This is a genomic window from Clostridium sp. 7_2_43FAA, from assembly GCF_000158375.2.
GTDB classification, from domain to species: domain Bacteria; phylum Bacillota; class Clostridia; order Clostridiales; family Clostridiaceae; genus Clostridium; species Clostridium tertium.
In genome coordinates this window covers 3,129,273-3,226,588 of the sequence record NZ_JH815222.1, presented here as the reverse complement: position 1 = coordinate 3,226,588, position 97,316 = coordinate 3,129,273, and the positions used below count along the sequence as shown (strand labels likewise).

Annotated in this window: 111 protein-coding genes, 3 tRNA genes, 2 rRNA genes and 1 other annotated feature (1 of these 117 only partly in view); of the genes, 104 read left to right on the top strand and 12 right to left on the bottom strand. The window is 30.9% G+C overall.

Annotation, left to right across the window (positions count from 1 at the left end; genetic code table 11):
- From CSBG_RS16340 to CSBG_RS16325, 4 genes are all read left to right on the top strand, one after another.
- A 23S ribosomal RNA gene (locus CSBG_RS16340) occupies positions 1 to 202 on the top strand; the annotation flags it as partial.
- Between the two features lie 59 nt (positions 203 to 261).
- A 5S ribosomal RNA gene (rrf, locus tag CSBG_RS16335) occupies positions 262 to 378 on the top strand.
- 5 nt (positions 379 to 383) lie between these two features.
- Positions 384 to 459, top strand: a tRNA-Phe gene (locus tag CSBG_RS16330).
- A 5-nt stretch (positions 460 to 464) separates the two neighbouring features.
- Positions 465 to 539 (top strand) — tRNA-Cys (locus tag CSBG_RS16325).
- 34 nt (positions 540 to 573) lie between these two features.
- Here CSBG_RS16325 and CSBG_RS16320 read toward each other — a convergent pair.
- Both CSBG_RS16320 and CSBG_RS16315 read right to left on the bottom strand, forming a co-directional pair.
- Positions 574 to 1,494, bottom strand: coding sequence for an LD-carboxypeptidase (locus CSBG_RS16320; protein WP_008681270.1), 921 nt, complete (start codon positions 1,492 to 1,494; stop codon positions 574 to 576).
- A gap of 80 nt (positions 1,495 to 1,574) precedes the next feature.
- The gene (locus CSBG_RS16315; RefSeq protein WP_008681269.1) at positions 1,575 to 2,522 is read right to left on the bottom strand and encodes a magnesium transporter CorA family protein; all 948 of its coding nucleotides are present in this window, start codon (positions 2,520 to 2,522) and stop codon (positions 1,575 to 1,577) included.
- Positions 2,523 to 2,805: 283 nt separating this feature from the next.
- On the opposite strand from CSBG_RS16315, the gene CSBG_RS16310 reads away from it, so the two are divergent.
- Positions 2,806 to 3,324, top strand: a complete 519-nt coding sequence (locus CSBG_RS16310) for a hypothetical protein (protein ID WP_051005299.1) — start codon at positions 2,806 to 2,808, stop codon at positions 3,322 to 3,324.
- A 39-nt stretch (positions 3,325 to 3,363) separates the two neighbouring features.
- Here CSBG_RS16310 and CSBG_RS16305 read toward each other — a convergent pair whose 3' ends face one another.
- Complete coding sequence (locus CSBG_RS16305; RefSeq protein WP_008681267.1) at positions 3,364 to 4,515, bottom strand: amidohydrolase; 1,152 nt, start codon at positions 4,513 to 4,515, stop codon at positions 3,364 to 3,366.
- Between the two features lie 284 nt (positions 4,516 to 4,799).
- Between CSBG_RS16305 and CSBG_RS16300 the strand changes: the two genes are divergently transcribed.
- The 7 genes from CSBG_RS16300 to CSBG_RS16270 all read left to right on the top strand — a co-directional run bounded on the left by CSBG_RS16300 (position 4,800) and on the right by CSBG_RS16270 (position 8,454).
- On the top strand, positions 4,800 to 5,006 hold the full coding sequence (locus tag CSBG_RS16300; RefSeq protein ID WP_008681264.1) for a sigma factor G inhibitor Gin: 207 nt from the start codon (positions 4,800 to 4,802) through the stop codon (positions 5,004 to 5,006).
- Between the two features lie 20 nt (positions 5,007 to 5,026).
- On the top strand, positions 5,027 to 5,656 hold the full coding sequence (tmk, locus tag CSBG_RS16295; RefSeq protein WP_008681262.1) for a dTMP kinase: 630 nt from the start codon (positions 5,027 to 5,029) through the stop codon (positions 5,654 to 5,656).
- A gap of 91 nt (positions 5,657 to 5,747) precedes the next feature.
- Positions 5,748 to 6,077: a cyclic-di-AMP receptor gene (locus tag CSBG_RS16290; protein ID WP_008681260.1), complete on the top strand. Its 330-nt coding sequence runs from the start codon at positions 5,748 to 5,750 to the stop codon at positions 6,075 to 6,077.
- Positions 6,078 to 6,094: 17 nt separating this feature from the next.
- The gene (locus tag CSBG_RS16285) at positions 6,095 to 7,030 is read left to right on the top strand and encodes a DNA polymerase III subunit delta' (protein ID WP_008681258.1); all 936 of its coding nucleotides are present in this window, start codon (positions 6,095 to 6,097) and stop codon (positions 7,028 to 7,030) included.
- Between the two features lie 3 nt (positions 7,031 to 7,033).
- Positions 7,034 to 7,939, top strand: coding sequence for a stage 0 sporulation family protein (locus CSBG_RS16280; protein WP_008681256.1), 906 nt, complete (start codon positions 7,034 to 7,036; stop codon positions 7,937 to 7,939).
- Between the two features lie 14 nt (positions 7,940 to 7,953).
- Positions 7,954 to 8,157, top strand: coding sequence for a heavy-metal-associated domain-containing protein (locus CSBG_RS16275; protein WP_008681254.1), 204 nt, complete (start codon positions 7,954 to 7,956; stop codon positions 8,155 to 8,157).
- Positions 8,158 to 8,283: 126 nt separating this feature from the next.
- Positions 8,284 to 8,454: a 4Fe-4S binding protein gene (locus CSBG_RS16270; protein WP_008681251.1), complete on the top strand. Its 171-nt coding sequence runs from the start codon at positions 8,284 to 8,286 to the stop codon at positions 8,452 to 8,454.
- A 40-nt stretch (positions 8,455 to 8,494) separates the two neighbouring features.
- Here the strand turns inward: CSBG_RS16270 and CSBG_RS16265 are convergent, their stop codons facing one another.
- Positions 8,495 to 9,130 carry an MBL fold metallo-hydrolase gene (locus CSBG_RS16265; protein ID WP_008681249.1) on the bottom strand — a complete coding sequence of 212 codons (636 nt, stop codon included), beginning with the start codon at positions 9,128 to 9,130 and terminating at the stop codon, positions 8,495 to 8,497.
- A 159-nt stretch (positions 9,131 to 9,289) separates the two neighbouring features.
- On the opposite strand from CSBG_RS16265, the gene CSBG_RS16260 reads away from it, so the two are divergent.
- The 5 genes from CSBG_RS16260 to CSBG_RS16240 all read left to right on the top strand — a co-directional run bounded on the left by CSBG_RS16260 (position 9,290) and on the right by CSBG_RS16240 (position 15,132).
- Entirely contained in the window at positions 9,290 to 9,745 is a 456-nt protein-coding gene (locus tag CSBG_RS16260) for a CtsR family transcriptional regulator (protein WP_008681246.1), read from the top strand.
- A 67-nt stretch (positions 9,746 to 9,812) separates the two neighbouring features.
- Complete coding sequence (locus CSBG_RS16255; RefSeq protein WP_008681245.1) at positions 9,813 to 12,251, top strand: ATP-dependent Clp protease ATP-binding subunit; 2,439 nt, start codon at positions 9,813 to 9,815, stop codon at positions 12,249 to 12,251.
- 210 nt (positions 12,252 to 12,461) lie between these two features.
- Positions 12,462 to 13,397 (top strand): thioredoxin-disulfide reductase, encoded by a 936-nt coding sequence (gene trxB, locus CSBG_RS16250; protein WP_008681244.1) that lies wholly within the window; start codon positions 12,462 to 12,464, stop codon positions 13,395 to 13,397.
- 36 nt (positions 13,398 to 13,433) lie between these two features.
- The gene (locus CSBG_RS16245; RefSeq protein ID WP_008681242.1) at positions 13,434 to 13,661 is read left to right on the top strand and encodes a glutaredoxin domain-containing protein; all 228 of its coding nucleotides are present in this window, start codon (positions 13,434 to 13,436) and stop codon (positions 13,659 to 13,661) included.
- Between the two features lie 10 nt (positions 13,662 to 13,671).
- The gene (locus CSBG_RS16240; RefSeq protein WP_008681241.1) at positions 13,672 to 15,132 is read left to right on the top strand and encodes an NADP-dependent glyceraldehyde-3-phosphate dehydrogenase; all 1,461 of its coding nucleotides are present in this window, start codon (positions 13,672 to 13,674) and stop codon (positions 15,130 to 15,132) included.
- 102 nt (positions 15,133 to 15,234) lie between these two features.
- On the opposite strand, the gene CSBG_RS16235 is transcribed toward CSBG_RS16240, so the two are convergent.
- Both CSBG_RS16235 and CSBG_RS18400 read right to left on the bottom strand, forming a co-directional pair.
- Positions 15,235 to 15,462: a glutaredoxin family protein gene (locus CSBG_RS16235; protein WP_008681238.1), complete on the bottom strand. Its 228-nt coding sequence runs from the start codon at positions 15,460 to 15,462 to the stop codon at positions 15,235 to 15,237.
- Between the two features lie 145 nt (positions 15,463 to 15,607).
- On the bottom strand, positions 15,608 to 15,769 hold the full coding sequence (locus CSBG_RS18400) for a hypothetical protein (protein WP_008681237.1): 162 nt from the start codon (positions 15,767 to 15,769) through the stop codon (positions 15,608 to 15,610).
- Between the two features lie 133 nt (positions 15,770 to 15,902).
- On the opposite strand from CSBG_RS18400, the gene CSBG_RS16230 reads away from it, so the two are divergent.
- The 4 genes from CSBG_RS16230 to disA all read left to right on the top strand — a co-directional run bounded on the left by CSBG_RS16230 (position 15,903) and on the right by disA (position 20,194).
- A complete protein-coding gene (locus CSBG_RS16230) occupies positions 15,903 to 16,625 on the top strand; it encodes a GntR family transcriptional regulator (RefSeq protein ID WP_008681235.1) in 723 nt (240 codons plus the stop codon).
- Entirely contained in the window at positions 16,622 to 17,347 is a 726-nt protein-coding gene (gene nagB / locus CSBG_RS16225; protein WP_008681234.1) for a glucosamine-6-phosphate deaminase, read from the top strand. Before CSBG_RS16230 ends, nagB begins: the two co-directional genes overlap by 4 nt.
- Positions 17,348 to 17,745: 398 nt before the next feature.
- Positions 17,746 to 19,113 (top strand): DNA repair protein RadA, encoded by a 1,368-nt coding sequence (gene radA / locus CSBG_RS16220; protein ID WP_008681232.1) that lies wholly within the window; start codon positions 17,746 to 17,748, stop codon positions 19,111 to 19,113.
- A gap of 16 nt (positions 19,114 to 19,129) precedes the next feature.
- Entirely contained in the window at positions 19,130 to 20,194 is a 1,065-nt protein-coding gene (gene disA / locus CSBG_RS16215) for a DNA integrity scanning diadenylate cyclase DisA (RefSeq protein WP_008681230.1), read from the top strand.
- A gap of 69 nt (positions 20,195 to 20,263) precedes the next feature.
- Here the strand turns inward: disA and CSBG_RS16210 are convergent, their stop codons facing one another.
- Positions 20,264 to 20,665, bottom strand: a complete 402-nt coding sequence (locus tag CSBG_RS16210) for a hypothetical protein (RefSeq protein WP_008681228.1) — start codon at positions 20,663 to 20,665, stop codon at positions 20,264 to 20,266.
- A 249-nt stretch (positions 20,666 to 20,914) separates the two neighbouring features.
- Here CSBG_RS16210 and CSBG_RS16205 point away from each other — a divergent pair, with 249 nt between their 5' ends.
- The 66 genes from CSBG_RS16205 to CSBG_RS15880 all read left to right on the top strand — a co-directional run bounded on the left by CSBG_RS16205 (position 20,915) and on the right by CSBG_RS15880 (position 71,979).
- On the top strand, positions 20,915 to 22,006 hold the full coding sequence (locus tag CSBG_RS16205; protein ID WP_008681227.1) for a PIN/TRAM domain-containing protein: 1,092 nt from the start codon (positions 20,915 to 20,917) through the stop codon (positions 22,004 to 22,006).
- Positions 22,007 to 22,021: 15 nt separating this feature from the next.
- Positions 22,022 to 22,690 (top strand): 2-C-methyl-D-erythritol 4-phosphate cytidylyltransferase, encoded by a 669-nt coding sequence (gene ispD / locus CSBG_RS16200; RefSeq protein WP_008681225.1) that lies wholly within the window; start codon positions 22,022 to 22,024, stop codon positions 22,688 to 22,690.
- Positions 22,691 to 23,032: 342 nt separating this feature from the next.
- Positions 23,033 to 24,745 carry a proline--tRNA ligase gene (locus CSBG_RS16195; RefSeq protein ID WP_008681224.1) on the top strand — a complete coding sequence of 571 codons (1,713 nt, stop codon included), beginning with the start codon at positions 23,033 to 23,035 and terminating at the stop codon, positions 24,743 to 24,745.
- 11 nt (positions 24,746 to 24,756) lie between these two features.
- The gene (cysS, locus tag CSBG_RS16190; protein WP_008681223.1) at positions 24,757 to 26,157 is read left to right on the top strand and encodes a cysteine--tRNA ligase; all 1,401 of its coding nucleotides are present in this window, start codon (positions 24,757 to 24,759) and stop codon (positions 26,155 to 26,157) included.
- A 47-nt stretch (positions 26,158 to 26,204) separates the two neighbouring features.
- Positions 26,205 to 26,621 carry a ribonuclease III domain-containing protein gene (locus CSBG_RS16185; RefSeq protein WP_008681222.1) on the top strand — a complete coding sequence of 139 codons (417 nt, stop codon included), beginning with the start codon at positions 26,205 to 26,207 and terminating at the stop codon, positions 26,619 to 26,621.
- Positions 26,622 to 26,660: 39 nt separating this feature from the next.
- Positions 26,661 to 27,557, top strand: a complete 897-nt coding sequence (gene rlmB, locus CSBG_RS16180) for a 23S rRNA (guanosine(2251)-2'-O)-methyltransferase RlmB (protein ID WP_008681221.1) — start codon at positions 26,661 to 26,663, stop codon at positions 27,555 to 27,557.
- 20 nt (positions 27,558 to 27,577) lie between these two features.
- A complete protein-coding gene (locus CSBG_RS16175; RefSeq protein WP_008681219.1) occupies positions 27,578 to 28,090 on the top strand; it encodes an NYN domain-containing protein in 513 nt (170 codons plus the stop codon).
- A gap of 56 nt (positions 28,091 to 28,146) precedes the next feature.
- Positions 28,147 to 28,791: an RNA polymerase sporulation sigma factor SigH gene (sigH, locus tag CSBG_RS16170; RefSeq protein WP_035285545.1), complete on the top strand. Its 645-nt coding sequence runs from the start codon at positions 28,147 to 28,149 to the stop codon at positions 28,789 to 28,791.
- 88 nt (positions 28,792 to 28,879) lie between these two features.
- Positions 28,880 to 28,955, top strand: a tRNA-Thr gene (locus CSBG_RS16165).
- A 136-nt stretch (positions 28,956 to 29,091) separates the two neighbouring features.
- Positions 29,092 to 30,285 (top strand): elongation factor Tu, encoded by a 1,194-nt coding sequence (gene tuf / locus CSBG_RS16160; RefSeq protein ID WP_008681196.1) that lies wholly within the window; start codon positions 29,092 to 29,094, stop codon positions 30,283 to 30,285.
- Positions 30,286 to 30,459: 174 nt separating this feature from the next.
- Complete coding sequence (gene rpmG, locus CSBG_RS16155; protein ID WP_008681213.1) at positions 30,460 to 30,609, top strand: 50S ribosomal protein L33; 150 nt, start codon at positions 30,460 to 30,462, stop codon at positions 30,607 to 30,609.
- Between the two features lie 51 nt (positions 30,610 to 30,660).
- The gene (secE, locus tag CSBG_RS16150) at positions 30,661 to 30,894 is read left to right on the top strand and encodes a preprotein translocase subunit SecE (RefSeq protein WP_008681211.1); all 234 of its coding nucleotides are present in this window, start codon (positions 30,661 to 30,663) and stop codon (positions 30,892 to 30,894) included.
- A 33-nt stretch (positions 30,895 to 30,927) separates the two neighbouring features.
- Positions 30,928 to 31,449 carry a transcription termination/antitermination protein NusG gene (gene nusG, locus CSBG_RS16145; protein ID WP_008681209.1) on the top strand — a complete coding sequence of 174 codons (522 nt, stop codon included), beginning with the start codon at positions 30,928 to 30,930 and terminating at the stop codon, positions 31,447 to 31,449.
- Positions 31,450 to 31,518: 69 nt separating this feature from the next.
- Positions 31,519 to 31,944, top strand: coding sequence for a 50S ribosomal protein L11 (rplK, locus tag CSBG_RS16140; protein WP_008681208.1), 426 nt, complete (start codon positions 31,519 to 31,521; stop codon positions 31,942 to 31,944).
- Positions 31,945 to 31,996: 52 nt separating this feature from the next.
- On the top strand, positions 31,997 to 32,686 hold the full coding sequence (gene rplA / locus CSBG_RS16135) for a 50S ribosomal protein L1 (RefSeq protein ID WP_008681207.1): 690 nt from the start codon (positions 31,997 to 31,999) through the stop codon (positions 32,684 to 32,686).
- Between the two features lie 42 nt (positions 32,687 to 32,728).
- Positions 32,729 to 32,856: a sequence feature (ribosomal protein L10 leader region), on the top strand.
- A gap of 38 nt (positions 32,857 to 32,894) precedes the next feature.
- Positions 32,895 to 33,398: a 50S ribosomal protein L10 gene (gene rplJ, locus CSBG_RS16130; protein WP_008681206.1), complete on the top strand. Its 504-nt coding sequence runs from the start codon at positions 32,895 to 32,897 to the stop codon at positions 33,396 to 33,398.
- A gap of 31 nt (positions 33,399 to 33,429) precedes the next feature.
- The gene (gene rplL / locus CSBG_RS16125; protein ID WP_008681205.1) at positions 33,430 to 33,798 is read left to right on the top strand and encodes a 50S ribosomal protein L7/L12; all 369 of its coding nucleotides are present in this window, start codon (positions 33,430 to 33,432) and stop codon (positions 33,796 to 33,798) included.
- 353 nt (positions 33,799 to 34,151) lie between these two features.
- Complete coding sequence (gene rpoB, locus CSBG_RS16120) at positions 34,152 to 37,859, top strand: DNA-directed RNA polymerase subunit beta (RefSeq protein ID WP_008681204.1); 3,708 nt, start codon at positions 34,152 to 34,154, stop codon at positions 37,857 to 37,859.
- Between the two features lie 21 nt (positions 37,860 to 37,880).
- The gene (rpoC, locus tag CSBG_RS16115; RefSeq protein ID WP_008681203.1) at positions 37,881 to 41,414 is read left to right on the top strand and encodes a DNA-directed RNA polymerase subunit beta'; all 3,534 of its coding nucleotides are present in this window, start codon (positions 37,881 to 37,883) and stop codon (positions 41,412 to 41,414) included.
- 153 nt (positions 41,415 to 41,567) lie between these two features.
- The gene (locus CSBG_RS16110; protein WP_008681202.1) at positions 41,568 to 41,807 is read left to right on the top strand and encodes a ribosomal L7Ae/L30e/S12e/Gadd45 family protein; all 240 of its coding nucleotides are present in this window, start codon (positions 41,568 to 41,570) and stop codon (positions 41,805 to 41,807) included.
- Positions 41,808 to 41,872: 65 nt separating this feature from the next.
- Positions 41,873 to 42,253 (top strand): 30S ribosomal protein S12, encoded by a 381-nt coding sequence (rpsL, locus tag CSBG_RS16105; protein WP_008681201.1) that lies wholly within the window; start codon positions 41,873 to 41,875, stop codon positions 42,251 to 42,253.
- A 153-nt stretch (positions 42,254 to 42,406) separates the two neighbouring features.
- The gene (gene rpsG / locus CSBG_RS16100; protein WP_008681200.1) at positions 42,407 to 42,877 is read left to right on the top strand and encodes a 30S ribosomal protein S7; all 471 of its coding nucleotides are present in this window, start codon (positions 42,407 to 42,409) and stop codon (positions 42,875 to 42,877) included.
- 75 nt (positions 42,878 to 42,952) lie between these two features.
- Positions 42,953 to 45,016 (top strand): elongation factor G, encoded by a 2,064-nt coding sequence (gene fusA / locus CSBG_RS16095; protein ID WP_008681198.1) that lies wholly within the window; start codon positions 42,953 to 42,955, stop codon positions 45,014 to 45,016.
- A gap of 186 nt (positions 45,017 to 45,202) precedes the next feature.
- Positions 45,203 to 46,396 carry an elongation factor Tu gene (gene tuf / locus CSBG_RS16090; RefSeq protein WP_008681196.1) on the top strand — a complete coding sequence of 398 codons (1,194 nt, stop codon included), beginning with the start codon at positions 45,203 to 45,205 and terminating at the stop codon, positions 46,394 to 46,396.
- Positions 46,397 to 47,019: 623 nt separating this feature from the next.
- Positions 47,020 to 47,328: a 30S ribosomal protein S10 gene (gene rpsJ / locus CSBG_RS16085; RefSeq protein WP_008681195.1), complete on the top strand. Its 309-nt coding sequence runs from the start codon at positions 47,020 to 47,022 to the stop codon at positions 47,326 to 47,328.
- A gap of 78 nt (positions 47,329 to 47,406) precedes the next feature.
- Positions 47,407 to 48,036 (top strand): 50S ribosomal protein L3, encoded by a 630-nt coding sequence (gene rplC, locus CSBG_RS16080; RefSeq protein WP_008681194.1) that lies wholly within the window; start codon positions 47,407 to 47,409, stop codon positions 48,034 to 48,036.
- Positions 48,037 to 48,060: 24 nt separating this feature from the next.
- The gene (rplD, locus tag CSBG_RS16075) at positions 48,061 to 48,681 is read left to right on the top strand and encodes a 50S ribosomal protein L4 (RefSeq protein WP_008681193.1); all 621 of its coding nucleotides are present in this window, start codon (positions 48,061 to 48,063) and stop codon (positions 48,679 to 48,681) included.
- Positions 48,681 to 48,971, top strand: a complete 291-nt coding sequence (gene rplW, locus CSBG_RS16070; protein WP_008681192.1) for a 50S ribosomal protein L23 — start codon at positions 48,681 to 48,683, stop codon at positions 48,969 to 48,971. The genes rplD and rplW overlap by 1 nt, the downstream gene beginning before the upstream one ends.
- 64 nt (positions 48,972 to 49,035) lie before the next feature.
- On the top strand, positions 49,036 to 49,869 hold the full coding sequence (gene rplB, locus CSBG_RS16065) for a 50S ribosomal protein L2 (RefSeq protein WP_008681191.1): 834 nt from the start codon (positions 49,036 to 49,038) through the stop codon (positions 49,867 to 49,869).
- Between the two features lie 68 nt (positions 49,870 to 49,937).
- Entirely contained in the window at positions 49,938 to 50,222 is a 285-nt protein-coding gene (gene rpsS, locus CSBG_RS16060; protein ID WP_008681189.1) for a 30S ribosomal protein S19, read from the top strand.
- A gap of 21 nt (positions 50,223 to 50,243) precedes the next feature.
- Positions 50,244 to 50,579 (top strand): 50S ribosomal protein L22, encoded by a 336-nt coding sequence (gene rplV, locus CSBG_RS16055; protein ID WP_008681188.1) that lies wholly within the window; start codon positions 50,244 to 50,246, stop codon positions 50,577 to 50,579.
- 19 nt (positions 50,580 to 50,598) lie between these two features.
- A complete protein-coding gene (gene rpsC, locus CSBG_RS16050; RefSeq protein ID WP_008681187.1) occupies positions 50,599 to 51,267 on the top strand; it encodes a 30S ribosomal protein S3 in 669 nt (222 codons plus the stop codon).
- A 17-nt stretch (positions 51,268 to 51,284) separates the two neighbouring features.
- Positions 51,285 to 51,719 carry a 50S ribosomal protein L16 gene (gene rplP / locus CSBG_RS16045; protein WP_008681186.1) on the top strand — a complete coding sequence of 145 codons (435 nt, stop codon included), beginning with the start codon at positions 51,285 to 51,287 and terminating at the stop codon, positions 51,717 to 51,719.
- Positions 51,719 to 51,931, top strand: a complete 213-nt coding sequence (rpmC, locus tag CSBG_RS16040) for a 50S ribosomal protein L29 (RefSeq protein ID WP_008681185.1) — start codon at positions 51,719 to 51,721, stop codon at positions 51,929 to 51,931. Before rplP ends, rpmC begins: the two co-directional genes overlap by 1 nt.
- 22 nt (positions 51,932 to 51,953) lie before the next feature.
- Positions 51,954 to 52,208, top strand: a complete 255-nt coding sequence (rpsQ, locus tag CSBG_RS16035; protein WP_008681184.1) for a 30S ribosomal protein S17 — start codon at positions 51,954 to 51,956, stop codon at positions 52,206 to 52,208.
- A gap of 28 nt (positions 52,209 to 52,236) precedes the next feature.
- Positions 52,237 to 52,605, top strand: coding sequence for a 50S ribosomal protein L14 (rplN, locus tag CSBG_RS16030; protein WP_008681183.1), 369 nt, complete (start codon positions 52,237 to 52,239; stop codon positions 52,603 to 52,605).
- Positions 52,606 to 52,622: 17 nt separating this feature from the next.
- Positions 52,623 to 52,937: a 50S ribosomal protein L24 gene (rplX, locus tag CSBG_RS16025; RefSeq protein WP_008681182.1), complete on the top strand. Its 315-nt coding sequence runs from the start codon at positions 52,623 to 52,625 to the stop codon at positions 52,935 to 52,937.
- Between the two features lie 22 nt (positions 52,938 to 52,959).
- Positions 52,960 to 53,502, top strand: a complete 543-nt coding sequence (gene rplE / locus CSBG_RS16020) for a 50S ribosomal protein L5 (RefSeq protein ID WP_008681180.1) — start codon at positions 52,960 to 52,962, stop codon at positions 53,500 to 53,502.
- Positions 53,503 to 53,517: 15 nt separating this feature from the next.
- Entirely contained in the window at positions 53,518 to 53,703 is a 186-nt protein-coding gene (locus CSBG_RS16015) for a type Z 30S ribosomal protein S14 (protein WP_008681179.1), read from the top strand.
- A 31-nt stretch (positions 53,704 to 53,734) separates the two neighbouring features.
- The gene (gene rpsH / locus CSBG_RS16010; RefSeq protein ID WP_008681176.1) at positions 53,735 to 54,133 is read left to right on the top strand and encodes a 30S ribosomal protein S8; all 399 of its coding nucleotides are present in this window, start codon (positions 53,735 to 53,737) and stop codon (positions 54,131 to 54,133) included.
- 63 nt (positions 54,134 to 54,196) lie between these two features.
- Positions 54,197 to 54,739: a 50S ribosomal protein L6 gene (gene rplF, locus CSBG_RS16005; protein WP_008681175.1), complete on the top strand. Its 543-nt coding sequence runs from the start codon at positions 54,197 to 54,199 to the stop codon at positions 54,737 to 54,739.
- A 20-nt stretch (positions 54,740 to 54,759) separates the two neighbouring features.
- Positions 54,760 to 55,122: a 50S ribosomal protein L18 gene (rplR, locus tag CSBG_RS16000; protein ID WP_008681173.1), complete on the top strand. Its 363-nt coding sequence runs from the start codon at positions 54,760 to 54,762 to the stop codon at positions 55,120 to 55,122.
- Between the two features lie 19 nt (positions 55,123 to 55,141).
- Positions 55,142 to 55,639: a 30S ribosomal protein S5 gene (gene rpsE / locus CSBG_RS15995; RefSeq protein WP_008681172.1), complete on the top strand. Its 498-nt coding sequence runs from the start codon at positions 55,142 to 55,144 to the stop codon at positions 55,637 to 55,639.
- Positions 55,640 to 55,651: 12 nt separating this feature from the next.
- Positions 55,652 to 55,831, top strand: a complete 180-nt coding sequence (rpmD, locus tag CSBG_RS15990) for a 50S ribosomal protein L30 (protein WP_008681171.1) — start codon at positions 55,652 to 55,654, stop codon at positions 55,829 to 55,831.
- A 21-nt stretch (positions 55,832 to 55,852) separates the two neighbouring features.
- Positions 55,853 to 56,293, top strand: coding sequence for a 50S ribosomal protein L15 (gene rplO / locus CSBG_RS15985; protein WP_008681170.1), 441 nt, complete (start codon positions 55,853 to 55,855; stop codon positions 56,291 to 56,293).
- Between the two features lies 1 nt (position 56,294).
- Positions 56,295 to 57,569, top strand: coding sequence for a preprotein translocase subunit SecY (gene secY, locus CSBG_RS15980; protein ID WP_008681169.1), 1,275 nt, complete (start codon positions 56,295 to 56,297; stop codon positions 57,567 to 57,569).
- 22 nt (positions 57,570 to 57,591) lie between these two features.
- On the top strand, positions 57,592 to 58,242 hold the full coding sequence (locus CSBG_RS15975; protein ID WP_008681168.1) for an adenylate kinase: 651 nt from the start codon (positions 57,592 to 57,594) through the stop codon (positions 58,240 to 58,242).
- Entirely contained in the window at positions 58,242 to 58,991 is a 750-nt protein-coding gene (gene map / locus CSBG_RS15970) for a type I methionyl aminopeptidase (RefSeq protein ID WP_008681167.1), read from the top strand. Before CSBG_RS15975 ends, map begins: the two co-directional genes overlap by 1 nt.
- 51 nt (positions 58,992 to 59,042) lie before the next feature.
- Positions 59,043 to 59,354 (top strand): KOW domain-containing RNA-binding protein, encoded by a 312-nt coding sequence (locus CSBG_RS15965; protein ID WP_008681166.1) that lies wholly within the window; start codon positions 59,043 to 59,045, stop codon positions 59,352 to 59,354.
- A 7-nt stretch (positions 59,355 to 59,361) separates the two neighbouring features.
- Positions 59,362 to 59,580, top strand: coding sequence for a translation initiation factor IF-1 (gene infA, locus CSBG_RS15960; protein ID WP_008681165.1), 219 nt, complete (start codon positions 59,362 to 59,364; stop codon positions 59,578 to 59,580).
- A 44-nt stretch (positions 59,581 to 59,624) separates the two neighbouring features.
- A complete protein-coding gene (gene rpmJ / locus CSBG_RS15955) occupies positions 59,625 to 59,738 on the top strand; it encodes a 50S ribosomal protein L36 (RefSeq protein WP_016205879.1) in 114 nt (37 codons plus the stop codon).
- Positions 59,739 to 59,958: 220 nt separating this feature from the next.
- Positions 59,959 to 60,324: a 30S ribosomal protein S13 gene (gene rpsM / locus CSBG_RS15950; RefSeq protein ID WP_008681163.1), complete on the top strand. Its 366-nt coding sequence runs from the start codon at positions 59,959 to 59,961 to the stop codon at positions 60,322 to 60,324.
- A gap of 15 nt (positions 60,325 to 60,339) precedes the next feature.
- Positions 60,340 to 60,732, top strand: coding sequence for a 30S ribosomal protein S11 (gene rpsK / locus CSBG_RS15945; protein WP_008681161.1), 393 nt, complete (start codon positions 60,340 to 60,342; stop codon positions 60,730 to 60,732).
- A 23-nt stretch (positions 60,733 to 60,755) separates the two neighbouring features.
- A complete protein-coding gene (gene rpsD / locus CSBG_RS15940) occupies positions 60,756 to 61,376 on the top strand; it encodes a 30S ribosomal protein S4 (protein ID WP_008681160.1) in 621 nt (206 codons plus the stop codon).
- Between the two features lie 102 nt (positions 61,377 to 61,478).
- Positions 61,479 to 62,426 carry a DNA-directed RNA polymerase subunit alpha gene (locus CSBG_RS15935; protein ID WP_008681158.1) on the top strand — a complete coding sequence of 316 codons (948 nt, stop codon included), beginning with the start codon at positions 61,479 to 61,481 and terminating at the stop codon, positions 62,424 to 62,426.
- A 14-nt stretch (positions 62,427 to 62,440) separates the two neighbouring features.
- Positions 62,441 to 62,782 (top strand): 50S ribosomal protein L17, encoded by a 342-nt coding sequence (gene rplQ / locus CSBG_RS15930; RefSeq protein ID WP_008681157.1) that lies wholly within the window; start codon positions 62,441 to 62,443, stop codon positions 62,780 to 62,782.
- 203 nt (positions 62,783 to 62,985) lie between these two features.
- The gene (locus tag CSBG_RS15925) at positions 62,986 to 63,831 is read left to right on the top strand and encodes an energy-coupling factor transporter ATPase (RefSeq protein WP_008681156.1); all 846 of its coding nucleotides are present in this window, start codon (positions 62,986 to 62,988) and stop codon (positions 63,829 to 63,831) included.
- The gene (locus CSBG_RS15920) at positions 63,816 to 64,676 is read left to right on the top strand and encodes an energy-coupling factor transporter ATPase (RefSeq protein ID WP_008681155.1); all 861 of its coding nucleotides are present in this window, start codon (positions 63,816 to 63,818) and stop codon (positions 64,674 to 64,676) included. The genes CSBG_RS15925 and CSBG_RS15920 overlap by 16 nt, the downstream gene beginning before the upstream one ends.
- Before the next feature lie 11 nt (positions 64,677 to 64,687).
- On the top strand, positions 64,688 to 65,491 hold the full coding sequence (locus CSBG_RS15915; RefSeq protein ID WP_008681154.1) for an energy-coupling factor transporter transmembrane component T: 804 nt from the start codon (positions 64,688 to 64,690) through the stop codon (positions 65,489 to 65,491).
- 27 nt (positions 65,492 to 65,518) lie between these two features.
- On the top strand, positions 65,519 to 66,253 hold the full coding sequence (gene truA, locus CSBG_RS15910; RefSeq protein ID WP_008681153.1) for a tRNA pseudouridine(38-40) synthase TruA: 735 nt from the start codon (positions 65,519 to 65,521) through the stop codon (positions 66,251 to 66,253).
- 200 nt (positions 66,254 to 66,453) lie between these two features.
- Complete coding sequence (gene rplM / locus CSBG_RS15905; RefSeq protein WP_008681152.1) at positions 66,454 to 66,888, top strand: 50S ribosomal protein L13; 435 nt, start codon at positions 66,454 to 66,456, stop codon at positions 66,886 to 66,888.
- Positions 66,889 to 66,913: 25 nt separating this feature from the next.
- Positions 66,914 to 67,306, top strand: a complete 393-nt coding sequence (rpsI, locus tag CSBG_RS15900) for a 30S ribosomal protein S9 (RefSeq protein WP_008681151.1) — start codon at positions 66,914 to 66,916, stop codon at positions 67,304 to 67,306.
- Positions 67,307 to 67,496: 190 nt separating this feature from the next.
- Positions 67,497 to 69,113, top strand: coding sequence for a Na/Pi cotransporter family protein (locus tag CSBG_RS15895; protein ID WP_008681150.1), 1,617 nt, complete (start codon positions 67,497 to 67,499; stop codon positions 69,111 to 69,113).
- 128 nt (positions 69,114 to 69,241) lie between these two features.
- Positions 69,242 to 69,931, top strand: coding sequence for an N-acetylmuramoyl-L-alanine amidase CwlD (cwlD, locus tag CSBG_RS15890; protein WP_008681149.1), 690 nt, complete (start codon positions 69,242 to 69,244; stop codon positions 69,929 to 69,931).
- A gap of 605 nt (positions 69,932 to 70,536) precedes the next feature.
- Positions 70,537 to 71,379, top strand: a complete 843-nt coding sequence (locus CSBG_RS15885) for a fumarate hydratase (RefSeq protein ID WP_008681145.1) — start codon at positions 70,537 to 70,539, stop codon at positions 71,377 to 71,379.
- A 42-nt stretch (positions 71,380 to 71,421) separates the two neighbouring features.
- The gene (locus tag CSBG_RS15880; RefSeq protein WP_035286053.1) at positions 71,422 to 71,979 is read left to right on the top strand and encodes a Fe-S-containing hydro-lyase; all 558 of its coding nucleotides are present in this window, start codon (positions 71,422 to 71,424) and stop codon (positions 71,977 to 71,979) included.
- A gap of 299 nt (positions 71,980 to 72,278) precedes the next feature.
- On the opposite strand, the gene CSBG_RS15875 is transcribed toward CSBG_RS15880, so the two are convergent.
- On the bottom strand, positions 72,279 to 73,139 hold the full coding sequence (locus CSBG_RS15875; protein ID WP_008681142.1) for a YitT family protein: 861 nt from the start codon (positions 73,137 to 73,139) through the stop codon (positions 72,279 to 72,281).
- 182 nt (positions 73,140 to 73,321) lie between these two features.
- On the opposite strand from CSBG_RS15875, the gene CSBG_RS15870 reads away from it, so the two are divergent.
- The 10 genes from CSBG_RS15870 (at position 73,322) to iadA (ending at position 85,285) form a co-directional block, all read left to right on the top strand.
- A complete protein-coding gene (locus tag CSBG_RS15870) occupies positions 73,322 to 74,017 on the top strand; it encodes a response regulator transcription factor (RefSeq protein WP_008681140.1) in 696 nt (231 codons plus the stop codon).
- The gene (locus tag CSBG_RS15865) at positions 74,001 to 75,776 is read left to right on the top strand and encodes a HAMP domain-containing sensor histidine kinase (protein ID WP_008681138.1); all 1,776 of its coding nucleotides are present in this window, start codon (positions 74,001 to 74,003) and stop codon (positions 75,774 to 75,776) included. Before CSBG_RS15870 ends, CSBG_RS15865 begins: the two co-directional genes overlap by 17 nt.
- 50 nt (positions 75,777 to 75,826) lie before the next feature.
- Complete coding sequence (locus CSBG_RS15860; protein WP_008681137.1) at positions 75,827 to 76,183, top strand: arsenate reductase family protein; 357 nt, start codon at positions 75,827 to 75,829, stop codon at positions 76,181 to 76,183.
- Between the two features lie 225 nt (positions 76,184 to 76,408).
- Positions 76,409 to 78,640 (top strand): ribonucleoside-diphosphate reductase subunit alpha, encoded by a 2,232-nt coding sequence (locus CSBG_RS15855; protein ID WP_008681135.1) that lies wholly within the window; start codon positions 76,409 to 76,411, stop codon positions 78,638 to 78,640.
- A gap of 38 nt (positions 78,641 to 78,678) precedes the next feature.
- Positions 78,679 to 79,713, top strand: coding sequence for a ribonucleotide-diphosphate reductase subunit beta (locus CSBG_RS15850; protein ID WP_008681134.1), 1,035 nt, complete (start codon positions 78,679 to 78,681; stop codon positions 79,711 to 79,713).
- A 377-nt stretch (positions 79,714 to 80,090) separates the two neighbouring features.
- Positions 80,091 to 81,710 carry a phosphoenolpyruvate--protein phosphotransferase gene (gene ptsP, locus CSBG_RS15845; protein WP_008681133.1) on the top strand — a complete coding sequence of 540 codons (1,620 nt, stop codon included), beginning with the start codon at positions 80,091 to 80,093 and terminating at the stop codon, positions 81,708 to 81,710.
- A gap of 135 nt (positions 81,711 to 81,845) precedes the next feature.
- Positions 81,846 to 82,382, top strand: a complete 537-nt coding sequence (locus tag CSBG_RS15840) for a chromate transporter (RefSeq protein ID WP_008681132.1) — start codon at positions 81,846 to 81,848, stop codon at positions 82,380 to 82,382.
- Entirely contained in the window at positions 82,383 to 82,907 is a 525-nt protein-coding gene (locus tag CSBG_RS15835; RefSeq protein ID WP_008681131.1) for a chromate transporter, read from the top strand.
- 21 nt (positions 82,908 to 82,928) lie between these two features.
- Positions 82,929 to 84,095 carry a tetratricopeptide repeat protein gene (locus tag CSBG_RS15830; protein WP_008681130.1) on the top strand — a complete coding sequence of 389 codons (1,167 nt, stop codon included), beginning with the start codon at positions 82,929 to 82,931 and terminating at the stop codon, positions 84,093 to 84,095.
- A gap of 17 nt (positions 84,096 to 84,112) precedes the next feature.
- A complete protein-coding gene (gene iadA, locus CSBG_RS15825; RefSeq protein ID WP_008681129.1) occupies positions 84,113 to 85,285 on the top strand; it encodes a beta-aspartyl-peptidase in 1,173 nt (390 codons plus the stop codon).
- A 158-nt stretch (positions 85,286 to 85,443) separates the two neighbouring features.
- Here iadA and CSBG_RS15820 read toward each other — a convergent pair whose 3' ends face one another.
- Together CSBG_RS15820 and CSBG_RS15815 are read right to left on the bottom strand one after the other, a co-directional pair.
- Positions 85,444 to 86,025 (bottom strand): cell wall hydrolase, encoded by a 582-nt coding sequence (locus CSBG_RS15820; RefSeq protein WP_008681127.1) that lies wholly within the window; start codon positions 86,023 to 86,025, stop codon positions 85,444 to 85,446.
- A 68-nt stretch (positions 86,026 to 86,093) separates the two neighbouring features.
- Positions 86,094 to 87,086, bottom strand: a complete 993-nt coding sequence (locus tag CSBG_RS15815; protein WP_142419310.1) for a hypothetical protein — start codon at positions 87,084 to 87,086, stop codon at positions 86,094 to 86,096.
- Positions 87,087 to 87,236: 150 nt separating this feature from the next.
- Between CSBG_RS15815 and cdaA the strand changes: the two genes are divergently transcribed.
- The 6 genes from cdaA to buk (CSBG_RS15785) all read left to right on the top strand — a co-directional run bounded on the left by cdaA (position 87,237) and on the right by buk (CSBG_RS15785) (position 94,587).
- Entirely contained in the window at positions 87,237 to 88,100 is an 864-nt protein-coding gene (gene cdaA, locus CSBG_RS15810) for a diadenylate cyclase CdaA (protein WP_008681122.1), read from the top strand.
- Positions 88,073 to 89,335: a CdaR family protein gene (locus CSBG_RS15805; protein ID WP_008681120.1), complete on the top strand. Its 1,263-nt coding sequence runs from the start codon at positions 88,073 to 88,075 to the stop codon at positions 89,333 to 89,335. Before cdaA ends, CSBG_RS15805 begins: the two co-directional genes overlap by 28 nt.
- A gap of 328 nt (positions 89,336 to 89,663) precedes the next feature.
- Entirely contained in the window at positions 89,664 to 91,265 is a 1,602-nt protein-coding gene (locus CSBG_RS15800) for an FAD-dependent protein (RefSeq protein ID WP_008681118.1), read from the top strand.
- Positions 91,266 to 91,490: 225 nt separating this feature from the next.
- Entirely contained in the window at positions 91,491 to 92,399 is a 909-nt protein-coding gene (gene ptb / locus CSBG_RS15795; protein WP_008681116.1) for a phosphate butyryltransferase, read from the top strand.
- Positions 92,400 to 92,425: 26 nt separating this feature from the next.
- A complete protein-coding gene (gene buk, locus CSBG_RS15790; protein ID WP_008681114.1) occupies positions 92,426 to 93,496 on the top strand; it encodes a butyrate kinase in 1,071 nt (356 codons plus the stop codon).
- Positions 93,497 to 93,516: 20 nt separating this feature from the next.
- Complete coding sequence (gene buk / locus CSBG_RS15785; protein WP_008681112.1) at positions 93,517 to 94,587, top strand: butyrate kinase; 1,071 nt, start codon at positions 93,517 to 93,519, stop codon at positions 94,585 to 94,587.
- A 311-nt stretch (positions 94,588 to 94,898) separates the two neighbouring features.
- Here buk (CSBG_RS15785) and CSBG_RS15780 read toward each other — a convergent pair whose 3' ends face one another.
- Positions 94,899 to 96,029, bottom strand: a complete 1,131-nt coding sequence (locus CSBG_RS15780; protein WP_008681110.1) for a zinc-dependent alcohol dehydrogenase — start codon at positions 96,027 to 96,029, stop codon at positions 94,899 to 94,901.
- 502 nt (positions 96,030 to 96,531) lie between these two features.
- Positions 96,532 to 96,711, bottom strand: a complete 180-nt coding sequence (locus CSBG_RS15775; RefSeq protein WP_008681109.1) for a hypothetical protein — start codon at positions 96,709 to 96,711, stop codon at positions 96,532 to 96,534.
- Positions 96,712 to 96,855: 144 nt separating this feature from the next.
- Between CSBG_RS15775 and CSBG_RS15770 the strand changes: the two genes are divergently transcribed.
- Positions 96,856 to 97,316, top strand: the 5' portion of a protein-coding gene (locus tag CSBG_RS15770) for an AIM24 family protein (protein ID WP_008681108.1). It continues 373 nt past the right edge of the window; the window shows 461 of its 834 coding nt (coding positions 1–461); the start codon lies at positions 96,856 to 96,858; its stop codon lies off the right edge, out of view.

Below are 97,316 nucleotides of genomic sequence, written 5' to 3'. Positions count from 1 at the left end.
TTCCGCCAGGAGCATAGCTGGGTAGCTAAGTCGGGAAGGGATAAACGCTGAAAGCATCTAAGCGTGAAGCCCCCCTCAAGATGAGATTTCCCATAGCATAAGCTAGTAAGACCCCTTGAAGAACACAAGGTTGATAGGTCAGAGGTGTAAGTGTGGTAACATATTTAGCTGACTGATACTAATAGGTCGAGGGCTTGACCAATAAAAATAGGCTTGAAATTAATTCGTATGCAATTTTCAGAGAACACTCTGAAAATGAAATCTGGTGATGATGGCGTAGAGGAAACACTCCTTTCCATTCCGAACAGGAAAGTTAAGCTCTACAGCGTCGATGGTACTGCATGGGTGACTGTGTGGGAGAGTAGAACGTTGCCAGGTAATGTGGCTCGATAGCTCAGTCGGTAGAGCAGAGGACTGAAAATCCTCGTGTCCCTGGTTCGATTCCTGGTCGAGCCACCAGGTATGGCGCTATAGCCAAGTGGTAAGGCAGAGGTCTGCAAAACCTTTATTCCCCGGTTCAAATCCGGGTGGCGCCTCCAAAAAAATCCTACAAGATTACTTGTAGGATTTTTTTTATTTAAAAATTATCTTTTTCTGGATAAGTAAATCATCATCAGATAGGAATTCAAATGCTGAACCTATTGGTATAGTTATATTAGGATAATCATGACCTATAGGAAGATATTGAATAATAGGTATATTTAAAGGCAGTAATTTTTGTTTTATAATATCATCTATTGAAAAATCAGTATCTTTATTTGTACAATCGGTAAAATATCCTATTATTATTCCACAAAGCTTTTGGATCTTTCCACAGGAAATTAGTTGAGATAACATTCTATCCACAGTATAAGGGCTTTCATTAACATCTTCGATGAGTAAGATATTATTCTTGAAATCTATTTCATATGGAGTCCCAATTGTGGAACAAATTATAGATAAGTTTCCTCCAACTATATTACCTTTAAAATTTTGTTTATTCCATACTAGATAATTTTCTCCGCAGATATCTTTCAAATTGTATATTATTTTAGAGTTTTTATTTGTAAAAACACTTAAAAAATATTCTTTAGTCATGATATCATCAAAATTTGAAGTTATCATTGGGCCATGAAATGTAGCAAACTTACAGGTTTTACTAATATAATTTAATAATAAGGTGATATCACTATATCCGCATAAGGGCTTAGGATTACTTTTTATAAGTTTTAAATCTAAATAAGAAACCATTCGAATTGATCCGTAGCCGCCTCTAAGACAAACTATGGCATCTACTTCCTTATCAGCAAACATAGAATTAAGATCGTCTGCACGATCTTTATCAGTTCCAGCCAAATATCCATAAGAATCATATAAATGCTTGCCTTTTTTTATTTTAAACCCTAGCTTTTTAAATATATCAATTTTTTTATCTATAAATTCTTTAGATTCTGGTGAAGCTGGAGCAATAATACCAATAGTAGCAGAATTATTTAATGATTTTAATTTTAACACTATATACACCTACTTAAAATTATTTATATGTAAATATACTACAAAAAAAATAAAGCTAGTACTTATAACTAGCTTTATTTCTATGAAAACATATCTTTTCTATACAATAAGTATGCTGCACCGAATGTTAATACTAAGGTAATAACCATTGTAATCTCAAAACCATATTCATTATTAATTAGTGGCATTTTTATAAAATTCATTCCAAATATGCCACCAATAAGAGTAGGTATTGCCATTAATATTGTAACAGAAGCTAAAACCTTCATAACTATATTTAGGTTATTTGAAATAACAGAAGCAAAGAAATCCATTGTACTTGCAAGAATATTGCTATATATTTCAGTCATTTCAATAGCTTGCTTATTTTCAATTATAACATCTTCTAGAACATCTTGGTCTTCTTCATATTTTTGCATTATATCTAGTTTTAGCATTTTTTCAAGAGTAATTTCATTTGCCTTAAGTGATGTAGAGAAGTATACCAAAGATTTCTCTAATGAATGTAATTGAATAAGTTCTCTATTTTTCATAGATTTATGCAATCTTTTTTCTATCATTAAACTCTTTTTATCTATTTGTCTTAAATAAATTAAGTAAGAATTTGATATTCTATTTAAAATTTGTAATATAAATCTTGATTTCTTAAATGAATAAAATGATTTTACTTTACCGTTTATAAAATCAGTTAAAATACGACTATTTTTTAAGCATATTGTTATAATTTGTTTTTCGGTATGAATAATTGCTAAAGGGTATGTATCATATGTAAGAGAATTATCTTCCATTTCGGTAAATGGGATATCTACTACAACTAATAAACAATTCTCTTCTATATCTATACGAGAAGTCTCTTCATCATCTAATGGAGCTTTTAAAAATGATAATGGAACACCAGTCTTCTTTGAAATTAAAATTAACTCTTCATCAGAAGGTGCTATAATATTAATCCAACAACCTGGCTCTAGATTATCGAGAATTTTCAGTGATGGATTTTGTTCACTAATACTTTTATAAATTTGTATCATAATTAACCTCCTTAGTTAAGTTTCAAAGATAATTATACTATTAATATGATTATTTGTAATATGATAAATAAATTTTTATTAAAAAAAATTATTGATATAGATAAATGAAGATATTAAAAGAAAAAATGTATATTAAGAAAGTAATCTGATTTAACCAAAAGAGAAGATAAAAATATGACTATTAATTATTAAATATTAATATGGATAAAAGTATAAATAATTAGTATAATCACAATATTGCTTAAATGAATAGAGTAATGTCTTAATGGGGGATAAATACAAAATGATGCATAGAGAAGTTGTTGCTAAAAAGAGAGTACCGGTTATTTCAATGATTTTATTTGTGATAACAGCTACATTATATTTGGGGGAAGCAGTAGAAAGATCTAAATATAATAGACATATAATTGGTCATATATTTAATGTAGCTCTAGTATTAACAACTATAATTTTAATTGTTAAAGAAATTAGAAGTTGTTCGGTATCTTATAAGTATGCAGTAATAGCAGACAAGCTTATAATAAATCTAATTAATAATAAAGAAGAAAAGAATTTAGAAAGTATAAGAATCTCTGATGTACTATATATAGGTGAAAGATCATCTATACCTAAAGAGTATCAATTTATAAAAAAATCAAAAAAGTACTTATGTAACAGAATTAATTCAAAATCATATTATTGTATTTTTAAAAATGGAGATAGAATTGAAAAGATCAAATTTCAACCAAGTGATAAACTTATTACTAAGCTAATAAAGCACGGAGAGTTGAAATGTAGGTTATTAGAAAGAAAAGTTATATAATAAATGGCTCTATATAGAAAAATAGACTCTATATAGAGCCTATTTTTTATAAAATTCATTTTTTACTTCTGACAAAAGATTTTCATTTAATATGATATCATATCCAGTAAATGATAAAGATAAAGCTGCTTTCATTGCTTCATCAAAAGCATAATCAGATATTGTAGCATTAGCGAATTCTTTTGTACCATACCTTATACTATCATCTGTAACTATTGAAATATAAGGATGAATGCAAGGAACTTTTTTGCTAACAATACCTAAGCTTAATCCAGAATAAATATCCCTTGGACCAGAAATATTTATTATGCCATTTTCCTTTAAATTATGGCTAAACAATCTATTTAAAGTTCTATTGGTTATTAATTCTTCATTTTCGGGTTCATATAAAGAAAATGAATATTGAACTCGTATAAGTTTTGAAACATAAATTGCAATTTCCCTTAATTTGCTTTCTGCAATTTTAGCAATATCCATTTCCTTAGCTCTAATATAAAATTTAGCTTCAGATTCTAATGGTAATAGTAAAGGAGTAAAGCCTCCATTGGATAATATTGAGTTCACCTCTACGTCTTCAGGAAATCCTTTTAATAATGAATTTAAGATATTAAATGTTAAAAGAATACCATCTAGCGAAGTATATGATCCTTTATTTAAGAAGCTTAATCCACTATGCCCTATAAATTTGATGCTTAATGGTATTATAGCAGATGAACTTCCACTTTCTGATGTTATAGTATCTGGATGTGCAACCAAAACAACATCAATATCATCAAACACACCTTGTTTTACCATAACTGATTTTGTTCCACCTAGATATTCACCAGGGCAACCTATTAATATTATGGTGCCACCTATTTTTTCAATAACAGAACTTAATGTTAAAGCAGCAGCAATTGAAGTCGATGTTAATAAGTTATGACCGGTTAAATGCCCATCGCCAGGAACAGCATCATATTCACATAAAAAACATATTTTAGGATAACCATTTCCTTTAAATGCATAGAAGGATGTTTTTAAATCTAAAAACTCCTTTTTTACAGTAAATTCATGATCAATTAAGAAGTTACAAATATAATTATAACTATTATATTCATTGTAGCTTTCTTCAGGATTATTATATAAATAATCATTTAATTTCTTTATATCATCTTTATTTTTTTCTAAATAACAAATCATTTCTTGTTTCATATTATATTCCTCCCAAATTATCTTGTTTTTAATTTTCCCTTAAATGCAAATAATTATTTATAAAATAGCTAATATATTAATTTAATAAGACAGTAAATTAAAAACATATATCTAATGTTCCTTATAAATTACAAGATCATTGAGTTATGTAAATATTCTTATTCATATATTCATGTAGACTAACCATAAAGCATTTTTATAATCATATATAATTTTTTGAAAGTATAGAAATACTATTATTTGGTGAGAATTATAATAAAATTATTATAAAAGGATGGGATAGTATGGATTTATTAATAAAAGGAATAGATAAAAATGAAAATAAATGTAAGGTTTGTGGAAAAGAAGTATATAGTGATATAATTATAGAAAAAAGCTTATTATGCCATTATTGTAATGAGAAGATAGCAACAATGACAGTTGATGATTTTGAGTATAACTTTTATAAAGATAGAATAAGAGATTGGCTATTAAGCAACTATAATTTTTAAATAGCATGAGGTATAAATAAATGGACAAAGGAAAATTTATAGTATTTGAAGGTGGAGACGGATCTGGTAAAAGCACAATATTGGACATGGTATATGATTATTTGATAGAAAATAATATAGAGTGCATTAAGACAAGAGAACCAGGTGGAATTAAAATATCAGAAGATATACGAGAAGTAATATTAGATACTAAGAATACAAAAATGGATAGTAGAACCGAGGCATTACTATATGCTGCTGCTAGAAGACAACACTTAGTTGAAAAAGTTATTCCTGAGATTGATAGAGGAGCTATAGTATTATGTGATAGATTTATATATTCATCACTAGCTTATCAGGGATATGCTAGGAATATAGGAATAGATGAAATATATCAAATAAATAAATTTGCAGTAGGTGAATATATGCCAGACTTAAATATATTATTTGACTTATCACCAGAAATAGGATTGGAGAGAATAAACAAAAATAAAGAGAGAGAAATAAATAGATTAGATTTAGAAAAAATTGATTTTCATAATAAAGTAAGAGATGGATATCTTAAATTATATGAAGAAAATAAAGAGAAGTTTGTAAAAATAAATGCAGAAAAATCAATAGAAGAAGTTTTTAATGTTGTAAAAGAAATAATTACTGATTTTATTAAATAAAATGTATTGAGAGAAAAAAATTTTAATCAATTTATATAGCTTTTATGATAGAATATTATTATAGGAGTATAATTTTATTGGAGGGGTTAATATGAAATTAGTAATAGCTATGGTACAAGATGATGATGCTTTAGATTTAGTAGATGCAATCACAGAAGCAGGCTTTAGAGTTACTAAGTTAGCATCAACTGGAGGTTTTTTAAAATCAGGAAATACAACTTTAATTATAGGTGTTGAAAAAGATAAAGTTCAAGCAGTTATAGATGTTGTAGAAGATGTTTGCAAAACTAGGAAACAAGTTATAACAACGCCAACCCCTATTACAGGAAATGTTGATATGTATATGTCATACCCTATAGAAATTGAAGTTGGGGGAGCTACTATATTTGTTATAGATGTAGATCAATTTATTAAAATATAATTACATTGGAGGGTGTAATGGGACAATTTATTGGACACGAAAGAATAATTGATAGTTTTAAAAAAAGAATAGAAAAAGATGAAATTTCCCATGCACATATAATTGTAGGAGAAGATGGAATTGGAAAGAGCAATTTAGCTAAGATATTAGCTAAAAGTATATTAGGCGTACATGAAGATAGAAATTCTATAGATATTGTAAATTATAGATCTAAAAAATCCTCTTTTGGGGTAGATGATGTAAGAGAAATTGTTGATGAAATAAATAAGAAGCCCTTTGAGAGTGATAAAAAAGTTATTATAATTTATGATGGAAATAAATTGACAGTACAAGCACAGAATGCTCTTTTAAAGACTATAGAAGAACCACCAAAAGGTGTTTTTATTATTTTATTATGTGAGAGTTTAGAGCTTATTTTAGATACTATAAAATCAAGATGCCAAGTATATAAGCTAACTCCATTAACAAAGAATGAAGTTAATATTTATATAGAAAGTTTGGGTATTGATGATTATAGTAGTGATGAAATAAAAGCAGCTATTGCATACAGTGAAGGAATCCCAGGAAAAGCTGAGAATTTTCTAAGGGATTCCTCATTAAAAGATCTAAGAAATATATTAATTGATTTATTATATACATTAGTTAATGGTAATACGAAAAGTCTTTTAGATTTTGAAGATAAGATATTATCATTTAAAGATAAAAAAGAAGAAATACTGAACATTTTAGCCTCCTTTATAAGAGACGTAATTGTCTATAAAGAAATAAGCGATACTAGTGGAATAATAAATGGGGATAAAATAGAAAATATAAAACAATTAGCTATTGAAATGTCCTATAAGAGGCTTAACAAAATAATTGATAAGATTGGAGATGCTAGATTGACATTATTAAGTAATTCTAACTTCCAATTAACGATTAGAGTAATGCTTATAGGTTTTATGGAGGTTTAAATAATGATAAAAGTTGTAGGCGTAAGATTCAAGAAAGCCGGTAAAATATATTATTTTGATCCAAGCGATTTAAATGTAAAAAAAGGAGACTTTGTTGTTGTAGAAACAGCAAGAGGAATAGAGTTTGGAGAATGTGTTATTGGTATTAAGGAAATACCAGAAACTGATATAGTGGCACCATTAAAGAGTGTTATAAGGATTGCAGAAGAAGAAGACATAAATAAACATAAGGATAATAAAGTAAAGGAAAAAGATGCTTTAGAGATATGCTTAAAGAAAATAGAAGAACATGGATTAAATATGAAGTTAATCGATGTAGAATATACTTTTGATAATAATAAAGTTATATTCTATTTTACAGCTGATGGAAGAGTAGACTTTAGAGAATTAGTAAAGGATTTAGCAACTATATTTAAGACAAGAATAGAATTGAGGCAGATAGGGGTCAGAGATGAAGCTAAAATGTTAGGAGGACTAGGACCATGTGGAAGACCATTATGTTGTTCTACATTCCTTGGTGATTTCGCATCTGTATCTATAAAGATGGCAAAGGAACAAAATCTATCTTTAAATCCAACGAAGATATCAGGAATATGTGGTAGGTTAATGTGCTGTTTAAATTATGAACAAAGCACATATGAAGATATAAGAAAAAGATTGCCTAGAGCAGGTTCTATCGTTTCTATGGGCGATACTACTGGTGAAGTTGTAAGCAATAGTACTGTTAAGGAAAGTGTGAAGGTCAAATATAGAAGAGGCGATGAGGAAGTAGTAGAAGAATTTAAAATAGATGATATTGAGCTTGTTGAAGGTAGCTATGAAGATTCAGTAGATGAATCAGACATAAAACTAGAAATAGAATCTCCAGAAGATAAAAAATTAATAAAGGATCTTATAAAGGATAATTAAGGGGGGAAATCTTAATGAAATCACTATTAAAGGTTGCTAATCTTAATACAAATGATGATGTTATTAGCATAAGAGAAGCTGTGGCACATAATGAAGGTGTTATAGCTTGTGAGGTAAGTTTATCTAAAAAAGAAGTAAGTGTAGTATATGATGATAAAAGTATAACTGAAGATAAAATAATTATATCTATTGAAGAAGTAGGATATAGTATAATCTAAATAAAATGATAGATAAAATAAAGTGAAATATCATATTATATAAATTCTTCTTAAGCCTTTAAAAATTTAAATGCTTATGATAAAATAGATTGTGAAATAAATTCATAATATTAGGAGGTGCTTTTTATGGCATTCAAAATTGAAGATTCATGTGTAAACTGTGGTGCTTGCGCTGCAGAATGTCCAGTTAATGCTATAAGTCAAGGAGATACTCAATTCGTTATCGATGAAGACACTTGCATAGATTGTGGAAACTGTGCAAATGTTTGTCCAGTAGGAGCTCCAGTACAAGCATAATTTTACATAAAGAACCGCTAATTATAGCGGTTCTTTATTTTTATGCAGATAATAGTATTACAGAACATCTATCTTTAAAAGATAAATCATTAGAATATATAGTATTTGTATTATAAGATAAAATATTTTTTAACGAAGATAAAAATTTATGAGGACCATCTAAATAAAAATATTCAGAAGATGTTTTAAAAAACATTGGAATTATATACTTAGGTTTTAAACTCAAGGCGAGTTTAGCAGCAGAAAATCCATCTAAACAAAAATGTCCGCCTATTGGAATGAATAAAAAATCTAAATCAGTTAGCTTATCTAATAAGTTATCATTCAACTGATGACCTAAAGAACCAAGATGACAAACTTTAAATTCATCTATGTTTAACAAATAAATTATATTTTCACCGCGTTTATATCCAGAAAGATTATCTTTAAATGTTTTATATCCCTTTAAGGTAACAAAATCATTTGAAAAAGAACAAGCTGAATTTACTATTATACAATTTTTATCAACATGCTTATTAATAATTTCATTATTATGAGTATGGCTAAATGTAATTATATTTGGATTCAAATCATATTTTTCTATATAAGGGTATATTTGTATTGGATCTAAAAGAATTCTTTTACCAGTAGAATTTTTTATTAAAAAACTTGTATTACCAATCCATTTAATTTCCATATTTGATCACCTCTCAATATATAGTTTGGATAAAAAATGCAATATCATTCGCTTTTATTTTAGAAAATAAAAGCAGTGAAATGGACATATTAAAATTTATAATATATAATAAAAGTCAAAGAAGGTCAATCAGGAAAATAAGTTTAAGAAGGTGAAAATATGGCAAGAATTTCAGATACAATAGAAAATTTTATTAAAGATATGATAAATGAAGAAAGAGAAAGACAAGTATTAATTCAAAGGAATGAATTAGCAGATAAATTTTCATGTGCACCATCGCAAATCAATTATGTGCTCACAACAAGGTTTACTTATGAAAAAGGTTATATAATAGAAAGTAAAAGAGGTGGCGGAGGGTGCATAGTAATTAAAAAAATAACATACGATGATAAGGATGAAAGACTGTTATTAATAAATACTTCAATAGGAGAAAGTATAACATATGGAGGCGCTTTATCTATACTAGATCATTTAAAAGATACTAAAAATATTACTGAAAAGGAATATGAAATAATAAAAATATCTTTAAATGATAGAACATTAGTATCTGTGGAAGACAAAAATAAATTAAGGGCTGATATGTTAAAAGGAATTATTACAGTTATATTATCGTAAAATATTTTAAGTGGCCAAGGTTTATCTGTATAGTTGTTAATTTTAGCAATAGGGTATGGAGGTATATATGATTTTTGGGAAGTTAACAGAGAGGGCACAATTAGTACTAGTAGAGGCTCAAAAAGAGTCACAATATTTTAAACATGGATATATAGGTACTGAACATATTCTTTTAGGGTTATTAAAAGAGGGTGGATATGCAAAGCAAGTATTATATATTAATGGAGCTACTATTGATAAAGTAAGAAAGCTTATAGAAGATTATCTTGGTTTTGGAGATATAGATATATCAGTAGGTGAGATGTTACTGAATCCTAGAACAAAGAGATTATTTGATGATAGCTTAGTAAAGGCAAGAATATATGATCATAATTATATAAATCCAGAGCATATTTTATTAGCTTTATTAGATGATACAGAGGGTGTAGCTTATACAATACTTTCTACCTTAAAGTTAGATTTGAAATTAATAAAGACTGATATAAGTAATTATCTATATGAGAAGGAGGTAGAGGAAATAAAAGTTGAAGAGAAGGCTAAGAAAAAAACTGTTAAAACTCCTCTATTAAGCCAATATGGAAGAAATCTAACTATGATGGCTAAGGAAGGAAAATTGGATCCAGTAGTAGGAAGGGAAAATGAAAATAGAAGAATTTTAGAGATACTGTGTAGAAGGATAAAAAATAATCCTTGTTTAATTGGAGAACCTGGAGTAGGTAAAACAGCAGTTATTGAAGGGCTAGCCCAAAGAATAATAAATGGAAATGTGCCAGAAATACTAAAGGATAAAGTAATAATTTCATTAGATTTAACTTCTATGTTAGCAGGAGCTAAATATAGAGGAGAATTTGAAGATAGATTAAAAAAAGTAATGGATGAAATAAGAAATTCTAAAGATATAATAATATTTATAGATGAAATTCATACAATTGTTGGAGCGGGTGGTGCAGAAGGTGCTATAGATGCATCAAATATTTTAAAACCTGCTTTAGCAAGAGGTGAAATAAAATGTATTGGAGCTACAACTATAGATGAATATAGAAAACATATAGAAAGGGATTCAGCTCTAGAAAGAAGATTTCAACCGGTTAGAGTTGAAGAGCCATCAAAAGAAGAGACTTTAGATATATTAAAAGGACTTAGGGAAAGATACGAAGCACATCATATGGTAAGGATAGAGGACGAAGCTTTAGAAGCAGCTGTAGAGTTATCAGATAGATATATAACAGATAGATTTATGCCGGATAAAGCTATAGATCTAATTGATGAAGCATCAGCAAAGGTAAGAATAGAAAATTTAACTTCACCACCGGATATAATGAATTTACAACTTCAATTAGAGAATAACTCTAAGGAAAAAGAAGAGGCAATAAGAAATCAAAACTTTGAAAAAGCAGCAGAGTTAAGAGATAAGGAAAGACAATTAAAAAATAAATTGAATAGTTTAAAGATAGATTTAACAAATAATGAGTGTAATAATTATATTGTTAATAGTGAACAAATTGCAAAGGTAGTATCAAGTTGGGCTAAAATTCCTTTAGAGAAATTAACAGAGCAAGAATCAGAAAAATTATTACAACTTGAAGATATACTTCATAAAAGGGTGATAGGTCAAAAGGAAGCTGTAATGGCTGTATCTAAAGCAGTAAGAAGGGCAAGAGTAGGGCTGAAGGATCCCAATAGGCCTATAGGAACATTTATATTTTGTGGACCAACAGGTGTTGGAAAAACAGAACTATCCAATGCCTTAGCAGAAGCTATGTTTGGAGATAAGAAAAATTTAATTAGAATAGATATGTCAGAGTATATGGAAAAGCATTCTGTAGCAAGGCTAATAGGAGCTCCACCTGGATATATTGGTCATGATGAAGGTGGACAGTTGACAGAAGCTGTTAGAAGAAACCCTTATTCAGTTATATTATTAGACGAAATAGAGAAGGCTCATCCCGATGTATTTAATATATTACTACAAATAATGGAGGATGGAAGACTTACAGATAGTAAGGGGAAAATTATAAACTTTAAAAATACAATAGTTATAATGACATCTAATGTAGGAGCTCATGATATAAAAAAACAAAATACTCTTGGATTTTCAGCTTCAAATAGTTTAGTTGATAGTGAATATGAAAAGATGAAGAAAAATATTATGGAAGAAATTAAGCAACAATTCAAACCAGAATTTATAAATAGAATTGATGATATAATTGTTTTTCATAAATTAGAAGATAGTGATATATTAAAAATTGTAAATTTGATGTTAAATAATACCATAGATAAGCTTAAAGATAGAAAAATAACAATTAACTTAAATGAAGAAAGTAAAAGGTTCTTAGTAAATAAAGGTGTAGATACTAATTATGGTGCAAGACCTTTAAGGAGAATAATAACAAAGGAATTAGAAGATAAGTTAAGTGAAGAGATGTTAAAAGGCTACATTAAGGGCGGAGATAACTTAGAAGTATATTGCAATGGAGAGGAACTTTATTTTAAGCATATATCATAGTATAGAGAGGAGATTTTCTTTTTGAAAAAATCTTCTCTTATTTTTTTATTTATTAATAATTTATTAGAGAACGAGTAATAATATTAAGAGAAGAAAAGCTAAGTGGATATAATTAATAAAAATTATTATTTAAAAATAGTTGCATTTTATTTTATAGAAGCATATAATTAAATTAAAGATAATACCCCGGGGGGGTAGAAGGAGTGAGTCATGAGTAAAGAAGTTAAACATAAAGAGTTGATTATAATAGGTGGCGGACCAGCGGGTTTAACTGCAGCAATATATGCAACAAGAGCTAAGCTAGACATGCTTTTACTAGAAGACCAAATACTTGGGGGTCAAGTTAGAAATAGCTATACAATAGAAAATTATCCTGGCTTTAAAAAAGTTTCAGGTACAGAACTTGCTGATTTAATGCAACAACAAGCTGAAGAGCTTGGAGCTGAAATAGATGAATTCGATATGGTGGAAAAGGTTGATTTTAGCGGAGAAGAAAAAATAATTGAAACTAATAGTTATATATATAAAACAAAAACTGTAATAATAGCAACTGGTGCAACTCCTAAAAAATTACCTATTCCAAATGAAGAAAAGTTTTCAGGAAAAGGAATCCACTATTGTGCAGTTTGTGATGGAGCAATGTATGAAGGGAAGATAATTGGAGTTGTAGGTGGAGGAAATTCTGCCTTAGAAGAAGCTTTATTTTTAACAAAATTTGCTTCAAAGGTAGTTATGATAAGAAGACATAATTACTTTAATGGTGAAAAAGCTACAATTGAAGAAGTTATGAATCATCCTAAGATAGAAATTTTATTTAATGAAGATTTAGTTAATGTTGATGGAACTGACTTTGTAGAAAAGGCTATAATAAAAAATTCTAAAGATGGATCTGAAAAAGAAATACCAATGGATGCTGTATTTGGATTTATAGGAACAGTGCCAAAGACAGATCATTTTAAAGATTATATAAATTTAACATCTAATGGCTATATAAAAGCTGATGAAGGTATGAGAACTAACGTTGAAGGAGTTTATGCAGCAGGAGATGTTAGGGAAAAAGAATATAGACAAATAACAACAGCTGTTGCAGATGGAACTATAGCAGCATTACAAGCAGAAAAGTACGTAGTAGAAAAGAAAAAATAATTGAGAAAATTCAAGGAATGTTAAAGGAGAGATATTATGATAAAAATATATTCAACATCATGGTGCCCATCATGTATAAAGGCGAAAAGATTTTTCGAAATGAAGGGATGGGATTATAAAGAAATAAATGTAGCTGATAAGCATGAGGATAGAGAAGAAGTTTTTAAGGTATCAGGTCAAAGAACTGTACCAGTAATTGATATAGATGGAGAGATAATAGTTGGTTTTGATAGGAATAAGATAGAACTAGCTAAAATTAAGTAGAGGTGATCAAGTGTTTAGTTGTATAAAGGGAAAAGAAAGAACTTTTAGAAATTTAATAAATGGGGAATGGATTAATAGCTCAAGTGATAAGTTTATAGATATATATTCACCTGTAGGGAATTGCTTAGTTGGAAAGGTACCAGCAATGACTACAGATGAAGTTGATCTTGCTATAAAGAGTGCAAAAGAGGCACAAAAGGTATGGAGAAATGTTCCAGTTAATAAGAGAGCAGAAATATTATATAAGGCTGCTGATATACTAATAGAAAAAGTTGAAGATATTGCTGAAATAATGATGAGAGAGATCGGTAAAGACAAAAAGAGTGCTGAATCAGAAATCCTAAGATCAGCTGATTATATAAAATTTACAGCTGATACGGCGAAGAACTTGTCAGGAGAAAGCATTCCAGGAGATAGTTTTCCAGGATTTAAAAGAAATAAAATATCATTAGTAACAAGAGAGCCACTAGGAGTAGTGTTAGCCATATCTCCATTTAACTATCCAATAAATTTAGCAGCATCAAAGATAGCACCAGCATTAGTTGCAGGTAATTCTGTAGTTTTAAAACCTGCTACTCAAGGAAGTTTATGTGGATTATATTTAGCTAAGGTATTTGAGCAAGCAGGTGTTCCAGCAGGAGTATTAAATACTGTCACAGGAAGAGGTAGTGAAATAGGAGATTATATCGTTACACATCCTGAAATAGATTTTATTAACTTTACTGGAAGTACAGAAGTTGGTACTAGAATATCAAGAATAACAACAATGGTTCCGTTACTTATGGAGCTTGGAGGTAAAGATGCAGCTATAGTATTAGCGGATGCAGATTTAGATCTTGCGGCATCTAATATAGTTGCTGGAGCATATTCTTATTCAGGACAAAGATGTACAGCAGTTAAAAGAATTTTGGTTGTTAACAAAGTAGCAGATAAGCTAGTTGAAAAAGTTAAGGAAAAAGTTCAAAATTTAAAAATAGGAAATCCATTAGAAGAGGATGTGGATATAGTTCCACTAATTGATAGTAAAGCAGCAGATTTTGTTTGGGAACTTATAGATGATGCAAGAGAAAAAGGTGCTCATTTACTTGTTGGAGGAACTAGAGAAGAAAATATGATTTATCCAACTCTTTTCGATAATGTAACAACAGATATGAGATTGGCTTGGGAAGAACCATTTGGTCCGGTTTTACCTATCATAAGAGTTAAGGATAAAGATGAGGCTATAGAAATTGCTAATAAATCAGAATATGGATTACAATCATCTGTATTTACTGAAAATATAAATGAAGCATTTTATGTAGCAGATAGACTAGAAGTTGGTACAGTTCAAGTTAATAACAAAACTGAAAGAGGACCAGACCATTTCCCATTCTTAGGAGTTAAGGCTTCAGGAATCGGAACTCAAGGAATCAGATATTCAATAGAATCTATGTCAAGACCTAAGGCTACAGTAATTAATTTAGTTAGATAATATCTAATTAAAATAGAGGAGTGATACAATCACTCCTCTATTTTATTATATATCTACTTTTTATTAAAGGGAGGTATATTAAACCTCCCTTATGTTCAAATATTAAATATTTAAAGCTGAATCTATAGCATTTTTATCAAATCCTACAATAATTGTTCCGTTTATATCTAAAACAGGAACTCCCATTTGTTTTGATTTGCTAATCATTTCATCTCTAGCAGTCATATCTTCTTGTACATTTAAATCTTCAAATTCAATATTAACTGATTTTAAATAATTTTTTGCTTTTACGCACCATGGACAAGAATTTGTACTATAAACTTTAACCATTAGGTAAACACTCCTTTGCTATTATCAATAGATAATTAATATTGTTTAACATAAATTTTACACCATTTGAGTACTAAATACAATAAATATCCTATATTTTATTAAAATAAAGAATATGGTATTATATCAATGGGAAAATATAAATTTACTTTATAATATCTTGATTTTCTAGATTTGAATTAAGAACCATATTATCCAAAGAATTATCTATATGGTTAGATATGAAATCTTCAGATAAATTTTTCTTATTATCATCTTTTATAATATTTCTAGATTGGATATTAGAAAAGTAAGTTTTATTAATCATAAAATCATCTCCTTGATGGTTTATAAGATTATTTTTTGCAAAATTTTAATTTTTATAACAAATAAAATAAATTATACAACTGGTCTAGACATCTATAACAATTTTTAATATAATATTGATAGGAGGCTTAATAATGATAGATAAAAGTAGTCCAATTCCAGTTTATTATCAACTAAAAAATGATTTAATATCAAAAATATCCCAAGGCGTATGGAAGCCAGGTGAATGCATAGCAAGCGAAAGAGAACTATGTGAAATATATGGCGTTAGTAGAATGACAATTAGACAAGCGATAGGAGAACTGGTACAAGAAGGTGTTCTTTTAAGAATTAAAGGTAAAGGAACATTTGTATGTGAACAAACATTTAAACAACAAGATATGATGAGCTTTACAGAGATAATAAAGCAAATGGGAAAAAATTTAAGATCAGAGGTTGTTGAGTTTTGTAAAATAAATACTCCGGAGCACCTAGCAGATATATTTTCTTTGGATGAGATATATAAAATTAAAAGAAAGCGTATAGTTGATGATGAATGTGTAGCGTTAGAGACAGTATTTATACCTGTTGATTACTGTGGGTATATTGATGAAGAAATGCTAAATGGCTCATTATTTAAGATATTAGAAGGCTTTGGTTATGTAGTTGATTATTCACAATCTTCAATAGCATCAGTAATAATGGATGATGAATTAAAAGAGATATTTAGTGTGGATAAGCAAGTACCTATGTTAAAGATTATAAGTAAGACTTATGATCATAATAATAAAATGATTTTCTTAGAAGAAGCAGTATATAGATCAGATAAATTTATTTTGCAAGTTAATATATCTAGACGAGAGGGGAAAATAAGATGAAACTAATAATAACTAAAAACTATGAAGAATTAAGCAAGGAAGCAGCTAATGAAATGGCTAAAGTAGTAAAAGATAAACCTAACGCTATATTAGGTTTAGCAACTGGTGGATCTCCAATAGGAATGTATAAAGAATTAATCAGAATGAATAAAGAAGGGGAAATAGATTTCTCACAAGTTACTACAGTTAATTTGGATGAATATATAGGATTAAGTGGAGATCATCCTCAAAGCTATAGATACTTCATGAATGAAAATTTATTTAACCACATTAATATAGATAAGAAAAATACTTATGTTCCAAATGGTTTAGCTGAAAACATAGAAGAAGAGTGTAAAAGATATGATGCTAAAATAGCAGAATTAGGTGGTACGGATTTACAGTTACTAGGTATTGGTAATAATGGACATATAGCATTCAACGAGCCAGATGAAACATTAGTATCAGGAACTCATTTAACAGGATTAACAGAAGATACTATAAAAGCAAATGCTAGATTTTTCAACTCAATTGATGAAGTTCCAACACAAGCTTTAACAATGGGACTTGGTGGAATAATGAAATCAAAGAAGATAATAGTTATAGCAAGTGGTGAAGGAAAAGCTGATGCTGTAAAAGCAATGGTAAGTGGAAAGATAAGCACAAACATGCCAGCATCAATGCTACAAATGCACAGAGATGTTGTAGTTATAGTTGATGAAGCTGCTGCAAAATTATTATAAAATTTATATTTGAATACTAAGAATATATAAGAATTGTAATACTATAAATAGATTACAATTCTTTTTTTATAATCATTGGTTTTTATAATATTGTTATGATATATTAAATATAGTAATTTTAATAATTATATGTATATAAGTTGCAATAGAGTTAAAACATTTTAATTATAGATAATGATTAAGTAGAATTAGTAAATAATTTATAATAAGGGGTTAAAGCTTTAAGAAACATTAAAGTAATGTATAGTATTATTGTTAATTTTAACTATGTAAATTATTGAATTAAAAAATACATTCAAATTAAAAACATATGATACTTAAATGGTATATTAGATTTATTATTATACTGACATTTATGTATTTATTATAGAAATTAATAAGATTGGTAGGTAAATTTTATGGCTAAGATTAAATCCATGTTTGTTTGTCAAGAATGTGGATATGAGTCTCCTAAATGGTTAGGCAAATGTCCAGATTGTAATAAGTGGAACACCCTGGTAGAAGAGGTAAGGGAAACCCAAAAAGAAATAAAAAGTAAGGTAAATACTATAAGAGTTATAGATAATATGCCTAAAAGTATAGGACAGATTAAATCAGGAGAAAAGCAAAGATATGATACTGGTTTAAAAGAGTTAAATAGAGTCTTAGGTGGAGGATTAGTAAGAGGATCGTTAACTTTAATATCTGGAGATCCTGGAATAGGTAAATCTACTTTATTACTGCAAACAGCAAATTCAATATCAAAATCCTATGGGAAAGTATTGTATGTCTCTGGAGAAGAATCAGAGGAACAAATTAAGATAAGAGGAGATAGGTTAAGTGTAAATGCGGAACAATTATACATTTTATCTGAAACTAATCTTGATTTAATAGAGGCATATATAAATGAGTTGAAGCCTGTTTTTGTAATAATCGATTCCATACAAACTGTCTTTAAAGAATCAGTAACTTCTGCTCCGGGAAGTGTATCGCAAGTAAAGGAATGCTCTAATGCTATAATGAGGATAGGGAAGAACCAGAATATACCATTATTTATAGTGGCGCATGTTACTAAGCAGGGTGAACTCGCAGGACCAAGGGTTCTTGAACATATGGTTGATACAGTATTGTATTTTGAAGGTGAACGTACTGAAGAATTTAGAGTTTTAAGAACTATGAAAAATCGTTTTGGAACAACTAGTGAAATTGGAGTTTTTGAAATGGCTGAAGAAGGATTAAAGGAAATATATGATCCTTCGAGAATATTTCTAGAGGATACTAATTTTAATCAAGAGGGTTCTGCTGTTATAGGAATAATGGAAGGAACCAGACCTATACTTGTTGAAATGCAAGCATTAGTCAGTGAAAGTAATACTCATATGGCGAGTAGGACAGCGGTTGGAATAGATAATCAAAGGTTAAGGCTTATACTTGCTGTATTAGAGAAAAAGTTAAGGGTTCCATTTTATAAATATGATGTATATGTAAATGTAGTTGGTGGTCTTACCCTAGACGGAACTACAGGGGATCTAGGTTTAGCATTAGCATTGTTATCGAGTGTAAAAAATACAGGATTTAAGTTAGAAAGAATGGTTATCGTTGGTGAAGTTGGGCTTACTGGAGAGATAAGACCGGTTTCGTCATGTGATAGGTTAATTAAAGAAGCCGAAAAAATGGGCTTTAAAAACGCTATAATTCCAGAAAGAAATAAAGATAAGGTTAGTAGTAAAACTACAAATATAATAGGGGTAAGCAATTTAAGAGAGGCTATTAGTAAGATATTCTAGTGGATTGGGTGAGTGTATGAGAATAAAAGATGATGAAGAAATAAAAAATATATTAAAACTTATGAGTCCAGGAACTGCTTTAAGAGAAGGATTAGATAATATATTAAGGGCTAAAACTGGAGGTTTGGTAGTCATTGGTGATGGTGAAGAAGTAATGAATCTTGTTGATGGGGGATTCAATATTAATTCAGAATACTCACCAGCCTATGTTTATGAATTAGCCAAGATGGATGGAGCTATTGTACTAAGTGGAGATTTAAGAAGAATTATTTGTGCTAATACGCAACTTGTACCAGATCATGCACTTACGACATATGAAACAGGAACTAGGCACAGAACTGCAAATAGAGTAGCAAAACAAACTGGAAATATAGTAGTGGCAATCTCTCAAAGAAGAAATATAATAACTATTTATAAAGGAGATTTAAAGTATGTGCTTCAAGAAAGTAGCATAATACTTGCAAGAGCAAATCAAGCAATACAAACATTAGAGAAATATGTTAATGTATTAGAGAGAGTAATAAATAATTTAAACTTATTAGAATTTCAAGATCTAACTACTATTTTTGATGTTGTAACTGCAATACAAAGAACTGAGATGGTTATGAGAGTTGTGGAAGAGATACAAAGGTATATAGTTGAACTTGGAAATGAAGGAAGACTCATTTCTATGCAGCTTAGTGAACTTATAAGATTTATAGAGAGAGATGGTATTTTATTAATAAGAGATTATTGTAGAGAGGGTATGGATTATAACGAAATATATAACGAAATTCAAAAGCTTAGCTCAGAAGAATTAGTTGATTTAGATCTAATAGCTAAGGTTTTAGGATATTCAGGAGCGTCATTAATTGATTCCTTAATTTCTCCAAAAGGATTTAGAATATTATTTAAAGTTCCAAGAATTCCTGTATCAGTAATTGAAAATTTAGTAAAACATTTTAAAGAACTTAAGTATGTTATTGAAGCAGATACCGATGAGTTAGATAAAGTTGATGGAATAGGAGAAGCAAGAGCTAAAGCTATTAAAAATGGCTTAAGAAGAATAAAGGAACAAATATATTTAAAAAATGAAATTTAGTAAAATAATGTATAAAAGTAAAACAAATAGATAATAATACAAAAGCAGGCGTTCTGACCTGCTTTGAGTTTATCTAAGTGTAAATTTACCCAGAAGATTCATTTTATTTTCTTCTTTTAATAATATGTCATATAAGTTTAAATCTAGGCAATTACACAAAGAGGTAAGATAAAACAAATTATTTCCGATTTCATTTTCAATAATATCACGACAATTATCACAAAGTTTTCCTTCAAGGTGATTATTTAACGAATAATTAAAATTATTTATATCATCATTATTAGAAGATATGTTTTCTTGTTTTTTAGCTGAAATTTTAATACAACCACAATTAGTTACAGCCTTAGCTAGGGCTCTATTAACTCTGGAACTAGATTCACTATACTTAGTTATTATATCTAGAATACTTTTATGACGTAGCAATGATTCATTAACATCATTTTGAAAATTATCAAAAATTATATCCTTCATATGCCTCAACTCCTTAAAAAAATTATGGCTGTTTTTAAAATATAATTATTTCTAGTAAGATTAATTATTAGCCGAACTTCAATATAATAATATCTAATATGCTTGTTTTTTTATAGGGGGTATTTTAAATTAATAAGATTTTAAGAATTCTTCATTTTAGATGATACCTTTATATGGTATAATGGTATAAGCTTCTAGTGAAGTAGGTAAATGAATAAAAATAAAATGATAATACAGGGAGGTGACATTATGTTAAAAAAGATTATAAGAGTTATATTTACTATAATAGGATTTATTAGTGGATATATCATTAGTGGAATACTACTAAACATCTTTATTTTAAAAGAAATATCTTTTTTATCTAAACCATTTGCAATTATATCAGTACGTATTATTTTAACTTTATTATTTGGACTTATATTATATTTTGTTTCACCGCGTATTTATGACTCTATTGTTAAAGTTATTGAATATATTGAAAAAAATATCCAAAGGCTTACGGCAGCAGAACTTCTTTATGGTGGACTAGGTGCATTGATATCGTTAATACTAACGTCTCTTATAGGACTACCATTAAATCGTATAGATTTATATGGATTGGGTCCAATACTATTTGTGCTTTTAAATTTAATATTTGCAATAATATTTGCAAGTATATTCGTTGAGAAGAAGGATGACATATCAAATCTTCTTGTAAACCTTAGGAAAAGTAATGCTAAAGAAAAAAAGTCAAAAGTAAGTGTGAAAAATAATCCCAAGGTACTGGATACATCTGTAATAATAGATGGTAGAATTTTTGATATATGTCAAACTGGATTTGTTGAAGGACCATTAGTTATACCAAGTTTTGTTCTAGACGAACTTAGGCATATCTCAGACTCAGCTGATTCTCTTAAAAGGAATAGGGGAAGAAGAGGGCTTGATATACTAAATAAAATTCAAAAAGAACTTGAAATTGAAACTCAGATTTGGGAAGGTGATTTTCCTGAAATACAAGAAGTTGATAGTAAGTTATTAAAGCTTGCACAAACTCTTAAAGGAAAAGTTGTGACAAATGACTTTAATTTAAATAAGGTTGCTGAATTCCAAGGAGTGCCTGTTTTAAATATAAATGAATTAGCAAATGCAATAAAACCTATTGTTCTTCCAGGTGAAGAAATGAAGGTTATTGTTGTTAAGGATGGTAAAGAGGCAACTCAAGGAATTGGTTACTTAGATGATGGAACTATGATAGTTGTAGAAGGTGGAAGAAGATTTATGGGAGAACAAATCATAGTTATAGTAACATCTGTATTACAAACAGCAGCTGGAAGAATGATATTTGCAAAACCAAAGGAATAGTAAGTAGGTGTTTATATGATAAGTGCTATAATTTTAGCGGGTGGAAAAGGAAAAAGAATGGGTGCTAAAATTAGTAAACAATATATAGAGCTTAATGGTAAACCTATTTTGTATTACACTTTAAAGAGATTTGTTGATTGTGAAGGAATAGATAAAATAATCCTAGTTTTACCCAAAGATGAAATAGAATATTGTAATAAAGAAATATTAGAAAAATACTCTTTAAAAGTTGATATGATAGTTGAAGGTGGAAAAGAAAGACAGGACTCAGTTTATAATGCATTACAAAAAATAAATGATTCTGAGATTGTTCTTATCCATGATGGAGCAAGAGCATTTGTATCTGAAAGAGTTATAAAAGATGGTATAAAGTATGCAAAGATTTATGGAGCAGCAGCACCAGGGGTAATGCCAAAAGATACTATAAAGGTTGTTGATGAAAATGGATTTTCTGATTCAACTCCAGATAGAAGTAAATTACTTGCAATTCAAACTCCACAAACTTTTAAGTTAGAAATAATAAAAGAGTGTCATGAGAAAGTTAAAGAAAATAATATTAGTGTTACAGATGATACAATGGTGGTAGAAATGTATAATAACAAAGTATATTTATACAATGGTGAATATACCAATATAAAAGTGACTACCCCAGAGGATTTAATACTTGCAGAAAGGCTAATATAATACATAGTTTATTATATTGACATAAGTTTTACTAGAATATATAATTAATTAAGCTAAAAATTAATAGACTTAAAACAGTGAAGAAGAATAGTAAAATCCGACGTTCAGAGAGAAAATTCATAGGCTGTAAAATTTTCAATAGGATTTGAACCAGCTTTGGAGTTATAGGTAAAAACTATCGGTTTAATACCGTTATCATTTTCGAGAACAAATTTAGGTGGTACCGCGATATAAGTTCGCCCTAAGCAATTAGGGTGGGCTTTTTTTATTATTTATAAAGATATACCGATTAGCAAGAATTAAAAATATTTAAAATAACAACATTAATAGGAGGAAGTAGAAATGAAAATGTCTAATATGTTAATATCAACATTAAGAGAGGTTCCAGCAGAAGCTGAGATAGATAGCCATAAATTAATGCTAAGAGCTGGGATGATAAGAAAAATGGCATCAGGGATATATAATTATATGCCTCTAGGATTAAAGGTTTTAAAAAATGTAGAGAATATAGTAAGAGAAGAAATGAATAACGCAGGGGCACAAGAATTCCTAGCATCAGCAGTGCAACCAGCAGAACTTTGGCAAGAATCAGGAAGATGGGATGTTTATGGAGCTGAACTTATTAGACTTAAAGATAGAAATAATAGAGAGTTCTGCCTTGGACCAACTCACGAAGAAGTATTTACTGATATTGCAAGAAATGAAATTAAATCATACAAGCAATTACCAGTAAATCTTTATCAAATACAAACTAAATATAGAGATGAAAGAAGACCAAGATTTGGTGTTATGAGATCAAGGGAATTCATAATGAAAGATGCATATAGTTTTGATAAGGATCAAGAGGGGTTAGATGTTTCTTATAATAAAATGAGAGAAGCATATATTAAAATATTTAATAGATGTGGAATAGATGCTAAACCAGTTGAAGCAGATTCAGGAGCAATTGGGGGATCAAATTCAGCTGAATTCATGGTAAGATCAGAAGTAGGAGAAGACGATGTTGTATTTTGTACAGCTTGTGATTATGCAGCTAATATGGAAAAGGCACCATCAACAGTTGAAAAAGCAGATGCAGAAGAATTAAAAGATTTAGTTAAAACTGAAACGCCAAATGTTAAGACAATAGAAGAATTAGTTAAATTCTTCAATACAACAGAGAAGAAATTTGCTAAAACTTTAATATATAATGCTGATGGTAAGATAGTAGCAGTTATGGTTAGAGGCGATAGAGAAGTGAATGAAGTTAAGGTTTCAAATGCTTTAGGTGGAGTTGTAAATTTAAATATGGCTGCTCCAGAAGAAGTATTTAAAGCAACTAATGCACAAGTTGGATTTGCTGGACCTATAAATATAAATGTAGATACTTTATTAGTTGATGAGGAAATTGTAAATATGTACAATTTTATTGTTGGAGCTAATAAAACTGGATATCATATTGAAAATGTAAATTATGGAAGAGACTTTCAAGGGGTAGTTGGAGATTATAGAAATATAACTGAAGGTGAAAAGTGTCCAGTTTGTGGGGGAAAAGTAACTATTTCAAGAGGAACAGAAGTTGGGCATATATTTAAATTAGGAACAAAATATTCAGAAGCCATGAATGCTAATTTTATAGATGAAAATGGAAAAGAAAAACCATTTATAATGGGTTGTTATGGTATTGGTGTAACAAGAACAATGGCATCAATAATAGAACAACATAATGATGAGAATGGAATAGTTTGGCCTTTATCTGTAGCACCATATCATGTTAATATTATTCCTGTGAATATTAAAGATGAAGAACAAATGAAGATTGCTAATGAGATCTATGAAGATTTAAAATCTATAGGTGTTGATGCGATACTAGATGATAGAAATGAGAGAGCAGGAGTTAAATTTAAGGATTCAGACCTTATGGGAATACCAATGAGAATAACAGTTGGTAAGAAGATTGTTGATGGAGAAGTAGAATTTAAACTTAGAACATCAGATATGGAAAATATAAAAATAGAAGAAGCTGTAGATAGAGTTAGAGAAGAGTTTAAGAAAAATAAATTATCTGTAAGATAGGAGGTAATTAAATGAGAGTTTATAATAGCTTAACTAGAAAAAAAGAAGAATTTATACCATTAACACCAGGAGAAATTAAAATGTACGTATGCGGACCTACTGTATATAACTACTTTCATATAGGTAATGGTAGAACTTTCATAATTTTTGATACAATAAGAAGATATTTTGAGTACAGAGGATATAAAGTTAAATTTGTTCAAAATTTTACAGATATAGATGATAAAATGATAAAAAAAGCAAATGAAGAAGGGACTACAGTTTCAGATATAGGGGATAGATATATTGATGAATACTATAAAGATGCTGATGGGTTAAATATAATGAGAGCCTCAATAAATCCAAGAGCTACTGAGTATATTCAAGATATAATAGAGTTTGTAAAGGGTCTAATAGAAAAAGGTTATGCCTATGAAGTAGATGGGGATGTTTATTTTAGGACGAAGAAGTTTGAGAGTTATGGAAAGTTAATAGGTCAAAATTTAGAAGACTTGCAAGCTGGAGCAAGAATAAATGTAGATGAAAGAAAAGAAGATCCAATGGATTTTGCGGTATGGAAGGCTCAAAAACCAGGTGAACCGGCCTGGGAAAGTCCATGGGGAATGGGTAGACCAGGATGGCACATAGAGTGTTCATGCATGGCAAAGAAGATATTAGGTGATACAATTGATATACATGCAGGTGGAATGGACTTAGCATTTCCACACCATGAAAATGAAATTGCACAAAGTGAAGCCTTAACAGGAAAACCATTTGCAAGATATTGGTTACATGGAGCCTTTTTAAATATTAATAACCAAAAAATGTCTAAATCATTAAATAACTTTTTAACTGCAAGAGATATATTAAAACAATATGATGCTGATGTAGTTAGATTCTTAATGTTATCAGGACATTATAGAGTACAATTAAACTTTAGTGATGATTTATTAGAATCAGCAAAGGCATCAGTAGAAAGATTATATAATGCCGTTTCTAATTTAGAAAATCTAATTGATGAAGTTAAGAAAGAATCTATGGATGATAAAGAAAAAGCTTACTTAGAATTTTTAGATGTATATAGACAAAGATATATAGAAAAAATGGATGATGATTTTAATACAGCAGATGCAATTACAGCAATTTTTGATCTTATAAAAGATATAAATACTAATGTATCTATAGAATCATCTAGAGAGCTTTGTGAAGCAGCATTGAGCTTGATAAGAGAGTTAGGAAATCCGTTAGGTATTCTTCAAAACTCCACTAAGGGAAGTTTAGAGGAAGAAATAGAAAGATTAATAGCGGAAAGACAACAAGCAAGAAAAGATAGAAATTTTGCTTTAGCTGATAAAATTAGAAATGATTTAAAAGCTAGAAATATAGTTTTAGAAGATACTCCTCAAGGGGTTAGATGGAAAAAAGTAAATTAGTCTAAAAGGCTGCAATTGTGCAGCCTTTATTTAAAGGAGAGAAAAATATGTTAGAGGATTTAAGAGTTAGGGAATTTAGTAAAGAAGAAGCTAGGAGATTAAATCCTTTGCAGTTAGCTTTAATAGGAGATGGAGTATATGAGATATATATAAGAAATTTTATATTATCTAATAATACAGAGTTATCTGCACATAAAATGCATGTAAAAGCAATTGGATACGTTAAAGCTAAGAGTCAATCGGCAATAATGCATAATATAGAAGATACTTTAACAGAAGATGAATTGTATATTTACAAAAGAGGAAGAAATACAAAATCTGCAACTGTTCCTAAAAATGCTGATGTTATAGATTATAGAAATGCAACAGGCTTTGAGGCTCTATTAGGATATTTATATTTAATAGGAAATAAAGAAAGACTATATAATATATTAGAAAAATCTACAGAAATACAGTTAACATAACTAAGGAAAAGTATATAATAGAAATAAGGAGTGATTTTTATGACTAAGGGAAACAGAGAAGCTAGAATGAAAGCTAGAATGGAAAGACAAATGCTTGAAAATGGACCTGTAAGAGGTAAGAGACAATTTGTTAAGGAAAATAAAAATGGCGGAGAATATATTAGAGAAAATGTTTCTAATGCTAGCGAATTAGAGACTAGGGAAGATTTAATTATAGGTAGAAATGCCGTTATGGAAGTATTAAAAAGTGATCGAACTATAGAGTGTGTATATATATCAAATGGTAATATGGAGGGCTCTATAAAAGTAATAATAAATATTGCAAGAGAAAAGGGATTAGTATTAAAGGAAGTAGATAGAAAAAAACTAGATGCTATGAGTAATGGTACAAATCATCAAGGAGTTATTGCTTTAGTTACACCATTTAAGTACTGCCAAATTGCAGATATGCTAAATGATGCAAAGGAAAAAGGTGAAGATCCATTTATAATTGTACTAGATGAAATAGAAGATCCACATAATTTAGGTTCTATAATAAGAACAGCTGAATTATGCGGAGTTCATGGAATAATAATACCAAAAAGAAGAAATGTGGGAATAACATCTACTGTATACAAGTGTTCTGTAGGAGCTATAGAGCATATGAAGATAGCAAAAGTAACAAATATTAATTCAGCTATAGATGAACTTAAAGAATCAGGGCTATGGGTATATGGTGCAGATATAGCAGGAGAAGAATACAGCTATCAAGTTGATTTTAATGGTCCATGTGCTATGGTTATAGGTAGTGAAGGAAGAGGTATATCTAAACTTACTTTAAAAAAGTGTGATAAGTTAGTGAAAATTCCGATGGTAGGAAAAATTAACTCTTTAAATGCTTCAGTTGCTGGTGGTATAATGATGTATGAAATATTAAAGGGAAGATTATTAAAATAGCATAGTTAAAGAGGTAATATGTGAAAATAATATTTGTTGATGGATATAATGTTATAAATAGTTGGCCGAACCTAAAGAAGCAAAAGGACTACAGCTTTGATGGGGCAAGACAAAGCTTAATAGATAGTTTACATAATTATTCAGTTTATGAAGATTGTAAGATAATAATAGTATTTGATGCGCATAAGGTAACTAGAAGCATTGAAAAGAAAGAAGATATAAACAGTAATATAAGTATAGTATTCACTAAAGATGGTGAAACCGCTGATTCTTACATAGAAAGAGAAGTTCATAATTTAGGTAGAAGATTTGAGGTCTATGTTGTTACATCAGATTGGCTTGAACAACAGACTATTTTTCAAAGAGGTGCAGTAAGAATATCTGCTCTTGAATTTTATAACGAAGTTATTGAAACTCAAGGAAGGATAAAAAAGAAAACATTGAAAAATATGTCTTCATCTAAAAATCATTTGGGGGATAACATAGATGAAGACATATTTAAAAAGTTAGAAGCTATAAGACGGAGTGAATAAGCGTTTGACTAGTATATATACTTATTATATTATATGGCTTAAAGGGGTGATATATAGTGGAGAGTACCAAAAAAGAGGTAAGCTTGTTTGTGGAATTTCAAAATAAGTTAGACGAAGAAGTGGTTGATGAAGCAAAAAAAGGAAATAGTAGGGCACAAGATTATTTAATATCAAAATATGAGAATTTTGTAAAGGCTAAAGCCAAGTCTTATTTTCTCATTGGAGCAGATAAAGAAGACATTTATCAAGAGGGCATGATAGGGTTATATAAAGCTATAAGAGATTTTAAATCTGATAGGCTAACAAGTTTTAAGGCTTTTGCAGAATTATGTATTACGAGACAAATAATAACTGCTATTAAGACAGCTACAAGGCAAAAACATATACCATTGAACACATATATATCTTTAAATAAGCCTATTTATGAGGAAGAGTCAGATAGGACTTTAATTGATGTTTTATCAGGATTAAAAATAACTAATCCAGAGGAACTTATAATAGGGAAAGAGCAGTTAAAACATATAGAGGGAGAGATGGCGAAAGTTTTATCTGATTTAGAAATGGAAGTACTTCAATCTTATTTAGATGGGAAGTCTTATCAGGAAATAGCCTGCGATTTAGATAGGCAGGCTAAGTCTATAGATAATGCATTACAAAGAGTTAAACGAAAGCTTGAAAAATGTCTATATACCGAAAAATAAGTCACTAAATTCTTATTGACAAATTTTTTGAACAATAGTAAACTTTATAATTGGTATATTAAACTATAAACCACATTATGATGGCAATGCTCACGTAGCTCAGTAGGCAGAGCGTCGCCTTGGTAAGGCGGAGGTCGTCGGTTCAATCCCGATCGTGAGCTCCAATATAGTTGAGCGCTCACTAGTAGCGATTATTGTAATTATAAATTGCTTTAGTCTTTGTGGTGAGCTCAATATATTACCCAAAAGCTAGAAAACGCTAGGCAAAGTTTATTACAAAGATTAAAGGAGGATTTTACAATGGCAAAGCAAAAATTCGAAAGAAGTAAACCACACGTAAACATTGGAACAATCGGTCACGTTGACCACGGTAAGACAACTTTAACAGCTGCAATCACAACAGTATTAGCAAACAGAGGATTAGCAGAATCATTCAAATATGATGAAATTGATAAGGCTCCAGAAGAAAAAGAAAGAGGAATCACAATCAATACAGCACACGTTGAATACCAAACAGACAACAGACACTATGCACACGTTGACTGTCCAGGACATGCTGACTATGTTAAGAACATGATCACAGGAGCTGCTCAAATGGACGGAGCTATATTAGTTTGTTCAGCAGCAGACGGTCCAATGCCTCAAACAAGAGAACACATACTACTAGCTTCAAGAGTTGGTGTTGACTACATAGTTGTTTTCTTAAACAAGGCAGATATGGTAGATGACGAAGAATTATTAGAATTAGTTGAAATGGAAGTAAGAGAATTATTATCAGAATACAACTTCCCAGGAGATGATATTCCAGTAATAAAGGGTTCAGCTTTACAAGCATTAGAAAACCCAACAGATGAAAAAGCAATCGCTCCAATCCTTGAGTTAATGGAAGCTGTAGATAGCTACATTCCAACTCCAGAAAGAGCAACAGATAAGCCATTCTTAATGCCAGTAGAAGATGTATTCACAATCACTGGTAGAGGAACAGTTGCTACAGGAAGAGTTGAAAGAGGAGTTCTTCACGTAGGAGACGAAGTAGAAATCGTTGGATTATCAGAAGATAGCAGAAAAGTAGTAGTAACAGGAATAGAAATGTTCAGAAAGTTACTAGACGAAGCGCAAGCTGGAGACAACGTAGGAGTTCTTTTAAGAGGAGTTCAAAGAACTGACATCGAAAGAGGTCAAGTTTTAGCAAAAGTTGGATCAGTTAAGCCACATAAGAAATTTGTAGGTCAAGTATACGTACTTAAAAAAGAAGAAGGTGGAAGACATACTCCATTCTTCGATGGATACAGACCACAATTCTACTTCAGAACAACAGACGTTACTGGTTCAATCAAGTTACCAGATGGAATGGAAATGGTTATGCCAGGAGACCACATTGATATGAACGTTGAATTAATCACTCAAGTAGCTATGGACGAAGGATTAAGATTCGCTATCAGAGAAGGTGGAAGAACTGTAGGTTCAGGAGTTGTTACTAGTATAATCGAGTAATAGTAGTTCTTAGTATATATGTAGGGACTGGGTTTCATTACCTAGTCCTTTACAAAGGCACATATATTGACATAATACATGTTTTATGATAATGTGTTTAGGTAATTAACGAAATTAAATTAACATAAAGTAGTAAGGTTTTATATTATTTACGGTAAACTGGAGGTGCAGACTGTGAGAGTAAAGATAACTTTAGCATGCACAGAGTGTAAGCAAAGAAATTATAATTCAATGAAAAATAAAAAAAATAACCCAGACAGATTAGAAATGCATAAATACTGCAAGTTCTGTAAAAAACATACACTTCATAAAGAAACTAAATAATTAGCTAATATAGTAGTGACACATACTCACAAAGATTAAGGATGTGAAGTAATGGCTGTTAAGGAAAATGTAAATTTAACTAAGAACTCACCTAGTAAAGGTGGCATATTTAAGTTTTTTAGAGAGGTTAAGGCAGAAGTTAAAAGAATAACTTGGCCTTCTAAAAATGACACTAAAAAGGCGTTAATTGCAGTTGGCGTAGTTGTGCTAATATATATAGTATTAGTAGGCGGGTTAGATTATATTTTTCAAAACCTCTTTGAATTCATTTTTAAACTAAAATAAGGAGGTTTAGGTGTTAGTCACCTATAAGAAAATATGAGCGAAAGAGCAAGATGGTATGTTGTACACACATACTCAGGCTACGAAAACAAGGTTAAAGCGAATCTTGAAAAAACCATTGAAAATAGAAATCTTCAAAGCTTACTTCAAGACATTCAAGTGCCTATGGAAGAGGTTGTAGAAGAAAAAGATGGGAAACAAAAGATTTCTCTTAAAAAGAAGTTTCCTGGATATGTGTTAGTAAAAATGCTAATGACAGATGAGTCATGGTATGTGGTTAGAAATACTAGGGGTGTAACAGGATTTGTTGGCCCAGCTTCTAAACCAGTTCCCCTTACAGATGAAGAGGTAGAATCTATGGGAGTTCAAGAAGCGCCTGTAGAAATAGATCTAGAAGTAGGGGAAAGCGTAAGAGTTATCTCAGGTCCTTTAAGGGAATTTGTAGCTATAATACAAGAGATAAATCTAGAAAAGCGCAAAATAAAAGCATTAATTGATATGTTTGGCAGAGAAACTCTAGCTGAACTAGAATTTACACAAGTTGAAAAATTAGTTTAATATAAGCTAATGTTTTAATAAAGTGGGAGGACTAAGGTCCGTATTACCACAGTATAGGAGGAATAATACATGGCTAAGAAAGTAACAGGAATGATCAAACTTCAACTTCCTGCAGGTAAGGCGACACCAGCACCACCAGTAGGACCAGCATTAGGTCAACATGGTGTTAATATTATGGGATTCTGTAAGGAGTTCAATGCAAAGACTGCTAACCAAGCTGGATTAATAATTCCAGTTGTTATAACAGTTTACCAAGATAGATCTTTTAGTTTTATACTAAAAACTCCACCAGCAGCAGTTCTTATAAAGAAGGAATTAGGAATCGAAAGTGGTTCAGGAGTTCCAAACAGAACTAAAGTTGGTAAGTTAACTAAGGATCAAGTAAGAAAAATTGCTGAATTAAAGATGCCTGACTTAAATGCAGCTACAATCGAAACTGCTATGAGCATGATCGAAGGTACTGCAAGAAGTATGGGAGTAACTATTGAAGAGTAATTCGTAAAAAAGTGGGAGGTAAAAACCGTTAACACCACAAAGGAGGCATATTATGGGAAAGAATTATATTGAAAGCGCAAAATTAATAGATAAGAGTGCATTATACACTCCATCTGAAGCTTTAGATTTAGCAGTAAAGACTGCAAAAGCAAAATTTGATGAAACAATAGAACTACATGTTAGATTAGGGGTTGACCCAAGACATGCAGATCAACAAGTTAGAGGAGCTGTTGTTCTTCCGAATGGAACAGGTAGAACTGTAAGAGTTTTAGTGTTTGCAAAGGGAGAAAAAGCTAAGGAAGCTCAAGAAGCTGGTGCAGATTTCGTAGGAGCTGAAGAATTAGTTCAAAAGATCCAAAGCGAAAACTGGTTTGACTATGATGTAGTAGTTGCTACACCAGATATGATGGGTGTTGTTGGTAGAATCGGTAGAGTTTTAGGACCTAAAGGATTAATGCCAAACCCAAAATCGGGAACAGTTACATTTGATGTTGCTAAAGCAATAGCTGAAATAAAAGCTGGTAAAGTTGAATATAGAGTAGATAAGACTGCTATAGTTCACTGCCCAATCGGAAAGAAATCATTTGGAGTTGAGAAGTTGCAACAAAACTTCCATGCTTTAATGGATGCTTTAATAAAGGCGAAACCAGCAGCTGCTAAAGGACAATACGTTAAGTCAGTATCTGTTTCAAGCACTATGGGTCCTGGAGCTAAGGTTAACCCAACAAAAGTTTTAGATTAGTATTGACAAACAGAAAATTATGTTGTAAAATGTAATCTGTTGTTAAAGAGAATACTGATTCCAAAGACAGTAGGTGCCGAAAGGTTTAAATAATTGCCTACCGAGGAATACCAAGGTAAGTAATTATTTGGTCTTCCTATGTCTATGGGAAGGCCTTTCTTAATATAAATTTGCAGTTAAAAAACTGTGAGGAGGTGGACACACAGTAATGAACAAGAATAGACAAATTAAAGAAGCTAAAGTTGCTGAGATTAGAGAAAAATTAGAAAAAGCTCAAGCGATCGTTTTAGCAGACTATCAAGGTTTAACAGTTGAAGAAGATACAGCTTTAAGAAAAACTTTAAGAGAAGCAGGTGTTGAATATAAGGTTTATAAAAATAACCTTGTAACATTAGCTGCTAAAGAATTAGGAATTGAAGGTCTTGATTCATACTTAGAAGGACCAGTTTCTATAGCATTCGGATATGAAGATGCTACTGCTCCAGCAAGAGTATTACATACATTTGCTAAGGATCACAAGAAACTAGAATTAAAAGCAGGTATGGTAGAAGGAACTTTATATAATAAAGAAGAAGTTGAAAAACTTGCTACAATACCATCAAAAGAAGTTCTTATCGCAAAACTTCTTGGAAGCTTCAAAGCTCCATTATCAAACGTTGCATACTTATTAAATGCAATTAAAGAAAAAAAAGAATCAGAGTCAGCTGAATAATAACTGATAAAAATTTGGAGGTGCAATTAAAATGACAAGAGAAGATATAATTCAAGCTATAAAAGAAATGACTGTTTTAGAATTAAACGAGCTAGTTAAAGCTTGTGAAGAAGAATTTGGTGTAAGTGCTGCTGCTCCAGTAGCAGTTGCAGGAGCTGTTGCAGGTGGTGCTGCAGCTGCAGAAGAAAAGACTGAATTCGACGTAGTATTAGCTAGCGCTGGATCACAAAAGATCAAAGTTATCAAAGTTGTTAGAGAATTAACTGGATTAGGATTAAAAGAAGCTAAGGAAATAGTTGATGGAGCTCCTAAGACATTAAAAGAAGGCGTATCAAAAGAAGAAGCTGAAGACATGAAAGCTAAATTAGCTGAAGTTGGAGCTGAAGTAGAAGTTAAGTAATTAACTTCTAAATTGAAAAGGTGCTGTTAAAGGCACCTTTTTAATTGTCTAAATGAAACTATATAAAATATCAAATTCCTGGGATACTTTATATAGTTTTATATAAAAATTGCTTGAAATGTAGAATATTATAGATTAACATAAGTTATACAATAAAATAATTGACATTAAAAGAATAGTATGATAGTATCATTAAATGTACTATTCAATATGGGTAGGTATATATTCATATGAAAAAAATGTATAATCGCACAAAAGATGGTTATACTAATAAGTGATGCTATCCGAAAGCATAAGTCCTTAGGGAAAGTGTGCTTTTGGTTATTTTAGTTTTATACAAGGGGTGAAAATTCATGGTACATCCTGTCCAAGTCGGAAAAAGAACTAGAATGAGTTTTGGTAAAGTTAAAGATGTAACTGAAATGCCAAATCTTATTGAGGTACAATTAGATTCATATCAATGGTTTTTAAAAGAAGGTCTTCATGAAGTTTTTGAAGACATTAATCCTATCACAAACTTTACTGGAAATCTTGTTCTTGAGTTTGTAGATTATAAGCTTGATATGGATAATATTAAGTATTCGGTGGAGAAGTGTAAAGAGAGAGATGCTACTTATGCTGCGCCACTAAAGGTTTCTGTAAGATTACAAAATAATGAAACTGGAGAAATAAAAGAACAAGAAGTATTTATGGGTGATTTCCCGTTAATGACAGAACAAGGAACTTTCATCATAAATGGTGCTGAAAGAGTTATTGTCAGTCAATTAGTAAGATCACCGGGTGTTTACTACAGTTTTAATGTTGATAAAACTGGTGAAAAATTATATTCATCAACAGTTATTCCAAATAGGGGAGCATGGTTAGAATATGAAACAGATTCTAACGATATTATCTATGTAAGAATAGATAAAACAAGGAAACTTCCAATATCTATTTTAGCAAGAGCTATGGGATTTGGAAGTGATCAAGAGCTTTTAGACTATTTTGGAGAAGATGAAAGATTTAAAGCTACAATAGAAAAAGATAATACTAAGACTAAAGAAGAAGCTTTATTAGAGATATATAAAAGATTAAGACCAGGTGAACCACCTACGGTTGATAGTGCTATATCTCTTATAGATTCATTATTCTTTGATGCAAAGAGATACGATTTATCAAGAGTTGGTAGATATAAGTTTAATAAGAAGTTAGCTTTAAACTTAAGATTGGTTAACCAAGTTGCAGCTACAGACATAGTTAATCCTCAAACAGGAGAAATTATGGTTGAGCAAGGTAAGAAGATTAGTAGATCTCTTGCAGAAGAAATTCAAAACGTTGGTATAAACTCAGTTGATATATTAGTTGAGGATAGAGTGGTTAGAGTAATTGGTAACCATTTTGTTGATATTAAAAATTTTGTATCATTTAATATAGAAGATTTAAATATCAGAGAACTTGTTCACTATCCAACATTAAAAGAGATATTAGACAACTATGATGATGAAGACACTATAAAAGAAGAAATAAAGAAAAACTTAAATAGACTTATTCCTAAACATATAATAAGAGATGATATATTTGCAACTATAAGTTACGAATTAGGATTACCTTATTCAGTAGGTTATGTTGATGATATAGATCACTTAGGAAATAGAAGATTAAGATCAGTAGGTGAATTACTACAAAATCAATTTAGAATTGGTTTATCAAGAATGGAAAGAGTAGTTAAGGAAAGAATGACTATTCAAGATCAAGAAGCTATAACACCTCAAATGTTAATTAACATAAGACCTGTTGCAGCTGCTATTAAAGAATTCTTTGGTAGTTCACAATTATCACAATTCATGGATCAAGTAAATCCATTATCAGAATTAACACATAAGAGAAGATTATCAGCTTTAGGACCAGGAGGTCTTTCAAGAGAAAGAGCTGGCTTTGAAGTTAGAGACGTTCACCATTCTCATTATGGTAGAATGTGTCCTATAGAAACTCCAGAAGGACCAAATATAGGGCTTATTAACTCATTAGCAACATATGCTAAAGTTAATGAATATGGATTTATAGAGACTCCTTATAGAGTTATTGATAAAGAAAAAGGTATAATAACAGACGAAATAAGATACTTTACAGCAGATGAAGAGGATTTATACCTTGTAGCTCAAGCAAAAGAACCTATAGGAGAAGATAGAAAGTTTGTTGATAGCAGAGTTACTGTTAGAAGTAAACATGATATATTAGTAGTTAATGCTGATGAGGTTGATTTAATAGATGTATCACCAAGGCAAATAGTATCAGTAGCTACAGCGATGATACCGTTCCTTGAAAATGACGATGCTTCAAGAGCTCTTATGGGATCAAACATGCAACGTCAAGCGGTTCCATTATTAAAACCTCAAGCACCAGTAGTTGGTACTGGAATAGAATTTAAAGCTGCAGTAGACTCTGGAGTTCTTCCAAAGGCTAAAAATGCGGGTAAGGTAGTTTACGTAAGTTCTAATGAAATTAGAATCAAGAGAGACGTAGACGGTGGAATAGATACTTATAATCTTCTTAAGTTCAAGAGAAGTAACCAAGGTACATGTATAAACCAAAGACCTTTAGTAGATAAAGGCGAAATAGTGTTTAAGAACCAAGTATTAGCTGATGGTCCATCAACTGATTTAGGTGAAATAGCATTAGGTAAAAACATTAGAATGGGCTTCATAACTTGGGAAGGATATAACTACGAAGATGCTATGCTTATTTCTGAAGAACTAGTTAGAGAAGATGTATTTACTTCAATTCATATAGAAGAATATGAATGTGAAGCTAGAGATACAAAGCTAGGACCTGAAGAAATAACTAGAGATATTCCAAACGTAAGTGAAGATGCATTAAAGGATATAGATGACAGAGGAATAATAAGAATAGGTGCTGAGGTTAGATCAGGCGATATTCTTGTAGGTAAAGTTACACCTAAGGGAGAAACTGAATTAACAGCAGAAGAAAGATTATTAAGAGCTATATTTGGAGAGAAAGCTAGAGAAGTAAGAGATACTTCATTAAGAGTACCACATGGAGAAGCTGGAATAATAGTAGATGTTAAAGTGTTTACTAGAGAAAACGGTGATGAATTAAATCCAGGTGTAAATGAACTAGTTAGATGTTATATAGCTCAAAAGAGAAAAATCTCTGTTGGTGATAAAATGGCTGGACGTCATGGTAATAAAGGGGTTATCTCAAGAGTATTACCAGAAGAAGATATGCCATTCTTACCAGATGGTAGACCATTACAAATTTGCTTAAACCCATTGGGGGTTCCATCACGTATGAACATCGGTCAGGTACTAGAGGTTCACTTAGGATGGGCAGCAAGTCAATTAGGATGGCACATAGCTACTCCTGTATTTGATGGTGCTACTGAAAAAGACATTGAGGATTGCTTAGAAAAAGCAGGATACAATGCAAATGGAAAAACTGTTTTATATGATGGTAGAACAGGAGAAGCTTTTGATAATGAAGTAACTGTTGGAATAATGTATATCTTAAAGCTAGCTCACTTAGTTGACGATAAGATTCATGCAAGATCAACAGGTCCATACTCATTAGTAACTCAACAACCACTTGGTGGTAAAGCACAATTCGGTGGTCAAAGATTTGGAGAAATGGAAGTTTGGGCTTTAGAAGCATATGGAGCAGCTCACACACTACAAGAAATATTAACCGTTAAATCAGATGATGTTGTAGGTAGAGTTAAAACATATGAAGCTATTGTTAAGGGTGAAAACATACCTGAACCTGGAGTTCCTGAATCATTTAAGGTTCTAATTAAAGAACTTCAAGCTTTATGTTTAGATGTAAAAGTGTTAAATGATGAAAATGAAGAAGTTAGACTTAAAGAATTTGCAGAAGAAGATATGGAAGATTTAGAAGTTAACATTGAAGGAACAGAAGATGTTGTTTCAGAAGAGGTTAATGTAGATGATAGTTATACAACATCAGAGGAAGAAATTGAGGAAGAAGTTGAATTTGACAACTTTGCTTTAGATGGATTCCATGAGGAAGACTTAGAACTTGATGATTTTGTAAATGATGAACACTAAATTTGAAGGGAGGATATACCCTTGTTTGAATTGAATAATTTTGATGCTATACAAATAGGCTTAGCTTCACCTAGTCAAATAAGAGAATGGTCAAGAGGAGAAGTTAAAAAGCCTGAAACTATAAACTATAGAACTTTGAAACCAGAAAGAGATGGTCTGTTCTGTGAAAGAATATTTGGACCTATTAAAGATTGGGAATGTCATTGTGGTAAATACAAGAGAGTTAGATATAAGGGAATAGTTTGTGACAGATGTGGAGTTGAAGTTACAAAAGCTAAGGTAAGAAGAGAAAGAATGGGGCATATTGAACTGGCTGCCCCAGTTTCTCACATTTGGTACTTTAAAGGAATTCCATCAAGAATGGGATTACTTTTAGATATGTCACCAAGAGCCTTAGAAAAAATATTATACTTTGCTTCATATGTAGTAATAGATCCTAAAGAAACACCATTATTAAAGAAACAACTTCTTAACGAAAAAGAATACAGAGAAGCTGTTGATAAGTATGGTGAAGAAAGCTTTATAGCTGGAATGGGAGCTGAAGCTGTTCAAGAGCTACTTGGAGAAATTAATTTAGAAGGTCAATCTAAGGAACTTAAAGAAGAATTAAAAACAAGCACTGGACAAAAGAAAGTTAGGATTATAAGAAGATTAGAAGTTGTTGAATCTTTTAGAAAATCAGGTAATGATCCAAGATGGATGGTTATTAATGTTATACCTGTAATTCCGCCAGATTTAAGACCAATGGTTCAATTAGATGGGGGAAGATTTGCTACTTCAGACTTAAATGATTTATATAGAAGAGTTATAAATAGAAATAACAGATTGAAGAAGCTTTTAGACTTAGGTGCTCCAGATATAATTGTTAGAAATGAAAAGAGAATGCTTCAAGAAGCAGTAGATGCACTTATAGATAATGGTAGAAGAGGAAGACCGGTTACAGGACCAGGAAATAGACCACTTAAATCATTATCAGATATGCTTAAAGGTAAGCAAGGTAGATTCAGACAAAACTTACTTGGTAAGAGAGTTGACTACTCAGGTAGATCAGTTATCGTTGTAGGTCCTGAATTAAAGATGTATCAATGTGGACTTCCAAAAGAAATGGCTTTAGAGTTATTCAAGCCATTTGTAATGAAGAAGTTGGTTGAAGATGGAGTAGCTCATAACATAAAGAGTGCTAAAAGAATGGTTGAAAGAGTAAATAATCAAGTATGGGACGTACTTGAAGAAGTTATTACTGATCATCCAGTTTTACTAAACCGTGCTCCTACTCTACATAGATTAGGAATTCAAGCTTTCCAACCAATATTAGTAGAAGGTAGAGCTATAAAACTACATCCACTTGTATGTACTGCATATAATGCTGACTTCGACGGAGACCAAATGGCGGTTCACGTTCCATTGTCAGTTGAAGCACAAGCAGAAGCAAGATTCTTAATGCTTGCAGCAGGAAATATAATGAAGCCTTCAGATGGTAAGCCGGTTTGTGTACCTACACAGGATATGGTATTAGGATCATACTATTTAACTATGGATAAGGCTGGAGCTAAAGGTGAAGGAAAAGTATTTGCTTCCAAAGATGAAGCTATTATGGCTTATGAAGTTGGAGAAATAGCTATTCATGCAGAAATTAATGTAAGAATATTTAAAGATGTTAATGGTGAAAAGAAATCAGGTATAATAAAAACTACAGTTGGTAAACTGATCTTTAATGAATCAATTCCTCAAGACTTAGGATTTGTAGATAGAAGCAATAAAGATGAAGAATTCAACTTAGAAGTAGATTTCTTAATAACTAAAAAGTCATTAGGTAAGATAATCGATAAGTGTTATGCAGTGCATGGTCCAACCAATACATCAATAATGCTTGATAAAATTAAAGCATTAGGATATCACTATTCATCAATTGGAGCTGTAACAGTAGCTGCTTCTGATATGATAGTACCAGAAGCTAAGTATAGACTACTTAAAGAAGCTGATGAAACTGTTGATAAGATCGAAAAGATGTATAAGAGAGGCTTCATATCAGAAGAAGAAAGATATGAAAGAGTTATTGAAAAATGGACTAAAACAACAGAAGATGTTGCGGACGCACTTATGAATAGTTTGGATAAATTCAATCCGATATTCATGATGGCTGACTCTGGAGCCAGAGGATCTAAGTCTCAAATTAAGCAATTAGCTGGTATGAGAGGACTTATGGCAAGTCCAACTGGTAAAATTATAGAATTACCAATTAGAGCTTCATTTAGAGAAGGTCTTGAAGTGGTAGAGTACTTTATATCTACCCACGGAGCTAGAAAAGGTAATGCCGATACAGCTCTTAAGACAGCTGACTCTGGATATTTAACAAGAAGACTAGTTGACGTATCACAAGATGTTATTGTAAGAGAAATAGATTGTGGAACAACAGAAGGCATCTATGTTTCAGAAATTAAAGAAGGTAATGAAGCAATCGAAGGATTAGCAGAAAGACTTTATGGTAGATATACAGCAGAACCAATAATTCATCCAGAAACTGGTGAGGTTATGGTAGAAGCTGATCAATATATGGAACTTGATGTTGCAGAAAAAGTTGCAGCAGCAGGTGTTAAGAAAGTAAAAATTAGATCTGTATTTACATGTAAATGTAAGGTTGGTGTATGTTCGAAGTGTTATGGTATGAACATGGCAACAGCACAAAAGATCAATATAGGGGAAGCTGTTGGTATAATTGCAGCACAATCAATCGGGGAACCAGGAACTCAGCTTACAATGAGAACATTCCATACAGGGGGAGTTGTTGGAGCCGATATTACACAAGGTCTTCCTAGAGTTGAAGAATTATTCGAAGCTAGAAAACCTAAAGGATTAGCTATAGTTAGTGAAATAACTGGTACAGTTAGAGTTGAAGAAACTAAGAAAAAGAGAACTGTATTTGTGATGGCTAATGATGGAGAAGAACGTAGCTATGAAATACCATTTGGTTCAAGACTAAAGGTATCTGATGATGATCTTATTGAAGCTGGAGATGAGATTACTGAAGGTTCAGTAAATCCTCATGACATAGCTGCAATTAAAGGTATAGATGGAGCTAGAAAATATCTATTATCTGAAGTTCAAAAAGTTTATAGACTTCAAGGTGTTGATATCAATGATAAGCACTTAGAGGTAGTTGTTAGACAAATGACTAGAAAAGTTAAAGTACTAGATTCAGGAGATACTGAACTATTACCAGGAACTATGATAGATATGTTTGACTTCGAAGAAGAAAATGCAAGAGTAAGAGAATTTGGTGGAGAAGAAGCTAAAGGCGAGCAAGCATTACTTGGTATAACTAAGGCTGCTTTAGCTACAGATAGTTTCTTATCAGCTGCATCATTCCAAGAAACGACAAGAGTTCTTACAGAAGCTGCTATAAAAGGAAAGATAGATCCTTTAGTAGGTCTGAAAGAAAATGTTATTATTGGTAAGTTAATACCAGCAGGTACTGGAATGATGAGATATAGGAATGTAAAGCTAGATGTCGAGGACGTTTTAGTGGAAGATGATGCATTAGAATCAATTGAATAATACATTGCAATTTTATTGACATGTGTATGCTTAAATGATAAAATACGAATTGTGTGATTTTAAAGCTACACTACAATATAATTGTCTACATGAATTCATGGAGGCAAAGTCATGAACTGAGCCTCTATGAACTTTTATATAGGGAGTGATTTCATGATAGATAGCATTGTAGGAAATAAATTAATTGGTATAAAACAATGTACTAAATCTATTAAAAATGGAAAAGGAACTGTTTTATATGTAGCTAAAGACGCAGAGATTAATTTAACTAAATCATTAATTGATTTGGGAATTGAAAAAAATGTAAAAATTATTTACATTAATACAATGAAAGAATTAGGAAAAATGTGTAGTATAGATGTTAAAGCATCTGCAGTACTAGTTTTAGAATAATTCATTAATAAGCTTTTATCTTAAATATTAGATATATAGATAAAAAAATTTCAGGAGGTGAAAAAATGCCAACTATTAGCCAATTAGTAAGAAAAGGCAGAAAAACTGTTATCAACAAGTCAACAGCACCAGCACTTAACGAGTGTCCACAAAGAAGAGGAGTTTGTACAGTTGTTAAAACAACAACTCCAAAGAAGCCTAACTCAGCTTTAAGAAAAATCGCAAGAGTAAGACTTACAAATGGATTCGAAGTTACTGCATACATTGGTGGTGTAGGACACAACTTACAAGAGCATAGTGTTGTTCTTATAAGAGGTGGTAGAGTTAAGGACCTTCCTGGTGTTAGATACCATATCGTAAGAGGAGCACTTGACTGTGCTGGAGTAGCTAACAGAATGCAAGGAAGATCAAAGTACGGTGCTAAAAAGCCGAAGGCAAAAAAGTAGTTTAAATCATAAGCTACGCTAGTGCTTGTCTTCAGCATTTACATAGATTTATAAATTAAGTTTATATAGATGAAGGAGTAAAGCACTTTACGGCAATGTTTAATTGCAGAGTACCAATGAACTTAAATTTATCATGTTAAGGAGGGAAGAAAAGTGCCAAGAAAAGGACATATTGCAAAGAGAGATGTATTACCAGATCCAATGTACAATTCAAAAGTTGTTACAAAGTTAATAAACAATGTAATGGAAGATGGTAAAAAAGGAGTAGCACAAAAAATATGCTACGACGCGTTTGAAATAATGGCGCAAAAAACAGGCAAAGATGCTTTAGAAGTATTTGAAGAAGCTATGAACAATGTAATGCCTTTATTAGAGGTTAAAGCTAGAAGAATAGGTGGTGCTAACTACCAAGTTCCTATCGAAGTAAGACCAGAAAGAAGACAGACTCTAGGAATCAGATGGATGCTAGATGCTGCTAGAAAAAGAGGCGAGAAAGTAATGGCTCAAAGATTAGCTGGAGAATTAATAGATGCAGCTAATAATACTGGAGCAGCTGTTAAGAAGAGAGAAGATACTCATAAAATGGCTGAAGCAAACAAAGCATTCGCTCATTACAGATACTAATAAACAAACTGTTTTGGCTTCTGCCAAAGCAGTTTTGTCGAATTTAAAATTACTCGTTGAGAGGAGGACATACAAATGGCTAGAAAATATCCGTTAGACAAATTCCGTAACTTTGGAATAATGGCTCATATAGATGCGGGTAAAACTACAACTACTGAACGTATACTATTTTATGCAGGTAAAACACATAAGATAGGTGAAACACACGAAGGTGCTTCACAAATGGACTGGATGGAGCAAGAAAAAGAAAGAGGTATAACAATTACTTCTGCCGCTACAACATGTGAATGGAAAGGTCATGAATTAAATATCATAGATACTCCAGGACACGTAGACTTTACAGTTGAAGTTGAAAGATCATTAAGAGTTCTTGATGGAGCTGTTACAGTTCTAGATGCAAAAAGTGGGGTTGAACCACAAACTGAAACTGTTTGGAGACAGGCGGATAAATACGGTGTACCAAGAATGATATATGTTAATAAGATGGATGCTACAGGTGCAGACTTCTTTAGATGTATCAACACTGTAAGAGATAGATTAAAGGCTAATGCAGTTCCAATACAAATTCCAATCGGATCAGAAGATCAATTCAAGGGAATGGTAGACTTAGTAACTAATAAGGCTATTATGTTCTATGATGATCTAGGAAAAGATGTTAGAGAAGAAGAAATTCCAGCAGATTTAGCTGATCAAGCTGAAGAATATAGAATGGCTATGATTGAAGCTGTAGCTGAAACTAACGAAGACCTAATGGAAAAATATCTTGAAGGTGAAGAATTAACACAAGAAGAAATAATGACTGGACTAAGAAAAGCTACTATAGCTAATGAAGTAGTTCCATGTATTTGTGGATCATCATATAAGAATAAGGGTGTTCAACAAATGATTGATGGTGTTGTTAACTTCTTACCATCACCATTAGATATTCCAGCAGTTGAAGGAACTACTTTAGAAGGTGAAGCAGATAAAAGAGAAGCTTCAGATGAAGCTCCAATGTCAGCTTTAGCATTTAAAATAGCTACTGACCCATTCGTTGGAAAACTTGCATTTACTAGAATTTATTCAGGAATTATGCAAAGTGGAACATACGTATTAAATTCAACAAAGGGCAAAAAAGAAAGAATAGGAAGACTTGTTAAGATGCACGCTAATTCAAGAGAAGAAGTTGAAGCATTAGAAGCAGGTGAATTAGGAGCTGTTATTGGATTAAAGAATACTACAACAGGAGATACTCTTTGCGTAGAAAGCAATCCGATAGTACTAGAATCTATGGAATTCCCAGAACCAGTTATATCTGTAGCTATCGAGCCAAAGACAAAAGCTGGTCAAGAAAAAATGGGCTTAGCTTTAGCTAAACTTGCTGAGGAAGATCCTACTTTCAGAACTCATACTGATCAAGAAACTGGTCAAACAATAATTGCAGGTATGGGAGAGCTTCACTTAGATATCATCGTTGACAGATTAACTAGAGAATTCAAAGTTGAATGTAACGTTGGAGCACCTCAAGTTGCTTATAAAGAAACAATAAGAAAAGCTGTTAAAGCTGAAGCTAAGTATGCTAAGCAATCAGGTGGTAAGGGTCAATATGGTCACTGTGTGATCGAAATGGAACCTACTGAAGGAGAATACGTATTTGAAAATGCTATAGTAGGAGGAGCTGTTCCTAGAGAATATATTCCTGCAATAGACAATGGTATTCAAGAAGCAGCTAAAAATGGTGTTATAGCTGGATATGAAACTATTAACTTCAAAGTTAAATTAGTTCATGGTTCATACCATGAAGTTGACTCATCTGAAATGGCGTTTAAGATTGCTGGTTCTATGGCATTTAAAAATGCTATGACAAAAGCAGATCCAGTATTACTTGAGCCAATGGAAAAGGTTGAAGTTACAGTACCAGAAGAATATATGGGAGATGTAATGGGAGACCTTAACTCAAGAAGGGGTAGAATAGAAGGTATGGAAGCTATAAACGGAGCTCAAATTATCAGAGCTATGGTTCCACTTTCAGAAATGTTTGGATATGCAACTACTTTAAGATCAAGAACTCAAGGTAGAGGTGTATACTCAATGGTATTCGATCACTTCGAAGAAGTTCCAAAGAGTGTTCAAGAAAAAATTAAGAGTGAAAGAAATTAATTCACTTTAGTTATAAATGTGATTAATGTTGCTCATAATTAAAATATGAGCAACGTTAAAAAATATAAATTTAAGTATATTAAATAATATGAGGAAAATTTATATAAGTATAGAAAAATAGAACTAAATTAGATATAATAACTAAGAAGGTTCATATAATTAATTTCCATAAAGGAGGATTTTACAATGGCAAAGCAAAAATTCGAAAGAAGTAAACCACACGTAAACATTGGAACAATCGGTCACGTTGACCACGGTAAGACAACTTTAACAGCTGCAATCACAACAGTATTAGCAAACAGAGGATTAGCAGAATCATTCAAATATGATGAAATTGATAAGGCTCCAGAAGAAAAAGAAAGAGGAATCACAATCAATACAGCACACGTTGAATACCAAACAGACAACAGACACTATGCACACGTTGACTGTCCAGGACATGCTGACTATGTTAAGAACATGATCACAGGAGCTGCTCAAATGGATGGAGCTATATTAGTTTGTTCAGCAGCAGACGGTCCAATGCCTCAAACAAGAGAACACATACTACTAGCTTCAAGAGTTGGTGTTGACTACATAGTTGTTTTCTTAAACAAGGCAGATATGGTAGATGACGAAGAATTATTAGAATTAGTTGAAATGGAAGTAAGAGAATTATTATCAGAATACAACTTCCCAGGAGATGATATTCCAGTAATAAAGGGTTCAGCTTTACAAGCATTAGAAAACCCAACAGATGAAAAAGCAATCGCTCCAATCCTTGAGTTAATGGAAGCTGTAGATAGCTACATTCCAACTCCAGAAAGAGCAACAGATAAGCCATTCTTAATGCCAGTAGAAGATGTATTCACAATCACTGGTAGAGGAACAGTTGCTACAGGAAGAGTTGAAAGAGGAGTTCTTCACGTAGGAGACGAAGTAGAAATCGTTGGATTATCAGAAGACAGCAGAAAAGTAGTAGTAACAGGAATAGAAATGTTCAGAAAGTTACTAGACGAAGCGCAAGCTGGAGACAACGTAGGAGTTCTTTTAAGAGGAGTTCAAAGAACTGACATCGAAAGAGGTCAAGTTTTAGCAAAAGTTGGATCAGTTAAGCCACACAAGAAATTTGTAGGTCAAGTATACGTACTTAAAAAAGAAGAAGGTGGAAGACATACTCCATTCTTCGATGGATACAGACCACAATTCTACTTCAGAACAACAGACGTTACTGGTTCAATTAAGTTACCAGATGGAATGGAAATGGTTATGCCAGGAGACCACATTGATATGAACGTTGAATTAATCACTCAAGTAGCTATGGACGAAGGATTAAGATTCGCTATCAGAGAAGGTGGAAGAACTGTAGGTTCAGGAGTTGTTACTAGCATAATCGAGTAATAATTTCTATAATATAAATTAAATAAAAATGTGATCACATTCAGAGAGTAAGGGGACGCCTTTGCTCTCTTTTTATTATGTAAAAGCCGATATAATATAAAATATAAAAGAATATATTGAGTATGTAGTTTCAATTTAATAAGTTGAACATTTAATAAAATTAATATATTAAAGAAATTCAAATAAAATATTTAAATTTCTTTGTAAATGATTAATATATTGCAATAGGTTAATAATCATAATAAGGAATAAAGTTCGGCAAAAATTACAAGAAAAAAATATGTTGATAAAATATAAAAACAAATATAAAATATATTTGCAAAAGGAATTATATTTTAAAAATATTACTCGAATATACTTTAAATTTTATCAAAAAAGGCCAAAAAACTCTTGAAAAGGCTATTTAAACATAGTATAATAAAGAAGTTGTATAGCAAACAGCGATGAGTCAGGAGGTTGCCGGACTTCCGGGTTAATTCTTGATGAGTATGTTAGGATCTAGAATCCGACGACAGGGGTTTTGTAAAACCATGTGATTAAGTATGAAACACGTGGAACAGTTTATAGAACATCCGCTGTTGTGCGTTAGAAGTAAAGCGTACATGAAAAGGAGGGAAACCAAGATGTCAAAACAAAAAATAAGAATCAGATTAAAGGCTTTTGATCACAATATATTAGATCAATCAGCTGAAAAAATTGTTGAAACAGCAAAGTCAACAGGAGCTAAGGTTGCAGGTCCAGTACCACTACCAACTGAAAAAGATGTTGTTACTATATTAAGAGCTGTTCACAAATACAAAGATTCAAGAGAGCAATTCGAAATCAGAACACACAAGAGATTAATCGATATCGTTAATCCATCACCAAAAACTGTTGATGCATTAATGAGATTAAACTTACCAGCAGGTGTGGATATCGAAATAAAGCTATAGTTAATACTTATTAAATAAACAGTTTGAACGGTTATGATTGTTAAACAATCCGCTAATACGTTTAGGAGGTGTAAATACATGAAAAAAGCTATATTAGGAAAGAAAATAGGAATGACTCAAATTTTCGATGCTAACGGAAAAGTAGTTCCTGTAACAGTAGTAGAAGCTGGCCCATGTGTTGTTGTTCAAAAGAAAACTATCGAAAAAGATGGTTATGAAGCAATACAAGTAGGTTTTGGAGACGTTAGAGAAAAATTAGTTAACAAGCCAAAGAAGGGACACTATGCTAAAGCAGGAGTTTCATTAAAGAGAAAATTAAAAGAGTTCAGATTAGAAGATTGCTCAGCTTATGAAGTTGGTCAAGAAATAAAGGCTGATTTATTTGAAGCTGGAGACAAAATTGATGTATCTGGAGTTTCTAAAGGTAAGGGATTCCAAGGTGTTATCAAGAGATGGAATGCTAACAGAGGACCAATGACTCACGGTTCTAAGTTCCACAGAGCAGTAGGTTCAATGGGTGCTTCATCAGATCCATCAAGAACTTTCAAGAACAAGAACATGCCAGGACATATGGGAGCTGTTAACACAACAGTATTAAACTTAGAAGTAGTTAAGGTTATAGCTGAGAAGAACTTAATACTAATCAAGGGTGGTATCCCAGGACCTAACAAAGGTACAGTAGTAATAAGAAACGCAGTTAAAGCTTAATTTCTGTAGAAAGGAGGAAACAGGATGCCTACAGTAGGATTATTTAATCAAGAAGGAAAACAAGTTGGAGATATCCAATTAAATGATAATGTGTTCGGAGTTGAAGTTAACACTGATGCTATGCATCAAGTTGTTGTTGCTTTATTAGCAAACAAGAGACAAGGAACTCAATCAGCTAAGACAAGAGCTGAGGTTAGAGGAGGCGGAATCAAGCCTTGGAGACAAAAAGGAACTGGTAGAGCAAGACAAGGTTCTATTAGAGCTCCACAATGGATCAAAGGTGGTATAGTATTCGCACCAAAGCCAAGAGATTACAGAATGTCAGTGCCAAAGAGCATGAGAAGAGTAGCTATGAAATCTGCATTAACTAGCAAGGTTCAAGACGGACAAATGGTAGTGTTAGAAACATTAGCATTCGAAGCTCCAAAGACTAAGAAAATGGTTGAAGTTTTAAAAGCATTTGATGCAAAGAAAACTTTAATAATAACTGGAGAATCTAATGAAGTACTTTACAAATCAGCTAGAAATATTGCTGATGTACAAATCATGCCAGTTAACAACATCAATGTTTATGATTTATTAAAGTTTGAGAAATTAATCATAACTAAGGATGCTGTATCAAAAATCGAGGAGGTGTACGCATAATGACAAGCTATGATATCATAAGAAAGCCTGTTATCACTGAAAAGAGTATGACTGCTATGGCAGACAAAAAGTACACTTTCATAGTTCAAATTAATGCAAACAAGGTTCAAATTAAGAAAGCTGTAGAAGAAATCTTCGGCGTTAAGGTTGAAAAAGTTCAAACAATAAGAACTATGGGAAAAACAAAGAGAATGGGCGTACATGTAGGAAAGAGAGCAGACTTCAAGAAAGCTGTTATTACTTTAACAGCAGACAGCAAGAATATCGAATTCTTTGAAGGAATGCAATAACGCAAATAAAGCGTATTATTGGTACATAAGTGCCAGAGAAGCTTAAAGTAAGGAGGGAATTTACATGGCAGTTAAAAAGTTTAGACCAACTACCCCATCAAGAAGAGAAATGACAATGGCTACTTTTGAAGAAATAACAACAAGTACACCTGAGAAATCACTTCTTGTTTCTTTAAACAAAAGCGGTGGTAGAAATGCTCAAGGTAAAATAACTGTTAGACACCACGGTGGTGGAGCTAAGAGAAAATATAGAATAATAGATTTCAAGAGAAATAAGGATGGTGTTCCAGCAAAGGTTGCTACAATAGAATACGATCCAAATAGAACAGCATACATTGCATTAGTTGTATATGCTGATGGTGAAAAAAGATATATAATTGCTCCAGTTGGATTAAAAGTTGGAGATGTTATAGTTTCAGGACCAGACGCTGATATTAAAGCAGGTAATGCTCTTCCATTAAAGAACATACCAGTAGGTACTTTCGTTCATAACGTTGAGTTACAAGTTGGTAAGGGTGCTCAAATGGTAAGATCAGCTGGTACTACAGCTCAATTAATGGCTAAAGAAGGTAACTATGCAACACTAAGATTACCTTCAGGCGAAATGAGATATGTAAGAATCGAATGTAGAGCTACAATCGGTACTGTTTCAAATACTACTAACGATATAATCAATATCGGTAAAGCAGGTAGAAAGAGACACATGGGATGGAGACCTACAGTTAGAGGTTCTGTAATGAATCCTAACGATCACCCTCACGGTGGTGGTGAAGGTAGATCACCAATCGGTAGACCAAGTCCAGTTACTCCATGGGGTAAACCAGCACTTGGATACAAGACAAGAAAGAATAAGAAGTATTCTGACAGATTCATAATAAAGAGAAGAAACGATAAGTAGCATGAAGAGAATCTAAATTTCTCTTCATGGCTTGTCAGCCTATAGATTATGAAGGGAGGCAAATTATAGTGAGTAGATCAACAAAAAAGGGGCCTTTTGTACATGAAGGACTTTTAAAGAGAATTGAAGAAATGAATGCTAGTGGAGATAAGAAGGTTGTTAAGACTTGGTCAAGAAGTTCAACAATATTCCCACAAATGATTGGTCATACAATTGCTGTTCACGATGGAAGAAAGCATGTTCCAGTTTTCGTTAGCGAAGATATGGTAGGACACAAGCTTGGTGAGTTCGCATTAACAAGAACTTACAGAGGACACGATTATGACGAAAAAGCAGCAAGAAAAAGAAAGTAATCCCGGAAAGGAGGAACATAAATGGAAGCTAGAGCTATAGCTAAATATGTTAGAATGTCTCCAACAAAAGTAGGAGTAGTTCTTGATTTAATAAGAGGAAAAAATATTCAAGAGGCTTTCGCTATTTTACAATATACTCCAAAAGATGCAGCTGTTGTTATAAATAAAGTTTTAAAATCAGCTGTTGCTAATGCAGAAAATAATCATGAAATGGATGTAGAAAGATTATATGTAGCAGAAGCATTCGTTGGTGCAGGTCCAACACTAAAGAGATTTAGACCAATGGATCACGGAAAAGCATTTAGAATTAACAAAAGAACAAGTAATATAACACTTGTAGTTAAAGAAAGAGCTTAGAAAGAAGGAGGGAAATCAAGTGGGTCAAAAAGTACATCCTCACGGACTTAGAGTAGGAGTTATCAAGGATTGGGATGCTAAATGGTATGCTTCAAAGAAGAACTTCGCAGACAATCTAATAGAAGATAACAAAATCAGAGAATTCGTAAAGAAAGAACTTTTCTCAGCTGGTATTTCAAAGATTGAAATCGAAAGAGCTGCTAAGAGAGTTAAGTTAAATATATATACTGCTAAACCAGGTGTAATAATTGGAAAAGGTGGAGCAGGAATAGAAGCTTTAAAAGCTAAATTAGCTAAAGTAACTGATAACAAAAACTTATTAATAAATATAGTTGAAGTTAAAAATGCTGAAGCAAATGCTCAATTAATGGCAGAAAATATAGCTGCACAATTAGAAAAAAGAGTATCATTTAGAAGAGCTATGAAACAAAGCATCCAAAGAGCTATGAGACTTGGAGCTAAAGGTGTTAAGACAGCTTGCTCAGGTAGATTAGGTGGAGCTGAAATAGCTAGAACTGAACAATATCATGAAGGAACAATTCCACTTCAAACTTTAAGAGCAGATATCGATTATGGATTTGCTGAAGCTGATACAACTTATGGAAAGATCGGTGTAAAAGTTTGGGTTTATAATGGAGAAGTTCTTCCAACTAAAAAAGTTGAAAAGAAGGAAGAAGTTAACGCATAAGAAAGGAGGAATTAGTCATGTTAATGCCTAAGAGAGTTAAGCATCGTAAGGTACAACGTGGTAGAATGAAAGGAAAAGCTACAAGAGGTAATTTCCTTGCATACGGAGATTTTGGTATTCAAGCTACAACTTGTGGTTGGATAACTAGTAATCAAATAGAATCTGCCAGAATTGCTATAAACAGATATATCAGAAGAGGAGGAAAACTTTGGATAAAGATTTTCCCAGATAAGCCAGTAACTGAGAAGCCAGCTGAAACAAGAATGGGTTCAGGTAAGGGTTCGCCAGAATATTGGGTAGCAGTAGTTAAACCTGGTAGAGTTTTATTCGAACTATCAGGAGTTAATGAAGAAGTTGCAAGAGAAGCTATGAGACTTGCATCACACAAGCTTCCTGTAAAGTGTAAATTCGTTACAAGAAGAGATTTTGAGGAAATGGGTGGTGAAGAATAATGAAGGCTAGAGAATTAAAAGAATTAAGAGCAAATAATCCTCAAGATTTAAAGGTTAAATTAAATGACCTTAAGGCTGAGTTATTCAACTTAAGATTCCAATTAGCTACAGGTCAATTAGAAAATCCTATGAGAATAAGAGAAGTAAAAAAATCTATAGCCCAAATCAAAACCATCATAAGAGAAGAAGAGATCAGGGCTTTCGAGCAGTAAATCTGAAAGGAGGTAACTCTTAATGGAAAGAGGATTAAGAAAGAAAAAAATAGGTAGAGTTGTTTCAGATAAAATGGATAAGACAATAGTTGTTGCTGTTGAAACTAAGGTTAGACACCCATTATATGGAAAAACAGTTAATAGAACAACTAAGTTTAAAGCTCATGATGAAAACAATGAAGCTAAAATGAATGATAGAGTTTTAATTATGGAAACTAGACCATTATCTAAAGATAAGAGATGGAGACTTGTTGAAATAGTTGAAAAAGCTAAATAGGCTTTAAGACTGAAAGGAGGGTAATTCAATGATACAACAACAAACCTTACTAAAGGTAGCAGATAACTCAGGTGCAAAGGAAATAATGTGCATAAGAGTTTTAGGCGGATCAAAGAGAAAGTTCGGTAACATTGGAGATGTAATAGTTGCTAGCGTTAAAAGTGCAACACCAGGCGGAGTTGTTAAAAAAGGAGACGTTGTAAAAGCTGTTATAGTTAGATCAGTTAGAGGATTAAGAAGAGCTGATGGTTCATACATTAAGTTTGATGAAAATGCAGCTGTTATTATAAAGGATGATAAGCAACCAAGAGGAACTCGTATCTTCGGACCAGTTGCTAGGGAGCTAAGAGATAACGAATTTAACAAGATTTTATCATTAGCACCTGAAGTTCTATAATAGAGGAGGTGTCTCATTTGAAGGTACATGTTAGAAAGAACGACACAGTTGTAGTTGTTTCAGGTAAAGATAAAGGAAAAACTGGTGAAGTTTTAAAAGTAAATCCTAAAACAGGCAAAGTTATTGTTCAAGGAGTTAATATAGTTAAAAAGCACCAAAAGCCAACTAGAGCTAATGCTCAAGGTGGAATAATTGAAAGAGAAGGAGCTATATACAGCTCAAAAGTTATGTTATACTGCACAAAGTGTAAAAACGCTACAAGAATTAGTAACAAAATCTTAGAAGACGGTACTAAGGTTAGAGTTTGTAAGAAGTGTGGAGAAACATTCTAGAATCTGAAAGGAGGTACTAATTATGACAACAAGACTTCAAGAGAAGTATCAAAAAGAAGTAATTCCAGCTATGATTGAAAAGTTCGGATATAAAAATATAATGGAAGTTCCAAAGCTTGAAAAGATAGTTATCAACATGGGAGTTGGAGAAGCTAAGGACAATCAAAAAATATTAGAAGCTGCAGTTAATGATTTAAGCATAATTGCAGGTCAAAAGCCAATCTTAACTAGAGCAAAGAAATCAGTTGCTAACTTTAAGATAAGAGAAAACATGGCTTTAGGATGTAAGGTTACATTAAGAAAGGCAAAGATGTATGAATTTGCTGATAAGTTAATGGCTATTGCTCTTCCAAGAGTTAGAGATTTCAGAGGAGTTTCAAGCAAAGCTTTTGATGGTAGAGGAAACTACTCACTAGGAGTAAAAGAGCAATTAATATTCCCAGAAATTGAATACGATAAAATCGATAAGGTTAGAGGAATGGATATTATCTTCGTAACAACAGCTAACACTGACGAAGAAGCAAGAGAATTATTAAGATTCCTTGGTATGCCATTTGCTCAATAATAAGGAGGGAAAACCGTGGCACGTAAGGCTATTATTGAAAAGTGGAAAAAAGAACCTAAATATAAAACAAGAGCTTATACAAGATGCAGAATATGTGGAAGACCACATTCAGTATTAAAGAAGTTCGGTATTTGCCGTATATGTTTTAGAGAACTTGCTTATAAGGGTCAAATCCCTGGTTGTAAGAAAGCAAGTTGGTAAGAAACTGATGTAGTGAAAGGAGGCACATTAAATGGTTATGACAGATCCTATCGCAGATTTGCTAACACGTATTAGAAATGCAAATGCTGTAAGACATGAAGTAGTAGAAGTTCCTTCATCAAATATGAAGAAGGCTGTTGCAAATATATTATTACAAGAGGGATATATTAAAGAATTAGAGGAATATAACGATGGTGTTGTTCCAATGTTAAGAATATCTCTTAAATATGGCGCAGATAAAGAAAGAGTTATAACTGGTATAAAGAGAATATCTAAACCAGGACTAAGAGTTTACTGCAAGAAAGATGAAATTCCAAAGGTACTAAGTGGACTAGGAATTGCTATAATATCAACTTCAACTGGTTTATTAGTTGATAGAGAAGCAAGAAAAGCTGGATTAGGCGGAGAAGTAGTTTGCTACGTTTGGTAATTTCCAAAGTAGAAAGTAACTAGATTAACATATATCAGAACAAGTAAAACAGGAGGTGCGATTATGTCAAGAGTAGGTAGATTACCTATAGCTATACCTGCAGGCGTAACTGTAGCTGTTTCAGCAGATAACGTTGTTTCAGTTAAGGGTCCAAAGGGCGAACTTGTTAAAGCTATGAATAAAGACATGAATATAGCAGTTGAAAACAACCAAGTTGTTGTAACTAGACCTAGCGATCAAAAAGAGCACAGAGCTCTTCATGGTTTAACTAGAGCGTTAATCAACAACATGATAATCGGAGTTGAAAAAGGATTTGAAAAGAGCTTAGAACTAATTGGTGTTGGTTACAGAGCTCAATTACAAGGTAAGAAGCTTGTAATGAACTTAGGATATTCACATCCAGTTGAAATAGAACCAATCGAAGGTGTAACTTTCGAAACTCCAGCTGCAACTAAAGTTGTTGTTAAGGGTATCGATAAGGAAAAGGTTGGAGCAGCTGCGGCTGATATAAGATCATGGAGAAAACCTGAACCATATAAGGGTAAAGGAATTAAATATGATAACGAAGTAATCAGACGTAAAGAAGGTAAAACTGGTAAGAAATAATAGAAAGGAGTGAAATCTTTATGTTCAAAAAGGTAGACAGAAAAGCTAGTAGAGAAAGACGTCACCTAAGAGTACGTAAGAAAATTTCTGGTACTCCTGAAAGACCAAGACTTTCAGTATATAGAAGTGAAAAAAACATATATGCTCAAATTATAGATGATGTTAATTCAGTAACTTTAGTTTCAGCTTCAAGCTTAGATAAAGCATTCGATGCAAAAGCAGGTGGAAACAAAGAAGCGGCTAAAATGGTTGGTGAATTAGTAGCTAAGAAGGCTTTAGAAAAAGGAATTTCAGAAGTTGTATTCGACAGAGGTGGATACGTATATCACGGAAGAGTTCAAACTTTAGCTGAAGCTGCAAGAGAAGCAGGCTTAAAATTCTAATAAACAAGGAGGGAAATACATGAGAATCGATCCTAGCACACTAGACCTTAAGGAAAAGGTTGTTAACATAAACAGAGTAACTAAGGTTGTTAAGGGTGGTAGAAACTTCAGATTCAGCGCTTTAGTAGTTGTAGGTGACGAAAACGGACACGTAGGCGTTGGAATGGGTAAGTCAATAGAGATCCCAGAAGCAATTAAAAAAGGAATAGAAGACGCTAAGAAACATTTAGTAAGTGTTGCAATAGTTGGAACAACTGTTCCTCATCAAATATATGGAAAATTCGGAACTGGTAAGGTTCTTATAATGCCAGCTAAAGAAGGTACAGGAGTTATCGCTGGAGGTCCAGCAAGATCCGTATTAGAATTAGCAGGATTAAAGGATGTTAGAGCTAAGTCATTAGGTTCAAACAATCCTAAAAACATGGTTAATGCTACAATTAACGGTTTAGCAAGCTTAAGAACAGCTGAAGATATAGCTAAATTAAGAGGCAAAACTGTAGAAGAAATTTTAGGTTAGGAGGGAAAAGCAATGGCAAAGATTAAAGTTACTCTAGTAAAGAGTTTAATTGGAAGAAAGAAAGACCATATTGCTACTGCACATGCCCTTGGACTTAAAAAGATCGGTAAGACAGTAGAACATGAAGAAACTCCTCAAATCAGAGGAATGATCAACAAAGTTGACTATCTACTAAAAGTAGAAGAAGTTTAATAAGAGGAGGTGCATTGAGTAATGAAACTTCATGAATTAAAACCAGCAGCAGGAAGTAAGAAAGCTCCAAAGAGAGTTGGTAGAGGTACTGGTTCAGGTTTAGGTAGAAATGCCGGAAAAGGTGAAAAAGGCCAAAATGCTAGATCAGGCGGTGGAGTGAGACCAGGATTTGAAGGTGGTCAAATGCCATTATACAGAAGACTTCCTAAGAGAGGATTTACAAATATATTTGCTAAACAATATGTTAGTATCAATGTTGATAGATTAAATATATTTGAAAATGGAACAGAAATAACACCAGAAGTTTTACTTGAAAGAAGAGTTATCAACAAAGTAAAAGATGGAGTTAAGATTTTAGGAAATGGGACATTAGAGAAGAGCCTAACTGTTAAAGGATGTAAGTTCTCAAAATCAGCGGCTGAAAAGATAGAAGCAGCTGGAGGAAAAGTTGAGGTGATTTAGTATGCTATCAACCCTACGTAATGCCTGGAAGGTTCCCGAATTAAAAAAGAGATTTATATGGACTATATTTTTAGTTGCAATTTTCAGGATAGGAACGCATATTCCTGTTCCTGGAATTAGCACAAATGTACTAAAAGATTTAGCTAGTAGTGGAACTATATTTGGTTTCTATGATTTATTATCTGGTGGAGCATTTAGACAATTTAGTATATTTGCTTTAAGTGTAACACCATACATTAATGCTTCGATAATAGTTCAATTATTGACTATAGCAATACCATCTTTAGAACAACTTTCTAAAGAAGGGGAAGAAGGCAGAAAGAAGATACAAAAGATAACGAGAATATTATCAATAGTTATAGGATTTATTCTTGCTTTTGGAACATATAGTATGGTTGCAGCAAAAGGTGCAGCAGTTGGAATGCAATGGACTGGAGTCCTTGTTGTATTAGTGGCACTAGTTGCAGGCTCAACATTCTGTATGTGGTTAGGTGATCAAATCACAGCTAAAGGTTTTGGAAATGGTATATCCATATTAATATTCGTGAATATAGTATCTCAGTTACCAATAACTTTAATGTCATTATTTACATTAAAGGATCAAGGAAAAATTACTATAATAGAAATTTTACTATTTGTAGTTTTTGCAATTGTATTATTAGGAGTAGTAATATTCTTCTCATTAGCAGAAAGAAGAATTCCAGTCCAATATGCTGGTAAAGCTGTTGGAAATAAAGTTATGAGAGGACAAAGTACTCACATACCTTTAAGTATAATTGGATCAGCTGTTATAGCAATAATTTTTGCTATGTCGGTTATGATGTTCCCTAAAACAATTGCAGAATTCTTTCCAAATTATGACTGGGCAATATGGATAACAAGTAATAAGTATAGTATATTTAATGAAAAGACATGGATGTATCCAGTAGTTTATTCAGTATTAACTATTTTCTTTACTTGGTTCTATACACAAATCACATTTAAACCTGATGAAATGGCAGAAAATCTGCATAAGTCAGCTGGATTTGTACCAGGAATAAGACCGGGAGATGCAACTGAAAAGTATTTTGAAAAAGTACTTACTAAAGTATCATTAGTTGGAGGAGTATTTGCTGCTTTACTAGCAATACTACCAATATTAATTTCAAATACACAATTACAAGGAATTCAGTTTGGTGGTACATCATTATTAATTATGGTTGGGGTTGGCCTTGATTTTTCAAGACAATTAGACTCACAATTAGTAATGAGACATTATCAAGGGTTCTTAAAATAGATTAATAATGGAGATGATGCCCGTGAAGATAGTATTATTAGGTCCTCCTGGAGCAGGAAAGGGAACACAGGCAAAATCAATTAGTAATAGATACTCAATACCACATATTTCTACTGGGGATATTTTTAGAAAGAATATTTCTGAAAACACTCCATTAGGTGTAGAAGCTAAGAAGCACATCGATAAAGGACAGTTAGTACCAGATGAAGTTACTATTAATATGGTAAAAGATAGACTGCAACAAGATGACTGTAAAAATGGCTACTTATTAGACGGGTTCCCAAGAACAGTTAATCAAGCAGAAGCACTTCAAGAATTTCTTTCTGAAAGAAATGAAAATCTTGATACAGCTTTACTAATTGAAGTACCTACTGGATTTATATTAGAAAGAATGACAGGTAGAAGAGTGTGTCCATCATGTGGAGCTAGCTATCATATAAAATTTAATCCACCAACTATTACAGGAAAATGTGATGTTTGTGGAAGTGATATAATCCAAAGAAAAGATGATACAGAAGAAACTGTATCTGAAAGACTTGATGTGTATGAGAGACAGACACAACCACTGATTGATTTTTATAAAGAAAGAAACTTACTTTCAATTGTAGACGGAACAAAAGCTATTAATGAAGTATTCGAAGGTATCTGTAATATCTTAGGGAGCGTTGAATAATGATAATCATTAAAAACAACAAAGAAATTGACCTAATGAGATCAGCAGGTAGAATAGTAGCAGAAACGTTACTACTAGTTGAAGAAAAAGTAAGACCAGGAATAACTACTGCTGAAATAGACAGGATAGCAGAAGAATTTATAACTAAGCATGGAGCAAAGCCTTCGTTTAAAGGGCTATATGGTTTTCCAGCTTCACTATGTATATCTGTTAACGAGCAAGTAGTTCATGGGATCCCAGGAGGTTATGTATTAAAAGATGGAGATATTGTTAGTGTAGACTGTGGCGCTTATCTTAATGGCTTTCACGGAGATGCTGCAAGAACATTTGCAGTAGGAAATGTTAGTGAAGAAGCTAATAAGTTAATTAAAGTAACTGAACAAAGTTTCTTTAAAGGCATAGAATATGCTAAGGTTGGCAACAGACTTACTGATATATCACATGGAATACAAAGCTACATAGAAGCTTCAGGTTTCGCTGTAGTAAGAGATTTCGTAGGACACGGTATAGGTAGAGTTGTACACGAAGATCCAGACGTACCTAATTTTGGTAAGCCTGGTAGAGGGCCAAAGTTGGCTCAAGGAATGGCTTTAGCCATTGAGCCTATGGTTAATTTAGGAAGCTATAAAGTTAAAACATTAAATGATGACTGGACTGTAGTAACTAGTGATGGAAGTCTATCGGCACACTACGAAAATACTATTGTAATTTTACCAGATGGACCCGAAATATTAACACTGATTAAATAAGTGTTGCTTAGTTATAAATTCGCATGATACCAAAAGGTGGCTTGTAGATTTATGGCTAAGGTAATCATCGAGGTGAAAAGTTTGCAAAACAATGACTTAATTGGGAAAATGGTTCTTTCAAAAACAGGAAGAGATAAAAATCATTTATATGTGATAATAGGTCATTTAAGTGATGATTATGTAATTCTTAGTAATGGGAGCACTAAAACAGTTCAGATGCCTAAAAAAAAGAATTTAAAACATATAAATGTTTTAGAGGATGTAGATGATGAGATTAAAGCATCTATCATATCAAAAGATAGAGGTACTGATTTAAAAATAAAAAGATTTCTAAAACTTAAAGGCATTGTTAAGGAGGGTTGATTACCTTATGTCAAAAGATGATGTAATAGAAATGCAAGGTACAGTACTAGAATCACTACCAAATGCTATGTTCCAAGTTGAACTAGAGAGTGGTCACAAGATTCTAGCACATATATCAGGAAAATTAAGAATGAACTTCATAAGAATTCTACCAGGAGATAAGGTTACAATAGAACTTTCTCCATACGATCTAACAAGAGGTAGAATTACATGGAGAGCTAAATAAAGGTAGTAAAAGACTACCATGAAGTTTTACAAGGAGGGTTAGCTATGAAAGTAAGACCATCAGTTAAGCCTATTTGCGAAAAGTGCAAGATTATAAGAAGAAAAGGAAAAGTAATGGTTATCTGTGAAAATCCTAAGCACAAGCAAAAACAAGGCTAATACAATCAAAGTATAGGCAAAAAAGTATTATTTTACTATGTAAAATTTATTGACTTTTCACTTAAAGTCAAATATGATTATATAGGCATTTAAATAAGCGGATAAATTTTAGGTGCGGCTGACAGTAGAGCTATCCTCTACTGACCTAGGATTTTATATATAAAATACACACATATAATTAAAGTTGTATGCATTTCAATATCAGGAGGTGTAAGTTTTAATGGCAAGAATTTCAGGCGTAGACCTACCAAGAGAAAAAAGAGTTGAAATAGGTCTAACATATATATACGGTATAGGACTTTCTACTTCACATAAGATTTTAGCAGAAACAGGAGTTAATCCTGACACAAGAGTTAGAGATCTTACAGAAGAAGAAGTAACAAAAATCAGAGAATACGTAAAGACTTTAACAATTGAAGGTGACTTAAGAAGAGAAGTTGCTTTAAATATTAAAAGATTAGTAGAAATTGGATGTTACAGAGGAATAAGACATAGAAAAGGTCTTCCAGTTAGAGGTCAAAAGACTAAGACTAACGCAAGAACTAGAAAAGGTCCAAAGAAAACTATCGCAAATAAGAAGAAGTAGTGAGGAGGGAATTCGATGGCTCAAAAAGTTAAAAAGACTAGAAGAAGAAAAGAAAGAAAGAACGTTGAGCATGGTGCTGCACACATCAAATCAACTTTCAATAACTCAATAGTTACTTTAACTGATGCGGCAGGGAATGCTTTATCATGGTCAAGCGCAGGAGCTTTAGGCTTCAGAGGATCAAGAAAGAGTACTCCATTCGCAGCTCAAATGGCAGCAGAAACAGCAGCTAAAGCAGCTATGGAACACGGATTAAAGAGTATAGAAGTATATGTAAAGGGACCAGGCGCTGGAAGAGAAGCGGCTATAAGATCTTTACAAGCGGCAGGATTAGAAGTAACTCTAATTAAAGACGTTACTCCAATCCCACACAACGGATGTAGACCACCAAAGAGAAGAAGAGTCTAGTATTCATATAGGAGGTGTAATTAATGGCAAGATATACTGGAGCTACATGTAGATTATGTAGAAGAGAAGGTATGAAATTATTCCTTAAAGGGGATAGATGTTATACAGATAAATGTGCTTTTGTTAGAAGAAGTTATGCACCAGGACAACATGGAGCAGCTAAGAAAAAATTATCTAACTACGGCGTACAATTAAGAGAAAAGCAAAAAGCTAGAAGAATATACGGAGTATTAGAAAGCCAATTCAGAGCTTACTATGAAAAGGCTGATCATATGAAGGGTATTACAGGTGAAAACTTACTTAAGTTATTAGAAATGAGATTGGATAACGTTGTTTACAGACTAGGTTATGGTGCTTCAAGAGCTGAAGCTAGACAATTAGTTAATCATGGACATTTCTTAGTAAATGATAAGAAAGTTGACATTCCTTCATACAGAGTTTCTGTTAACGATGAAATAACAGTTACAGAAAAGAGCAGAGGAACTGAAAAATTCAAGACATTTATTGAAAATCCAAAGACTTTACCAAAGTGGTTAGAAGCAAATGTTGAAAATTATTCAGGTAAAATAGTTGCTGAACCATCAAGAGAAGATATTGACGTTCCAGTTAATGAAACTCTTATCGTTGAGTTATACAGCAAGTAATAGTTTAGTATTTGTATTGTTAAGATTTTTCTTACAATACAAATATATAAGCAGTTGCCCTCAGAATAATGTTGCCATTTAAAATATAAGGAGGGTTTGTGCATGTTAGAAATCGAAAAGCCAATAATAGAATGTATAGAAGCAAATGAAAATGGTACTTATGGTAAATATGTAATTGAACCGTTAGAAAGAGGATATGGTATAACTCTTGGAAATGCTCTAAGAAGAATACTTTTATCATCACTTCCAGGTGCAGCTCCAACATCAGTAAAGATAGATGGAGTACTACATGAATTTTCAACTGTACAAGGTGTTAAAGAAGATGTTACAGAAATAATATTAAACATTAAATCTTTAGCATTAATTATGAATGGTGAAGGTCCAAAGACAATATATATAGATGCTCAAGGACCAGGAGTAGTTACAGGTGCAGATATCAAAACTGATGGAGATGTTGAAGTTGTAAGCAAGGATCTTCATATTGCTACATTAGATGATAATGCTAAGTTATATATGGAGATTACAGTTAATAGAGGAAGAGGATATGTTACTCAAAATAAAAATAAGAGTGAAGACCTTCCATTATCAGCTATAGCTGTTGACTCAATTTATACACCAGTAAAAAGAGTTAATTTCACTGTTGAAAATACAAGAGTAGGTCAAATTACTGACTACGATAAATTAACTTTAGAAATCTGGACTAATGGAACTATAAAGATTGATGAAGCTATAAGCTTATCAGCAAAAATTCTTATAGAACATTTTAAACTATTTATGTCATTAGGAGATAGTACTAATGATGTAGAGATAATGATAGAAAAAGAAGAAGACAAAAAAGAGAAAGTACTAGAAATGACTGTAGAAGAGCTAGATTTATCAGTTAGATCATATAACTGTTTAAAGAGAGCTGGAATAAATACAGTTCAAGAACTTGCTGGAAAATCAATGGATGACATGATGAAGGTAAGAAATCTAGGAAAGAAATCTTTAGAGGAAGTCGAAAGAAAGCTTAAGGAATTAGGCTTAGGATTAAGACTAAACGATGAGTAAGGAGGTAAATCCACATGGCAGGTTATCGTAAATTAGGTCGTCCTACTGACCAAAGAAGAGCTATGCTAAGAAGCCTTGTTACAAGCTTTTTAAAGCATGGTAAAATAGAAACAACTGAAACAAGAGCAAAGGAAACTAGAAAATTAGCTGAAAAGATGATCACTTTAGCAAAAAGAGGTGACCTTCACGCTAGAAGACAAGTTTTAGCTTTTGTTAATGAAGAAGAAGTAGTTCAAAACCTATTTGACAATGTTGCTCCAAAGTACGCAGAAAGAAATGGTGGATACACTAGAATGTATAAAAAAGGTCCAAGAAGAGGGGACGGAGCAGAAGTTGTTATACTTGAATTAGTATAATATACAGGGGATTAAGTTTATAACTTAGTCCCCATTTTTACATATTCAAAATTAAATATTATATAAGATCTTATAAATTTATTATAAAGTAATTGTAATTAAGTAAATGTATATTATAATATTCTTATGTTAAATGTATATACACTAATAAGCTTTTATATAATATTTAAGATAAAAGTTAAGCAATAAAAGGAGGGCTATATATGAAAGAAACAATGATTAAATGCAATGATGTATCTTTTAAATATAGAGTGCATGAGGGAGAAGAGGAAAGATACGCTGTAAATGGAGTTAGCTTTGAAGTTAAAAAGGGTGAATTTCTAGTAGTTTTAGGCCATAATGGATCAGGAAAATCTACTATAGCTAAACATATGAATGCATTACTTGTTCCTTCTGAAGGTGCTGTAATTGTAGATAGTTTAGATACATCGGATCCTAATAATTTATGGAAGATAAGAGCAAAAGCAGGAATGGTTTTTCAAAATCCAGATAATCAATTAGTAGCAACTATAGTTGAAGAAGATGTTGCTTTTGGGCCGGAGAATCTAGGGGTTCCTCCAGAAGAAATAAGAAAAAGAGTAGATGAAAGTTTAAAAAAAGTTGGAATGTATGAGTATAGAAGACATGCACCTCATTTGCTTTCAGGTGGACAAAAACAAAGAATTGCAATAGCTGGAATTTTAGCTATGAAACCAGAATGCATAATTTTTGATGAACCTACAGCAATGTTAGATCCTTCAGGAAGAAGAGAAGTCTTAAATAATATTAAAGAAATAAATGAGAAGTATGGAATTACTATAGTTCTCATAACTCATTATATGGATGAAGCTGCTGAGGCAGATAGGGTTCTTGTTATGGATGATGGAAAGATAATTTTAGAGGGAAATCCAAGAGAAGTATTTTCTAATGTAAAGCAAATGAAGGAGATAGGTCTAGATGTTCCTCAAGTAACTGAACTTTGCTATGAATTAAAGAATAATGGTATAGATATAGATACAAATATTTTAAATGTAGATGAGATGGTGAATGCGTTATGTCAATTAAAATAGAGAATTTAGTACATGTATACATGCCTAAGTCACCTTTTGAAAAAGTGGCTTTAAACAATGTTAATATAGAAATAAATGAAGGTGAGTTTGTTGCACTTATTGGCCATACTGGTTCTGGTAAGTCTACATTAATTCAGCATATGAATGGACTACTTAAGCCTACATCAGGAAGAATAGTAGTAGATGGGGAAGATATTACAAAAGATGGGGTAAAGCTTACTGATATTAGGAAAAAAGTAGGATTAGTATTCCAATATCCAGAGTATCAATTATTTGAAGAGACTATAGAAAAAGATATAGAATTTGGACCAAGGAATCTAGGGTTATCTGATGATGAGATAACAAAAAGAGTAAAAAGATCTATGGAAATGGTAGGGCTAGATTATGATACTTATAGAAATAAATCACCATTTGATTTAAGTGGAGGACAAAAGAGAAGGGTAGCGATAGCTGGTGTAATTGCTATGGAGCCTAAAGTCCTTATATTAGATGAGCCGACAGCAGGGTTGGATCCAAAAGGTAGAGATGATATTTTAGAGCAAATAAAAGTTTTACATGATGAATATAAGATGACAATAATATTAGTAAGTCATAGTATGGAGGATGTAGGTAAGCTTGCTGAAAGAATAATAGTTATGAATAAGGGAGAAGTAGCTTTAGAAGGAACACCAGCTAAAGTGTTTAAAGAAGTCGAAACATTAGAAAATATAGGACTTGCGGTTCCACAAGTAACTTACCTTATGAGAGAATTAAAAAGAAGAGGTTTTAATGTCTCAGATGAAATTTATACTATAAAGCAAGGAAAAAAAGAACTACTAAGAATATTAAAGGAAGTTAAGAGCTAGGGGGAGCAAAAATGATAAAAGATATAACTATAGGTCAATACATACCGGGTGAAACTTTTGTTCATAAGTTAGATCCTAGAACAAAGATATTATTATCAATATTATTTATAATATCCTTATTTGTCGTAGATAAATTTATCGGATATATATTAATAATTGGAATTTTAGCATTAACAGTATATATTGCTAAATTACAACCTAGGTATTTATATAAGGGATTAAAGCCTGTATTTTTTCTTATAATATTTACTGCAGTTTTAAATATTTTTATGATTAAGGGAACAGCAGATACAATGATATTTGAGCTAGGCTTTGTGAAAGTATATGAAGAAGGATTAAGAACAGCTGCATTTATGGCATTAAGACTTATTTTTTTAATAATGGGTACATCAGTATTAACATTAACAACATCACCAATTGAGCTGACAGATGGTATAGAAAGCTTATTAAGACCAATTGGTAAGGAAATAGCGCATGAACTTGCGATGATGATGACAATAGCTTTAAGGTTTATTCCAACACTAATGGATGAAACAGATAAAATAATGATGGCACAAAAGGCAAGAGGTGCAGATTTTGAAACAGGTGGAATAATTCAAAAGGCAAAAAGCTTGATTCCATTATTGGTACCACTATTTATAAGCTCATTTAGAAGAGCGGATGAACTTGCTATGGCAATGGAAGCTAGAGCTTATAGAGGCGGAAATGGAAGAACAAGAATGAAACAATTAAAATTTACAAATAGAGATACTATTGCATTTGCTGTATTTTCTATTTTATTTATAGGAAGTTTATTAGTTAGATTTGCTATGTAAATAATATAAGCAAAGGTGATTCAAAACATGAGAAATATTAAACTAACTTTAGAATATGATGGAACAAATTATTTGGGATGGCAAAAGCAAAAGATAGGAGCAACAATTCAGGAGACATTAGAAGAGGCAATTAGACTCTTAACTAATGAAGAGTCTGAAGTTATCGGAAGCTCAAGAACAGATGCTGGTGTTCATGCAAGGGGATTTGTAGCAAATTTTAAAACTAATAGTACAATACCATCAGAAAAATTTCGAGAAGCTATTAATTATAGATTACCTAATGATATAGTGATTTTAAAATCTGAGGAAGTAGAAGAAGATTTTCATTCAAGATACAGTGCAAAAGGGAAAACCTACTCTTATTCGATATTGAATAGGGATGTTAATTCCGCAATAGGAAAAGATTATGTGTATCATGTAAAGCGTAAATTAGATGTAGAAGATATGAAGGAAGCTTGTAAATACTTTATAGGAACTAAAGATTTTATGGCGTTTAAGAGTAGTGGAAGTTCGGTAAAGACAACTGTAAGAACAATATCAGATTTGTATATAGATATAAAAGATGACATAATAAAAATTTATGTTACTGGTGATGGTTTTTTATATAATATGGTAAGAATAATAGTTGGAACATTAATAATGGTTGGATCTAATAAAATTGATTCAAGAGAAGTGAAAAATATAATAGAGAGTAAAGATAGAAAAAAAGCAGGAATATGTGTTCCGGCAGCTGGTTTAGTATTGGAAAAGGTTTATTATTAAAACGTGATAATTAATTAAAATAATTAATTAAAATAATTAATTATTTTAATTAAAATAGTTGACACGCCCGTAAGCGTGTATTATAATAATGTATGTTTGTTAGAATAATTTATGTATATAAGATCCACTAGCCCCGGGTCTTGACATAAAAGCAGTACTTAATAAGTAAAGCACAAATGTAAGTTCAGGGAGGGAAAAACATGAAATCATACATTGCTAAGGCACAAGAAGTTGAAAGAAAATGGTATGTTGTTGACGCTGCTGGAAAGCCACTAGGAAGAGTTGCTAGCCAAGTTGCATCAATTTTAAGAGGAAAAAATAAACCAACATTTACACCAAATGTTGACTGTGGAGATTTCGTTATCGTAATCAATGCAGAAAAGGTTGTTTTAACTGGTAAGAAGTTAGATCAAAAATTAATGAGAAAGCACAGTTTATATCCAGGTGGATTAAAAGAAACTCCATATAGAGAAGTATTAGCAAAGAAACCTGAATTCGCTTTCGAAGAAGCTGTAAGAAGAATGCTTCCAACAGGTGTTTTAGGAAGAAAAATGCTTAAGAAGCTAAAAGTATATAGAGGTACTGAGCACGGACATGATGCTCAAAAACCAGAAGTACTTGAATTAAAGTACTAATACATGCTCGGGAGGAGGAATAAAAATGGCAAAAGTTCAATACATGGGTACTGGAAGAAGAAAAAAATCAATCGCAAGAGTTAGACTTGTACCAGGAAGTGGTAAAGTAGTTATAAATAATAGAGAAATAGAAAACTATTTCGGTTTAGAAACTTTAAGAATGATAGTTAACCAACCATTAGTTTTAACTGGAACTAAGGACAGATTTGACGTTTTAGTTAACGTTCACGGTGGTGGATTCACAGGTCAAGCTGGAGCTATCAGACACGGAATAACTAGAGCTTTAGTAAAAGCTGACGAAAACTTAAAGCCAGAATTAAAGAAGGCAGGTTTCGTAACTAGAGATCCAAGAATGAAGGAAAGAAAGAAATACGGTCTTAAAAAAGCAAGAAGAGCTCCACAATTCTCAAAGAGATAATATATGGAACTTCACAAATCCCACAAACCTTATGGTTGTGGGATTTATTTTTTATAAATAAGCTTATTACAAGAAAGTCTATATATTTCTATATTAAATTTAGGTTAAAAATATATTTAATTACTTAACAAATGTTAAAAAGTATTGTAAACTAAAAATGTAAAAATAATGTTGAAAAGGGGAATAGCTATTGGAATCATTAAAGGTAATTATACAGTTACTTGGCGGATTAGGTCTATTTATTTACGGTATGAAGATAATGGGAGATGGCCTTGAGAATGCCGCAGGTGACGGATTAAAGTCAATTCTGGAAAAGGTAACTAGAAATCCAATTATTGCTGTTATAGTAGGGGCAATAGTTACTGCTATAATACAGAGTAGTAGTGCTACTACTGTAATGGTAGTGGGATTTGTAAATGCAGGTTTAATGAATTTAGCTCAAGCAGCAGGAATTATAATGGGTGCCAATATAGGTACTACTATTACTGCTCAATTAGTTGCGTTTAAATTAGATCAAATTGCTCCATTATTTGTTTTCTTAGGAGCATTTATGGTTATGTTTGCTAAGGGTAAGAAGAGAAAAGACATAGGTAACATAATATTAGGTTTTGGTATTCTATTTGTTGGGATGGGACAAATGAGTGCTGCTATGAAGCCTTTGACTGCTTCACCTATATTTAATGATATTTTATCAACAGTAGGCTCCAAATGGTATTTAGGAATAATAGCTGGTGCAGTTATAACAGCTGTTCTACAAAGTTCATCAGCAACTACAGGAATCCTAGTAGCTTTAGCAACAGCAGGAGCAATCAATATACATGATGCACTTCCAATAGTATTTGGATGTAATATAGGAACATGTATTACTGCAATGATAGCATCTGTTGGTACAAATAAAACTGCACATAAAGCAGCAATGTTACACTTGATATTTAATTTAGGTGGGACGCTAATATTCATACCAGTATTAGTTAGTGGTATTTTAGGAAATGTAGTGTCAACTATAAGTCCAGGAGATGTTAGTAGACAAATTGCTAATGCTCATACAGTATTCAATATTGTAAATACTGCAATAATGTTACCTTTAACTGGATTATTAATTAAGCTTGTTAATAGGATTATTCCAGGAGATGATGAAGAAGATAAACCAGGACCAAAGTACATAGACGATAGATTATTAGAGACTCCAGTTATAGCAGCTGGACAGGTTGCAAAAGAAACATTAAGAATGGCTAATAAGGCTAAAAAGGGCTTGGCTTTAGCTTTAGAAGCTTTTGAAAAAAATGATGAAAAGCTAATTAAAAAAGTTTATGAGAATGAAGGCGTTATAAATACATTAAATGAAGCTATTACAAATTACTTAGTTAAGCTTTCTAAATGTGATTTATCAGATAAAGAGTTAAGTATAGTAGCAGCAACATTTCATGTTATAAATGATATAGAAAGAATAGGGGATCATGCTGAAAATATAGCAGATTTAACATCTCAAAAAATTTCTAAAAAACTTGAATATAGCAGTCAAGCGATGGAGCAAATAAATAATATGTATAATAAAACTACTGAGGCTTTACAAGTAGCTATAGATAGTTATGCGAAAAAAGATATAGAAAAAGCTAAAAGTATAGAGTACATAGAATCAGAAATTGATAGACTACAAAAGAAATATAGAGAACTTCATATAAAGAGACTTTACGATGGAACTTGTAATGCATATGCTGGAGCTATATACTTAGATTTATTAAGCAACTTGGAAAGAATAGGAGATCATTCAACAAATATAGCAGAAAGTGTTATAGAAAATAGTTAAAAACATAAAAATCTCTAGTATAGGATATTAAATCCTAATACTGGGGATTTTTTTATTAGCAAGAAAATTTAATAATATGGACATAATAAATTTATAATTATTTTTATAAATATTATGGAGGTAAAGAAATGAAAAAATTACAATCAATAATTTTATGTATAACTATATCACTTTTATGTTTTACACCTATTGAAGTTTTTGCAGAGGAGGCAAATCAAAAGATAATATTAATTGATCCTGGGCATGGTGGATTTGATGGTGGGGCAAAATCAAAGTCAGGTGTAATAGAAAAGGATATAAATCTTCAAATAAGCTTAAAGCTTAAGGATGCCTTAGAGCAGAAGGGTTATAAGGTTTATTTAACAAGAGAAGGAGATCAAGGTTTAGAGGAAAAAGGATCTACAATAAAAGAAAAGAAAAGAGAAGATCTTAAAAAAAGAAGAGATTTAAAGGCTGAGACAAAATGTGATATCTTTGTATCTATTCATCAAAATATGTTTCCACAAGCTAAATGCTTTGGAGCTCAAGTTTGGCATGCATCTAATGATATAAGTAAAAAGCTTGCTGACGATATACAAGGATCACTTAAAGAAGTGGTTAAGGATAATAATAAAAGAGTATCAAAACCAGCTGGGGATTCTTATTTAATATTAAGAGACAAATATGAAGGGGCATCTGTATTGGTAGAATGCGGATTTTTATCTAATCCTGAAGAGGAACAAAGATTACAAACAGAAGAACATCAAAATTCAATAGTTGAAGGAATATCATTGGGAATAGAAAAGTATTTTGAAGAAATAAATAAGACATCAAATTAATAAGGAGATTTCCGAGGAAATATATCAAAATATATTGTCGAAGATATTTCAACTATATATTAAATTTAAAAAACAGGATATATTATACGAAAGATAATATATCTTGTTTTATTTTGTAAATAATACATTTTAAAAAGAACCTAATTAGGATATATACTTTGACTAATAACCTATATAATTTGAATTAGTAGCAAAATAAATGTTTAACAGATTATTTAAGTAAAATAGAGTTATTTACCTTAAGGCTATTTTTAGGTAATTCTTTAAATTCAAAATTAATAGAAGTAGCTAGGATATGGATTATGAAAAATACTAATATAGCAATAAGAAAGTAAACTATAAAGTTAGCAATTTTACTTAAGTTTAGATTCATCACATACTCTCCTTAGACATATTTATTAAAATATAATATTTTTGGTATAAAAATATGATAAAATATTTATAAAAAGCTTTATATTAAGATAAATAATTATATATAAAATAATTTTAAACTTCGAGAAACGATGGAGACATTAGTAATATATCTATAAAATATATAAGACTTTATTTATAATAATTTAAGATTGAACTAATGATTTGTTAAGTTAAGAAATAGGAGGATATTTATGAGAACTATATGTGTTGAAAAAATTACAGATGCTATCAAGAAATTATGCATAGATTCAAATTATAATTTATCCAATGATGTATATGAGGCTTTAAGCAATGCTAAAAAAGAGGAAACTTGGGATTTAGCTAATGATATATTGGACAAGATAATGATAAATTCTGAAGTAGCAAGAAATGAAAAAATGCCAATGTGCCAAGATACAGGAATAACATGTGTTTTTATGGAGATTGGACAAGATGTTCATATTACGGGAGGAAATCTTGAAGAGGCTATAAATGAAGGTGTTAGAAGAGGTTATGAAGAAGGATATTTAAGAAAGTCGGTAGTTAAGGATCCTATAAATAGAATCAATACGAAGGATAATACTCCAGCAATAATATATTATGATATAGTTCCTGGAGATAAAGTAAAAATAACCGTTGCGCCTAAAGGATTTGGTTCAGAAAATATGAGTCAAATAAAGATGCTTAAACCTTCAGATGGATTGCAAGGAGTTAAGGATTTTATAATAAAGGTTGTAAGGGAAGCAGGACCTAATCCATGCCCACCTATGATTGTAGGGGTAGGTATCGGAGGAACATTTGATAAAGCAGCATATTTAGCTAAAAAAGCTTTATTAAGACCTATAAACAATAGGAATAATAATAAATTTTATAGTGATTTAGAAGAAGAATTATTAAGAGAAATAAATAAACTTGGAATAGGGCCACAAGGTTTTGGTGGAAAGACAACAGCATTAGGGATTAATATTGAAACCTATCCAACACATATAGCAGGACTGCCTGTTGCTGTAAATATAAGTTGTCATGCTACTAGGCATAAAGAAATAATTTTATAAGGGGATAAAATTGTGGAAAATAAAGAAATAAGAAAAGAAACTGTGGAAAGAAAGATAAGTACTCCTTTAACATATGAAAAAATAAAAGATCTAAAAGCAGGGGATACAATATTACTAACAGGTACTATATATTCAGCTAGAGATGCAGCACATAAGAGATTAATTGATCTATTAGATTCAGGACATGATTTACCAATAAATATTAAAGGTGAAGCTATATATTATGTAGGGCCAAGTCCAGCAAAAAAAGGACAAGTTATAGGATCAGCTGGACCAACTACAAGCTATAGAATGGATGCGTACTCACCTAGATTACTAGAGTTAGGATTAAAAGCAATGATAGGAAAAGGTGCTAGAAACCAAGAGGTTGTGGATTCAATAGTAAAAAATAAAGCTGTATATTTAGGAGCCATTGGAGGTGCTGCTGCATTAATCTCTAAAAGTATAGTTTCATCAGAAATAATTGCATATGAAGACTTAGGCGCAGAAGCCATTAGAAAGATGAAGGTAATAGACATGCCTTTAATAGTTATAATAGATGTAAATGGTAATAACTTATATAAAGTGGGACAAGAGGCTTATTTAAAGTCAATGAAATAGTTAATAAAAAGGTCAATAAAAAGTTATACTCTTAGAAGTAATTTTTATAAAGATTTATATACTATTTAATATCTGTTTCAGAAAATTTATCTATATTTTGAAAAAGACTTTTAGGATTATAAAGAAATCAATATTTAAAATATAATTAGCAAATATAATTACTACATTTATGAATTTATTTCAGATATAGCTAAATTGATTGCCATAGAATATAGTTATAAAAATGCCCCCCATATTAGAGATAATAAAAATCTAAGATATGGGGGTAAAACTATTTTATATTTTAAAAATAATTAATATTAAATTTTATGAAATCCCTTTCCATTAACTTCAGAAACATCTATTATTGTAATAAATGCTTTAGGATCTATTCTTAATATTTTACTCTTTAAATGTACAATTTGAGAGGAGGTTACAGCTATATAAAGCATTTTTTTTAGTTCATGAGTATATTCACCTTCAGCAATTAATGAAGTAACTCCTCTATTCATATCTTTAATGACATACTCTATTATTTCCTGTTCTTTTTCAGTTAATATTAATAATAATTTCTTACTATTAAATCCATTAATAACTTTATCTACTATAGTTCCTTGAACAAACATAGATATTAAGGTATATAGAGCTTTAGGAAGCCCAAAAATTAATGCACCTATAAAAACTATTATACAGTTAATACCGAAGCTAAGCTTACCTATTTCAAAGTTAGAATACTTCTTTCTAAGTACCATTGTTATAATATCGGTACCTCCAGTTGAACCATTTCTTGAAAAAACTAGACCATATCCTAGACCACATAAAACTCCGCCGTAAATACAATAAAGTAATATGTCATCTACTTTCACTAAGTTAGATAAAGGCTTAGTGATTATAAGGGAAATTGATAATGATATCATTCCAACTGCAGAATATAGAGTAAATCGCTTATTTAACATTTTATAACTTACAAAAAATAAAGGAATATTAATTATAAATACAGTTATACCAGAAGGTACTTCAGCTAAATATTGTAAAATAAGTGCTATACCAGTAGCTCCACCACTAAGTAATTGAGCATTAACTAAGAATAAATTAACTCCTAGAGATGCTATTACACACCCGACAAAAATAAAAAAGAAATCTAAAATCATGTGCTTGTTGATTGTAAACTTATGTAACATATCAAACTCCTTAAAATTATCTGTTAGAAATATACACTAAAATTATATATTAAATACTATCGAATGTTAATAATAACTTATATATATATTTGATTATTTTAATAAAAATGTAATTTTTACAATTAGTAAAATTTCATAATATAAGATATTATAATTATAGGATAAGATAGAGGGGTGAAAATATGTTTAATGTTTTAGTAGTTGACGATGAAAAGGAAATTAGAGATGCTATTGATATATATCTAAGAGGAGAAGGCATGAAAGTCTTTAAAGCTAAAGATGGCGTAGAGGCTTTGGAGCTATTAGATAAAGAAAAAATACATCTAATAGTTTTGGATATAATGATGCCAAGAATGGATGGAATAAAAACATGTCTAAAGATTAGAGAAAAAAGGAATTTGCCTATTATAATGTTATCAGCAAAAGGAGAAGATAGTGATAAGATATTAGGTTTAAATGTAGGGGCTGATGATTATATAGCTAAACCATTTAATCATTTAGAACTTGTTGCTAGAGTAAAGTCTCAGTTAAGAAGATATCAAAAGCCCTTGGAATTAGAAGGAGAGAGTCCAGATATAATAGAGGTAAGGGATTTGATAATAAATAATAAGGAAAAAACAATTTTTTTAAGAGGAGAAGATGTAAAAGTTACGGCAACAGAATTTAAAATACTTCAACTTCTAGCTTCAAACTTAGGAAGAGTTTTCTCTATAAAAGAAATATATGAAAAAGTATGGGAAGAACCATTTTATAGAAGTGAAAATACTGTAACTGTTCATATTAGAAGGATAAGAGAAAAGATAGAAATTAATACAAAAGATCCTGAATATATAAAGGTAGTGTGGGGAGTTGGATATAAAATTGAAAGAGAAGATTAAAAGGTATATAACTGGTGTATGGGGAATAGAAATTTTAACTGTATGTATATTATTAATTTCATTAACTATAGGATATTACCAATCTTTTAATAATACTTTTTCAGATTTAGGAGCAGGAACATTTGATGCATTATTCAATAAGGATAAATACATAGAATCGATGATATATTATGAAAGTAAAGATGTATCAAAGTATATATATTCAAATACTAATAATCTGGAGGATATTAGGTCAATAGAATACGAAAATGAGCGTCTATCAGAGAATAATTATTTTTATGGTGATTTATTTTATGTATTAATAAATAAAGAAACAGGAAATTTTACGACAAATGATGTAAAATTACGTGAATCTGTAGAAAAGTATGATAATACTGTAGCTTTGCTTGAAGATAATATAAATGCGTATTTGAAGGAATTTGGCTATCCATCTGTTAGAATAGACAATAAAGATAAATATAATTATTATGTTACAAGTACTACAGATAAGATAAGTAAACAAAATGTAGATAAATATATAGAGATATATTATAGAGATCCTAGTGTATATACATACCTTATAAAAACAGATACTATAACAGCAAAAGTAATGATAGTGTTAACGATCCTAGCTATAGTACTTTTACTAAAGATAATAATAAATTCTGTAATTAATAGTAAAAATATACATTTAGAAATTAAAGTTTTAAAGAGACTTATATACGTTTTAAGATATGGTTACAAATACAAAAATACACGTAATAAAATTATGGTTTCTTTTGGTGGAGCAATAGCAGTAATATTAGTGTATTTATATTTAATTGCAGGAATAAGAAACCAAAATGTTTTGATAACATTTTTAACTAGATATCCATTTAAGGGAACTTTAATTTTAGTGTTAATTCCATTAGTATGTGTTTTATATTCATTGAAGAAAAGTCTTGATATTTCAGTTATTAATGATGGATTGAAGAAAATTAATTCAGGCGAATTAGAATATAAAATAAGTGATATTGGTGAAAGAGAAGTTAAAGAGTTAGTAGAAAATATAAATCAAATAAGAGAAGGTTATATAATAGCTTTAAATGAGAAAGTAAAAAATGAAAAGTTAAAGACAGAATTAATTTCCAATGTTTCTCATGACTTAAAAACACCATTAACATCAATAATAAACTATGTAAATATATTAAATGATACTAATATAACAGAAGAAGAAAGAAAAGATTATTTGACTATATTAGATAGAAGTTCAAAAAGGTTAAAGACTCTTATAGAAGACTTGTTTGAGGTATCAAAACTAAACAGCGGTAAAATGACTATAGAGAAACATGAAATAGATATAGTTTCTTTAGTATATCAAGGTGTTGGAGAATATTCAAATTTATATGAAGAAAAAAATATGGAATTTAAGGTAAATACAAATGAAGATGAAATATTTGTTGATTTAGATGGTAAATTAATGTCCAGGGTATTTGAAAATATAATAGTAAATGCATTAAAATATTCACTTAATAATACTAGAGTATATATAGATATAAATTCTAAAGAAAACTTAGTAGAAGTATCTTTTAAAAATATATCTAATTATGAAATGGATTTTAATACTCAAGATATATTTGAGAGATTTGCAAGGGCTGATAAATCAAGAAATTCATCTGTAGAAGGTTCTGGCATGGGACTTGCCATAACAAAAAGTATAATAGAGCTTCATAATGGAAGTATAAAAATAGAAGTAGAAGGAGATATGTTTAAAATTTATTTAATCATACCTAAGAAATAATATGTTATAATAATAATTAAATAATAATAATTAAATATAGGAGTGATAATATGTCAGTTTTATTTGTTGAATACCCAAAGTGTACTACATGTAGAAAAGCAAAAAAGTTTTTAACAGAAAATAATATAGAATTTATAGATAGACATATAGCAGATGAAAATCCAACAAAAGAAGAGCTAAAAGATTGGATAGCTAAAAGTGGGTTACCAATTAATAAATTCTTCAATACATCAGGTGTATTATATAGAGAAATGCAATTAAAAGATAAAGTTAAAGTATTACCAGAAGATGAACTTTTAGATATATTAGCATCTAATGGAATGCTAGTAAAGAGACCACTAGTAATAAAGGATAATACTGTTTTAGTTGGATTTAAGGAAGCTGATTGGATTGAGAAGTTAAAGTAATTAGTATTATTTAATTTTTAATTTTAAAAAATAAAAATTATTTGTGAAAACTATTATTAAAGGTGAAAAAAGGAGATATTAAATGAATATCTCCATTTTTTCTTGTTTAGCATTAGATTATTAAATTTTACAAAGGAAAAAATAGAAATTATAATGAACTATATATTGTATATTCATGGAAATAGAAAGAATATTACATACTATATGTAGTGGAAGGGGAAGAGTATGACACATTTACTTAATATTTGTAGGTTAGCTTTAGATGGAATAGATAATGGTCAAAGGATTTATACAGTAGAAAGGCTTTTAGAAGCGTTAAATCATATAGTTAGACCTAATATGAAAGATGAGGAAATAAGAGATTCAATAATACAAGTAGCTTTAGAGCTTACATCAGATATGGAGCCAAGATGGCAAAATGCAGCGGCAAGACTGTATGTATTTAAACTTTACGATAAGATAAGAAAAAATAGAGAGATTAATAATGACGAAAATATATATGGAGATTTATATGGATTTATAAATAAATTAACTGAAAAAGGACTTTATGGGAAATACATATTAGAAAATTATACAAGAGAAGAGATATTAGAGCTAGAAAATGAAATTAAACCAGAAAGAGATTTCTTATTTACGTATAGTGGAATAAATCTTTTAGCAAAAAGATATTTGATTCAAGACTTTGATAGAAGTATATTAGAGCTTCCGCAGCAAATGTTTATGGGGATAGCAATGCATTTAGCTATTCCAGAAAAAAAGGAAGTAAGAGTATTATGGGCAAAGAGATTTTACGATGTATTAAGTTCTCTTAAGGCAACTATGGCGACACCAACAATGTCTAATGCTAGAAAACCATTTTATCAATTAAGCTCATGCTTTATAGATACAGTACAAGATAGTTTAAAGGGTATATATAAGTCACTTGATAACTTTGCAGAGGTTTCAAAGTTTGGTGGCGGAATGGGAATATATATTGGTAAAGTTAGAGCTTTAGAATCACCTATAAGAGGATTTAAGGGAGCTTCAGGTGGAGTAATACCATGGGTAAAATTATTTAATGATACAGCTATAGCAGTAGATCAACTAGGAGTTAGAAATGGATCAGTTGCCATATGGTTAGATGCATGGCATAAGGATCTACCAGAATTCTTACAATTAAAAACTAATAATGGTGATGATAGAAAGAAAGCACATGATGTCTTTCCAGGACTTTGCTATCCAGATTTATTTTGGAAACTTGCAGAAACAGATATAGATGCAAACTGGTATATGATGTGTCCTCATGAAATTAGATTAGCAAAGGGATATTCATTAGAAGATTTCTATGGAGAAGAGTGGGAAAAGAAATATTACGAATGTGTTGAAGATGACAGTATAAGTAAAAGAGTTATGTCGGTAAAAGAAATTGTTAGATTAATAATAAAGAGTGCTGCTGAAACTGGAACTCCATTTGCTTTTTATAGAGATACAGTAAATAAGATGAATCCAAATAAGCATAAAGGAATGATTTACTCATCAAACCTTTGTACAGAAATTATGCAAAATATGAGCTCAATGGATATACAACAATCAGAAGTAAAAGATGAAAATGGAGATACTATAATAATTGAAAAAACAAAATCAGGTGATTTTGTAGTATGTAATTTATCATCAGTAGTTTTAGGAAATATTGATGTTAAAAATGATGAAGAGCTAGGATATGTTGTAGAAACTCAAATAAGAGCTATGGACAATGTAATAGATTTAAACTATTATTCAGTACCATTTGCAGAAGTGACTAATAAAAAATATAGGGCAATAGGACTTGGAACAAGTGGATATCACCATATGCTTGCAAATAATTTAATTCATTGGACAGAAGATAGTCATAAGGAATTTGCAGATGATGTTTATGAGAGAATTAACTATCATGCAATAAAGGCAAGTATGAATATTTCAAAAGAAAAGGGAAGATATTCATGTTTTGAAGGATCAGATTGGCATAATGGAAATTACTTTGAACTTAGAGGATATAAATCTGAAAAATGGAATCAACTAAGAGAAGAAGTAAATACTCATGGAATGAGAAATGGATACCTAATGGCGGTAGCCCCAAATGGTTCAACAGCAACTATAGCAGGTACTTCAGAAGGAATAGATCCAGTAATGGCTAGATTTTGGCTTGAAGAAAAGAAAGGAAGTATAATACCAAAAACTGCACCAAACTTAAGTGAAGAAAACTATTGGTATTATAACTCTGCATATAATATAGATCAAAAGTGGTGTGTGCAAATAAATGGGATTAGACAAAGACATATAGATCAAGGGCAATCATTTAATTTATATATAACAACTAATTATACCATGAGACAAATTATGAATTTATATATAGAAGCTTGCAAAGCTGGAGTTAAATCTATATACTATGTGCGTTCAAAATCCTTAACAGTAAGTGATTGTGAAAGTTGTTCAGCATAAGTTCGAAAGAATACTAATAAGGTCTTGGAGGGTAATAAATGTTTATAAATAAAAAGCCTCTTTTTAACGAGTTTGGTGATACTGAAACATCTAAAAAGAGAATGATAAATGGAAATACTACTAACTTAAATGATTTTAATAATATGAAATATACTTGGGTTTCAGATTGGTATAGGCAAGCGATGAATAATTTCTGGATTCCAGAAGAAATAAATCTTGCTCAGGATTTAAAGGATTATAATAAGTTAACAAATGATGAAAGAACAGCTTATGATAAAATACTTTCTTTCTTAATATTCTTAGACTCAATACAAACTGCAAATTTATCTAATATTAATAATTATATTACAGCTAGTGAAGTTAATTTATGCTTAACAATACAAGCTTTTCAAGAAGCTGTTCATTCACAAAGTTATAGTTATATGTTAGATACAATATGCTCTCCAGAAAAAAGAAATGAAATATTATATCAATGGAAAGATGATAAAATATTATTAGAAAGAAATAAATTCATAGGAGAATTGTATAATAATTTCTTAGAGGCACCAACTCAAGAAAATCTTATTAAAACTATAATGGCAAACTATATATTAGAAGGAATATATTTTTATTCAGGCTTTATGTTCTTCTATAATTTAGAGAGAAATGGTAAAATGCCAGGGTCAGCACAAGAAATTAGATATATAAATAGAGATGAAAATACCCATCTTTGGTTGTTTAGAAATATATTAAAAGAATTACAGTTAGAGCAACCTGAAATATTTACAGATGAGGTAAAAAATCAACTGAAAGAAATGATGAAAACTGCAGTTGAACATGAAATTTCTTGGGGAAATTATGTTATTGGTGATAATATTCAAGGAATAAATAAAAACTTAATCAATGATTATATAAAATATCTAGGGAACTTAAGAATGAAGGCAATAGGATTAGATGCAATTTATGAAGGGCATGATAACAATCCAGCAGCTTGGGTAGATATATTATCAGATGCTAATTCAGTAAAGACAGATTTCTTTGAGGCAAAATCAACTGCTTATGCTAAGGCTGGAGCACTTATAGATGATTTATAGAAAATAATAAAATGTGAGAATAGATTGTCGAATTATATTTTTATAATAAAAGGCTGTTTAGAACAGCCTTTTTAACTATTCTTTTAGCTATAATAAAGGCAATAAATATATCAAATAGATGGTGAAAGCATTATTTATTTTGAAGAAAATGTAAAATTTTTTAGTATAATTATACTTATATAGAAAATATGTAAATAAAATAAATAAAAAGATGAAATTAATGATAGAAAATAATAAAAATTATGTGTATTCGTATTAACATAGGTGAAAAATATGTTATAATACATGTAGTTGTAATTTATAAAACAGATTAGTACTTTCTATAAATTTCATATAGAATTTGAATTTATAGCTATTATTAAGGAGGAATCTCGGAAATGAAAAAAGGTATAGCTGCGTCTAAAGGTTATGCAATAGGAAAAGTATTTTTACAAGAACACGAAGAAATAGTAATAACAGATGCGAAAGTTTCTAATGTAGAGGCAGAAAAAGAAGTTCTACAAAAGGCTTTAGAGCAAGCAAAAGTTCAATTAACTGCTATTAGAGATAAAGCTTTAGCAGAAATAGGAGAACATGAAGCTCAAGTTTTCGAAGCTCACCTAACTTTATTAGATGATCCAGAATTTACTGGCGGAATGTTATTAGAAATAGAATCAAATAGCATAAATGCAATGAAAGCAGTTGAAAATGTTACAAATACATTTGTAATGATTTTTGATTCTATGGAAGATGAGTATATGAAAGAAAGAGCTGCTGATATAAAAGACGTTTCTAAGAGAATAATCTCAAACTTAGCAGGAAAAGGTGGAGATGCATTTGCTATAACTGAAGCAAACACTATAGTTGTAGCTCACGATTTAACTCCATCAGATACAGCACAATTAGATAGAAGTAAAGTTGTTGGTTTCTTAACTAATATCGGAGGAAGAACTTCTCACTCTGCTATTATGGCTAGAACTTTAGAAATACCAGCAATAGTAGGTTTAAAAGATATAACTACATCAGTTAAAAATGGAGATACTGTTATAGTTGATGGTATTGAGGGAATATGTATAATAAACCCTGAACAATCAGTTATAGATGAATATACAGCTAAGAGAGAAAAATTCTTAGCAGAACAAGAAGAATTAAAGAAATTAATAACTGTAAAGACAGTTACTAAATCAGGAAGAAGAGTTGAAGTTTGTGGAAACATAGGTTCACCAGCAGATGCGGAAGCAGTAGTTGCAAATGGTGGAGACGGTGTTGGATTGTTCAGAACTGAGTTCTTATATATGGATAGAGATTCAGCTCCAACAGAAGAAGAACAATTTGAATCCTATAAAAAAGTTCTTGAAGTAATGGATGGAAAACAAGTTGTTATAAGAACATTAGATATCGGTGGAGATAAGACACTTCCATACTTACCATTACCACAAGAAATGAATCCATTCTTAGGATACAGAGCTATAAGATTATGTTTAGATAGAAAAGATATATTCAAGGTTCAAATCAGAGCTTTACTTAGAGCTTCTGTTTATGGAAATCTTGCAGTAATGTTCCCTATGATTTCAGGTTTAGAAGAATTCCAAGCTGCAAAGGAATTTGTAGAAGAATGTAAAGCGGAATTAAAGGCTGAAGGAATAGAATACTCAGAAAAAATTCAATGGGGTATAATGGTTGAAATCCCTGCAGCTGCTGTATATGCAGATGAATTAGCTAAGCATGTAGATTTCTTCTCAATAGGAACAAACGACTTAATCCAATACACTTTAGCTGCTGATAGAATGAGTGAAAAAGTATCATACCTTTATAATCCAATGCACCCAGCTGTATTAAGATTAATAAAGATGACTATAGATGGAGCTCATAAGCACGGTAAATGGGTTGGAATGTGTGGAGAAATGGCAGGAGATGAAGCTGCAATTCCAACATTAGTTGAATATGGTTTAGATGAATTCTCAATGAGTGCTACATCAATATTAACAGCTAAGAAAATAATATTAGAACAAGAATAATTAAAATAAAGAAAAGTCGCATACTATTAATGCGGCTTTTTATTTTTGAAAAATATATCTGTTTTAATTAACAATTTACATGATTAGTAAATGTATAATATAAAATATAATAAAATTAATTAAGGTGGTGAAGGTATGAATAAAATTATAGAAATGTTTATTGCGTTTTTTAAGATAGGAGCTTTTACTTTTGGTGGAGGTTATGCAATGATTCCATTGATAGAAGAGGAAGTTGTTAATAATAAAAAATGGCTTGAAAAAGAAGAATTTATGGATGTATTAGTTGTATCACAAAGCCTTCCAGGTGCATTAGCAGTTAACTGTTCAATATTTCTAGGATATAAAATTGGAGGATTAATAGGAGCAATAATGGCTTTATTAGCAGTAATATTACCATCATTTATAATAATTATCATAATTGCAGCTTTCTTTATGCAATTTAGAAATAATTATTATGTTAATGCAGCCTTTAAGGGAATAACTGCAGCAGTTCCAATGTTAGTATTAGTTGGAGCAATAAGCTTAAGTAAGGGATTGGAAAAAAGTACAAGAACTATAGTAACTATTATAGTGGCACTTATAGCACTAACATTATTTGATATTCATCCAATTATAGTAATAATAGTATCAGCTATATATGGAGTCATATTTTTAAGGAAGAAGGTGAGCTAGTTGGAATTATTAATAAAGTTATTTTTTTCTTTCTTTAAAATAGGTTCGTTTAGCTTTGGGGGAGGATATGCTATGCTTCCTTTTATTCAAAGAGAAATAGTAGAAAATAATAATTGGATTAATATAAATGAATTTATGGATATTATAGGTATATCTCAAATGACTCCTGGACCAGTTGCAATAAATTCAGCAACTTTTGTTGGATATAAATTATCTGGAGTCTTGGGAAGTATTATGGCTACTATTGGAGTAGTAATAACTTCATTTGTATTAGTCTCCATAATAAGTAAGACATTAGATAAGTTTAAGGAATCTACAGTTGTTAAAGGTGCTTTAATGGGAATGAGGCCTGTGTTAATTGCATTAATAATAAAAGCTTTTTTAGATTTAGCAAAAGAATCTTATTTAGATTTAAAGAGTATAATAATCACTTCGATAATAGGAGTAGTACTATTAAGTAAAAAAGTTCATCCTATATTAGTTATAGTGATATCGGCTATTTTAGGATTGATATTTTACTTATAAATTTTAATGAGGTAATAATAAATGAAAAATAATAATAAAAAGGAATATAAAAAAGCACTTAATTTATATAACAATGGATATATAGACAAGGCCATAGAAATTTGTGAGATAGGGATATCAAGAAGCTTAGAAGATTCAAACTTACTTAATTTAAAAGGATTGCTATTATATTTAAAAGGAGAGCTTGAAGAGGCTATTTCACTATGGAAGATAAATAAATATCATAATGATGATGAGATTGCTAAGGCATATTTAAAAGATATAGAAATAGATTTTAATAGAAGAGAGTTATTTAAGGAATCGGAAGAATTAATAAGAAATCTAAATATAGATGAAGCGCTACAAATTTTAATGATTTGTAAGGAAAGTGATTATAATTCTATAAATGTAAATAATGCTTTAGCAATATGCTATATGAGAAAAGGTGAATATGTTGAATGTCAAAAGTGTATTGATAAAGTATTTTCAGTAGATAAATATAATATAGAAGCTAAAAGTATAAAAAAAGAAATTGATGAAATTTTAAACATAAAAAGTAATAGTAGCGTAGTTATAAAATCAATAATTATAACAGGGATTATATGTATTATTATAACATCAGGAATATTGATAAAAGGTAAACTACAAAATGGATTTAAAGATGATGCAGAAAATAATTTTGAAGTAGTTAATAAAAGTGGAGAAGTTGATGCAAGTGAAAGCATTGATGTAAGTAATTTAGATACTAATTCAGAGTCTATTAATACAAGTACGAAGGAAAGTAGCAATGACATAGATAAAAAAGAAGATAGTAATTTAAATGAACATATATTAAATGAAGATGAGATAAGAGAAAACTACATGAAAGCAACTGATTCATTTGATGAAGAAAAATACAACGATACAAAAGTTATATTAGAAAGTACTATTATTTATGCAGAAAATAGTCATTTAAATGATGACATAATGTTTTTATTAGCCTCCACATATGAGAAATTAGGGGATAATAACGAGGCAATAAAAAATTTTGAAAAATATATATCTAGTTATGAAAATGGGAACTATATAGAGGAGTCTTATTATAAGATAGCTTTACTTTATAGAGATTTGAATAAGGATAAAAGTAAGTATTATGCAAAAGAGCTTATAAGTAAATACTCAAATTCAATTTATAATAATACTAACATAATAGATATTTTAAATAACTAACTATAGGAGTGACGTAGATGTTAACAGTAATAAAGGGAATTAAGGTTTACTCTCCAGAGTATCAAGGAGAGAAAGATGTAGTTATATTATCTAATAAAATTGAAGGAATATATGAAAACTTAAAAATTCCGAAGGATTTTATAGATATAAAAATAATAAATGGAACAGGAAAATTACTTTTTCCAGGATTTATAGATTGTCATGTGCATATTAATGGAGCCGGTGGAGAAGGAAGTTTTAAAACTAGAACACCAGAAATAAAGCTTACAGATTTAACGACAGCTGGAATAACAACTGTAGTTGGATGTATAGGAACAGATGGAATTTGTAGAGATATGGCTAGTTTAATAGCTAAAGCAAAGGCTTTAGAAGAAGAGGGAATAACAACATATTGTTATACAGGTTCATATGAAATACCAGTAAAAACTCTAACTAATAGTATAAAAGGAGATTTAATGCTGGTAGATAAAATTATTGGAGTAGGAGAAGTTGCCATTTCTGATAATAGGAGTTCTCAAGCTACATTTACACAGTTTGCCCAAACAGTAGCACAAGCTAGAGTTGGGGGATTATTATCTGGAAAGTCTGGAATAGTAAATATTCATTTAGGCAATGGAGATAAAAAATTAGATTATTTATTTAAATTAATTAAAGAAACAGAAATTCCTCCAACACAGTTACTTCCAACCCATATTAATAGGAATAAAGAATTATTTGAAGCAGGAGAAGAATATGTAAGGAAAGGCGGATTTATAGACTTTACTACAAGTTCAGATCCTGGTTGCTTAGAACCAGGTGAATTAAGAGCAAGTGAAGGATTAAGCATCTTAATTAATAATAAAGTTGATTTATCACATATAACATTCTCATCAGATGGAAACGGAAGTATGCCGATATTTGATAAAGGTGGAAACTTAACTAAAGTAGGAATTTGTTCTGTATCAACTTTATATGGAGAAGTAAGAGAAGCTATTAAAACATATAATATAAAGATTGAGGATGCAATTAAAGTTATTACATCTAATGTTGCAGAGATATTAAAACTTTCCAATAAGGGATCGATAGAAACGGGAAAAGATGCAGATTTAGTCTTAGTAGATGAAAATTCATTAGAAATAGATACTGTTATAGCTATGGGAAAAATAATGACACAAAATGGAGAGCCTGTTGTAAAAGGAACATTTGAATAATTAATAATTTATAATTGATAATTGATGTTGAAATTCAGCTTTGGCTGAATTTCTTTTTTATTAATATGGGATAATGACTAACAAGCTTAATATAAGAAATACAAGTTTTAAATTATAAGATAATAGGAATGTCTGTTGGCACTCCTATTATCTTATTTTTAATAATTAGTTTTGAAAAATAAATGTTGGCCAATAGCTTTACTATCAGCTTTTTCAACACTTTGCATCCAGGAACAAGTAGCTATTGCAGGATTATAAAAGAATAATGCTTCATTTGTAGGATCATTACCTTTTATTGCTTCATAAACTGCATTATAGCACTCTTCAGTTGGAGTAACAGATATTTGACCATCCACTACGCAAGAGAATGCGTTAGGTTGGAATACAACTTCACTAATGCTATTTGGAAATCCTGGACTTAATACCCTATTTAAAATAACCGATGCAACTGCAACTTTACCCTCATAGGGCTCACCTTTACTTTCAGCATAAACGATTTTAGCCATTAAATTTATGTCGTCTTCTGTTAAATATATCATGTTGTCATTATGATTGAATACATCAACTACGTTTTCTTTTGGCATATTTATTATAGTACTATTTAATTCTCCATTTAAATTAGTGCTTATTGAATTGCTAGAATTACCTACTAAACTAACATTCTTATAAGCAAATACAGGTATCTCTGCTGAAAATAAAAAGGTTAAAAACAAAATAGGTATTGTTCTTAAATATTTCATAAATAACCTCCTTTTGGATAATATATAATCCAAGATTATTATTTCCAAAAGGAAAAATTTAATACAAATTATTTTTCGAGAATATTTTTGTAATTAGAATAAGCGTTTATTACATCATCTCTTTTAGAAGAAGCATTCTTATAATTCTTGTTAATTTCTTTAGAAAACTTATCTATATCAGAGCAAGTTTTTTCGTATATAGCGGCTTCTTTAATAGATTTTAAATATATATAGTACATATTTAAGTATTCATCTAAAGCATCATATATATCCATACAGCCATCTGGAATAGACATAGATACAATTTTAGATTTTAAATTTTCATAAGATTTTTCCTTACCATATAAATCATCAATTATAGCTTGTAGGTCTCTTTTATCTTCTCTTATTTTATTAATGGCGGGCATTAAGTCTTCATTTAATGAGTTAAATTCTGAATTAAATGAATCAAGCTGAAGAAAGAATTCTCGCTGTTGAGTATTTTGAAATTCAGAATCTCTATTAATCTTAATTATGGTATTTAAGTAATTATAAGTATTATCAAAAAATTGTAGTGTATTATTAGAAAAGTCTATATCAATTTTGTTTTGTGCCAAAATAGAATAATCTTTTAGACAATTTTCTTTGAAAACACTAAAATTATCTAAATCAGTACTAGATTTTACATCTTTAGGATTAGAAAGAATATTGATGCAATTATCATATAAACTTATAGTAGAGCTTATAGCATTGTTTAAGTCATTTTTCATAGATGAAATTTCAGCATCAATGTCTTCTATTTGAGAGGTTGAGTTTAATAATTCCTTTAGTTTACTTGATCCAGATACTAAAAGGTCATAGGATTTAGTTGTATCAATGGTAAAATCTTTTATGCCTGATTCAAGATTTTTATTTACGTCATTTAATTCATTACCAATATTTCTTAGAGTTCTTTTAGCTCTATTAGAATCTGAGTTATATATGATAAAAAACGTTGATAATGATAAGAGTAACAGTAGCGATATTATGAATACAGTTAAATTTTTATAATCTTTGAACAAAGTACTAAGTTTTTCTTTCATAAGTTTATCACCCCACATAAATTTCTTTACATAAATTTATATTACAGTAAAGTGAAAAATATTATAAAATTAAAAAAATTTAAATATTATACTAAGAATTTACTTATTGGTGTATAATAAATAATATATGAAAACTAGGGGGTGCCCTTTATGCAGGAGATTAGTACAGTTATAACAAACACACTAAAAAATATATCTATATTTGCAGTTTTAGATATATTAGTAGTTGCCTATATATTCTATAAAGGATATATACTAATAAAAGAAACAAGGGCAGAACAACTTTTGAAGGGTATTATACTTATGGTGGCATTGATACCTATAAGTTATGTCTTAAAATTAGAAATGTTAAATTTCATTTTAAATAAGACATTGACCATTGGTCTTTTATCTATTGTTATAATATTTCAACCAGAGATAAGAAGAGCATTAGAACACATAGGAAGAAGTGCATTTGAAGAAATACACAATATTCAAGATGAAGAAAAAAGAAACATAACTGTAAGTGAAATAATTACTGCAGTTGAAAATTTAGCAGAAACAAAAACAGGTGCATTAATAGTTATAGAACAGGCGACTAGATTAGGAGAAATACTTAATTCAGGAACTATTTTAGATGCAAAAGTAACTTCAAATTTACTAGAGAATATCTTTGTTGTTAATACACCATTACATGATGGTGCTACTATAATAAGAAAAGATAGAATATTAGCGTCAGGATGTGTACTTCCACTTACAAATAATAATACGATAAATAAAAAGCTTGGAACAAGACATAGAGCGGCAATAGGTGTATCAGAAGTTTCAGATTCTATAGTTTTAGTGGTATCCGAAGAAACGGGAGTAGTATCCTTGGCGATAAATGGTAGATTAACAAGAAATTATGATAGAGAAAAATTAAGAGTAATTTTACTTAAAATGATGCAACATAATGATAAAAAGAATGTTAAAAAGAATGTTAGATCAGCTGGGGAGAGGGTGAAAGCTTGGATAATAAGGAAAAAAATAGATTAGTAATACCAGTAATATGCCTTTTATTATCTATAGGCTTATGGGTTTATGTAACTAATGTAGAAAATAAAATAAGAACTACAGAAATAAGCAAAATACCAGTTGAGTTAATTAATACAGAAGCTTTAACTAGCTCAAAATTAGCATTAACCCCAAATCAGGAATTATATGTAACTTTAAAAGTAGAGGGAAATACAAGTGATATAAATAAAATAAAGAAAAGTGATTTTAAAGTTCAAGTTGATTTAAGCGAGTATGCTTGGAAAAAGGGAGAAAATAAAGTTCCTGTATCTATAGTAGATTATCCAATTACGGTAAGTATAAGAAATACAAATACACTGACAGTATCAGTCAAAATAGAAGATATGGTGGAAAAAACCATGCCTATAACTTCAGATATTATAGTCACACCAAGACAGGGATATTTTGCATCAGTAGCAACTATAGATCCAAAAGAAGTTAAGGTTACAGGAGCAGAGTCAGTTGTTACAAGAGTGTCAAGTTTAGTTGTTTCAGATAATAAAGAGGATGTTTTTGAAAATGTAGTAGGCAGTTATGATATAAAGCCATTAGATGAAGATGGAAATGAAGTTTTGGGAGTTTTACTTTCAGAAAAATCTGCTAATGTGGAGATAAAAGTTAGTAAGGGTAAGTCTGTAAAAGTAAATGTAGTTACGACGGGACAATTACCTAATGGGCTTAAACTAAAGTCTATAGAAAGCAACAAAAAGTTTGTAGAAATTTTAGGGCCTAAGGAGATATTAGATACAATAAGTGAAGTAAATTCAACTCCTTTAAATTTAAGCTCAATAAATGAAAGTAAAGATGTATCCCTTGGAATAGTGATTCCAGAAGGATTAAAACTATCTCAAGGGGAAGATTATATTACAGTTAAAGTTAATGTAATAAAATTTGCAACTAAGGATTTTAATATAAAATATAGTATAACAGGGGGAATTGAAGGCGTAAAAGTTACACCTGCTAAAGATACTATTAAGGTGACTATAAGTGGGTATGAAAATGAGCTAGGAAATGTAACAGCCGATAATATAAAAGCTTCTATAGATGTAAGTGCATTTAAGGAAGATGGAAGCTTTGAACAAGAACCTAAGGTTACACTTCAAGGTTTAGATGAGAGCTTTAGTATAGTTTCTGTTGAAAAAATAGCATTTACGGTAACTAAAGAAGTAGCTCAAAATCCATCTGATACTAATAATAATGCTAATAATAATGAGTAATTTAAGTAAAGAGATACATAGTTATTTTCTATGTATCTCTTTTATATATTAAAAAAGATAAAAGTTTGAAATAACGTTAAATAGCTATAAAAGAATAATGCTTTCTATGGCTATTTGCTTTTTCTCTTAAGACATTTATAAATTTAGATGATATAGATGATTTATCATAAGAAAATAGTAGTAAATAATACATATAAAAATAATACTACTAATAATAAATTTATGTTAAAATAAGGTGCAATCAAATGAATGTTTAATTTAAATTATATATAAGGTGTAATAAATCTTTAATATATATAAGATTGAGTAGCAGAAAGGGGATTATAATATGTCCATTAGAGTTAATAATATAGCTTTAAAGATAGATGAAGATAAAAATACATTAATTAAAAAAGTTTCTAAAAAGTTAAAGATTTCTGAATCAGAAATAAAAAATATTAAAATAATAAAAGAGAGCTTAGATGCTAGAAAGAAAAATGATATAAAATACATCTATTGTGTAGAAATAGAACATAAGAATGAAGAAAAATTAGTTAATAAATTAAAAGATAAGGATGTAAAGTTTGAGGTACCTTCTTATAATGCAGAAATAGTTTCAGGAGAAAAGGAATTAAAAAATAGACCAGTGGTAGTTGGATTTGGACCAGCGGGAATATTTGCTGCATTATTATTAGCAGAAAAGGGATATAAACCTTTGGTGATAGAACGTGGAGAAGATGTGGATAAAAGAACAGAGACTGTTGATAAGTTTTGGGAAACTGGTGAATTAAATACAGAGTCTAATGTTCAATTTGGAGAAGGTGGAGCTGGAGCTTTTTCAGATGGTAAGTTAACTACAAGAATAAAAGATACAAGATGCGATTATGTGTTGAGGGAATTAGTTAGAGCTGGTGCACCAGGAGAAATTACTTATGTAGCTAAACCTCATGTTGGAACAGATCTTTTAAAGGGTGTAGTAAAAAATATTAGAGAAAGAATAAAAGAACTAGGTGGGGAAGTTTTATTTTCATCTAAATTAGAAGATATAAAAACAGAAGACGATAGGGTAAAATCTATTATAGTAAATGGGAAAGAAATAGGGTGTGAAAATCTTATTGTTGCAATAGGACATAGCTCAAGAGATACATATGAAATGTTACATAAAAGGGAAGTATTTATGCAACCAAAAGCTTTTGCAATTGGTGTTAGAATAGAACATCCACAGGAGCTTATAAATAAAAGTCAATATGGAGACATGTATCAGCACCCAAAGCTTAAGGCAGCTGAATACAAATTAACATATCAAAGTGAAAAGCTTAAGAGAGCTGTATATTCATTCTGTATGTGCCCAGGTGGAGTTGTGGTTGCAGCAGCCTCCGAAAATGAAAGATTAGTATCAAATGGTATGAGTTATCATGCTAGAGATTTAGCTAACGCAAATTCAGCTTTAGTTGTTACTGTAGGACCAGATGACTTTGAAGGAGATTCACCACTTAGAGGAATGGAATTCCAAAGACATTATGAAAGTTTAGCATTTAAAGTAGGAGGAGGAAAATATAAAGCTCCAGTGCAATTAGTTGGAGATTTTATGCAAGATAAAGTAAGTACAAAGCTTGGTTCTGTTACTCCTAGTTATACAGCAGGATATGTATTTAAAGATTTAAGAGAATGTCTTCCTGATTATGTAATAGAAGCATTAAAAGAAGGTATAGTTGATTTTGATAAAAAAATAAAAGGATACGGAAACTATGACTCAGTTTTAACAGGAATAGAAACAAGAACATCTGCTCCTATTAGAATGACGAGAGATGAAAACTTGCAAAGTATATCTATTAAAGGTCTATTCCCAGCTGGAGAAGGGGCTGGATTTGCAGGCGGCATAATATCAGCTGCAGTTGATGGATTAAAGGTTGCAGAGAAAATAATTCAAGAATATAAACCAATGAAATAAATAATAAAGAAAATTCTGAAAACTTAAGTTTTCAGAATTTTTTTTGTTACAATATAAAGGAAAATATTTGTAATTAATATCAACAATTGATATAAATTTAACAAAATATAGTGTATTAATGGTAATTAGGTATTATAATAGATATTAAAGAAAGAAAATTCTCAATTATTAGAATAATATTTAATTATTAGAATAAATTCACACTATTATATAAGGGGTGCAGAAATGAGTAAGAATTTTGATGACTTATTAAAAAAGGTTAATGGATGTGCTAAAAAGAAGGTTGCAGTAGCAGTAGCACAAGATGAGCCAGTATTAGAAGCAGTTAAAGCAGCTAAGGAAAGAGGAATTGCAGATGCAATATTAGTTGGGGATTCAGTAAAAATAAAAGAAATAGCTGATAAGATCGATATGGATCTTACACAATTTGAAATTGTAAATGAAACAAATGTAAATAAGGCAGCTTTAGAAGCTATAAGATTAGTATCATCTGGTGAAGCAGATATGGTTATGAAAGGTTTAGTGGATACAGCTACATTTTTAAGAAGTGTTCTTAATAAAGAAGTTGGTTTAAGAACAGGAAAATTAATGTCTCATGTTGCTGTGTTTGAAATAGAAGGAATAGATAGATTAATTTTATTAACTGATGCAGCCTTTAATACTTATCCAGATTTAAAGGCAAAGGTACAAATATTAAACAATGCAGTAGATGTTGCTCATGCTTGCGGAATAGAATTACCAAAGGTTGCTCCAGTATGTGCAGTAGAGGTAGTTAATCCAGATATGCCAGCAACAATAGATGCATCATTATTATCAAAAATGAATGATAGAGGACAAATTAAAGGTTGTATAGTGGACGGGCCTTTAGCTCTAGATAATGCATTATCAGAAGAGGCAGCCCATCATAAAGGAATAACAGGAAAAGTAGCAGGAAAAGCAGATGTAATTTTACTTCCAAATATTGAAACAGCAAATGTTATGTATAAAACATTAACATATACATCAAAATCAAGAAATGGAGGACTTTTAGTTGGAACATCTGCACCTGTAATTTTAACATCGAGAGCTGATAGTTTTGAAACAAAGGTACACTCCATTGCGCTAGCTGCATTAGTTGCAGAAGCAAAAAAATAATATAAGAATATGGGGGAGACTTTGCTATGTCTTACAAACTATTAATTATCAATCCAGGATCGACTTCAACTAAAATTGGTGTATACCAAGATGAAAAAGAGGTTTTTGTTAAGACCTTAAGACATTCCGCAGAAGAGATAGGAAAATACGATAGTATATATAATCAGTTCCTATTTAGAAAAGAAATAATTATAAAGGCATTAGAGGAAAATAATATTGACGTAAAAACCCTAAATGCAATCGTTGGTAGAGGTGGAATGCTAAAGCCAATGGAAGGCGGAACATATTTAGTAAATGATTTTATGTTAGATGATTTGAAAGTTGGAGTACAAGGACAACATGCTTCTAACTTAGGTGGAATAATTTCAAATGAAATTGCTAAAGAATTAGATATACCAGCATATATAGTTGACCCAGTAGTTGTTGATGAATTAGAAGATTTAGCAAGGATATCAGGAGTACCCGAATTACCAAGAGTTAGTAAGTTTCATGCTTTAAATCAAAAAGCAGTTGCAAAAAGGTATGGAACAGAATCTAGAAAAGGTTATGAAAATTTAAATTTAATAGTGGTACATCTAGGTGGAGGAGTTTCAGTAGGAGCTCATAAAAATGGAAAAGTAATTGATGTAAATAATGCCTTAGATGGAGATGGACCATTTTCACCAGAAAGAGCAGGAAGCGTTCCAATTGGTGAATTAATTAAGTTATGTTTTAGTGGTAAATATACAGAAAAAGAAATGTATAGCAAAATAGTTGGAAAAGGTGGATTCGTAGCATATTTAAATACAAATGATGCTAGAGAATTAGAAGATTGGGTAAATGAAGGAAGAGAGGATGCTATAAAGTATTATAATGCATTTGTTTATCAAATTGCTAAGTCAATAGGAGAAATGGCAACTGTTTTAGAAGGAAAAGTAGATAGAATTATAGTTACAGGCGGAATAGCTTATTGGAAGCAGCTTATAATTGATTTAAATACTAAAGTAGGCTTTATAGCACCAATTACAGTTTATCCAGGAGAAGACGAGCTATTAGCTTTAGCTCAAGGAACTTTAAGAGTTCTGAGGGGAGAAGAGATAGCTAAAGAATATAAATAAGCAGTTAGGAGGACGTTTAAATGGCTTTAAAATTACTTATAATAAATCCAGGTTCAACATCAACTAAAATAGGGGTATATGATGGGGAACAAGAAGTATTAGTGGAAACTTTAAGACACTCATCAGAGGAAATATCAAAATATGAAACAATATACGATCAATTTAAATTTAGAAAAGATATAATAGTGAATGTATTAAAAGAAAAGAATTTTGACATAAACACTTTAGATGCAGTAGTAGGTAGAGGTGGAATGCTAAAGCCTATGGAAAGTGGTACTTATAAAGTTAATGAAAAAATGCTTCAGGATTTAAAAGATGGTGTGCAAGGACAGCATGCTTCAAATTTAGGAGGAATAATTGCAAACCAAATAGGTAATGAGCTGAATATACCAGCTTTCATAGTAGATCCAGTAGTTGTTGATGAACTTAATGAAGTAGCAAGAATTTCAGGCGTTCCTGAATTACCAAGAGTTAGTAAGTTCCATGCATTAAATCAAAAGGCTGTAGCTAAAAGATATGCAAAGGAATCAGGAATTAAATATACAGATTTAAACTTAATAGTAGTTCATATGGGAGGCGGAGTTTCAGTAGGAGCTCATAAAAATGGAAAAGTAGTAGATGTAAATAATGCTTTAGATGGAGAAGGTCCATTTTCGCCAGAAAGAGCAGGTTCATTACCAGTAGGAGCACTTATAAAAATGTGCTATAGCGGTAAATTTACAGAACAAGAAGTATATACTAAGGCAGTTGGAAAAGGTGGGTTTGTAGCATATTTAAATACAAATGACGCTAGAGATGTGTTAAAATTAGCAGCAGAAGGAAATAAAGAAGCTCAAATTTGTTTTGATGCATTTATATATCAAATTTCTAAATCAATTGGAGAAATGGCAACAGTTTTAGAAGGAAAAGTTGATAGAATAATATTCACAGGTGGAATAGCTTATTCAGAAAAAGTTATAGATGAATTAAAGAAAAGAGTAGGATGGATAGCACCTATTACAATTTATCCAGGAGAAGATGAATTATTAGCTTTAGCACAAGGAGCAATAAGAGCTATGACAGGAGAAGAAGAAGCTAAGGAATACATTTAAACTGAGAATATAAAGGCTAAGATAACTAGATATGTTCCACAAGCTAAATAGCTATGCAAAGAAGTACTAGGCTCGTAAGATGTACTATGCTAAGAGTTTTGGCTAACTCGCTACGCTCAAACAAACCAACAAAGCTAAGGCCTAGTACCTCTTCCTTCGCCAAGTACTTCTAATTGCTCGCTATATGCTTATTTCACGTATTCTATTTATCTTAGCCAACTTATATTTTAAATTTAAATTAATATTGGGGAATGAAATAGTTAGAAGCAAAAAATCATTAACTTTTCATTATTTTGCTCTGTAAAATGCTACTAAGGTTTTAATATTACCTTTATGCAATTGTCTTTTTTATTATCAAAAATATCATAAGCATGTTCACCATCAGATAATGATATTTTGTGTGTTATTATATCTCTAGCATCGAATTTACCTTCTTGTATAAGCTTTAAAATAGGATTAACATATGCTTGCGCTGGGCATTGACCCATTTTTAAGGTTACATTTCTAGAAAAGAAATCGCCTAGTGGAAATAAGTTATACCTAGCACCATAAACACCTACCATAGAAACAGTACCACATTTTCTAATAGCTCTACTAGCAATTTCTATTGCAGATTTTGAGCCACCTTGTAGTTTTAGCATTGATTCTATTTTTTCAAAAGTAGACATTTTACCATCCATACCAACGCAATCAATTACTACATCAGCGCCACCGTTAGTTAATTCTTTTAAGTATTCTCCAGTGTCATCATAGTCTTCTAAGTTAACAGTTTCTACACCTTTATAACTTTTAGCATGGTTTAATCTATAATCTACACAATCTACAGCAATGACCCTTTTTGCACCTTTAAATATTGCCCACTTTATAGATAAAAGTCCAACTGGTCCACATCCAAGTACTACAACAGTATCACCTTTTTTCATACAACTCATTTCAACACCCCAATAAGATGTTGGTAATATATCAGTTAAAAATAATACTTGTTCATCTTCAAGACCTTCAGGAATTATAGTAGGACCAACATTGGCATAAGGAACTCTTAAATATTCTGCTTGGCCTCCATCATAACCTCCAAAGGTATCGCTATATCCCAATAATCCTCCAGCCTCTCCATATGGATTAGAATTATCACATTGTGAATATAATTCATGTTCACAATACCAGCAATGTCCACAAGAAACAGGGAAAGGTACAATAACTCTATCACCTTTCTTAATCTTTTTAACATCTTTACCTACTTCTTCAACTATTCCCATAGTTTCATGGCCTAAAACTGAGCCTTTTTTAAGATTAGGGACCATGCCATGAATTAAATGAAGATCAGACCCACATATTGCTGTAGATGTAACTTTAACTATAATATCTTCATTATGTTCTATTTTAGGATTTTCAACATTTTCAACTCTAACATCTCTAACACCCTTATATACAATTGCTTTCATAAGATACCTCCTAAAATGTAATAAATATAGTTTTACAATTTATTGCGGATAATATACTTAAGAAATAAGGAAAGTAATAGAGGTTATATATCTTATAGAAATTGTTAAGCTTTCAATAAAATGTTTAATTTCTTTAATTAAATTAGAATGGTTAAAAAGAGATAAGTTATAGTTTATAAGAATTTTGTTTAATGGGAAAATAAGGTGTTAAGTTGATTCAAATAAATATGTTTATTGTTCATAGAATAAAGGAGATAATATATTAGGTGTGATTAATGTATTGACTATGGAAATATTATTTACATCCATAGTCAATACTAATTAAAGTTTAAGATATATACGTTTCAATTAATACTCTGAATTACTATGGTGCTATAATATTAAAAGTTACTAGTCATGATTAAGAAAATAGTAAAATTGAAATCATATATTATTTAATTTTTATGTGAGAAAAATTTATAAAGTCAGTTGCTAGATGAATTTGAATAAACTTTGCTAAATACTAGGGTTTTAATATTATTTTTATGTAAGAATCCTTTTTGCTGCTAAATATATTAGATGAGTAATTTTGAGTGTCAAATGTACTAGATTGGTCATTTACATTATTTGAAGAAACTCCTTGATTTATTACGTCTTTTGTATGTCTAGTATCTGTAATACCTTCATATACAATTGCTTTCATAAAGCACCTCCAACAAATTAAATAAATTTTCAATTAATGAATATATCTTAATTCTGCCAAAGTTGAATATAAAATATACATAAAAATATATTGTAGTTTGAAAATATAAAACTATGTTAAAATGTAGATGAAGGGGGAGATATTATGATAACTTCATTCAATACAAATAATAAGATGACAATGGTGTCAGAAATGAGAAGTGACAGCATATTTCAGATTTTAGAGTATGATGATTTAGAGGGATCGGATGATTTAAACTTATCAATTCAGTTAGATTTTATGAAAAAATCATCAATTAAATTAAGACAAATTAGATTAATATTAGATGATAGTTCAGTTAAAATAGAAGCAGGAGCCCTAAGCTATATGAAGGGTAATATAGAGATAGAAAATAAAACTGGAGGAATTCTAGGTCTTGGGAAAAAGTTCTTTTCAAGTAAGGTAACAAATGAGCCAATGTTTAAACCAATTATTAGGGGAACTGGTGAGGTGTTTTTAGAGCCTACCTTTGGACATTTTACTTTAATAGAACTAGAAGATGAAGAAATAATAGTTGATGATGGATTATTTTATGCATGTGAAGAGAGTATAGAAGTAGAGCCTGT

Excerpts from the sequence above, each read along its gene's own strand:
- secY (WP_008681169.1), top strand. The coding sequence starts at position 56,295 with ATGCTATCAACCCTACGTAATGCCTGGAAGGTTCCCGAATTAAAAAAG.
- rpmC (WP_008681185.1), top strand. The coding sequence starts at position 51,719 with ATGAAGGCTAGAGAATTAAAAGAATTAAGAGCAAATAATCCTCAAGAT.
- CSBG_RS15915 (WP_008681154.1), top strand. The coding sequence starts at position 64,688 with ATGATAAAAGATATAACTATAGGTCAATACATACCGGGTGAAACTTTT.
- rpmJ (WP_016205879.1), top strand. The coding sequence starts at position 59,625 with ATGAAAGTAAGACCATCAGTTAAGCCTATTTGCGAAAAGTGCAAGATT.
- rpsD (WP_008681160.1), top strand. The coding sequence starts at position 60,756 with ATGGCAAGATATACTGGAGCTACATGTAGATTATGTAGAAGAGAAGGT.
- cwlD (WP_008681149.1), top strand. The coding sequence starts at position 69,242 with ATGAAAAAATTACAATCAATAATTTTATGTATAACTATATCACTTTTA.
- CSBG_RS16315 (WP_008681269.1), bottom strand. The coding sequence starts at position 2,522 with ATGATACAAATTTATAAAAGTATTAGTGAACAAAATCCATCACTGAAA.
- rpsI (WP_008681151.1), top strand. The coding sequence starts at position 66,914 with ATGGCAAAAGTTCAATACATGGGTACTGGAAGAAGAAAAAAATCAATC.
- rplV (WP_008681188.1), top strand. The coding sequence starts at position 50,244 with ATGGAAGCTAGAGCTATAGCTAAATATGTTAGAATGTCTCCAACAAAA.
- CSBG_RS15925 (WP_008681156.1), top strand. The coding sequence starts at position 62,986 with ATGAAAGAAACAATGATTAAATGCAATGATGTATCTTTTAAATATAGA.
- CSBG_RS15780 (WP_008681110.1), bottom strand. The coding sequence starts at position 96,029 with ATGAAAGCAATTGTATATAAGGGTGTTAGAGATGTTAGAGTTGAAAAT.
- cdaA (WP_008681122.1), top strand. The coding sequence starts at position 87,237 with ATGCAGGAGATTAGTACAGTTATAACAAACACACTAAAAAATATATCT.
- rpsK (WP_008681161.1), top strand. The coding sequence starts at position 60,340 with ATGGCTCAAAAAGTTAAAAAGACTAGAAGAAGAAAAGAAAGAAAGAAC.
- CSBG_RS15965 (WP_008681166.1), top strand. The coding sequence starts at position 59,043 with ATGGCTAAGGTAATCATCGAGGTGAAAAGTTTGCAAAACAATGACTTA.
- rplQ (WP_008681157.1), top strand. The coding sequence starts at position 62,441 with ATGGCAGGTTATCGTAAATTAGGTCGTCCTACTGACCAAAGAAGAGCT.
- CSBG_RS16245 (WP_008681242.1), top strand. The coding sequence starts at position 13,434 with ATGATAAAAATATATTCAACATCATGGTGCCCATCATGTATAAAGGCG.
- CSBG_RS18400 (WP_008681237.1), bottom strand. The coding sequence starts at position 15,769 with ATGATTAATAAAACTTACTTTTCTAATATCCAATCTAGAAATATTATA.
- rpsH (WP_008681176.1), top strand. The coding sequence starts at position 53,735 with ATGGTTATGACAGATCCTATCGCAGATTTGCTAACACGTATTAGAAAT.
- CSBG_RS15935 (WP_008681158.1), top strand. The coding sequence starts at position 61,479 with ATGTTAGAAATCGAAAAGCCAATAATAGAATGTATAGAAGCAAATGAA.
- buk (WP_008681114.1), top strand. The coding sequence starts at position 92,426 with ATGTCTTACAAACTATTAATTATCAATCCAGGATCGACTTCAACTAAA.
- rpsE (WP_008681172.1), top strand. The coding sequence starts at position 55,142 with ATGAGAATCGATCCTAGCACACTAGACCTTAAGGAAAAGGTTGTTAAC.
- rplL (WP_008681205.1), top strand. The coding sequence starts at position 33,430 with ATGACAAGAGAAGATATAATTCAAGCTATAAAAGAAATGACTGTTTTA.
- rplC (WP_008681194.1), top strand. The coding sequence starts at position 47,407 with ATGAAAAAAGCTATATTAGGAAAGAAAATAGGAATGACTCAAATTTTC.
- disA (WP_008681230.1), top strand. The coding sequence starts at position 19,130 with ATGAGAATAAAAGATGATGAAGAAATAAAAAATATATTAAAACTTATG.
- CSBG_RS16300 (WP_008681264.1), top strand. The coding sequence starts at position 4,800 with ATGGATTTATTAATAAAAGGAATAGATAAAAATGAAAATAAATGTAAG.
- rplA (WP_008681207.1), top strand. The coding sequence starts at position 31,997 with ATGGGAAAGAATTATATTGAAAGCGCAAAATTAATAGATAAGAGTGCA.
- CSBG_RS16110 (WP_008681202.1), top strand. The coding sequence starts at position 41,568 with ATGATAGATAGCATTGTAGGAAATAAATTAATTGGTATAAAACAATGT.
- nusG (WP_008681209.1), top strand. The coding sequence starts at position 30,928 with ATGAGCGAAAGAGCAAGATGGTATGTTGTACACACATACTCAGGCTAC.
- map (WP_008681167.1), top strand. The coding sequence starts at position 58,242 with ATGATAATCATTAAAAACAACAAAGAAATTGACCTAATGAGATCAGCA.
- rplP (WP_008681186.1), top strand. The coding sequence starts at position 51,285 with ATGTTAATGCCTAAGAGAGTTAAGCATCGTAAGGTACAACGTGGTAGA.
- CSBG_RS15815 (WP_142419310.1), bottom strand. The coding sequence starts at position 87,086 with ATGAAAGAAAAACTTAGTACTTTGTTCAAAGATTATAAAAATTTAACT.
- CSBG_RS15920 (WP_008681155.1), top strand. The coding sequence starts at position 63,816 with ATGTCAATTAAAATAGAGAATTTAGTACATGTATACATGCCTAAGTCA.
- rpoB (WP_008681204.1), top strand. The coding sequence starts at position 34,152 with ATGGTACATCCTGTCCAAGTCGGAAAAAGAACTAGAATGAGTTTTGGT.
- CSBG_RS16230 (WP_008681235.1), top strand. The coding sequence starts at position 15,903 with ATGATAGATAAAAGTAGTCCAATTCCAGTTTATTATCAACTAAAAAAT.
- CSBG_RS16260 (WP_008681246.1), top strand. The coding sequence starts at position 9,290 with ATGGCAAGAATTTCAGATACAATAGAAAATTTTATTAAAGATATGATA.
- ptb (WP_008681116.1), top strand. The coding sequence starts at position 91,491 with ATGAGTAAGAATTTTGATGACTTATTAAAAAAGGTTAATGGATGTGCT.
- CSBG_RS16255 (WP_008681245.1), top strand. The coding sequence starts at position 9,813 with ATGATTTTTGGGAAGTTAACAGAGAGGGCACAATTAGTACTAGTAGAG.
- rpsJ (WP_008681195.1), top strand. The coding sequence starts at position 47,020 with ATGTCAAAACAAAAAATAAGAATCAGATTAAAGGCTTTTGATCACAAT.
- rplM (WP_008681152.1), top strand. The coding sequence starts at position 66,454 with ATGAAATCATACATTGCTAAGGCACAAGAAGTTGAAAGAAAATGGTAT.
- iadA (WP_008681129.1), top strand. The coding sequence starts at position 84,113 with ATGTTAACAGTAATAAAGGGAATTAAGGTTTACTCTCCAGAGTATCAA.
- infA (WP_008681165.1), top strand. The coding sequence starts at position 59,362 with ATGTCAAAAGATGATGTAATAGAAATGCAAGGTACAGTACTAGAATCA.
- CSBG_RS16275 (WP_008681254.1), top strand. The coding sequence starts at position 7,954 with ATGAAATCACTATTAAAGGTTGCTAATCTTAATACAAATGATGATGTT.
- CSBG_RS16270 (WP_008681251.1), top strand. The coding sequence starts at position 8,284 with ATGGCATTCAAAATTGAAGATTCATGTGTAAACTGTGGTGCTTGCGCT.
- rplJ (WP_008681206.1), top strand. The coding sequence starts at position 32,895 with ATGAACAAGAATAGACAAATTAAAGAAGCTAAAGTTGCTGAGATTAGA.
- rpmD (WP_008681171.1), top strand. The coding sequence starts at position 55,652 with ATGGCAAAGATTAAAGTTACTCTAGTAAAGAGTTTAATTGGAAGAAAG.
- rpsM (WP_008681163.1), top strand. The coding sequence starts at position 59,959 with ATGGCAAGAATTTCAGGCGTAGACCTACCAAGAGAAAAAAGAGTTGAA.
- tuf (WP_008681196.1), top strand. The coding sequence starts at position 29,092 with ATGGCAAAGCAAAAATTCGAAAGAAGTAAACCACACGTAAACATTGGA.
- CSBG_RS16285 (WP_008681258.1), top strand. The coding sequence starts at position 6,095 with ATGGGACAATTTATTGGACACGAAAGAATAATTGATAGTTTTAAAAAA.
- rplN (WP_008681183.1), top strand. The coding sequence starts at position 52,237 with ATGATACAACAACAAACCTTACTAAAGGTAGCAGATAACTCAGGTGCA.
- nagB (WP_008681234.1), top strand. The coding sequence starts at position 16,622 with ATGAAACTAATAATAACTAAAAACTATGAAGAATTAAGCAAGGAAGCA.
- rplD (WP_008681193.1), top strand. The coding sequence starts at position 48,061 with ATGCCTACAGTAGGATTATTTAATCAAGAAGGAAAACAAGTTGGAGAT.
- CSBG_RS15870 (WP_008681140.1), top strand. The coding sequence starts at position 73,322 with ATGTTTAATGTTTTAGTAGTTGACGATGAAAAGGAAATTAGAGATGCT.
- rlmB (WP_008681221.1), top strand. The coding sequence starts at position 26,661 with ATGACTAAGGGAAACAGAGAAGCTAGAATGAAAGCTAGAATGGAAAGA.
- rplW (WP_008681192.1), top strand. The coding sequence starts at position 48,681 with ATGACAAGCTATGATATCATAAGAAAGCCTGTTATCACTGAAAAGAGT.
- rplO (WP_008681170.1), top strand. The coding sequence starts at position 55,853 with ATGAAACTTCATGAATTAAAACCAGCAGCAGGAAGTAAGAAAGCTCCA.
- rplE (WP_008681180.1), top strand. The coding sequence starts at position 52,960 with ATGACAACAAGACTTCAAGAGAAGTATCAAAAAGAAGTAATTCCAGCT.
- rpsQ (WP_008681184.1), top strand. The coding sequence starts at position 51,954 with ATGGAAAGAGGATTAAGAAAGAAAAAAATAGGTAGAGTTGTTTCAGAT.
- CSBG_RS15855 (WP_008681135.1), top strand. The coding sequence starts at position 76,409 with ATGACACATTTACTTAATATTTGTAGGTTAGCTTTAGATGGAATAGAT.
- CSBG_RS15820 (WP_008681127.1), bottom strand. The coding sequence starts at position 86,025 with ATGAAATATTTAAGAACAATACCTATTTTGTTTTTAACCTTTTTATTT.
- rplR (WP_008681173.1), top strand. The coding sequence starts at position 54,760 with ATGTTCAAAAAGGTAGACAGAAAAGCTAGTAGAGAAAGACGTCACCTA.
- truA (WP_008681153.1), top strand. The coding sequence starts at position 65,519 with ATGAGAAATATTAAACTAACTTTAGAATATGATGGAACAAATTATTTG.
- CSBG_RS16205 (WP_008681227.1), top strand. The coding sequence starts at position 20,915 with ATGTTAAAAAAGATTATAAGAGTTATATTTACTATAATAGGATTTATT.
- radA (WP_008681232.1), top strand. The coding sequence starts at position 17,746 with ATGGCTAAGATTAAATCCATGTTTGTTTGTCAAGAATGTGGATATGAG.
- rplF (WP_008681175.1), top strand. The coding sequence starts at position 54,197 with ATGTCAAGAGTAGGTAGATTACCTATAGCTATACCTGCAGGCGTAACT.
- CSBG_RS16185 (WP_008681222.1), top strand. The coding sequence starts at position 26,205 with ATGTTAGAGGATTTAAGAGTTAGGGAATTTAGTAAAGAAGAAGCTAGG.
- CSBG_RS16290 (WP_008681260.1), top strand. The coding sequence starts at position 5,748 with ATGAAATTAGTAATAGCTATGGTACAAGATGATGATGCTTTAGATTTA.
- CSBG_RS16235 (WP_008681238.1), bottom strand. The coding sequence starts at position 15,462 with ATGGTTAAAGTTTATAGTACAAATTCTTGTCCATGGTGCGTAAAAGCA.
- CSBG_RS15875 (WP_008681142.1), bottom strand. The coding sequence starts at position 73,139 with ATGTTACATAAGTTTACAATCAACAAGCACATGATTTTAGATTTCTTT.
- rplK (WP_008681208.1), top strand. The coding sequence starts at position 31,519 with ATGGCTAAGAAAGTAACAGGAATGATCAAACTTCAACTTCCTGCAGGT.
- buk (WP_008681112.1), top strand. The coding sequence starts at position 93,517 with ATGGCTTTAAAATTACTTATAATAAATCCAGGTTCAACATCAACTAAA.
- CSBG_RS16195 (WP_008681224.1), top strand. The coding sequence starts at position 23,033 with ATGAAAATGTCTAATATGTTAATATCAACATTAAGAGAGGTTCCAGCA.
- CSBG_RS15850 (WP_008681134.1), top strand. The coding sequence starts at position 78,679 with ATGTTTATAAATAAAAAGCCTCTTTTTAACGAGTTTGGTGATACTGAA.
- CSBG_RS15885 (WP_008681145.1), top strand. The coding sequence starts at position 70,537 with ATGAGAACTATATGTGTTGAAAAAATTACAGATGCTATCAAGAAATTA.
- tuf (WP_008681196.1), top strand. The coding sequence starts at position 45,203 with ATGGCAAAGCAAAAATTCGAAAGAAGTAAACCACACGTAAACATTGGA.
- ispD (WP_008681225.1), top strand. The coding sequence starts at position 22,022 with ATGATAAGTGCTATAATTTTAGCGGGTGGAAAAGGAAAAAGAATGGGT.
- CSBG_RS15800 (WP_008681118.1), top strand. The coding sequence starts at position 89,664 with ATGTCCATTAGAGTTAATAATATAGCTTTAAAGATAGATGAAGATAAA.
- CSBG_RS16265 (WP_008681249.1), bottom strand. The coding sequence starts at position 9,130 with ATGGAAATTAAATGGATTGGTAATACAAGTTTTTTAATAAAAAATTCT.
- trxB (WP_008681244.1), top strand. The coding sequence starts at position 12,462 with ATGAGTAAAGAAGTTAAACATAAAGAGTTGATTATAATAGGTGGCGGA.
- ptsP (WP_008681133.1), top strand. The coding sequence starts at position 80,091 with ATGAAAAAAGGTATAGCTGCGTCTAAAGGTTATGCAATAGGAAAAGTA.
- rplB (WP_008681191.1), top strand. The coding sequence starts at position 49,036 with ATGGCAGTTAAAAAGTTTAGACCAACTACCCCATCAAGAAGAGAAATG.
- cysS (WP_008681223.1), top strand. The coding sequence starts at position 24,757 with ATGAGAGTTTATAATAGCTTAACTAGAAAAAAAGAAGAATTTATACCA.
- CSBG_RS15840 (WP_008681132.1), top strand. The coding sequence starts at position 81,846 with ATGAATAAAATTATAGAAATGTTTATTGCGTTTTTTAAGATAGGAGCT.
- tmk (WP_008681262.1), top strand. The coding sequence starts at position 5,027 with ATGGACAAAGGAAAATTTATAGTATTTGAAGGTGGAGACGGATCTGGT.
- rpsL (WP_008681201.1), top strand. The coding sequence starts at position 41,873 with ATGCCAACTATTAGCCAATTAGTAAGAAAAGGCAGAAAAACTGTTATC.
- CSBG_RS16210 (WP_008681228.1), bottom strand. The coding sequence starts at position 20,665 with ATGAAGGATATAATTTTTGATAATTTTCAAAATGATGTTAATGAATCA.
- secE (WP_008681211.1), top strand. The coding sequence starts at position 30,661 with ATGGCTGTTAAGGAAAATGTAAATTTAACTAAGAACTCACCTAGTAAA.
- CSBG_RS16280 (WP_008681256.1), top strand. The coding sequence starts at position 7,034 with ATGATAAAAGTTGTAGGCGTAAGATTCAAGAAAGCCGGTAAAATATAT.
- CSBG_RS16305 (WP_008681267.1), bottom strand. The coding sequence starts at position 4,515 with ATGAAACAAGAAATGATTTGTTATTTAGAAAAAAATAAAGATGATATA.
- fusA (WP_008681198.1), top strand. The coding sequence starts at position 42,953 with ATGGCTAGAAAATATCCGTTAGACAAATTCCGTAACTTTGGAATAATG.
- CSBG_RS15775 (WP_008681109.1), bottom strand. The coding sequence starts at position 96,711 with ATGAAAGCAATTGTATATGAAGGTATTACAGATACTAGACATACAAAA.
- CSBG_RS16310 (WP_051005299.1), top strand. The coding sequence starts at position 2,806 with ATGATGCATAGAGAAGTTGTTGCTAAAAAGAGAGTACCGGTTATTTCA.
- CSBG_RS15830 (WP_008681130.1), top strand. The coding sequence starts at position 82,929 with ATGAAAAATAATAATAAAAAGGAATATAAAAAAGCACTTAATTTATAT.
- CSBG_RS15860 (WP_008681137.1), top strand. The coding sequence starts at position 75,827 with ATGTCAGTTTTATTTGTTGAATACCCAAAGTGTACTACATGTAGAAAA.